This window comes from Citrobacter braakii, assembly GCF_009648935.1.
GTDB lineage: Bacteria > Pseudomonadota > Gammaproteobacteria > Enterobacterales > Enterobacteriaceae > Citrobacter > Citrobacter braakii.
The window spans coordinates 3,340,817-3,456,159 of record NZ_CP045771.1; the positions used below are offsets into that span (position 1 = coordinate 3,340,817).

General features: G+C 52.4%; 105 protein-coding genes and 2 pseudogenes (2 of these 107 running past the window's edge). 48 read left to right on the forward strand and 59 right to left on the reverse strand.

Annotated elements, in window-relative coordinates; all coding sequences use genetic code 11:
• Together GFC06_RS15585 and GFC06_RS15590 are read left to right on the forward strand one after the other, a co-directional pair.
• Positions 1 to 179 carry the end of a glucan biosynthesis protein D gene (locus GFC06_RS15585; protein WP_153690343.1) on the forward strand. It extends 1,477 nt beyond the left edge of the window, so 179 of the gene's 1,656 nt are visible here — the last part of the coding sequence; its start codon lies off the left edge, out of view; the stop codon is at positions 177 to 179.
• A 167-nt stretch (positions 180 to 346) separates the two neighbouring features.
• Positions 347 to 571: a YdcH family protein gene (locus GFC06_RS15590; RefSeq protein WP_003833168.1), complete on the forward strand. Its 225-nt coding sequence runs from the start codon at positions 347 to 349 to the stop codon at positions 569 to 571.
• 208 nt (positions 572 to 779) lie between these two features.
• Here GFC06_RS15590 and GFC06_RS15595 read toward each other — a convergent pair whose 3' ends face one another.
• From GFC06_RS15595 to GFC06_RS15610, 4 genes are all read right to left on the reverse strand, one after another.
• On the reverse strand, positions 780 to 1,811 hold the full coding sequence (locus GFC06_RS15595; protein WP_153690344.1) for a fimbrial protein: 1,032 nt from the start codon (positions 1,809 to 1,811) through the stop codon (positions 780 to 782).
• A gap of 4 nt (positions 1,812 to 1,815) precedes the next feature.
• Entirely contained in the window at positions 1,816 to 4,338 is a 2,523-nt protein-coding gene (locus tag GFC06_RS15600; protein ID WP_228522527.1) for a fimbria/pilus outer membrane usher protein, read from the reverse strand.
• A gap of 48 nt (positions 4,339 to 4,386) precedes the next feature.
• Positions 4,387 to 5,091, reverse strand: coding sequence for a fimbrial biogenesis chaperone (locus GFC06_RS15605; protein ID WP_194831200.1), 705 nt, complete (start codon positions 5,089 to 5,091; stop codon positions 4,387 to 4,389).
• Between the two features lie 61 nt (positions 5,092 to 5,152).
• The gene (locus GFC06_RS15610; RefSeq protein ID WP_153690346.1) at positions 5,153 to 5,743 is read right to left on the reverse strand and encodes a fimbrial protein; all 591 of its coding nucleotides are present in this window, start codon (positions 5,741 to 5,743) and stop codon (positions 5,153 to 5,155) included.
• Between the two features lie 525 nt (positions 5,744 to 6,268).
• On the opposite strand from GFC06_RS15610, the gene rimL reads away from it, so the two are divergent.
• On the forward strand, positions 6,269 to 6,814 hold the full coding sequence (rimL, locus tag GFC06_RS15615; protein ID WP_153690347.1) for a 50S ribosomal protein L7/L12-serine acetyltransferase: 546 nt from the start codon (positions 6,269 to 6,271) through the stop codon (positions 6,812 to 6,814).
• Here the strand turns inward: rimL and ydcK are convergent.
• Positions 6,806 to 7,786, reverse strand: coding sequence for a YdcK family protein (gene ydcK, locus GFC06_RS15620; RefSeq protein ID WP_153690348.1), 981 nt, complete (start codon positions 7,784 to 7,786; stop codon positions 6,806 to 6,808). The genes rimL and ydcK overlap by 9 nt on opposite strands.
• Before the next feature lie 113 nt (positions 7,787 to 7,899).
• Between ydcK and tehA the strand changes: the two genes are divergently transcribed.
• The 3 genes from tehA to GFC06_RS15635 all read left to right on the forward strand — a co-directional run bounded on the left by tehA (position 7,900) and on the right by GFC06_RS15635 (position 10,327).
• The gene (gene tehA / locus GFC06_RS15625; protein ID WP_109017821.1) at positions 7,900 to 8,901 is read left to right on the forward strand and encodes a dicarboxylate transporter/tellurite-resistance protein TehA; all 1,002 of its coding nucleotides are present in this window, start codon (positions 7,900 to 7,902) and stop codon (positions 8,899 to 8,901) included.
• Complete coding sequence (gene tehB / locus GFC06_RS15630; RefSeq protein ID WP_016156592.1) at positions 8,901 to 9,497, forward strand: tellurite resistance methyltransferase TehB; 597 nt, start codon at positions 8,901 to 8,903, stop codon at positions 9,495 to 9,497. Before tehA ends, tehB begins: the two co-directional genes overlap by 1 nt.
• A gap of 155 nt (positions 9,498 to 9,652) precedes the next feature.
• Positions 9,653 to 10,327 carry a DUF3313 domain-containing protein gene (locus tag GFC06_RS15635; protein WP_047417362.1) on the forward strand — a complete coding sequence of 225 codons (675 nt, stop codon included), beginning with the start codon at positions 9,653 to 9,655 and terminating at the stop codon, positions 10,325 to 10,327.
• Positions 10,328 to 10,361: 34 nt separating this feature from the next.
• Here the strand turns inward: GFC06_RS15635 and GFC06_RS15640 are convergent, their stop codons facing one another.
• Positions 10,362 to 11,270, reverse strand: coding sequence for a DMT family transporter (locus tag GFC06_RS15640; RefSeq protein ID WP_153690349.1), 909 nt, complete (start codon positions 11,268 to 11,270; stop codon positions 10,362 to 10,364).
• 184 nt (positions 11,271 to 11,454) lie between these two features.
• Here GFC06_RS15640 and GFC06_RS15645 point away from each other — a divergent pair, with 184 nt between their 5' ends.
• Complete coding sequence (locus tag GFC06_RS15645; RefSeq protein WP_153690350.1) at positions 11,455 to 12,324, forward strand: AraC family transcriptional regulator; 870 nt, start codon at positions 11,455 to 11,457, stop codon at positions 12,322 to 12,324.
• Here GFC06_RS15645 and GFC06_RS15650 read toward each other — a convergent pair.
• Positions 12,307 to 13,473: a benzoate/H(+) symporter BenE family transporter gene (locus tag GFC06_RS15650; RefSeq protein ID WP_153690351.1), complete on the reverse strand. Its 1,167-nt coding sequence runs from the start codon at positions 13,471 to 13,473 to the stop codon at positions 12,307 to 12,309. The genes GFC06_RS15645 and GFC06_RS15650 overlap by 18 nt on opposite strands.
• A 105-nt stretch (positions 13,474 to 13,578) precedes the next feature.
• Between GFC06_RS15650 and GFC06_RS15655 the strand changes: the two genes are divergently transcribed.
• Both GFC06_RS15655 and GFC06_RS15660 read left to right on the forward strand, forming a co-directional pair.
• The gene (locus GFC06_RS15655; RefSeq protein WP_153690352.1) at positions 13,579 to 14,115 is read left to right on the forward strand and encodes a helix-turn-helix domain-containing protein; all 537 of its coding nucleotides are present in this window, start codon (positions 13,579 to 13,581) and stop codon (positions 14,113 to 14,115) included.
• Positions 14,116 to 14,194: 79 nt separating this feature from the next.
• Positions 14,195 to 16,156, forward strand: coding sequence for a peptidase U32 family protein (locus GFC06_RS15660; RefSeq protein ID WP_019076832.1), 1,962 nt, complete (start codon positions 14,195 to 14,197; stop codon positions 16,154 to 16,156).
• A gap of 3 nt (positions 16,157 to 16,159) precedes the next feature.
• On the opposite strand, the gene GFC06_RS15665 is transcribed toward GFC06_RS15660, so the two are convergent.
• From GFC06_RS15665 to GFC06_RS15680, 4 genes are all read right to left on the reverse strand, one after another.
• On the reverse strand, positions 16,160 to 16,390 hold the full coding sequence (locus GFC06_RS15665) for a DUF2554 family protein (RefSeq protein WP_016153158.1): 231 nt from the start codon (positions 16,388 to 16,390) through the stop codon (positions 16,160 to 16,162).
• A 189-nt stretch (positions 16,391 to 16,579) separates the two neighbouring features.
• Positions 16,580 to 16,705, reverse strand: a complete 126-nt coding sequence (locus tag GFC06_RS15670; RefSeq protein WP_003020230.1) for a DUF2474 domain-containing protein — start codon at positions 16,703 to 16,705, stop codon at positions 16,580 to 16,582.
• Positions 16,705 to 17,715, reverse strand: coding sequence for a cytochrome d ubiquinol oxidase subunit II (cydB, locus tag GFC06_RS15675; protein ID WP_049282401.1), 1,011 nt, complete (start codon positions 17,713 to 17,715; stop codon positions 16,705 to 16,707). The genes GFC06_RS15670 and cydB overlap by 1 nt, the downstream gene beginning before the upstream one ends.
• Positions 17,715 to 19,118: a cytochrome ubiquinol oxidase subunit I gene (locus GFC06_RS15680; protein WP_047417372.1), complete on the reverse strand. Its 1,404-nt coding sequence runs from the start codon at positions 19,116 to 19,118 to the stop codon at positions 17,715 to 17,717. The genes cydB and GFC06_RS15680 overlap by 1 nt, the downstream gene beginning before the upstream one ends.
• Positions 19,119 to 19,381: 263 nt before the next feature.
• On the opposite strand from GFC06_RS15680, the gene GFC06_RS15685 reads away from it, so the two are divergent.
• The 8 genes from GFC06_RS15685 to patD all read left to right on the forward strand — a co-directional run bounded on the left by GFC06_RS15685 (position 19,382) and on the right by patD (position 27,218).
• Positions 19,382 to 19,570, forward strand: coding sequence for a type II toxin-antitoxin system HicA family toxin (locus GFC06_RS15685; RefSeq protein ID WP_049259794.1), 189 nt, complete (start codon positions 19,382 to 19,384; stop codon positions 19,568 to 19,570).
• Positions 19,571 to 19,601: 31 nt separating this feature from the next.
• Positions 19,602 to 20,018, forward strand: coding sequence for a type II toxin-antitoxin system HicB family antitoxin (locus GFC06_RS15690; protein WP_131341011.1), 417 nt, complete (start codon positions 19,602 to 19,604; stop codon positions 20,016 to 20,018).
• A 92-nt stretch (positions 20,019 to 20,110) separates the two neighbouring features.
• Positions 20,111 to 21,520 carry an aminotransferase-like domain-containing protein gene (locus GFC06_RS15695; protein WP_153690353.1) on the forward strand — a complete coding sequence of 470 codons (1,410 nt, stop codon included), beginning with the start codon at positions 20,111 to 20,113 and terminating at the stop codon, positions 21,518 to 21,520.
• 329 nt (positions 21,521 to 21,849) lie between these two features.
• The gene (gene ydcS / locus GFC06_RS15700; RefSeq protein WP_016153154.1) at positions 21,850 to 22,995 is read left to right on the forward strand and encodes a putative ABC transporter substrate-binding protein YdcS; all 1,146 of its coding nucleotides are present in this window, start codon (positions 21,850 to 21,852) and stop codon (positions 22,993 to 22,995) included.
• A gap of 16 nt (positions 22,996 to 23,011) precedes the next feature.
• Positions 23,012 to 24,028 carry an ABC transporter ATP-binding protein gene (locus GFC06_RS15705; RefSeq protein WP_153690354.1) on the forward strand — a complete coding sequence of 339 codons (1,017 nt, stop codon included), beginning with the start codon at positions 23,012 to 23,014 and terminating at the stop codon, positions 24,026 to 24,028.
• Positions 24,029 to 24,973, forward strand: a complete 945-nt coding sequence (locus GFC06_RS15710) for an ABC transporter permease (RefSeq protein ID WP_016153152.1) — start codon at positions 24,029 to 24,031, stop codon at positions 24,971 to 24,973.
• Complete coding sequence (locus GFC06_RS15715; protein ID WP_003020204.1) at positions 24,963 to 25,769, forward strand: ABC transporter permease; 807 nt, start codon at positions 24,963 to 24,965, stop codon at positions 25,767 to 25,769. Before GFC06_RS15710 ends, GFC06_RS15715 begins: the two co-directional genes overlap by 11 nt.
• Positions 25,770 to 25,790: 21 nt before the next feature.
• On the forward strand, positions 25,791 to 27,218 hold the full coding sequence (gene patD / locus GFC06_RS15720) for an aminobutyraldehyde dehydrogenase (RefSeq protein ID WP_016156580.1): 1,428 nt from the start codon (positions 25,791 to 25,793) through the stop codon (positions 27,216 to 27,218).
• 177 nt (positions 27,219 to 27,395) lie between these two features.
• Here the strand turns inward: patD and GFC06_RS15725 are convergent, their stop codons facing one another.
• Positions 27,396 to 28,523 carry a multidrug effflux MFS transporter gene (locus GFC06_RS15725; RefSeq protein ID WP_153690355.1) on the reverse strand — a complete coding sequence of 376 codons (1,128 nt, stop codon included), beginning with the start codon at positions 28,521 to 28,523 and terminating at the stop codon, positions 27,396 to 27,398.
• Positions 28,524 to 28,624: 101 nt separating this feature from the next.
• Here GFC06_RS15725 and GFC06_RS15730 point away from each other — a divergent pair, with 101 nt between their 5' ends.
• Complete coding sequence (locus tag GFC06_RS15730; protein ID WP_049282399.1) at positions 28,625 to 29,404, forward strand: AraC family transcriptional regulator; 780 nt, start codon at positions 28,625 to 28,627, stop codon at positions 29,402 to 29,404.
• A 119-nt stretch (positions 29,405 to 29,523) separates the two neighbouring features.
• Here GFC06_RS15730 and yncL read toward each other — a convergent pair whose 3' ends face one another.
• Complete coding sequence (yncL, locus tag GFC06_RS15735; protein WP_071524268.1) at positions 29,524 to 29,619, reverse strand: stress response membrane protein YncL; 96 nt, start codon at positions 29,617 to 29,619, stop codon at positions 29,524 to 29,526.
• Between the two features lie 192 nt (positions 29,620 to 29,811).
• On the opposite strand from yncL, the gene GFC06_RS15740 reads away from it, so the two are divergent.
• Positions 29,812 to 29,985: a GhoT/OrtT family toxin gene (locus GFC06_RS15740; RefSeq protein ID WP_016153148.1), complete on the forward strand. Its 174-nt coding sequence runs from the start codon at positions 29,812 to 29,814 to the stop codon at positions 29,983 to 29,985.
• Positions 29,986 to 30,004: 19 nt separating this feature from the next.
• Here the strand turns inward: GFC06_RS15740 and GFC06_RS15745 are convergent, their stop codons facing one another.
• Genes GFC06_RS15745 through GFC06_RS15755 form a run of 3 tightly spaced genes read right to left on the reverse strand, consistent with a single transcriptional unit; the run spans position 30,005 to position 36,454 of the window.
• Positions 30,005 to 32,164: a virulence factor SrfC family protein gene (locus tag GFC06_RS15745; RefSeq protein WP_153690356.1), complete on the reverse strand. Its 2,160-nt coding sequence runs from the start codon at positions 32,162 to 32,164 to the stop codon at positions 30,005 to 30,007.
• Positions 32,161 to 35,142 (reverse strand): virulence factor SrfB, encoded by a 2,982-nt coding sequence (locus GFC06_RS15750; RefSeq protein WP_046275606.1) that lies wholly within the window; start codon positions 35,140 to 35,142, stop codon positions 32,161 to 32,163. The genes GFC06_RS15745 and GFC06_RS15750 overlap by 4 nt, the downstream gene beginning before the upstream one ends.
• A gap of 4 nt (positions 35,143 to 35,146) precedes the next feature.
• The gene (locus tag GFC06_RS15755) at positions 35,147 to 36,454 is read right to left on the reverse strand and encodes an SrfA family protein (RefSeq protein WP_153690357.1); all 1,308 of its coding nucleotides are present in this window, start codon (positions 36,452 to 36,454) and stop codon (positions 35,147 to 35,149) included.
• Positions 36,455 to 36,736: 282 nt separating this feature from the next.
• Here GFC06_RS15755 and GFC06_RS15760 point away from each other — a divergent pair, with 282 nt between their 5' ends.
• Together GFC06_RS15760 and GFC06_RS15765 are read left to right on the forward strand one after the other, a co-directional pair.
• Complete coding sequence (locus GFC06_RS15760; RefSeq protein WP_016156573.1) at positions 36,737 to 38,335, forward strand: ABC transporter substrate-binding protein; 1,599 nt, start codon at positions 36,737 to 36,739, stop codon at positions 38,333 to 38,335.
• 17 nt (positions 38,336 to 38,352) lie between these two features.
• A complete protein-coding gene (locus GFC06_RS15765) occupies positions 38,353 to 38,586 on the forward strand; it encodes a YdcY family protein (RefSeq protein ID WP_016153143.1) in 234 nt (77 codons plus the stop codon).
• 66 nt (positions 38,587 to 38,652) lie between these two features.
• Here the strand turns inward: GFC06_RS15765 and GFC06_RS15770 are convergent, their stop codons facing one another.
• Entirely contained in the window at positions 38,653 to 39,102 is a 450-nt protein-coding gene (locus tag GFC06_RS15770; protein WP_016156572.1) for a DMT family transporter, read from the reverse strand.
• A complete protein-coding gene (locus GFC06_RS15775) occupies positions 39,099 to 39,617 on the reverse strand; it encodes a GNAT family N-acetyltransferase (RefSeq protein WP_153690358.1) in 519 nt (172 codons plus the stop codon). Before GFC06_RS15775 ends, GFC06_RS15770 begins: the two co-directional genes overlap by 4 nt.
• A gap of 37 nt (positions 39,618 to 39,654) precedes the next feature.
• Here GFC06_RS15775 and GFC06_RS15780 point away from each other — a divergent pair, with 37 nt between their 5' ends.
• On the forward strand, positions 39,655 to 40,230 hold the full coding sequence (locus GFC06_RS15780) for a helix-turn-helix domain-containing protein (RefSeq protein ID WP_046275593.1): 576 nt from the start codon (positions 39,655 to 39,657) through the stop codon (positions 40,228 to 40,230).
• A gap of 58 nt (positions 40,231 to 40,288) precedes the next feature.
• Positions 40,289 to 41,326 carry an NADP-dependent oxidoreductase gene (locus GFC06_RS15785; protein ID WP_153690359.1) on the forward strand — a complete coding sequence of 346 codons (1,038 nt, stop codon included), beginning with the start codon at positions 40,289 to 40,291 and terminating at the stop codon, positions 41,324 to 41,326.
• Between the two features lie 30 nt (positions 41,327 to 41,356).
• On the opposite strand, the gene pqqU is transcribed toward GFC06_RS15785, so the two are convergent.
• Positions 41,357 to 43,477, reverse strand: a complete 2,121-nt coding sequence (pqqU, locus tag GFC06_RS15790) for a TonB-dependent receptor PqqU (protein WP_153690360.1) — start codon at positions 43,475 to 43,477, stop codon at positions 41,357 to 41,359.
• 260 nt (positions 43,478 to 43,737) lie between these two features.
• Between pqqU and yncE the strand changes: the two genes are divergently transcribed.
• A complete protein-coding gene (gene yncE, locus GFC06_RS15795) occupies positions 43,738 to 44,799 on the forward strand; it encodes a 7-bladed beta-propeller protein YncE (protein ID WP_153690361.1) in 1,062 nt (353 codons plus the stop codon).
• 136 nt (positions 44,800 to 44,935) lie between these two features.
• Positions 44,936 to 45,157 carry a YgdI/YgdR family lipoprotein gene (locus tag GFC06_RS15800; protein WP_003020157.1) on the forward strand — a complete coding sequence of 74 codons (222 nt, stop codon included), beginning with the start codon at positions 44,936 to 44,938 and terminating at the stop codon, positions 45,155 to 45,157.
• A gap of 41 nt (positions 45,158 to 45,198) precedes the next feature.
• Here the strand turns inward: GFC06_RS15800 and ansP are convergent, their stop codons facing one another.
• Positions 45,199 to 46,641: an L-asparagine permease gene (ansP, locus tag GFC06_RS15805; protein ID WP_047358134.1), complete on the reverse strand. Its 1,443-nt coding sequence runs from the start codon at positions 46,639 to 46,641 to the stop codon at positions 45,199 to 45,201.
• Between the two features lie 279 nt (positions 46,642 to 46,920).
• Positions 46,921 to 48,462, reverse strand: a complete 1,542-nt coding sequence (locus GFC06_RS15810) for a methyl-accepting chemotaxis protein (protein ID WP_047498614.1) — start codon at positions 48,460 to 48,462, stop codon at positions 46,921 to 46,923.
• 516 nt (positions 48,463 to 48,978) lie between these two features.
• Here GFC06_RS15810 and GFC06_RS15815 point away from each other — a divergent pair.
• From GFC06_RS15815 to GFC06_RS15850, 7 genes and pseudogenes are all read left to right on the forward strand, one after another.
• Positions 48,979 to 49,977: an MsnO8 family LLM class oxidoreductase gene (locus GFC06_RS15815; protein ID WP_153690362.1), complete on the forward strand. Its 999-nt coding sequence runs from the start codon at positions 48,979 to 48,981 to the stop codon at positions 49,975 to 49,977.
• Positions 49,977 to 51,098, forward strand: a complete 1,122-nt coding sequence (locus GFC06_RS15820; RefSeq protein ID WP_047417406.1) for an amidohydrolase — start codon at positions 49,977 to 49,979, stop codon at positions 51,096 to 51,098. The genes GFC06_RS15815 and GFC06_RS15820 overlap by 1 nt, the downstream gene beginning before the upstream one ends.
• A gap of 25 nt (positions 51,099 to 51,123) precedes the next feature.
• Positions 51,124 to 53,382 (forward strand): annotated as a pseudogene (locus GFC06_RS23410) (NtaA/DmoA family FMN-dependent monooxygenase).
• Positions 53,383 to 53,392: 10 nt separating this feature from the next.
• The gene (locus GFC06_RS15835; RefSeq protein ID WP_016153131.1) at positions 53,393 to 53,902 is read left to right on the forward strand and encodes a GNAT family N-acetyltransferase; all 510 of its coding nucleotides are present in this window, start codon (positions 53,393 to 53,395) and stop codon (positions 53,900 to 53,902) included.
• A gap of 9 nt (positions 53,903 to 53,911) precedes the next feature.
• Positions 53,912 to 54,838 (forward strand): amino acid ABC transporter permease, encoded by a 927-nt coding sequence (locus GFC06_RS15840; protein ID WP_016153130.1) that lies wholly within the window; start codon positions 53,912 to 53,914, stop codon positions 54,836 to 54,838.
• Positions 54,822 to 55,595: an amino acid ABC transporter ATP-binding protein gene (locus tag GFC06_RS15845; protein ID WP_016153129.1), complete on the forward strand. Its 774-nt coding sequence runs from the start codon at positions 54,822 to 54,824 to the stop codon at positions 55,593 to 55,595. Before GFC06_RS15840 ends, GFC06_RS15845 begins: the two co-directional genes overlap by 17 nt.
• 82 nt (positions 55,596 to 55,677) lie before the next feature.
• Entirely contained in the window at positions 55,678 to 56,295 is a 618-nt protein-coding gene (locus GFC06_RS15850) for a glutathione S-transferase family protein (RefSeq protein ID WP_153690363.1), read from the forward strand.
• A gap of 69 nt (positions 56,296 to 56,364) precedes the next feature.
• Here GFC06_RS15850 and GFC06_RS15855 read toward each other — a convergent pair whose 3' ends face one another.
• Both GFC06_RS15855 and GFC06_RS15860 read right to left on the reverse strand, forming a co-directional pair.
• On the reverse strand, positions 56,365 to 57,675 hold the full coding sequence (locus GFC06_RS15855) for an MFS transporter (RefSeq protein WP_016153127.1): 1,311 nt from the start codon (positions 57,673 to 57,675) through the stop codon (positions 56,365 to 56,367).
• Positions 57,676 to 57,748: 73 nt separating this feature from the next.
• Positions 57,749 to 58,945: an L-talarate/galactarate dehydratase gene (locus tag GFC06_RS15860; protein WP_016153126.1), complete on the reverse strand. Its 1,197-nt coding sequence runs from the start codon at positions 58,943 to 58,945 to the stop codon at positions 57,749 to 57,751.
• 271 nt (positions 58,946 to 59,216) lie between these two features.
• On the opposite strand from GFC06_RS15860, the gene GFC06_RS15865 reads away from it, so the two are divergent.
• Together GFC06_RS15865 and pptA are read left to right on the forward strand one after the other, a co-directional pair.
• Complete coding sequence (locus GFC06_RS15865; RefSeq protein WP_233628821.1) at positions 59,217 to 60,269, forward strand: LacI family DNA-binding transcriptional regulator; 1,053 nt, start codon at positions 59,217 to 59,219, stop codon at positions 60,267 to 60,269.
• A gap of 34 nt (positions 60,270 to 60,303) precedes the next feature.
• Entirely contained in the window at positions 60,304 to 60,531 is a 228-nt protein-coding gene (pptA, locus tag GFC06_RS15870) for a tautomerase PptA (RefSeq protein ID WP_047358141.1), read from the forward strand.
• Between the two features lie 39 nt (positions 60,532 to 60,570).
• Here pptA and GFC06_RS15875 read toward each other — a convergent pair whose 3' ends face one another.
• On the reverse strand, positions 60,571 to 61,143 hold the full coding sequence (locus GFC06_RS15875) for a flavin reductase family protein (RefSeq protein WP_016156553.1): 573 nt from the start codon (positions 61,141 to 61,143) through the stop codon (positions 60,571 to 60,573).
• 157 nt (positions 61,144 to 61,300) lie between these two features.
• Between GFC06_RS15875 and nhoA the strand changes: the two genes are divergently transcribed.
• Positions 61,301 to 62,146 (forward strand): N-hydroxyarylamine O-acetyltransferase, encoded by an 846-nt coding sequence (nhoA, locus tag GFC06_RS15880; RefSeq protein ID WP_075848204.1) that lies wholly within the window; start codon positions 61,301 to 61,303, stop codon positions 62,144 to 62,146.
• A 57-nt stretch (positions 62,147 to 62,203) separates the two neighbouring features.
• Here the strand turns inward: nhoA and GFC06_RS15885 are convergent, their stop codons facing one another.
• From GFC06_RS15885 to GFC06_RS15915, 7 genes are all read right to left on the reverse strand, one after another.
• Complete coding sequence (locus GFC06_RS15885; protein WP_153690364.1) at positions 62,204 to 63,097, reverse strand: PhzF family isomerase; 894 nt, start codon at positions 63,095 to 63,097, stop codon at positions 62,204 to 62,206.
• Positions 63,098 to 63,232: 135 nt separating this feature from the next.
• Entirely contained in the window at positions 63,233 to 63,913 is a 681-nt protein-coding gene (gene narI, locus GFC06_RS15890; RefSeq protein WP_003833047.1) for a respiratory nitrate reductase subunit gamma, read from the reverse strand.
• On the reverse strand, positions 63,910 to 64,605 hold the full coding sequence (narW, locus tag GFC06_RS15895) for a nitrate reductase molybdenum cofactor assembly chaperone (RefSeq protein WP_016153117.1): 696 nt from the start codon (positions 64,603 to 64,605) through the stop codon (positions 63,910 to 63,912). The genes narI and narW overlap by 4 nt, the downstream gene beginning before the upstream one ends.
• Complete coding sequence (narH, locus tag GFC06_RS15900; RefSeq protein WP_019076801.1) at positions 64,605 to 66,149, reverse strand: nitrate reductase subunit beta; 1,545 nt, start codon at positions 66,147 to 66,149, stop codon at positions 64,605 to 64,607. Before narH ends, narW begins: the two co-directional genes overlap by 1 nt.
• Entirely contained in the window at positions 66,146 to 69,886 is a 3,741-nt protein-coding gene (locus tag GFC06_RS15905; protein ID WP_103283814.1) for a nitrate reductase subunit alpha, read from the reverse strand. The genes narH and GFC06_RS15905 overlap by 4 nt, the downstream gene beginning before the upstream one ends.
• 113 nt (positions 69,887 to 69,999) lie before the next feature.
• Positions 70,000 to 71,385 (reverse strand): NarK family nitrate/nitrite MFS transporter, encoded by a 1,386-nt coding sequence (locus tag GFC06_RS15910; RefSeq protein WP_047358146.1) that lies wholly within the window; start codon positions 71,383 to 71,385, stop codon positions 70,000 to 70,002.
• Positions 71,386 to 71,597: 212 nt separating this feature from the next.
• Entirely contained in the window at positions 71,598 to 72,176 is a 579-nt protein-coding gene (locus GFC06_RS15915; protein ID WP_016153113.1) for a TetR family transcriptional regulator, read from the reverse strand.
• A 117-nt stretch (positions 72,177 to 72,293) separates the two neighbouring features.
• Between GFC06_RS15915 and GFC06_RS15920 the strand changes: the two genes are divergently transcribed.
• The gene (locus tag GFC06_RS15920; RefSeq protein WP_046276366.1) at positions 72,294 to 73,781 is read left to right on the forward strand and encodes an MFS transporter; all 1,488 of its coding nucleotides are present in this window, start codon (positions 72,294 to 72,296) and stop codon (positions 73,779 to 73,781) included.
• Here GFC06_RS15920 and GFC06_RS15925 read toward each other — a convergent pair whose 3' ends face one another.
• The 3 genes from GFC06_RS15925 to yddG all read right to left on the reverse strand — a co-directional run bounded on the left by GFC06_RS15925 (position 73,782) and on the right by yddG (position 76,741).
• Positions 73,782 to 74,222 (reverse strand): GFA family protein, encoded by a 441-nt coding sequence (locus GFC06_RS15925; protein ID WP_016153111.1) that lies wholly within the window; start codon positions 74,220 to 74,222, stop codon positions 73,782 to 73,784.
• A gap of 83 nt (positions 74,223 to 74,305) precedes the next feature.
• Positions 74,306 to 75,400, reverse strand: coding sequence for a porin OmpD (gene ompD, locus GFC06_RS15930; protein ID WP_131345781.1), 1,095 nt, complete (start codon positions 75,398 to 75,400; stop codon positions 74,306 to 74,308).
• A gap of 459 nt (positions 75,401 to 75,859) precedes the next feature.
• On the reverse strand, positions 75,860 to 76,741 hold the full coding sequence (gene yddG / locus GFC06_RS15935; RefSeq protein ID WP_016156546.1) for an aromatic amino acid efflux DMT transporter YddG: 882 nt from the start codon (positions 76,739 to 76,741) through the stop codon (positions 75,860 to 75,862).
• 287 nt (positions 76,742 to 77,028) lie between these two features.
• On the opposite strand from yddG, the gene fdnG reads away from it, so the two are divergent.
• Genes fdnG through fdnI form a run of 3 tightly spaced genes read left to right on the forward strand, consistent with a single transcriptional unit; the run spans position 77,029 to position 81,623 of the window.
• A complete protein-coding gene (gene fdnG, locus GFC06_RS15940) occupies positions 77,029 to 80,076 on the forward strand; it encodes a formate dehydrogenase-N subunit alpha (RefSeq protein WP_094169740.1) in 3,048 nt (1,015 codons plus the stop codon).
• Positions 80,077 to 80,089: 13 nt separating this feature from the next.
• Positions 80,090 to 80,974 carry a formate dehydrogenase N subunit beta gene (gene fdnH / locus GFC06_RS15945; protein ID WP_016153107.1) on the forward strand — a complete coding sequence of 295 codons (885 nt, stop codon included), beginning with the start codon at positions 80,090 to 80,092 and terminating at the stop codon, positions 80,972 to 80,974.
• Positions 80,967 to 81,623, forward strand: coding sequence for a formate dehydrogenase-N subunit gamma (gene fdnI, locus GFC06_RS15950; RefSeq protein WP_016153106.1), 657 nt, complete (start codon positions 80,967 to 80,969; stop codon positions 81,621 to 81,623). The genes fdnH and fdnI overlap by 8 nt, the downstream gene beginning before the upstream one ends.
• A 138-nt stretch (positions 81,624 to 81,761) precedes the next feature.
• Here the strand turns inward: fdnI and GFC06_RS15955 are convergent, their stop codons facing one another.
• The 3 genes from GFC06_RS15955 to sra form a co-directional block, all read right to left on the reverse strand.
• Positions 81,762 to 83,477 carry an ABC-F family ATP-binding cassette domain-containing protein gene (locus GFC06_RS15955; protein WP_153690365.1) on the reverse strand — a complete coding sequence of 572 codons (1,716 nt, stop codon included), beginning with the start codon at positions 83,475 to 83,477 and terminating at the stop codon, positions 81,762 to 81,764.
• 309 nt (positions 83,478 to 83,786) lie between these two features.
• Positions 83,787 to 85,484, reverse strand: coding sequence for a malate dehydrogenase (maeA, locus tag GFC06_RS15960; RefSeq protein WP_153690366.1), 1,698 nt, complete (start codon positions 85,482 to 85,484; stop codon positions 83,787 to 83,789).
• 179 nt (positions 85,485 to 85,663) lie between these two features.
• Positions 85,664 to 85,804, reverse strand: a complete 141-nt coding sequence (sra, locus tag GFC06_RS15965) for a stationary-phase-induced ribosome-associated protein (RefSeq protein ID WP_006684530.1) — start codon at positions 85,802 to 85,804, stop codon at positions 85,664 to 85,666.
• 227 nt (positions 85,805 to 86,031) lie between these two features.
• On the opposite strand from sra, the gene GFC06_RS15970 reads away from it, so the two are divergent.
• Positions 86,032 to 86,463, forward strand: a complete 432-nt coding sequence (locus GFC06_RS15970; RefSeq protein ID WP_019076792.1) for an OsmC family protein — start codon at positions 86,032 to 86,034, stop codon at positions 86,461 to 86,463.
• A gap of 47 nt (positions 86,464 to 86,510) precedes the next feature.
• Here GFC06_RS15970 and GFC06_RS15975 read toward each other — a convergent pair whose 3' ends face one another.
• The 6 genes from GFC06_RS15975 to GFC06_RS16000 are packed head-to-tail and all read right to left on the reverse strand — an operon-like array spanning position 86,511 to position 92,226.
• Entirely contained in the window at positions 86,511 to 87,281 is a 771-nt protein-coding gene (locus tag GFC06_RS15975; RefSeq protein ID WP_047359111.1) for a 3-hydroxybutyrate dehydrogenase, read from the reverse strand.
• An 11-nt stretch (positions 87,282 to 87,292) separates the two neighbouring features.
• Positions 87,293 to 88,687, reverse strand: a complete 1,395-nt coding sequence (locus tag GFC06_RS15980) for a GntP family permease (protein ID WP_200079951.1) — start codon at positions 88,685 to 88,687, stop codon at positions 87,293 to 87,295.
• Positions 88,688 to 88,730: 43 nt separating this feature from the next.
• Positions 88,731 to 89,654 carry a 3-hydroxyacyl-CoA dehydrogenase family protein gene (locus tag GFC06_RS15985; protein ID WP_153690367.1) on the reverse strand — a complete coding sequence of 308 codons (924 nt, stop codon included), beginning with the start codon at positions 89,652 to 89,654 and terminating at the stop codon, positions 88,731 to 88,733.
• Positions 89,644 to 90,849 carry an acetyl-CoA C-acetyltransferase gene (locus GFC06_RS15990; protein WP_103766301.1) on the reverse strand — a complete coding sequence of 402 codons (1,206 nt, stop codon included), beginning with the start codon at positions 90,847 to 90,849 and terminating at the stop codon, positions 89,644 to 89,646. The genes GFC06_RS15985 and GFC06_RS15990 overlap by 11 nt, the downstream gene beginning before the upstream one ends.
• Positions 90,850 to 90,859: 10 nt before the next feature.
• Complete coding sequence (locus tag GFC06_RS15995; RefSeq protein ID WP_103847926.1) at positions 90,860 to 91,516, reverse strand: CoA transferase subunit B; 657 nt, start codon at positions 91,514 to 91,516, stop codon at positions 90,860 to 90,862.
• 2 nt (positions 91,517 to 91,518) lie between these two features.
• The gene (locus tag GFC06_RS16000; protein ID WP_046276373.1) at positions 91,519 to 92,226 is read right to left on the reverse strand and encodes a CoA transferase subunit A; all 708 of its coding nucleotides are present in this window, start codon (positions 92,224 to 92,226) and stop codon (positions 91,519 to 91,521) included.
• Positions 92,227 to 92,368: 142 nt separating this feature from the next.
• Between GFC06_RS16000 and GFC06_RS16005 the strand changes: the two genes are divergently transcribed.
• Complete coding sequence (locus tag GFC06_RS16005) at positions 92,369 to 93,259, forward strand: LysR family transcriptional regulator (RefSeq protein ID WP_016153095.1); 891 nt, start codon at positions 92,369 to 92,371, stop codon at positions 93,257 to 93,259.
• A gap of 28 nt (positions 93,260 to 93,287) precedes the next feature.
• Here GFC06_RS16005 and GFC06_RS16010 read toward each other — a convergent pair whose 3' ends face one another.
• The 7 genes from GFC06_RS16010 to GFC06_RS16040 are packed head-to-tail and all read right to left on the reverse strand — an operon-like array spanning position 93,288 to position 100,205.
• Entirely contained in the window at positions 93,288 to 94,223 is a 936-nt protein-coding gene (locus GFC06_RS16010; RefSeq protein WP_103847925.1) for an ABC transporter ATP-binding protein, read from the reverse strand.
• Complete coding sequence (locus GFC06_RS16015; RefSeq protein ID WP_016156537.1) at positions 94,216 to 95,202, reverse strand: ABC transporter ATP-binding protein; 987 nt, start codon at positions 95,200 to 95,202, stop codon at positions 94,216 to 94,218. Before GFC06_RS16015 ends, GFC06_RS16010 begins: the two co-directional genes overlap by 8 nt.
• Positions 95,199 to 96,095, reverse strand: coding sequence for a D,D-dipeptide ABC transporter permease (ddpC, locus tag GFC06_RS16020; protein WP_075848214.1), 897 nt, complete (start codon positions 96,093 to 96,095; stop codon positions 95,199 to 95,201). The genes GFC06_RS16015 and ddpC overlap by 4 nt, the downstream gene beginning before the upstream one ends.
• Positions 96,092 to 97,114, reverse strand: coding sequence for an ABC transporter permease (locus tag GFC06_RS16025; RefSeq protein WP_016153091.1), 1,023 nt, complete (start codon positions 97,112 to 97,114; stop codon positions 96,092 to 96,094). Before GFC06_RS16025 ends, ddpC begins: the two co-directional genes overlap by 4 nt.
• Positions 97,115 to 97,158: 44 nt before the next feature.
• Positions 97,159 to 98,721 carry an ABC transporter substrate-binding protein gene (locus GFC06_RS16030; RefSeq protein ID WP_047359103.1) on the reverse strand — a complete coding sequence of 521 codons (1,563 nt, stop codon included), beginning with the start codon at positions 98,719 to 98,721 and terminating at the stop codon, positions 97,159 to 97,161.
• A 15-nt stretch (positions 98,722 to 98,736) separates the two neighbouring features.
• Positions 98,737 to 99,324, reverse strand: a complete 588-nt coding sequence (ddpX, locus tag GFC06_RS16035; protein ID WP_049281777.1) for a D-alanyl-D-alanine dipeptidase — start codon at positions 99,322 to 99,324, stop codon at positions 98,737 to 98,739.
• A 14-nt stretch (positions 99,325 to 99,338) separates the two neighbouring features.
• On the reverse strand, positions 99,339 to 100,205 hold the full coding sequence (locus GFC06_RS16040) for a MurR/RpiR family transcriptional regulator (RefSeq protein WP_016156533.1): 867 nt from the start codon (positions 100,203 to 100,205) through the stop codon (positions 99,339 to 99,341).
• 400 nt (positions 100,206 to 100,605) lie between these two features.
• Between GFC06_RS16040 and hdeB the strand changes: the two genes are divergently transcribed.
• Together hdeB and GFC06_RS16050 are read left to right on the forward strand one after the other, a co-directional pair.
• A complete protein-coding gene (hdeB, locus tag GFC06_RS16045) occupies positions 100,606 to 100,935 on the forward strand; it encodes an acid-activated periplasmic chaperone HdeB (protein WP_003019999.1) in 330 nt (109 codons plus the stop codon).
• Between the two features lie 155 nt (positions 100,936 to 101,090).
• Entirely contained in the window at positions 101,091 to 103,034 is a 1,944-nt protein-coding gene (locus GFC06_RS16050) for a methyl-accepting chemotaxis protein (RefSeq protein ID WP_016153087.1), read from the forward strand.
• Positions 103,035 to 103,099: 65 nt separating this feature from the next.
• Here GFC06_RS16050 and GFC06_RS16055 read toward each other — a convergent pair whose 3' ends face one another.
• Both GFC06_RS16055 and GFC06_RS16060 read right to left on the reverse strand, forming a co-directional pair.
• Positions 103,100 to 104,467, reverse strand: a complete 1,368-nt coding sequence (locus GFC06_RS16055) for a glycoside hydrolase family 10 protein (protein WP_131405916.1) — start codon at positions 104,465 to 104,467, stop codon at positions 103,100 to 103,102.
• A gap of 12 nt (positions 104,468 to 104,479) precedes the next feature.
• A complete protein-coding gene (locus tag GFC06_RS16060) occupies positions 104,480 to 104,767 on the reverse strand; it encodes a VF530 family protein (protein WP_016153085.1) in 288 nt (95 codons plus the stop codon).
• 456 nt (positions 104,768 to 105,223) lie between these two features.
• Between GFC06_RS16060 and GFC06_RS16065 the strand changes: the two genes are divergently transcribed.
• A complete protein-coding gene (locus tag GFC06_RS16065) occupies positions 105,224 to 105,940 on the forward strand; it encodes a YebC/PmpR family DNA-binding transcriptional regulator (protein ID WP_016153084.1) in 717 nt (238 codons plus the stop codon).
• A 176-nt stretch (positions 105,941 to 106,116) separates the two neighbouring features.
• Here the strand turns inward: GFC06_RS16065 and GFC06_RS23555 are convergent.
• Positions 106,117 to 106,251: pseudogene (locus GFC06_RS23555) on the reverse strand (alpha/beta hydrolase); the annotation flags it as partial.
• A gap of 457 nt (positions 106,252 to 106,708) precedes the next feature.
• Between GFC06_RS23555 and tam the strand changes: the two are divergent.
• Together tam and GFC06_RS16075 are read left to right on the forward strand one after the other, a co-directional pair.
• A complete protein-coding gene (gene tam / locus GFC06_RS16070; RefSeq protein WP_153690368.1) occupies positions 106,709 to 107,467 on the forward strand; it encodes a trans-aconitate 2-methyltransferase in 759 nt (252 codons plus the stop codon).
• A gap of 131 nt (positions 107,468 to 107,598) precedes the next feature.
• Positions 107,599 to 107,976 carry a GFA family protein gene (locus GFC06_RS16075; protein ID WP_016153082.1) on the forward strand — a complete coding sequence of 126 codons (378 nt, stop codon included), beginning with the start codon at positions 107,599 to 107,601 and terminating at the stop codon, positions 107,974 to 107,976.
• On the opposite strand, the gene GFC06_RS16080 is transcribed toward GFC06_RS16075, so the two are convergent.
• The 6 genes from GFC06_RS16080 to sad all read right to left on the reverse strand — a co-directional run bounded on the left by GFC06_RS16080 (position 107,973) and on the right by sad (position 114,112).
• Positions 107,973 to 108,887, reverse strand: a complete 915-nt coding sequence (locus GFC06_RS16080; protein WP_088582962.1) for a bestrophin family protein — start codon at positions 108,885 to 108,887, stop codon at positions 107,973 to 107,975. The genes GFC06_RS16075 and GFC06_RS16080 overlap by 4 nt on opposite strands.
• A gap of 208 nt (positions 108,888 to 109,095) precedes the next feature.
• Positions 109,096 to 110,547, reverse strand: a complete 1,452-nt coding sequence (locus tag GFC06_RS16085; protein WP_016156489.1) for a tagaturonate reductase — start codon at positions 110,545 to 110,547, stop codon at positions 109,096 to 109,098.
• A 106-nt stretch (positions 110,548 to 110,653) separates the two neighbouring features.
• Positions 110,654 to 111,181: a GNAT family N-acetyltransferase gene (locus tag GFC06_RS16090; protein WP_153690369.1), complete on the reverse strand. Its 528-nt coding sequence runs from the start codon at positions 111,179 to 111,181 to the stop codon at positions 110,654 to 110,656.
• Positions 111,182 to 111,262: 81 nt separating this feature from the next.
• Positions 111,263 to 111,622 carry a DUF4186 domain-containing protein gene (locus GFC06_RS16095; RefSeq protein ID WP_016153078.1) on the reverse strand — a complete coding sequence of 120 codons (360 nt, stop codon included), beginning with the start codon at positions 111,620 to 111,622 and terminating at the stop codon, positions 111,263 to 111,265.
• Positions 111,622 to 112,548 carry a glutaminase B gene (gene glsB / locus GFC06_RS16100; protein WP_016153077.1) on the reverse strand — a complete coding sequence of 309 codons (927 nt, stop codon included), beginning with the start codon at positions 112,546 to 112,548 and terminating at the stop codon, positions 111,622 to 111,624. Before glsB ends, GFC06_RS16095 begins: the two co-directional genes overlap by 1 nt.
• A gap of 175 nt (positions 112,549 to 112,723) precedes the next feature.
• The gene (gene sad / locus GFC06_RS16105) at positions 112,724 to 114,112 is read right to left on the reverse strand and encodes a succinate-semialdehyde dehydrogenase (protein ID WP_153690370.1); all 1,389 of its coding nucleotides are present in this window, start codon (positions 114,110 to 114,112) and stop codon (positions 112,724 to 112,726) included.
• A gap of 102 nt (positions 114,113 to 114,214) precedes the next feature.
• Here sad and ptrR point away from each other — a divergent pair, with 102 nt between their 5' ends.
• Positions 114,215 to 115,090 (forward strand): putrescine utilization regulator PtrR, encoded by an 876-nt coding sequence (gene ptrR, locus GFC06_RS16110; protein WP_153690371.1) that lies wholly within the window; start codon positions 114,215 to 114,217, stop codon positions 115,088 to 115,090.
• Between the two features lie 221 nt (positions 115,091 to 115,311).
• Positions 115,312 to 115,343, forward strand: the start of a protein-coding gene (locus tag GFC06_RS16115; RefSeq protein WP_153690372.1) for a sugar transporter. The gene runs 1,165 nt beyond the window's last position; only the first 32 of its 1,197 coding nucleotides appear in the window; its start codon is at positions 115,312 to 115,314; the stop codon falls past the right edge of the window.

Below are 115,343 nucleotides of genomic sequence, written 5' to 3' on the forward strand. Positions count from 1 at the left end.
CTATCGACGGTTATCGCATTCAGTTTGACTGGTATCCGACCACTGACTCAACCGATCCGGTAGATATGCGTATGTTCCTGCGTTGTCAGGGCGACGCCATCAGTGAAACCTGGCTGTATCAGTACTTCCCGCCAGCGCCGGATAAACGTCAGTACGTTGACGACCGCGAGATGCGTTAATCACTCCCTTTACGGCTCTCCGAATGGGGAGCCGTATCTGTAATCCTCTTCACAACCATTCTGTACACTATTTACTCGATCCCGTTCGCATTTTTCTGTAAGTCAAGTGGGTACTCTGGAGGTGTGTATTTCTTATACACGTCCTTTTCCACTAACAGGGAGAAAGTATGTTTCCAGAATACAGAGACCTTATTTCCCGACTGAAATCCGAGAACCCTCGCTTTCTGTCCTTATTCGAAAAACACAACAGCCTTGATCATGAGATCTCCAGACTGGAAGGTTCGGATGGTCGGGGGTATAGTTTGGACATTGTTCGCCTTAAGAAACAGAAACTCCACCTGAAGGAAGATCTGCTCAAAATATTGCAAAAAGAGAGTGTCAGTGAGAGCTAAGTAAAACGGCGCTTGCTGTGTAAAAGGGCTTCCAAAAGGGAGCCCTTCCTGTTTGAGGGGAACTCATCCAGAACGCACCTGCTTGTTGTCTTCAGATAATTGACATTTCGAACACCAGCGTCTCGCCTTCGTCACGTTAGTCTGTGTGTTTCATTGTTTACCGAGCAATACCATCCCATAACCTGAGGCAGATTTGCCACCTCTACAATTATGGAAATGACAGATAAAAAGTGGCTTCTGCGTCGGCTTTACCACCAGTTACTTCATTTTCAGTCTGAATATACTGTGCGCTAAACGGAAGGGATACCTGGGATTGTTGCACATCACTCACCTGTAGCGTGTAATCAGGTTGGTTAAATGTTATGGCATTCTTATTTTTATCAAGTATCTGGACCCCTAATCCTGTTGCTGAATTATCTTGATCTGTCAATTTTAATACTTTACTACTCCCATTTTGCGTATTACCTTCGAAACGTAATGCTACGCTAGTCCCTTCATCACAGGTGAGGTCAATATTAAAATCTACGGGGGTAGAGGTGGAGTTAATTCCTTTAAAGGTGGTTTCTGCATTGATACCAGAAGCTGGAGATAAGGAGACAGGAATATCAGGTGTATTAATATTACACGTAAGTGCCTTTATATCCAGAAACGTATTACTAAAAACCATAGAAAATCCAAGGAGATCATCCCACGAGATCCCCACATCACTAAAGCGTGAAAAGTCAATAGTACCACTATGTAGTTCACCGATAACTTGCACAATAATTCTGAAGTTTCCCTGTGTAGTGAAACTATTCCCTGCATGTGCAATGCTTCGTCTTTTCGGGTATTCTAAACAGTAGGTGCTTGGTTTATTATAAGACGATTTTAGATCGTAGTAGATTTTAATTCCTAAGCCAGAGTCTGAGCCATCAGTGAGTAGTAATTTATACAAACAAACATCGCCACCCACCTGAGGGGCAGGGAGTGTCGCAAATCCTTCGCTATAGTTCTGAGTGTCAGAATCACAAACTATATTGCCTGAGATTGTAGAGTGTTGATAATTATCATACAGAATGGTATTAACAGGAGTATTTTTATCAAGTGATGTTCCCAGAGTTAAATTCTCGAATGCAACTGTTGCGGGTCCACCGTTACTGAAGTTACATTCAGCATGGCAAAGTGACCAAGGGAAAATACTGGCTAAAAATAAAAGAAGTAATATTTTTCGGCGCATGTTGGTTTGTCTTGGTATTTTCATAATGTTAATCGCAATTGAGAGATGTAATTAATAGTTGAGTCGCGTTTTTCACATCGTGAAAAAGCGTCGGCAATAAAACAATTCGACAGGATTGATTAGCGGATTTACCCCATTTAACCAGCCAGGTTTGATTAGCCTGTGTACCGGAGAGATAAGCCTGTCCATGTTGTCCAACTAGCGTAGAAAATTGACCATCATCGGAGGTGACAACCGCCCCAAAGGGTATGTCTTTGCCCGCATGTGTTAGCGTCAGTAGCATTCTTTGACCGAGGCGCGGGGAAAAATTAGCGACGACCATCGCGCCTTCAGTGGGGATCACTTCCTGTACGGGATCCTGGATTTCAGCATCTGCCGGTAACGTTTGTGGATTGATCGCTACCCGGTTGCGTTGAAACGCTGAAGCATAAGGTACGATGGAATAACCCCGCCAGTCGGTGTAAATAGCGTTGCCACGGTTTACACCAAGTCCTTCAGTCTCGGGCGCGCGAATCAGAATTGAAGCATCACCAAGCGATTGTGCAAGCGTCACCCCATAAGGGTGAAGAACCATTGCTCCTTGAATACCATAGTTCAATCGTTGATAGTCATGACCGTAGCTCCAACCCCCATTGATCGTTCCTTTGCTGGTGCGGTAGCTCATAGAGGCATTTCCACCATAGCCTTGCCCCTGATTACCGTGACTTTGTTGCAGGTTATAGCTGAGATTATTATCTTTCAGAGCCGTACCGTTAAGCGCCACACTATTCAAAGAACGACCGTCATTACTGTTGTTATTGCTATAACTGACATGTGCTCCAGGTAACCATTTGTCCAGCGGTATGCTCATGGACAATGAGAATTGTTGATCGCTGCCCGTGTTATCGGGCATTTTTGTCAGCAGATAGCTGGCATTAAAGCTAATGTTCTTCCATGTATAGCTATACCCTACGTTCAGGCTGCGTTCTTTCCCTCCAAGCCCCCAGTAATCCTGCTGGTATCCTGATAAGTTGAGTTGACCAAACGAGGCCATGGTCTGGCTGATGGTAATTTGCAAACGACGATGGCGAGCATAGTTGTAGCGATATGAAAAAAGATCATCATCATCATCATCATCATCGTCCTGCTGTTGATTCAATGCTTCGTTGAATGTGTAGTAGTTGCGTGTTGAATAGCGGTATCCCGCAAGCGTCAGATTAGTGTCTGTAGGAGTAAAATTTTTAGAATATTGTACTCGATATGACTGGCCTGACTGATTTTCCTCATCGACCATATTGGTTTGTGACCAAGTGACGTCGGTGGAGAGTGATCCTAGCTGCTTGAGATCCAACCCAGTACCTAAAGCACCCGAACGGTAACTCCTGGCTCCTGTCGCCCCACCATATAGCGTAATTCCCCACGGTAAGCCGTAGATAAGGGTGCCTTGAGCAAATTCTGGTTCATCTGCGTTTCTATCTGAGGCGTGATATTTTCCGCCGACCAGACTGTAGGATATTGAGCCCTGGCGACGCATTACAGGTACAGAGGCCGACGCTTGAATATAAGTTTGCTCGCTACCGTCAGATTCTTTGACGGTGACCTCCATATCACCTCCGGAGGTGATTGGACTAACATCGTGTAGTTCAAAAGGACCTGGTGAAACATAACTCTGATAGATGACATAATTATTCTGACGAATTGTGACTTGCGCGTTAGTTCGGGCGACGCCACGAATGACTGGGGCAAATCCACGCATACTGTAAGGCAACATATTGTCGTTACTTTCCAGTTTTATGCCGCGAAACTGAAAGCTGTCAAATACATCAGAACCTGTCCAGCTATCACCCAAAGTGAGTTTGCTGGTTAATGCGGTAATATTACGCCACAGATAAGTGTCAACATTTTTCCAGTGTCCATCGCTATAATTGAGGTCATTACGTAACCGCCATGGCCCCAGATTTGCACCATTACTCAGACTGATATACTTATCATTTTCATTGCTATTGTCTTGCCAATTTTGCGCACCATTAAAATAATAATTGCTGAAAATCATCGGCAAGCCGTTATCCCACAATTGTGGATCAATAAACCCTGCAGCAGAGGCATTCATTGCAATTTGTGGCACAGACAGCGAAAGACGCAGTGATTCTTGTTGAAACTGCACTGAAGAAGATGGAATGTAATCTTCAATGTTTTCAACGGCAGCATCATCAGCGAGAGCGAGGAAAGCGGCGGAAGCTTTACTGTTGACCCCCATTGCAACGTAGTCTCTTTTAGTCAACATCGGGAGCAGTTTTTGACTTTTAGTATCGAAGGTAAAAGTAATGTCTTTACGAGAAATATGTTGATTATTCATATAAATATCAACGCGATATTTACCCGGTACCAAACCATTATTTTCATTAAAATGTTTAAGTGCTTCAAGCTCACTATCTGAAGCGCCTGATTCCAGTAACCGATAATTAAAAACCTCACGTGAGTAACTACTGTGCATCCAAGTTAACAGGATTACACTTGCGATTATATTAAGTGTAAATGTGCGCGTAGTTCTCATACTATTATCACTTTTCATGGTGCAGCATACTCACAATCTCAGTGAGTATATTTGGGTTTCTGTAGGCTATTTTTTCATCGGAAGTGTGGTGCCACCGTAATCATTAATGGCTGACCACTCAATTCTACTGTTATGAGGTAATGAACTAGTCAATAAATAACTCTGCTCACCAAATGGTGAGATCATCATTTTAATCGCGCCATTACCTTTAAAAGACACCGGCTTACCGTCTACAGATAGTGTACGAAAGGTGACAAAGTAAGGGGTTGGGTTGCTGGCGATGAGTTGATTATTCTTTATTTTAAATGTTAATCTCGTATATGCCGAATTAGCCGTACCAGGCAGATTGTCTGGGCGATAAAAAACCTTCAATTGATTCTGTACGGCAAACTGAAGTTGATTAGGGGTTTGAGCTGATTCTTCATCCATACCTGGAATTGATTTAACATTTAGCCAAAAAATAGACTCTCGATCGTCCGGTAGTTTCTGTGTAGCTGTAAAAATTAAACGAAAAAGACTGTTTTGCTGCGCATCAAGTTTGACCAATGGCGGCGTGACAACAAATGGGGTTTGTTTTTTGGTGTCATTTCCGAAGTCGCTGACCCAGGACTGGACAAGATACGAACGCGTTTTGTCCTGATTGCTAACTTCAATGGGAACCTCACGTGCAGATGAAGGATAAATGATTCGCGTTCCGCGAACGATGACCCCCGCATAAGCAGTGTTAATAATCAGTAAGCAAGATAATAGGAAAAGGGACTGTCTGTTCATGAGCATCACTTGAAATAGAGTAAAAAGAGGTGAATAAACATCCACCTCTGAGGGAGATGAATTAATAATAAGCGACGCGGTAATCAGCAGTTGCCTTACCGTAACCTTCGGTAATATTGGAAGCTGTTCTCACATATACAGCTTTGTAGTTAAAGCTGTGATTGCCATCACCGGTAGATGGACTTATGGAGGACAGCGAGACCGCACTGCTGCTTGCATCAGTCCGATCGGTGGTGAAGTTGATAGGTGTACTTTCGCTTTCGCGATAAATACGGATACCTACGCCACCAGCGGCGTCGCTGCCGCTATCAATCGCCAGGGCAGTTTTATCTGTTGCGTCAGTATTGTTGCCGCTAAATTCAAGGTTAACGCTACCTAGTTGAGAGGTACAACCGGTGAGATCAATATGGAAATTAGTCGCAGAATTTGCAGCCTCATTACCGATGGTAGCTCCGAAATCTGCAACGTCGACAGTTTGCAGGGTTACAGTTTGATCGTTTTGCCCCTCACTTGAACCCTGGACCAGATCACAGGTAGAAGCCGTAATTAAACCAGTAAAATGTACTTTACCTGCAGGTGTATCCGCATAACTTACAGAAGAAACACCTGCCAGCAACACAGAAAGTGCTGGGATAATAAATTTAGCTTTCATTTAATAAAATTCCTTTTTCTATTTAAAAAAATGAATAGTTTAGGGGGGTAATTAACCAATCCTATTGGTGTTTTGTATATTATATCTTATTGCGCGGTTTGTATTTGTACATATAATGAATTGTGATTTTAGAAAAATTAATTTGAATTAAATATTCATGGTGTTTTGTTAGGTGAATTATTCATTATGTAAATGATATTGGGGTTGATCATTGTTAAATATAATTCCCTTGGTATACAAAGTTTTAATTTACTAACCAATTGTTTTAATTGCGCGATCAATTGCTGCGGCTCGCGGAAAAACCTTGCGTTTGTTAATTTTTTGGTGTCTGTTTTTTTATAAAGCATGAATATCCAGACTGCCTAAATTAAATGAGAAAATGGATTTATTGAGTCGAACTATCTTCTGGCCTTCTGATAAACATTCAGCATACTATACTTTTTGTGCCCCACGACACACTCTCTAGCTGAGCTGGAGGGCCTCGTCGTTAATCGGGATGAGTAAACGACCGCAAAGGATAACAACATGTCAGAAGTGATTACCATCAATGACACGCTGGAACTGCGTGCCGTAGAAGAGCAACACGTCACGCCTCTGCATCAGTTGGTGCTTAAAAATAAAAGCTGGCTCCAGCAGTCGCTGAACTGGCCGCAGTTTGTTGCGTCTGAGGAGGACACCCGCAAGAATGTGCAGGGCAATATGATGTTGCACCAGCGCGGTTACGCCAAAATGTTCCTGATTTTTGCTCAAGAAAATGTGGTCGGGGTTATCTCGTTTAACCAGATAGAACCGCTGAACAAAGCGGCTTATATCGGCTACTGGCTGGATGAGGAGCATCAGGGTCAAGGCATCATGTCCCAGGCGCTACAGGCCTTAATCCATCATTATTCGCAGCGTCAGGAGATTCGCCGCTTCGTGATTAAATGTCGCGTAGAAAACGTTGAGAGCAACCAGGTGGCTCTACGTAATGGCTTCCAACTGGAAGGATGTATGCAACAGGCGGAATTCCTTAATGGTGATTACTATGATGTGAATCTCTACGCCCGCATCATTGATGGCTCTTCAGAATAAACCTGCGATAGGCGTGCGCGTAATGCGCTGTTCACCGTTAATCACTTTCGGTCCGCGTAGGTGAATGGTATCGCCATCAAACGCCTGGATATGCGCCTGACCGGTTATCTCAATGTGATGCTCGATCAGCACTTCGCCCAGCACGCAGACGTGGCCTTCAATCAGGATGTGGTCGTCTAACTGGAGCGGTCCACCGCGTAATTGCGCATGGCCGCCGACCAGCACGTGGTGTTTCAGCACGCAGTTACCTTCAACTATCGCGTGCTCCGCCACCTGCGAGCTGTAGCGTAGGGTAGGTATGGCATCTTCTTCACTCCCGGCGACGACGCGCGCATATCCATAGACTTTGGCGCAATCGCAAATCCAGACATTGTTCTCTTCATTACCTTCCACCTGTGCGAAATCAAAAACTTCCGCCCGATGTTCAATAAAGGCATAGTTGATTTTCGCATCGCCATAGATCTGCGCCTGATGCACCACTCGTGAGTGGCTGACAAAAGCCCGATCATAAATTTGCAGGAACTGGTCGCTTTCACGGGTTAGCCCCCTGGCGGCGATGATTTCAGAGTCACACACCACGCGCGCATCACCAAAGACAAGGCACTCGCCGCGAACCACAGAACCCTGAATGGTGACGTTGTCACGTATTTGCGCATTATGACTGATTTCAGCCTGGTCAATCCACACGTCATCGCTAATTTGCGCGCCATCTCTGACCACGCTTGCCTGTGTAATGCGGGCGTTTCCTGTAATCGTCGCGCCGGAAAATGCGAGCGCGTTTTCATCGTAAATCCAGCAATCACCGCTTTGTGACAGCACGCTTTCATTGTCGATCCAGCCACCGGGCGTACCGGCCTGGACATCATTAAAATCAGTGAGCGCAATGATTTGGCGTAGTAATACGCTTTTTTTATTGCCATTATCCTGGTAACTAAAGGATCGAGACTCATCGCTGAGACGATATTTGGTCATAGCTCATTTCCATGTTGCGCACCTTAGTTAAACGTAGCAAAGTTTTCCGCACTGGCTAAATCAGCGGAAATTCCATAAAATGCATTTCAAATATACTTTAAAAAATAAACAAAATGAGTAAGAACAAGCAGAGTGAGCGGGTCCTCAATCTTCCGGCCGGTTATTTTGGCATGGTACTGGGCATCATTGGGATGGGGTTTGCGTGGCGTTATGCCAGTCAGGTGTGGCCAGTGAGTCACTTGATTGGCGACGGTTTAGTGATCCTCGCAATGGTCATTTGGGGGCTGCTGACGCTGGCCTTTCTTAGCCGTTTACTGCGATTTCCGCAGAGCGTATTGGCGGAAATTCGTCACCCGGTGATGAGCAGCTTTGTCAGTCTGTTTCCGGCCACAACGATGCTGGTCGCGATTGGTTTTGTCCCGTGGTATCGACCGCTGGCGATTGGGTTGTTCAGCATTGGCGTGGTGATACAGCTGGCCTACGCCGCCTGGCAAACGGCAGGGTTGTGGCGTGGATCGCATCCAGAGGAAGCCACCACGCCGGGTCTGTATCTGCCGACCGTCGCCAATAACTTTATCAGTGCAATGGCCTGTGGCGCACTGGGTTTCAACGACGCAGGATTGGTGTTTTTGGGCGCCGGGGTTTTTTCCTGGCTCAGTCTGGAGCCGGTGATTCTGCAACGTTTACGTAGCTGCGGTGAGTTGCCTGCGGTGTTACGTACTTCACTTGGCATTCAACTGGCGCCTGCGCTGGTCGCCTGCAGCGCCTGGCTTAGCGTCAACGGCGGCGAGGGCGATACGTTAGCCAAAATGTTGTTCGGCTATGGTCTGCTGCAACTTTTGTTCATGCTACGGCTCATGCCGTGGTATTTGTCACAGCCATTTAATGCGTCTTTCTGGAGCTTCTCGTTTGGCGTGTCGGCTCTGGCAACAACAGGGCTGCATCTGGGCCACGGTAGCGAGTCAGGATTTTTTCATACGCTGGCGATCCCACTGTTTATTTTTACCAATTTTATCATTGCATTATTACTGGTACGTACGTTTGCATTGCTGATGCAGGGGAAACTGCTCATCCGCACGGAGCGTGCTGCATTACTGAAATCTGAGGATAAATAATGACCCTTTGCGACGAAAACTACTTTACTGAGAAATACGATTTAACTCGTACGCATTCCGATGTTGTTGAAGCGGCAAAAATTGTTAAGCCAGGTAAAACGTTAGACCTGGGCTGCGGTAACGGTCGTAACAGCCTGTACCTTGCGGCAAACGGTTATGACGTGACAGCATGGGATAAAAATCCCATGAGCATCGCTAACCTTGAGCGTATCAAAGCGGCGGAAGGGCTGACCAATCTGCACGCGAACGTCGCGGATCTCAACGCATTACGCTTTGATGGCGAATATGATTTTATTCTTTCTACCGTTGTGCTGATGTTCCTTGAAGCCAAAACTATCCCTGGCCTTATTGAAAATATGCAGCGTTGCACTAAACCGGGCGGATATAACTTAATTGTCGCGGCGATGGATACCGATGATTTTCCGTGTACCGTGGGGTTCCCGTTCGCGTTTAAAACCGGAGAATTGCGCAACTATTACAGCGGATGGGATCTGCTGAAATATAACGAAGACGTGGGTGAACTTCATCGTACGGATGAAAACGGTAATCGAATTAAACTGCGCTTTGCCACAATGCTGGCACGCAAAACTGCCTGAACCTCCCGCCTGGGTTAACTCTTTCTGCGCTCAGCATTTTTTGTGCCGGGCGTAGAGAGAAAATTGTGCGGTGTTTACCATTTTTAGTACATCCAAAATGAAACGGTTTTGCTATCCTTTTTAAGCATCATTGCGAAAACTAAAGGGATCGTTTCATGCGTACTCAAACTTTATTTAAAGTTGCAGTGCTTACTGGCTTGTTGGCATTATCCGGCTGTGCGTCAAAAGTGACCGCGCCGGATAAATATTCTGGGTTTTTAAAAAATTACTCTGATTTGAAGGAAACACAATCAGCATCGGGACAAACCGTACTCCGTTGGGTTGATCCGAGCTACAACGAATCCAAATATGACAACATTGTATATAACCCGGTAACGTATTATCCGGTTCCTAAACCTACCACGCAGGTAGGGCAGCAGGTTCTTGATCAACTGCTGACCTACACCAATACCCAGTTGAAATCCGCCATCAGCAAGCGTAAGCCCCTGGTTACTACCCCTGGGCCACGTAGCCTGATTTTCCGCGGAGCGATTACCGGTGTTGCAACAAGCAAAGAAGGTCTGCAGTTCTATGAAGTGATCCCGGTTGCGCTACTCGTTGCGGGAACACAAATGGCAACGGGTCACCGTACCATGGATACCAACCTCTATTTCGAGGGTGAGTTGATTGATGCTGCGACCAATAAACCGGTAATTAAAGTTGTACGTAAGGGTGAAGGTAAAGATCTGAGCAACGAAAATACGCCGATGACATTCGAAACGTTGAAGAAAGTTGTTGATGACATGGCGACGGATGCCACCATGTTTGACGTGAACAAAAAACCACAATAATAATCAACGCACCATCTCAGGATGGTGCGTTTTTTTATGCCACCCGGCGTCGATAGAATAGTTTACCCATCAGCACTTCTGGTCGGGCAAACATCACCATATTCCCCAGTAAAATCAATACTAATCCGGCAATAGAGTTAACTTGCCAGACGTATCCTTCATACAATGTTGACAGCGTTAGCGCAACCAGCGGGAAAAGCAGGGTGCTGTATGCCGCCCTACTGGGACCAATGCGACCTACCAGTGTGAAATAAGCGCCGAAAGCAATCACTGAGCCAAAAATAGCCAGATATAACAGCGCGCTGAGATAGCTGAATGTCCACTGTGGCGTAAAATTGTCCCCGCGCATCAGCGCAATGGCAGCGATCAACAGCGTGCCGTACAGCATGGCCCAACTGTTGGTCGTTAACACTTCCAGCCCTTTTTTCTGGTGACGCATGCTGATCATATTACCCAATGAGAAACCGAAGGTTCCAAGGGCGCTTAAGCCGATACCCAGCAGCAAGGAATGATTGAATCCGCTGTTGAGCAAATCCTGCCAGAACAGAGTCACAATGCCCGTCAGTCCAAGACCGGCTGCTATATAGAAACGCAGCGGTGGTTTTTGCCCAAAAAAGATGAAGCTATTGACCGCATTGAACAGGACGGCCATTGAGAAAATCACCGACTCCAGGCCGGTATTAATCCAGGCCGCAGCCGTATAAAAACACCAGAAGTTGAAGCAAAAAACGCATCCACCCTGTAACAGACAAAACAGATGATCGCGACCAGACAGTTTGCGTAATTTACCGCTAACCAGCAGGATCACTATCATCAGCGAACTGGCAACGGCGAAGCGCCAAAAGATAGAAACCGGCGCAGAAACCGGGCCCTGCTGCAAATAAATCGCAATCCATGTCGTTCCCCAAATTACCACCACCAGGCAGTACAACAGTGCGTTCATACAACTCTCTCTTTTTTGGATTCAGGTTCACACTGTGTCATGTCTGGCGGCAGGAGGCTTTCATCGGTTTGCGGCGGACTTGCAAAATCTTGCGCTTTTTTAGCGTAAAAGCGAAAAGGAAGCTGTTAACAATATGTGGCTGTTATAGACTGAAAGCCTGCTAACTTATTTTGAATGTGATGGTATGCCTCAGCCCTACGATGCCTTTGAAAACTTACGCAAACATAATGCCGTGCTGCATGAATCGGTTGCGTTACATTCAGGGATCCAACTGGCGGCCTGGTCAAACAAGCGCGATACTATCACCCAGTATTGCGATCACCATACGCTCAGTTTATATATCGCGGATGGCTACGAGAGTTACCACAAAACGGCGGGGGGCTGGAAGAATGGCGGCGGACCGGACCGTTTTTGCCTGATGCCGAAAGAGAGCGAGTCAAGTTGGGATATCCGCGACGATCTTTCCTTTGTTCATCTCTATTGTACCGACGAACATCTGCGCGAAGTGGGGGAAAAAGTCTGGGATAAAAGCCCCTATAGCTTCACGCTGGACGAGCACACGTTTGGCAGTGACCCGGGGATCACGGCGGTTTACCGTCAGTTTCTGCTTGATAACGACTGGCAGCAACCGGCCAATCACCTCACACTCAGCGCGGCATCTTCGCTACTGTTAACGCATCTGATCCAGCATTACAGCAACGTTCAATGGCGACTGCCCACCGTCACCGGGGGACTCGCGCCCGTCACCTTGCGTAACGTGCTGGCCTATATTGACGCGCATCTGGCGTACCCAATCACCCTGAACGATCTGGCTAGCGAGGCGGCGCTTAGCGAATTCCATTTTGCCAGAATGTTTCGCCAGTCGATGAATATGGCACCGCATCAGTACGTGATGCAACGTCGTATGGCGCTGGCGCAGCATCTGGTCTGTTACACTTCACGCAGTTTGTCAGATATTGCGATGACCTGCGGATTCAGTTCGGCAAGCCATTTTAGTAACCGGTTTAAACAGGTAACCGGTAAAACGGCAACGCAGCTACGTGCGGCGAAATAACGTCAACACGGCGTAGCAGATACCGCCGACGACCAGCCCCCAGAATGCAGATCCAACCCCCAATAACGTCAGGCCGCTGGCCGTGACCAAAAACGTAACGATGGCTGCGTCGCGTTCCGCTTCATTATGCAACGCCTGATACAAACTACCGCTAATTGTCCCGAGCAAGGCCAGACCGGCCAGCATCTGGATCCAGCTTACGGGTAGTGCCGCCATTAGTCCTGTGACTGAACCGCCAAACACCCCTGCCAGAAGATAGAAGACGCCAGCCGCGGCGGCGGCGAGCCAGCGTCGTTTGGCATCAGGATGCGCTTCGGGACTTTGGCAAATTGCGGCGGTTATGGCGGCAATGCAGATGGAGTAGACACCAAACGGCGAAAACAGCAGCGCCAGCAGGCCGGTAAAGATAATGAGCGGTGAAACGGGTAATGAATAGCCCGACGCATTCATAGTGGCAATACCTGGGGCATTTTGCGAAGCCATGGTAACCAGAAACAGCGGCAGCGCAATGCTGATACTGTGGGCAAATGAAAAGTGTGGGGCAATAAACGCAGGCATGACCGGCGATAAATTCACTCCGCTTGTGACAATGTCACCTTTTATTAGCGCGATAGCGATACCCGCCAGCATCGCGGCGATCGTCGCGTACCGTGGGGCTGTGACTTTAAATACCAGCCATGCCACCAGCATACTACCGCACAAAATAAGCTCACTGTTGAGGCTATTAAAGGCCTGCAGACCAAAGCGCAGCAGGATCCCGGCCAGCATGGCTGATGCCAGTGAGTGGGGGATTATTTTCATCAGACGGGCAAACAATCCGGTTATGCCGCACAGCACGATCAACGCATTAGCCACGATAAAAACGCCGATAGCATCCTGAATCGATACCCCGTGCAGACCCGTAACCAGCAGCGCGGCGCCAGGTGTTGACCAGGCCGTGAGCACAGGAGCGCGATACCATAACGTCAGCGCCAGCGTACTGACGCCCATTGCAATCCCCAGTGCGGTCATCCAGCCCGCGATTTGATCGGTGGTCGCACCTGCGGCCAGGGCCGCTTGCCAGATAATGGCAGCCGAGCTGGCGTAACCGACCAGGACAGCCACAAACCCCGATAATACGGTGGGCAGTGGGATGGAAAATGCGCGCATAGTCACTCCGTGTGCGTTATAACGGTCAATCAATGTAGCACTGTGCGTTATAGCGTACAAGTGCTAAGCTGTAGCCTTGAGAAAGGAGAGTCAGGAAGGCGAAAAATGGAAAACTTAACCCACTATCTGGCCACAACGCTCCGCACGCTACGTCACCAGCGGGAATGGAGCCTGTCACGTTTGGCGGAGGAAACCGGCGTGTCAAAAGCCATGTTGGGGCAGATTGAGCGCAACGAATCCAGCCCAACGGTGGCGACATTGTGGAAAATTGCCACCGGACTGAACGTGCCATTCTCGACGTTTATTTCACCGCCAGAGTCAGACGGCGCACCAACATTCGATCCCCAGCAGCAGTCGATGGTCGTCACGCCATTGTTTCCGTGGGACCCACAGCTGTGCTTCGATCATTTTTCGATACAGCTGGCACCTGGCACACTCAGTGAATCGACTCCGCATGAAACCGGCGTTATAGAGCACGTGGTGGTGATAAATGGGCTGCTGGATATGTGTATTGAGGGGCAGTGGCGCACCATGAAATCCGGCGAGGGGGTGCGTTTTGCGGGAGACAGGGCGCATAGCTACCGTAACAGTAGCGAACAAACGGTTCACTTTCATTCCCTGATCCATTACCCGCGCGGTTAATCGGGAAAACTATTCCGAAAAGCCGCGCTTGTGACTACAATAGCCGCCATTTTTACCACTTGTGGATGGTAACAACTGTATGCGCCAGCAGCCTCATCACCTTGAATTGTTAAGCCCGGCCCGGGATACCGCCATTGCACGTGAAGCCATTTTGCACGGCGCTGACGCCGTTTACATTGGCGGACCGGGTTTTGGCGCGCGTCATAACGCCAGTAACAGCCTGAAAGATATCGCCGAACTGGTGCCGTTTGCGCATCGTTACGGGGCGAAAATCTTTGTGACGCTAAATACAATCTTGCATGATGATGAGCTGGAGCCCGCACAGCGATTAATTACCGATCTGTATCAGACCGGCGTTGATGCCCTGATTGTGCAGGATATGGGGATTCTGGAGCTGGATATTCCTCCCATTGAGCTGCACGCCAGCACCCAATGTGATATTCGCAGCGTCGAGAAGGCGAAGTTTCTTTCTGACGTCGGATTCACCCAAATTGTCCTCGCGCGCGAACTGAGCCTTGAGCAAATAAACGCCATCCATCAGGCTACGGATGCGACTATTGAATTTTTCATTCACGGTGCGCTGTGCGTCGCCTATTCAGGCCAGTGTTATATTTCACATGCGCAAACCGGACGTAGCGCTAACCGCGGTGACTGTTCTCAGGCTTGTCGCCTGCCGTATACCCTGAAAGACGATCAGGGGCGCGTGGTGTCCTATGAAAAACATCTGCTGTCGATGAAAGATAACGATCAGACCGCCAACCTCGGCGCGTTGATTGACGCAGGCGTGCGCTCCTTCAAAATTGAAGGGCGCTATAAAGACATGAGCTATGTGAAGAATATTACCGCGCATTATCGTCAGATGCTGGACGCCATAATTGAAGAGCGCGGCGATCTTGCCCGTTCTTCAGCCGGGCGTACCGAACATTTCTTTACTCCATCCACGGAAAAGACCTTCCATCGCGGCAGCACCGATTATTTTGTGAATGCCCGTAAAGGGGATATCGGCGCATTCGACTCACCAAAGTTCATCGGTCTGCCGGTTGGCGAAGTCCTGAAGGTGGCAAAAGATCATCTCGATGTTGAGGTAACAGAACCGCTGGCCAACGGGGATGGTCTGAACGTGTTAATCAAGCGTGAGGTCGTCGGATTTCGCGCCAACACCGTTGAAAAAACGGGGCACAATCGTTATCGGGTGTGGCCGAATGAAATGCCCGCCGACCTGCACAAAGTGCGCGCCAACCATCCGCTGAACCGCAATCTCGATCATAACTGGCAGCAGGCGTTGACCAAAACCTCCAGCGAACGCCGCGTCGCGGTCGATATTGAGCTGGGCGGCTGGCAGGAACAGTTGATCCTGACGCTCACCAGTGAGGAGGGGGTGAGTATCACCCATACGCTGGACGGCCAGTTTGAGGAAGCGAACAATGCAGAAAAAGCGTTGAGCAACCTACAGGATGGCCTGGCAAAACTGGGACAAACGCTGTATTACGCCCGTAATATTCAGGTGAATCTGCCGGGAGCATTGTTCGTGCCTAACGGTCAACTGAATCAGCTGCGACGTGAAGCGGTCGACATGCTGGATGCCGCTCGTTTGCAAAACTATCAGCGCGGTCGCCGTAAACCGGTTGCCCAGCCGGCGCCGGTTTACCCGCAAACGCATCTGAGCTTTCTGGCTAACGTCTACAACCATAAAGCGCGAGAGTTTTATCACCGTTATGGCGTGCAGTTGATTGATGCCGCCTATGAGGCGCATGAAGAAAAGGGCGATGTGCCGGTGATGATCACCAAACATTGCCTGCGTTTTGCATTTAACCTGTGTCCGAAACAGGCGAAAGGAAATATCAAAAGCTGGAAAGCCACGCCGATGCAGTTGGTTAACGGCGATGAGGTCCTGACGCTGAAATTTGATTGCCGACCGTGCGAAATGCACGTGATCGGCAAGATGAAACATCACATTCTGAAGATGCCGTTGCCGGGCAGCGTGGTGGCTTCCGTCAGCCCTGAAGAACTGCTGAAAACGTTGCCAAAGCGTAAAAGCTAACGGTTAGCTCTGATGTGTATCGGGTTTGCGTGATTTTTGCCAGTAATGGTGTTCGCGAAGATCGGCGGCGGATTCTTCCGCCGTCATTCGTAGTTCATCGCTGTCGGCTGTGTGTCGTAATAAGTGATCGGCATCCTGCACCTGAAGATATTCATGTCCCTGATTAGTAGCGAGAAGCTGACCGGAAAAAAGCGCGCTGGCCAGCAATAACACCGTTAACCCTTTCTTAAACATCATGCACCCTCTGGTACGTTAGCTGCGGAATTGACGATAATTTCGCCAGGTGACTATTCAATATTTTAATCGGGTTAATGACAATCTCTGTTTTGTCATTTCGATGTTTTTTACATTTTTGTTTAGATAACGTTGGGATTTGTCACAACCGGGCAGTGCAGCGCTGCCCGGTTGTTATCAGGGAGAGAATCAGGATTTAAATCCGGCGGCCGTCATCAGGAGACGAAAGAACATACCAACGGCGGCCAGGGCCAGCACGCTGCCGCCCCAGAGGATCACCAGCCACATCAGGCGTTTCCAGATTGTCTGTTGCATCAATGATACCCCTCACCATGTTGAACTTTGCCGCGGAAAACGTAGTAGCTCCAGAAGGTGTACACCAGGATTATCGGGATAATCAGCAGCGCGCCAACCAACATAAAGCCCTGACTCTGCGCCGGAGCTGCCGCCTGCCACAGCGTAATGGACGGTGGAATGATGTGGGGCCAGATACTGATCCCCAGCCCGCTGAACCCGAGAAAAATCAGCCCCAGCGTCAATACAAAAGGCAGCGTATGGCTGTTTTGCTGACCCAGCGAACGCCACAGCCAGAGGCTAATCAGCGCAACCAGGAGCGGAACCGGCATCAGGAACCACAGATTGGGCAGGCTAAACCAACGATCGGCAATGGCGCTGTGCGCCAGCGGCGTCCACAGGCTGATAATGGCAATAACAACCAGCATCGCCAGCAGCAGTTTTCTTGCCACGCAGCGCATTTTATCCTGCAACGGATTTTCGCTTTTCATCACCAGCCATGTTGCCCCCAACAGGGCGTAGGCTACAACCAGGCCCACGCCGCAGAACAGGGTAAAGGGGGTCAGCCAGTCGAAAGGACCGCCGCTGTAGCTGCGTCCGGTGACGGAAAATCCATTGAGTACGGCACCGACCACAATACCCTGAGTGAATGTCGCGAGGATTGAACCGCCGAGAAAAGCTTTATCCCAGAATGGTCGATGCACCGGCGTGGCTTTGAAGCGAAACTCAAACGCGACGCCGCGAAATATCAGGCCGATGAGCATCAGGGTCAACGGGATCGTCAGCGCATCGACAATCACCGCATAGGCCAGGGGAAAAGCGCCGAATAATCCGGCGCCACCCAACACCAGCCAGGTTTCATTACCGTCCCATACCGGGGCGACGCTGTTGACCATCACATCGCGGTCATCCGCATCCGAAATCGCAGGGAATAAAATACCGATCCCGAGATCAAAACCGTCCATCACGATATACATCAGCGTGGCGAACACGATAATTACAAACCAGATAACTGATAAATCGATACCCATTAGCGGTGTGCCTCCGGTTGAGAATCGAGAACGACAGCAGAAAGCGGCCGCGCCGGCGTGCCTGTTGGTGGAATGGTCGGCTCATCTTCCTGTGGTCCTTTGCGGATCAGGCGGATCATGTAGCTGTAACCCACGCCAAACACCGAGCTATACACCACAAAGAAAGACAGTAGGCTGATGCTCATATGTAAATCACCATGTGCGGAAACCGCATCCGCCGTACGTTGCAAACCGTAAACCACCCACGGCTGACGGCCAACTTCGGTGGTCACCCAGCCAGCAAGGATGGCAATCAGACCGGAGGGGCCCATCCACAATGCAAAACGCAGGAAAGGACGTGAGGTGTATAGCCGCTGCTTATAACGCAGCCACAGGGCAAACGCGCCCAGCAGGATCATCAGCATGCCTAACCCTGCCATAATGCGAAACGACCAGAACACGATGGTGGAATTGGGCCTGTCTTCCTTCGGAAATTCTTTTAACGCCGGGACCTGTTTATCCAGACTATGAGTCAGGATCAGGCTGCCCAGCGCCGGGATTTCCAGCCCATAGCGGGTGCGCTCCTGCTCCATATCCGGCCAGCCGAACAACAGCAGCGGGGTCGGTTCACCGGGCGGATTTTCCCAGTGTCCTTCAATCGCCGCAATTTTTGCAGGCTGATGCTTCAGCGTATTCAACCCGTGCATATCGCCAATTAAGGCCTGCAGCGGAGCGACGATTAACGTCATCCACAGCGCCATTGAAAACATAGCGCGAATTGCTGGCGTGCTATTACCGCGCAATAAATGCCATGCGGCTGATGCCGCGACAAACAGCGCGCTGCTCAGGAAGGCGGCAACGGACATATGCAGCAAACGATAAGGGAATGACGGATTGAAAATCACGGCGAACCAGTCGACGGGAACGACTTGCCCGTTAACAATTTCATAGCCCTGTGGCGTTTGCATCCAGCTGTTGGAGGCGAGGATCCAGAAGGTAGAAATAATAGTACCCAGCGCAACCATACAGGTCGCGAAGAAGTGAAGCCCTGGGCCAACCCGATTCCAGCCAAACAGCATTACCCCGAGGAAGCCTGCTTCGAGGAAGAAGGCGGTTAATACTTCATAGGTCAGCAGCGGCCCGGTGATGCTACCGGCGAACTCAGAAAAACCACTCCAGTTCGTGCCGAACTGATAAGCCATCACCAGCCCGGAAACCACGCCCATACCAAAGTTTACGGCGAATATTTTCGACCAGAAATGGTATAGCGAGCGCCAGGTCGGATTTTTCGTTTTTAACCATAACCCTTCGAGCACCGCCAGATAACTGGCGAGGCCAATGGTAATCGCCGGAAAGATGATGTGAAAGGATACCGTAAACGCGAACTGGATCCTCGCCAGGTGAAACGCGTCAAGACCGAACATGCTTAGCTCCGCAGGCAAAATTGATTTAGCGCAATTCTAAGGCTGCGAAGCAATGGAAGGCAGAAACAGAACAGTTCTTTTTAACCATAACAGTTGTCGTGCTGTTATAGGTTAGCCTGGCTGATATGAAATCTGGAACCTGGATTCCTGTTATTGAATCGCGTCCTCCCCACGCGAGTGATTTTACGCTATCACTAGCGAGGTAATGAAAAGGTAATCATAAATGTTTACTTTGTGCGTATAATAGACGACAGGGAGGCGCAGTGAAGCAAAGTGAGTTCAGACGCTGGCTTGAATCTCAGGGAGTGGCTGTTACAAACGGCTCAAATCATCTGAAGTTGAGGTATCAGGGAAGGCGTAGCGTTATGCCCAGGCATCCTGGTGATGAAATAAAAGAAGCCTTGCGAAAATCGATCCTGAAGCAGCTTGGCTTACAGTCATCATCAATATGAGGTTAATTATATGAGAGATTTTGAAAAAATCATGCGTTATCCCGTTAATCTAATCCCCGCCGTGGAAGGTGGATTCGTGGTTTCTTTCCCGGATATTCCTGAAGCATTAACTCAGGGCGAAACCCGTCATGGGGCTTTGCAGGCTGCGCAGTCTGCATTGGTGACCGCTTTTGAATTCTATTTCGACGATAACGAACCGATTCCTTTACCTTCGGCGGTTGGCGCTGAAGGTGACTATGTGGAAATCCCCCTGAGCATTGCGTCGAAGGTTCTTTTGTTAAATGCCTTTCTTGAATCAAAAATCACCCAGCAGGAGCTGGCAAACAGGATTGGCAGGCCTAAGCAGGAAATTACCCGTTTGTTCGATTTAAAGCACGCGACAAAAATTGATGCTGTGCAAATAGCTGCACGCGCCTTAGGCAAGGAGCTGTCAGTAACAATGTTGTAAAACTGTTAACTATAACAGTTATAAAAAATGCCCTGATTATGTAAACTGATATATACAGTGCGTGTCACCGACACCGATTATCAGGACGAAAAATGAAAAAATACCAGCGACTGGCTGAGCAAATTCGCGATCAAATCGCGTCTGGCGTATGGCAGCCCGGCGATCGCTTGCCATCCTTGCGCGAGCAGGTGGTCAGCAGCGGCATGAGTTTTATGACCGTCGGACATGCATATCAGTTGCTGGAAAGTCAGGGCCGGATTATCGCCCGGCCGCAGTCGGGTTACTATGTTGCCGCGCGCCCTGAACGTGAGCTGGCAGCGCCGCAGGCGCAGGTGATGCGCGATGAAGCGGTGGATATCAACACCTATATTTTTGATATGCTGCAGGCCAGCCGGGATGCGTCAGTGATGCCATTTGCCTCTGCATTCCCCGATCCGCGTCTGTTTCCCCTCCAGCAGTTGAACCGCTCGCTGGCGCAGGTCAGTAAAACCGCGACCGCCATGAGCGTGATAGAAAACCTGCCGCCGGGAAATGATGAGCTGCGCCATGCCATTGCCCGCCGCTATGCTCAACAGGGGATGACCATTTCACCTGATGAAATTGTCATCACTACCGGTGCGCTGGATGCCCTCAACCTGAGCCTGCAGGCGGTTACCGAACCGGGAGACTGGGTAATTGTCGAAAACCCCTGTTTCTACGGGGCGTTGCAGGCCCTGGAGCGATTACGGCTGAAGGCGCTTTCGATTGCCACCGACGTGAAAGAGGGGATCGATCTTACCGCGCTGGAGCAAGCGTTGCAGGAGTATCCGGTAAAAGCCTGCTGGCTGATGACCAACAGCCAAAATCCGTTGGGCTTTACGCTCAGCCCAGAGAAAAAGGCGCACCTGGTCTCATTGCTGGAAAAATATCATGTAATGCTGATAGAAGATGATGTCTACAGCGAGCTGTACTTTGGTCGCGAAAAACCACTGCCTGCCAAAGCCTGGGATCGCGCCGACAGCGTTTTGCATTGTTCGTCTTTCTCGAAGTGCCTGGTGCCCGGATTTCGCGTGGGCTGGGTGGCGGCCGGGAAGCATGCTCGACGTATTCAGCGACTCCAGCTCATGAGCACGTTATCCACCAGTTCCCCCATGCAGCTTGCGCTCGTGGATTATCTGTCAACCCGGCGCTATGACGCGCATCTGCGCCGCTTACGCCGTCAACTGGCGGAACGCAAACAGCAGGCCTGGCAAACGTTGCTGCGCCATCTTCCGGCGGAAGTCAAAATTCACCATAACGACAGCGGCTATTTTCTGTGGCTGGAACTGCCAGAACCGCTTGATGCAGGCGTGCTCAGCACCCAGGCACTGGCGCACCATATCAGCATTGCACCGGGAAAAATGTTTTCGACCTCGGGGAGCTGGACTCGTTTCTTTCGCTTTAATACCGCATGGCACTGGGGAGAGCGTGAGGAACAGGCTGTGAAACAGCTGGGAAAATTAATTCGCGAGATGATGAAATAAAACGTAACGCGCTATTCAATATAAAAGAATAGCGCGTTCTTATTTTCGAAATAGAGAATACCTAACCCCGATGTTATTTATATCGGGTGCTACCATACAAAAAATCAATAGTTCTTACTATTGCCGCCGTTGCACCTAACTCCTTGTCTATACTCCAGAAGATTAAAGCTCCCGATCAGCATCAGTAGCGTAATGAGCGTTAGCTCACAACCTGATTAAATTTCCTTGCGCCAGCAGGAACGCTTACAACACCCCGACTATTTTTAGGAAAGGACATATATTTACGGCAAGGCTGCCGCTCAATATTTTTTAGACAGGAGTAAGACGTTATGAGCAAGCAGTTTGCCCTCAGTAGCCTGTGCGCACTCAGTATGACGCTGATGACTGCACAGGCAGCCGAACCCCCGACATCCTTAGATAAACCGGAAGGCCGTCTGGATATTATTGCCTGGCCGGGCTACATCGAACGTGGACAGACCGATAAACAATATGATTGGGTCTCGCAGTTTGAAAAAGAGACCGGCTGCGCGGTCAATGTTAAAACAGCGGCCACTTCTGATGAAATGGTCAGCCTGATGGCAAAAGGCGGCTACGACCTGGTCACCGCTTCCGGTGATGCCTCTTTGCGTCTGATTATGGGAAAACGCGTTCAGCCGATTAATACCGCGCTGATCCCTAACTGGAAAAGCATCGATCCGCGCGTGGTAAAAGGCGAGTGGTTTAACGTTGGCGGAAAAGTTTACGGCACACCGTACCAGTGGGGACCAAACCTGCTGATGTACAACACCAAAATCTTCCCAACGCCGCCGGATAGCTGGAACGTGGTATTTGTTGAGCAAAAACTTGGGGACGGAAAAAGCAATAAAGGGCGCGTTCAAGCCTACGATGGCCCGATCTATATTGCCGATGCTGCATTATTCGTTAAGGCGACTCAGCCGCAACTGGGCATTACCGATCCCTATCAGCTCACCGAACAACAGTATCAGGCGGTGATCAAAGTCCTGAGCGATCAACACGCGCTGATCCATCGCTATTGGCACGATACCACCGTGCAAATGAGCGACTTCAAAAACGAAGGTGTGGTGGCGTCCAGCGCCTGGCCTTATCAGGCGAACGCCCTGAAAGGAGAAGGCCAGCCTATTGCCACGGTCTTCCCAAAAGAAGGGGTTACCGGATGGGCTGATACCACCATGCTGCACAGCGAAGCCAAACACCCGGTGTGCGCTTACAAATGGATGAACTGGTCATTAACCCCGAAAGTTCAGGGCGACGTCGCAGCCTGGTTTGGTTCTCTGCCAGTCGTGCCTGAAGGTTGTAAAGCCAGCCCGCTGCTGGGTGAAAAGGGCTGTGAAACCAACGGCTATAGCTACTTTGACAAAATTGCCTTCTGGAAAACGCCGATCGCAGAAGGTGGCAAATTCGTTCCTTACAGTCGCTGGACGCAGGATTACATCGCCATTATGGGCGGTCGTTAATTCCGCTGGGGGTTTTATGACGTACGCAGTGGAGTTTCATAACGTCTCGCGTCTGTACGGGGATGTTCGTGCAGTTGATGGGGTGAGTATTGCGATTAACGACGGTGAGTTTTTCTCTATGCTGGGGCCATCCGGCTCCGGCAAGACCACTTGTCTGCGCCTTATTGCAGGGTTTGAGCAACTGTCAGGCGGCGCAATCACCATTTTTGGTAAGCAGGCCAGCGAATTGCCGCCCTGGGAACGGGACGTCAATACGGTATTTCAGGATTATGCGCTATTCCCGCATATGTCGATTCTCGACAATGTCGCCTACGGGCTGATGGTCAAAGGTATTGATAAAAAACAGCGTAACGCAAAAGCACGTGAAGCGCTGGATAAGGTTGCGCTCGGTTTTGTTTATGAACGCAAACCATCGCAACTTTCCGGTGGTCAGCGGCAACGCGTGGCGATTGCCCGCGCGCTGGTCAATGAACCGCGCGTCCTGCTGTTGGATGAACCGCTCGGGGCATTGGATCTTAAGCTGCGTGAGCAGATGCAGCTGGAACTGAAAAAGTTACAGCAATCCCTGGGTATCACCTTCATTTTTGTCACCCACGATCAGGGTGAAGCCCTGTCGATGTCCGATCGTGTGGCGGTGTTTAATAATGGCCGCATCGAACAGGTGGATTCTCCGCGTGAACTGTACATGCGTCCGCGCACACCGTTTGTGGCAAGTTTCGTCGGGACGTCAAATGTTTTTGATGAAACGATGTCAGCGAACGTTTGCGGGCTACAGGGTATGTTTTCCCTGCGTCCGGAACACATTCGCTTGAATGATACCAGTGGCGAAGTCCAGGCGCGGGGGGTTATCCAGGCGGTGCAGTACCAGGGCGCGGCGACACGTTTTGAGCTGAAACTTGTTGGCGGTGAAAAATTGCTGGTTAGCCAGGCGAACCTGACGGGAGAAATGCTGCCGACAACGCTGTCGCCGGGTCAACAGGTGATGGCATCGTGGTCACGCGACGTGATGGTACCGCTGGTTGAGGAGAGGTGAATGGCTATGAATGTCTTACATTCGCCTCCACAGTCGACAAGTCTGAACCGGATCTCAGGGTTCTTCTGGCGTAATCCGGGACTGGGGCTTTTTTTGCTGCTCCTCGGACCGCTGATGTGGTTTGGGATCGTCTACTTCGGCTCATTACTGACGCTGTTGTGGCAAGGTTTTTATACCTTCGATGATTTCACCATGTCGGTCACGCCCGACCTGACGCTGGCGAATTTGCAGGCGCTGTTTAATCCCGCCAACTACGACATCATTTTGCGTACCCTGACGATGGCGGTGGCGGTCACCATTGCCAGCGCGATTCTGGCGTTTCCGATGGCGTGGTATATGGCGCGATATACCAGTGGCAAAATGAAAGCCTTTTTTTACATTGCAGTGATGTTGCCGATGTGGGCCAGCTACATTGTTAAAGCCTACGCATGGACGTTACTGTTGGCTAAAGACGGGGTGGCGCAGTGGTTTTTAACCCATCTGGGGCTGGAGCCGCTGCTGCTTTCGTTCCTGACGCTGCCTGCGGTAGGCGGGAATACGTTGTCGACTTCAGGGTTAGGGCGTTTTCTGGTGTTCGTCTACATCTGGCTGCCGTTTATGATCCTGCCGGTACAGGCCGCGCTGGAGAGACTTCCGCCTTCGCTCTTACAGGCCTCCGCTGATTTGGGCGCTCGTCCGCATCAGACTTTCCGCTATGTGGTCCTGCCACTGGCGATACCCGGTATCGCGGCAGGGTCGATCTTTACCTTCTCTCTGACGTTGGGCGATTTTATCGTGCCGCAACTGGTGGGACCGCCAGGCTATTTCATCGGCAATATGGTGTATTCGCAACAAGGGGCGATCGGCAACATGCCGATGGCGGCGGCATTTACTCTGGTGCCGATTGTGTTAATCGCACTGTATCTGGCGTTCGTGAAGCGTCTGGGAGCTTTCGATGCACTCTGAACGCGCGCCCTGGTTACTCAAACTGGCGGCATGGGGCGGGGTTATTTTCCTGCACTTTCCCATCCTCATCATCGCCACCTATGCTTTTAATACTGAGGAGGCTGCTTTTAGTTTTCCACCACAGGGGTTAACGCTGAAGTGGTTTAGCGTTGCGGCGCAACGTAGCGATATTCTGGAGTCGGTGACGTTGTCACTTAAAATTGCTGCATTGTCGACGGCCATTGCTCTCGTTCTGGGGACGCTGGCCGCTGCCGCACTGTGGCGCAGGGACTTTTTTGGTAAAAGCGCAATATCGCTGTTGCTGCTGTTGCCGATCGCGCTGCCGGGGATTATTACCGGTCTGGCGCTACTGACGGCGTTTAAAACTATCAACCTGGAACCCGGTTTTCTCACCATCGTGGTCGGCCATGCGACGTTTTGCGTGGTGGTGGTATTTAACAACGTCGTGGCGCGTTTTCGCCGTACCTCATGGAGTCTGGTTGAAGCGTCTATGGATCTTGGCGCCAACGGCTGGCAAACCTTTCGTTATGTCGTGCTGCCAAACCTGGCATCGGCACTGCTGGCGGGAGGGATGCTGGCGTTTGCTTTGTCGTTTGATGAAATCATCGTGACAACGTTCACCGCCGGACATGAAAGAACACTTCCTTTGTGGCTGCTCAATCAACTGGGTCGACCACGAGATGTGCCTGTCACCAACGTTGTGGCATTGCTGGTAATGCTGGTGACAACACTGCCAATTTTAGGGGCCTGGTGGCTAACGCGTGAAGGCGACACTCTCGCCGGAAACGGTAAATAAACGACGATATGGGAAATTGCTATGCAACATCAATTACTGATTAATGGCGAGCTGGTCAACGGTGAAGGTGAAAAGCAGCCAGTCTATAACCCTGCCACTGGAGAACGCATTCTGGAGATTGCCGAGGCGTCAGCCGGGCAGGTTGATGCGGCGGTACGTGCAGCAGACAGTGCATTTGCCACCTGGGGACAAACCACACCGAAAGTCCGTTCCGAACTGCTGCTGAAACTGGCGGATGCTATCGCCGATAACGCGCAAACCTTCGCTGAACTGGAATCGCTTAACTGTGGTAAGCCGCTGCACTGTGTCCTTAACGATGAAATTCCGGCAATCGTCGACGTTTTCCGCTTCTTCGCCGGGGCAGCTCGTACTCTACAAGGGCAGGCGGCCGGAGAGTATCTGGAAGGGCATACGTCGATGATTCGTCGGGATCCGCTGGGCGTGGTGGCCTCTATCGCGCCGTGGAACTACCCGCTGATGATGGCGGCGTGGAAGCTGGCACCGGCGCTGGCGGCGGGTAACTGTGTGGTGATTAAACCGTCAGAAATTACCCCGCTAACGGCACTTAAACTGGCTGAATTTGCCAAAGATATTTATCCGCCTGGTGTTATCAACGTGTTGTTTGGCCGTGGCAAAACGGTGGGTGATCCGCTGACCGGTCATGAAAAAGTCCGGATGGTTTCCCTGACCGGCTCCATTGCGACCGGTGAACACATTATCCAGCACACCGCGCCTTCGATTAAGCGCACACATATGGAGCTGGGCGGCAAAGCCCCGGTCATCATTTTTGATGATGCCGATCTGGATGCTGTGGTGAGCGGCGTGCGAACCTTTGGGTATTACAACGCCGGACAAGACTGTACTGCCGCTTGTCGAATCTATGCCCAGAAAGGCATTTATGACGCGTTGGTTGAGAAACTCGGTGCCGCGGTTGCCAGTCTGAAAATCGGTGCACCGAATGACGAATCGACGGAGCTGGGGCCGGTAAGCTCGCAGGCGCACCTCGATCGCGTGACTAAAGCGGTCGATGAAGCCAAAGCACTGGGGCATATCAAAGTCATCACCGGTGGTAAAAAAGTGGACGGCGCAGGCTACTATTTTGCTCCGACGCTGCTGGCCGGGGCGAAGCAGGAAGATGCTATCGTGCAGCGGGAAGTTTTCGGTCCGGTGGTCAGCGTCACCGTATTTGAGGATGAAGATCAGGTGCTGGCGTGGGCTAACGATTCGAAATACGGCCTGGCATCCTCCGTCTGGACTCGGGATGTGGGGCGCGCGCATCGATTTAGCGCTCGCCTGCAGTATGGTTGCACCTGGGTCAATACCCACTTCACGCTGGTCAGCGAGATGCCGCACGGCGGACAAAAACAGTCTGGTTATGGCAAGGATATGTCGGTTTACGGGCTGGAAGATTACACGATTGTTCGCCATGTCATGATCAAGCATGAGTAATATCTGAAGCGCGAGCAATAAATGCGACACGGATAGCTAAATACTGGCAAACGTGTGTCTATATTATTCGCGCCACTGGCCTCGTCGCCATCGGACGGCGGTAAGTTGGAAATATCCGCGAGGTCAGGCTAATTGATACAACAAAGCCCCGGCTTATTAATGTCAGGGCTTTGTGGGTTATCCGCGGCGCAAGCTGCAAATCCAGGCAAGTAGCGCACAGATGCTCAGAACCAGCCCCAGTTGTTGCACCATGCCTGCCACCCCCAGCATCATTCCCAGCAACAGGTAATAGCTTAATCCGAATAATGCACCGGCGGCCCCGGCCTGTTCACGATAGTGGCGTAGGGCCTGACTCAGCACATTAGGGATCGCGATGCCATAGGCAATCACCGCGCCGAAAACCGGTATCAGAATCCACGCGGAGTGCTGTAACCACCACGCGGCGAGGCCTGACAATGCTGCCAGCGCACAGGCATAACGTACCCTCTGTTCCGACGTCAGGTCCGTCGTCAATAATCTCCGGTTCAGCAGGCTGCCCGACAGCGAAGCAAACGCAAGTAATCCCCCCGTCCAGCCAAAGGCTCTGGAACTCCATCCCAATTGCCCGAAAAGAAACGGAGCCAGGCTGTAATAGCTAAAGAGCATGGTATTCAGCAGCGCAACCAGCATGGTATTTTTCCACAGCTCACGGTCACGCATCATGCGGGAGAGCAGTGCAGAAAGGCTGGGGCTGAGCGTATTTTCGGGCCGGGTTTCTGGCAGCATGGTCGCAGTCAGTACTAGCAGTAGTAGCGCCAGCAGCACAAGGGCAATAAATACACCGGTATGACCATACAGGCTAACCAACCAACCTCCGCTTAGCAGGCCGAAAACGGGACTCAATGCCAGCGCAGCGCCCATCACGGAAAAGACGCGGGATAGCGCAGTTGATTCATAAGTGTCCCGTAACATGGTCTGTACCACCACTGACCCGGCAGCCGCGCCGATGGCTGAGATCATCCGCGCCAGCAGCAAAACGCTGAAGTCAGTGGCAACCACGGCCAGGGCACAACCTGACCCGTAGCAGATAAGTCCTGCCAGCATCGCCCAACGTCGACCGATGCAGTCGCTCAGCCAACCCCACATCGCCACGCCGACGGCGAAGGCAATAAAATAAACGGAGAGTGTTTGCGCCGCGCGCTCACTGCTTACGTGATAAGACGTGGCAATCCCTGGCAATGCCGGGCTATAAATGGTTTCCACCAGTTGCGGAAACATAATCAGCAAAGTAAGAAGCCACAGCGGCGGGCGGCGAAGAGTGTTCATAGCAATATCCAGAGAGACAGAAAACTGGCGGGCATTATTGCTGAAAGGGAGGTGTCGTATTACCATTATCAAGACTTTAAATATCAAATATCGGACAGATAATGGAAATTGCCCCGGATGATGATTTCGATGCGGATAGCTTTGATAAACCGGTAATCGGGATTGCCTCCGAGATGGGCGTACACGATTCCGGCCGGCATAGCCATCTTCGTCATCAGCTACTTTTTTCGGCAGCGGGAAGCATTACGATTGAGCTGGAGCATGCCCTGTGTCTGCTACCGCCACGGCGCGCGGTCTGGATCCCGGCTGGTACGGTACATCGCGCCATAATGCGTGGGGTGATGGCTTATCGTTCGTTGTATTTTTCAACTACATTGCCGTTGTCTAAGTTACCGCTGCAGATAGTCGACGTTAATCCTCTCTTTTTTGAAGTAATAGAACGTATGGCTTTCTGGCCATGGGAAATGCCTGCCGAGCAGCAGGCCAGTCTTATCACCGTTTTCTGTGAGGAAATGCGGGCCGCCCACACTGAAAACTGGACGTTGCAGTTTCCCTCAGATCCACGGCTGAACGTGTGGCTTGAAGGAGTACGTATGGGCGAATTGCCACCACGACTAAATCAATTATCCCAACGGGTTGGGGCATGCGAGAGGACGATCAGTCGAATATTTACCAGGGATACCGGGATGAATTATCAGAGCTGGCGGCAGCAATTTAGACTATTAAAAGCCATGGAGATGCTGGCTGACGGGGGGCAGATCAGCCAGGTGGCGCAATATCTGGAATTTGTCAGTGACAGTGCTTTTATCGCTTTTTTCCATCAGCATACCGGCACAACACCGAGCCGTTATGCGGGCAATATAATGCCGCAGAAGGATTAGGGGTATTACATACTAAGGATAATTTACCGGGTGGCAGGAGAGTGGGAAAATCGTGTACTAATGGCAGAGAGAAGAGCCTCTCTGCCAGCAGACGCTGCAATTAATCAAGAAGAACGACATCAAGCAAACCAGCCAAACCTTGCGGAAATCAGACTGAAAAGTCCTACAGCAGCAAATATATTTATCAGCACCACAGTTTTACTGGAAACATTCATTTGTGCCACCTTTCGTTTTAACCCTTATGGGTATAGTACGGGTTATAACTATCCGCAATAGTACGGATTCTGAACATAATGAAAACGGCTTGTTTTACCGGCGTTTCTCTTAAAAAAATTAATAAAACTTGATGTGGGTCATGAAAAAGAGCATATTGCGCGCGATTTTACCTTTCGGCCCGGATGCCTGACATGTCTCTGTACCAAAAAATGTTGGTTTTTTATGCGGTGATGGCCGCTATCACGGCAATCATCACCTGGTTTCTTTCCCGCGATAAAAAGCGGATTCGTTTTCTCAGCGCAGTATTAGTCGGGGCGACCTGGCCGATGAGTTTTCCCGTCGCGTTAATGTTTTCTCTCTTCTGATGACGGCGTAAACGCCGTTTCAGGAGGAAAGCAGGGCATCTAATCGTTTTTTGTCGGCTGCGCAAACATCCTGCGGATGCTGATATCCCACGTTTTCATTGGCGCGGGTATACAAAGCGACCAGCCAGTCGTAAACGTAACGGCTTGCGCCATGCGAAGGTTGTTCATCCAGTTTCGTCAACCGTAACATCGGCTGTTGCGCCGGGGCACTAAAAATAGCCGATCCTTTTTGGATCCTGCTGGCCGGACGCTGTTCCTCTGCCACGCTGGCAAATCCAAGCCAGGTAATAAAATCCCCAATATCGGCGTGAAGCTGCGCGGCGCAGACGTTTTCTCGCTGCATAATGCGCTGTAAGCGTTGCGGCATCTCCAGCCGATAGCTGGTGGTAACGAGGATATCGGCAACCTGCCTTAGCGTACGCGGCTCGAGACGTAATCGGCGCGCATTATTTTCATCGCGACACCACTGGCGCACGTGGTTAACCCACATTTTGTGCGCCTGATACCCGGCCTCTTTGCTTTCCGGCGAGTGCGGTGTGTCACGCACCTCGGCAAACAGGTCAATCTCTTCATTAAATAATCCGCTCACCTGTTCTTCGCGCGGCTGCTGAACACGCAGCAGCGACTCAAAGAGGCGCATCGGCGGAAGCAAACCGTCCAGGAGTTCGCCATGCTTTGCCGCCTGGGCCTGGAGCTGGCGGATCACCGACTCATTGCTACCCGACTCGATTTCAACGGGATTAATCCAGCCGATCAGGGTTTCGCGTACACGCTGCTGGTGCTGCTCACGCAGGGAGGTCAATCTCGCCTGGCGTTGCTGGGGCGAGGTTGCCTGAGTCAGCCATTCGACGAGGCGTTGTAAGCTGTGTTTATCCAGCGCCTGCAGCGTGCCCCAGTGCAGTCCGGGTTTGCCCATTAATTGCTGCACAGATTCATCAAGATTTTGCTGAGTGCTAAACCGCGCATCCTGCGGAGTAATGGCCCAGACCACTCCCGGCAATGCGGCGTCATGTACGGGCTGAGTGTCGTTAACCCAGCCCAGCAGCTTGCGGGTGATGGCGGGCGTCTGGGAGCGGGTAGATACCGCATTACAGATTAAAAGTACATCCGGTTGCAGATGCTGGCGATAATGTTCCAGCATCCAGCCTAATTTGGCCTGCCACAATGGATGGGGATGAACGTCCGGGGCGAGGGGAATATCCAGAAGATCGACATTCTCCAGTACCGCATCTTCAACCGTCAGGACCAGCTCGCGCGTGAGCAGCGCCAGCGAAGCCTGAGAAAGGCTGACCGCATTGAGCAACTGATCATTTTCTATTGGATGAACCACCACATCGCTTTGCGCCTCATTCCCGTTCAATGCTACCTGAGTCAGGAAACTCTCGGCAGGTAAACCAAAATGGTCAACCAGCAGGCTCAGCGGAGCCGCGAGTTCTTGCGCGCTCCCGGTTTGTTGCAGCGTATGCGCCAGCGCCAACCACTGTTGCGTCAACTCTGGTTGTTCTCCCCACAGTAACGCCCAGGCGTTTGCCCGGGTAGTCAGATCCAGAGCGGGTAGCAGCGTGGCAAACTGATGCCATAGCGCGTCGTCAAATTGCTGTTGTCTGGCCGGTACGCAGGCGCGCCAGAAACGACCAATTGCCGCGACATCATGCGCGGTAATGCCCAGCACCGGATGACGCTGGCGCAACGTTTGCCATTTTTCCAGGCGCGCCTCAATAATCGATTTCTCGACCTGGCGGTTGTCCGCAAGCGCACAGAACTGGGTAATAAATAGCTGTACCAGTTCGGCTTCACTGAGTAGCCGCAGGCGCAACGGCCATTCACCATCGAGCGGATTTTCATCACGCGTAAAGCGGATCGCCATATTGGTTGGCGCATGACCAGGATTAATATGTGAAAAGTAATGAAAGCTGCGATCCGGGGTAACGATATTCACTTTGCCATTGGCGTTGCTGCACAATGCTGTGAGCAGGTGCGCTTTTGCCGATTGCGAATGTCCGTAAAGCCCAACGCATCCTCGCGATGAAAAGGTCGTCTTCAACGCAGATTCATTAACGGCGGCCAGGGTGAGCTGCGCCAACAGGGCATCCGCTTCATCATCAAGACGCGCCGCACGCTGACGGGTATCAGTTACCCACTCGATGGCGGCCTGCGCGGTGTTTAACATCTTACTCATTTCAGGTACACGCTCCCGCTATCAATCCAGTAATGGCTCCCGCTATGGCGTCGGTCTGCCAGCGTATTCAGTTTTAACGTTAAGGCATTGGCGGCAACGGGAGTGCCATCCTGTAACCACGCATCGCTCAGTACGAAAAATTCCGGGCCGCTTTCTTTGCTACCACCGCGTAGCTGCAGCCGTACATTCAACACGCCATCTCCGGCGATGGTTTTTGCCAGTTCGGCAGAATTTATGCTGAGCGTATACAGCGGTGTGGCAGGCCAACGGCTGTTGGCCAGTTGGCGGAAACCTAACGTAACGTTGCCGCGCAATGGGAAGTGCAGGCGGGCATCCAGCTTCGCGCCGGGCTTATCCAGATCGATATCGTGATACCAGATGTTCTCATCGCGCAGCGTATTGACCGTATTATCCAACACGCCGAGATAACGTACGGTCGAGTAAGCGCCGATATCGGCAGCTTTAAAGTTGAAACGCGGCAAGCGTAGATCCAGCGCCAGGCTACACAACATGGCACCAACTGCTGCGGTGGATTTGGGGTTACCAATCCGCCCTTGTTGGCTGAACGGATACCACTCATGTACGCGGTAGTTATCCATCCAGATCATACGATTAACCGGAACGGGCTGCAGATGGCGGATCAACGCTTGTACGCCCGGTAAACAGGCGGGTCTGCCGGTCACTAATAAAATATCGCAGCGATAGTGTGAAATGGCCTCACAGACCGCGTGCAGTGGGGAGGTCAGGGTAAACTGGCCCGCCAGTAACGCTTCTTGTAACTGCCTGAACTGCACCTGTAACGGCACGCTCAACACATCAAACGCTGGCGATCCCGCAGGTAACGCATGATCGATAGCCTGCTGGATGTAATTCAGCACGTTGCGCGTTGGTTGCTGGCTCAGGAGTTCGCCAAAGGTGGCATGCAGACCCGCTACCGGATCGTTAATATCACTTTGTTCCCAGGCAGAAAGTACCGCATGACCGAGCGGCATAAAGAGTTGTAACGCCGTTTGTTGACGCAAAATCGCCTGGGTGTCGATGCGCCCTGAATCGCCAAATAGCGTAGCCAGCAATGCGGCGGCGTCGGTCACGCCAGCCTGTTGCAGGCGGGTTTGCAGCGCAGGCAACACGCAACGCTGAATCACGTCCAGCAGCATGTCATCGCCCGCAACCTTAAAGCCTTCACGGAACAGCAGGTGCGGGGTAATTTTGACGTTTGTACCCACGCCGTCATCAAGCTGGTAATGGACGACGGCCATATCCGTTGTCCCGCCGCCAATGTCGATCGATGCCACGCGCAGCGCACGACCTTTAGTCTCACCAGGCTCCGGCAGACGGTCCGGGCGGGCAAGGGCGTTAAAGAACGATTCGGTGTGACCATCGTAGTGAGAGATAGCTTCGTTATACAGCCACACCAGTTGCCCGCAGCTGGCCTCATCCCATTCCATCTGGATCTCAGGTACGGGAACCACGCTCTTTTCCTGCTGTTTACGGGTGGTGAAGTCTTCATCCTGCGGGTGCCAGCCCATTGCTTTCCAGACCAACGCAATAGCTTCAAACATGCGCAGGCGGAAAATCTCACGCTCCTGTTTGGGCATCGCCGACGGCAGGGTCAGGATCAGCGTACGCAACTGACGAGGAGATGCCGGGAATCCGAGGCGCAAACGCGTCGCCACGCTGTTAATTTGCCCCAGCGCCTGGGCCAGTATTTCGCACAACATATGCGTCATCAGCGTACTGCGGCTGTATTGCGGTGAGAATACCGGCAGACGATCATCCTGCGGCAGGCTGAACAGCGGTTGCCCGTCATCGTTCATCAGGTTCATTAGCGGGAAGGCGGTAGCCAGTGGTTCGCGCTGGGTTTTGCCATTCATCTGGCTAAAGCGCCAGTCATGCAACACCGGCGTTTCGTCCCACAGATAACGGCGCGGGCTGGAGATCCCACTGCTGCCTTCAGTGCCCATGCGCTGCATCGCCAGCTTTCGGGCTTCATCGCCAACGCGGACAATCGACGGCCAGATAAAGGCATCATCACGACCGCTCTCCACGGAAAAGTGCTGCTTACCAAAACGCGCTTCGGAAAACTCCAGTCGGCTGGTGAACAACGGATCGTTGAGAAACTGTGGCTCGCTTAACGAACGCACCTGCAATTCGGCTGTCTGGCGCAGTCCGTCATTGGCATCCCCGTGATCTTCAATCAGGACGCCACAGGTATGGGTGTTACCGATATCCAGGATAAGATCAACGGGAATGGCGGGCGTGCTGAGGGTATGCGTGACCAGTTTCACTTCCGGGACGGAAAGCTGCTCGCCTAACAGGGTCAGCACATTCAGCCAGTGCGCCTGATATTCAAAGTTACGCAGCGCCTGCTGGATCTCTTGTTCTGAGCGGTTCTCATGCTGTGTGACATGATGCATAAAGGATTCGCGCAACCAGCCGTCAATCCAGGTCTGGTCGAGGAAATCGGCAATTTCGTTGTCATGCCAGGCCAGCGCAAATCGCGTACCGTTCAGCAGGTCATTTTCGTTGGGGGTTAACGCCGCAGGGGCATTTTCAGTGAGCTGGCTGTCCAGCGCTACGGTGACGCGGTGGGTGTTGCCCGCGCTGTCAGGTTGCGCCAGCTTTCGTACCTGTACGCGCGCCCAGTTATCCGGGCCTTCAACGAACGTACGCGGCGGGTTGAAGCGCAGAAACGGCAGCGGCAGCCAGACACCGTCGAGCACGTCCAGCGAATAATGCAGCTTCTGGGTGCTTTCCGGCTTCACCACTTCGGGCTGACCGCCGGTGCTGCCAGGTAAGGTATAACGTCCGGTTGTCAGATCGAAATCCAGCCGCAGCAGGGGACCATTTGCCGTTTTGCGCACAAAGCGGCCATGATGCGCAGATTCCTGCGGCGTCAGGCCAAAATCCAGAAATTGCACACCGCTATTGGCGATGAGCGTCACGCTCTGTTTGTAGTCACACAGATTCACCAACATAAAATCAGGCACCTATCTTTTTGATCGTCAGAGGGATTTCCGCGTGATCGTCATAACGTGCGGTACAGGCTGCGACGTCATTGGTTGCCGCTTTGCAGGTAATTTCCGGCATCGGATAACGTGACCCGTCCGTACAACGGGCATTCCCGCGACTCTTAATCATTAATTCACCTGACTGATGCAAACCGGAGAAAATCTCGGCACGACAAACAATATTGTCGCCATGAACCACGCGCGCCGTGCCTTTATTGGCCTGGATCTGATAGCGCAGCGACGGCGCTTTACCGCTAACCGGATCTTTAACATCAACCATGACGCGCCAGTTACCGTTGAGAAAACGCGTCGTTCCTGCCTTCATCTGGTTGGCATCCATCACCAGCGCATCTTTCGGAATCGCGGCGATCACGACCGGTCCTTCGACAGGTTTTTCTTTTTTCGCAGCCGGAACCACTTCAGCCCGATGCAACGGCAGTGCAGATGTCAGTTCTGGCAGCGGTGCCATATCTGCCTTAGCGACGTCTCCAGGGGGAACAGCGGGTACGGGCTGGGTGGTCTGTTGCTTCCACAGCAGCGGCCCAACCATGGCTGCAATGATCACCGCGGCAACGGGCAGGCTCCACAACGGCAGGCGGCGTGTGGGTTTCTTCTGTGCGAGCGGCGGCGAGACTTCAGGTTCGTTAACAACGACCGGGGGTTGTGGTTCAGGTTCAGCCGGTTTAGCTAGCTCAACCACTGGAGTCAGCAAAGGTGCGTCGGCCTCGACGAAGGTGATTTGGGCAGTGATTTCTTCTTCCGGCTCAGGCTCCGCTACGGTGACGACCGGAGGAATATCGGCAAGGCGCAGGCAATCGAGCACATCGTCGCGAGGATTTTCATTCAGATTGACGAAACCCCAGAACGTAATAACGGGTTTACCTTCAACCAGAAACACGTGATTCTCACCAGGAAACTGGATGGCTTTTTCCAGCAGTGAGCCAAACAGCTGCAGGGAGGTTTTACCCGATTGCAGACTTTTACGGCTCAGCGCCGCCGCATTTTCCAGCGTGCTCCCCAGATAGCGCAGCGCACGAAAACGGGCCTCTTCATCAGCGGCTTTCCATGCAACGGCTTTCCCTTCAATCGGCGAATACCAGTCAACGCGATCGCCGTTGTCATTAATCTGTGGGATCGCCAGACAATCCACCATCGCCTGCTGTTTACGCAGGCGAAGCGTTTCACGAATTTGCAATGCTGAATCAAACACGGCCTGACCACCGCCGCCCACGGCCTGATAGTCATCCAAATTGCCGCTGCGCAAGAGAGTTTTTGCCACGTTGTTACCCCTTAGACTTCTTCACGTATCTACTTTACGTTTTATAAAAACGAGCAAACGGTGGAAGAGAGGCAAAAAGGGGCGAATTTTCATGGCATAGAGTGCCGGGAAAAATCTTGACGTTTTGAAAAAGACTTAAGGGAAATTAATTCGCTTAGGGTGATGAATTATTCAGCAAAATACACCGGATTAGAATAACCTGATAGTGATTTGTTATTGGTCAGTTTTTGTCAGCTATGCTCTGATATCCCGGTTAATAATAAAATAAGAAGGCTTATAACCATGATTGCAAGGAAAACGTTACTCGCGCTGGCGCTCAGCGCCGTCTTACCATCAGGCGCGGCGTTCGCGGCCAATACTGACACTCTCATTTACTGCTCAGAAGCGTCGCCAGAGTCATTTAACCCGCAAATCGCCAGTTCCGGTCCATCGTTTGTAGCCAGCTCGCAGGTGCTCTACAACCGACTCATCAACTTTGATCCGGTAAAAAATACGCCAGTTCCGTCTCTGGCAACGGACTGGACGATTTCGCCGGACGGTAAGACCTACACTTTTACCCTGCGTCAGGGCGTGAAATTCAACAGTAATAAATTCTTCAAACCAACCCGTGACTTCAACGCTGATGACGTGGTTTTCTCGGTATTACGACAGAAAGATGCCGATCATCCGTACCACAAAATTTCTCAGGGAAGCTACGAATACTTCAACGATGTCGGTCTGGATAAACTGATTAAAGAAGTGAAGAAGGTCGATGATTATCACGTTCAGTTTATCCTTAATGAACCTAACGCCGCGTTTCTTGCCGACTGGGGAATGGATTTTGCCTCCATCCTCTCTGCGGAATATGCCGACGTGATGCTGAAAAAAGGCACTCCGGAAAACGTCGATAACTGGCCAATTGGCACCGGGCCATACGTGTTGCAGCAGTACAAACAGGATTCGCAAATCCGCTATCTCGCCAACCCGAACTACTGGGACGGCGCCGTCCCCACGAAGCACCTGATCTTCTCAATCACGCCAAACGTTCAGACCCGATTGGCGAAACTGCAAACCAATGAATGCCAGATAATTCCGGCGCCTGCGCCCGTACAGTTTGACGAGATTAAGAAGAATAAAGATTTGACACTGCATTCGGTTGAAGCGCTGAACGTCGGGTATCTGGCGTTTAATACCGAGAAAAAACCGTTTGATAACGTGCTGGTGCGTCAGGCGCTTAACTACGCGACAGACAAAAAGGCCATTATTAACGCCGTCTTTTTAGGTTCCGGTACGGTTGCAAAATCGCCAATTCCGCCGAATATGTTGGGGTTCAATAAAGATCTGCAGGATTACGCTTACGACCCGCAAAAAGCGAAAGATCTGCTGAAACAGGCGGGACTGGAAAACGGCTTTGAAGCGACGCTGTGGTCAATGCCGGTTCAGCGCCCATACAACCCGAACTCCCGACGGATTGCCGAGATGATCCAAAGCGACTGGGCGAAGGTTGGCGTGAAGGCGAAAATTGTGTCGTACGAGTGGGGCGAATATCTCTCCGGAATGCGTAAAGGTGAGCATGACACCGCGTTGTTCGGTTGGATGTCAGACAACGGCGATCCGGATAACTTCGCCGATGTACTGCTGGGCTGTGACAGCATTAAAACCGGATCTAACGCCGCGCGCTGGTGCGATAAAGAGTATAATTCGCTGGTTCAAAAGGCGAAACTGGTGAGTAAACCGGAAGAACGCGCCGCGCTTTACCAGCAGTCGCAAGAGATTTTCTACCAGCAGGCTCCGTGGATTGCGTTGGCAAACGGGAAAACGTTTTACGCGACGCGCAGCAACGTCAGCGGATACAGCGTTAGCCTGATGGGCAGCGATTTTTCAAAAGCAAAATTAAATTAATGAGTTAAGGAGAGGTTATGTCGCATCTGGATGAGGTCAGCGCACGTGTTGATGCCGCCATTGAAGAGAGCGTCATTACGCATATGAATGAATTGCTGATTGAACTCAGCGATGATGTCGTGCTGAGCCGGGAAGAACGTTACACCCAGCAACAGCGTTTGCGTACGGCTATCGCACATCATGGCCGTCAGCATAAAGAGGATATGGAAACCCGTCGCGAACAGTTGACCAAAGGCGGCACAATCCTTTAATTCGTTGTTGCCAGATGGCGAAGTAACACCTTATCCGGCTTGCATGTTCAGGCCGGATAAGCGCAATTAAAACGAACGTCTCGCCACCAGCCAGGCCCCAACGACCAGCAGCACCGCGCCGCAGACCGGTCCCACCAACGCCCGCAGCGGTACGCCATGACTGCGCAGAATATCCAGCACCAGTCCGCCGATTAACTGGCTGGCCACCAGCACTGCGATAGTGGTTGCAGCGCCCACATTTTGGTATCCACTGATGCTGGCAAAAACAAAGAACGATCCCAGCAAGCCAGGGATTAGCGTCCACCAGCGCACGCTGGAAACCAGTTCCCCAAACCCCGCCATACCTTGCTTAAACCACAGTATGCTGACAAACAGCACGATCCCGACCAGAGAGTTAAGTAACATGGCGATGAGGATCGTCGAGGACGTCTGCGTGATGCGTACCATCAAGGTATTTTGCACCACCAGACCAATACCTGCGGCAATCAGAAAGGAGAGGGTTAGCGTCTGGTTCATCTGCTGGCATCCGGTTTGCGGCGATCGTCTAACTGCAACTGCATAAAAGTCAGATCCAGCCAGCGCCCAAATTTAGTGCCAACCTGTGGCATTTGCGCGGTGGTTTTAAAACCCAGCGTGCTGTGCAGATGCAGCGACGCCTGATTCTGAGACTCAATGCCCGCAACCATCACATGCTTGCCGCACGCGCGGGCTTCTTCTATTAACCTGCTGAGCAGCGATCGTCCCAGGCCTTTACCCTGATGAGCAGGATGGACATATACCGAATGTTCAACGGTATGACGGAATCCATCAAAGTTACGCCAGTCGCCAAAGGAGGCGTACCCTGTAATCACGCCATTCTCTTCACTCACCAGCACCGGATAGCCCATCAACTGGCGGGCTTGATACCATGAGATACGGTTTTCGGCATCGACCGTTTGATCGTTCCAGATAGCCGCCGTATGCAGTACCGCGTGGTTGTAGATTTCTGCAATGGCGGCACAGTCTTCTTTGCTGGCAAATCGAATGGACATGTTGAACCTCAGGGATTGTTCACTATAGTATTACAATATGAATACTATTGAAGACAGCATAAATCAACGGATCGGTGCAAGAATTCGCATTGAGCGGGAGTCTCGCGGCTGGTCTCTGACGGAACTCGCTGAACGCGCAGGCGTGTCGCGGGCGATGATCCATAAAATAGAGCGCGGTGAGAGCAGCCCAACGGCCACGCTGCTGGGCAGGCTCTCCGGTGCCTTTGGTATCAGCATGTCTATGCTGATGGCGCGGGCCGAAATGCAGGAGGGCAAGCTGCTGCGCTTCGCTGATCAGCCTGTCTGGCACGACCCGCAAAGCCACTATCTGCGCCGCCACGTTTCACCGCGCAGCGATCTGCCTATTGATCTGGTGCAGATAGAATTGCCTGCCGGAAGCGATATCCCGATGCCAGCCTCTTCCTACGTGCAGGCAAGACAACTTATCTGGCTACAGCAGGGGGAATTAGTCTTTGTGGAAGGGGACGTGCGTCATGAAATGCGGGCTGGCGATTGCCTGGAGCTTGGCCCGCCGAATGATTGTCGGTTTATCAATGAAACCGCACACCCCTGCGTTTACCTGGTTGTGCGGTTAAATCATGTCGTCAGCTAACTGGCGGACACAGGCTGCTACTATTGATGGAATCATGCCAAAAGCAGAGGAGCACATCATGGGTCAACAGACTAATCGCAATCGCCGCTGGGTACTGGCTTCCCGCCCGCATGGCGCGCCGGTCCCGGAAAACTTCCGACTTGAAGACGATGAGGTGGCAACGCCGGGTGAAGGCCAGGTTTTACTGCGCACCATTTTTCTTTCCCTCGATCCCTACATGCGTGGACGCATGAGCGATGAGCCGTCTTACTCCCCGCCGGTAGAGATTGGCGGCGTGATGGTTGGCGGGACCGTGAGTCGCGTGGTGTCCTCCAACCATCCTGATTACCAGCCAGGCGAGTGGGTGCTGAGCTACAGCGGCTGGCAGGACTATGACATCTCCGACGGTAACGGGCTGGTGAAGCTTGGCGATAATCCCGAACATCCCTCCTGGGCGCTGGGAGTGATGGGGATGCCAGGATTTACTGCTTATATGGGGCTGCTGGATATCGGTCAGCCAAAAGCGGGGGAAACGCTGGTTGTGGCCGCCGCCACCGGCCCGGTTGGCGCAACGGTAGGGCAGATTGGTAAGCTCAAAGGCTGCCGGGTGATCGGGGTTGCAGGCGGGGCAGAGAAATGCCGACATGCCACCGAGGTCTTGGGCTTTGATGTCTGCCTCGATCACCATGCACAAGATTTTGCGCAACAGCTGGCAAAAGCCTGTCCGCAGGGGATCGATATTTACTACGAAAACGTCGGCGGTAAGGTATTTGACGCCGTTCTGCCATTGCTCAATACCTCTGCGCGCATTCCGCTGTGCGGACTGGTCAGCGGTTACAACGCCACAGCGCTTCCAGGCGGACCCGATAGATTACCTTTGCTGATGGCAACGCTGCTGAAAAAGCGAATTCGGATGCAGGGCTTTATCATTGGTCAGGATTATGGTCACCGCATTCAGGAGTTTCAGCGGGAGATGGGGCGCTGGGTTAAAGAGGGCAAAATCCATTACCGCGAACAAATCACCGACGGTCTGGAAAATGCGCCGCAGACCTTTATCGGCCTGCTGACGGGCAAAAACTTCGGTAAAGTGGTGATTCGTCTTGCAGACGATGCGTAAAACGGATGGCGGGAGTCATTCCCGCCAGTGTTACTCAAAACGCCAGGCCAGATTAATCCCTACGCCATAGTTTCGTCCTGGCGCCGGTTCGTAATATCGACCATTTGCCTCATTCACTATCACCGAACCGACGTAGGACTTATCAAACAGATTATCCACCCGACCGAACAGGTCGATCATCAGACTGCGGTAATAAAATTTATAGCCGGTATTTAAACCCACTACGGTATAGGACGGGGCTTGCGCCGTATTTTCATCATTGGCCATAATGTTGCTCATATAACGAACATCAGTTCCCGCATACCAGCCTTCATCAGGCACGTAGCCCAGCGAAGCAAATCCCATGTTTTGCTCAATGCCAGGCAGGCGGTTGCCGTTGCAGTTTTTATCGCCACAGACGTTGCTGCGGTAGGTCGCATCCAGCCAGGTCCATGCAGCTTTTACGCGCCAGCTTGCGGCAAAGCGTTGGTCCCAGGATAACTCACCTCCCTGACGGCGGGTTTTTCCAGCGTTTTTGTAGGTTGTCCGCCCGCCGCTACTGCTGTCAACCACGATCTCGTCATCGGTATCGGTCTGGAATAGCGCTGCGGTGAACAGCCCATCGCCGATACGCGTTTTACTGCCGATTTCCACGGTATCGTTTGTGGAAGGCTGTAGGTCAAAATTCATCCCACTTTGGCCGTCGGAGCGGTAAGACAACTCGTTGATGGTGGGCGTTTCGAACCCGCGTCCTGCGGCCAGGTAGACGTTCCAGGCATCGGTGATGGCGTATTTTAACGATCCAGCAGGTAACCACTGGTGATAGCTGGCGTCACCGCTGTCATCTGCGTTACCAGGCGTAATATAGCGATCGTTAGAATCAAACCACACCGAACTGTAGCGAACCCCGGCATCCAGCGAGAGTTTCTGCGTTAATTGCCACTGGGTTTGCAGATAGGGATCGACATTCCACATCAGGTTACGTTCGTTACGTCGTAAGTCGCCTTTCTGACCATATTCTGGCACGCTATCATCAAGGCGAAAGTTGTTGTAGCCTTTACGGTTTTCGCTCATGTTTTCGTAATTCAGACCGGTGGTGAAGGTCACGGGTACGCCCAGCTCGCCACGGTGAGTCCAGCGGTTATCTATCCCCTGATAATGACGTTGCAGGGTAATAACGCCTCCGGCATGAGAGGGTTTTAACTGCGGGGCCATCGGGATCGACTGATACTGAGTGGTTTCACGCTCGCCTGCATAAGTCATGATGCTGATCTCATCCTTCGCGCTAAGCTGGCGTTCATAGCGAAACCCCGCCTGGGTCTGCTTGATGGTTTTTCGCGTGTTGTATTGCTCAGCGCGGGGAGATTGCTGCGGATTGGCCTGCCACTCCGACTCGGTAAGACCACCAGGATCGTCAGCTTTACTCTCTACGCTATTGAAAATCAGGGTTAGTTTGCTCGTATCGTCCATGCGCACGCCCAGTTTGACATTGGCCAGATTTTTTTGTGCGCTGCTGCGATCGCGATAACCATGGGTGGTAAACCGGGTTGTTGAAACGGTGTAATCCACATCCCCTCGCTGTGTGCCATCGCCCAGTGCGCCCGTTGCTTTTAACCCGTAGCGCCAACTGCCAAAACTGCCGTAATAACTGCTGGCTTCAATGGTTGGCGGCTCATGTCCCGTTTCAGTGCTGACATTTATCACTCCACCTGACGCATTGCCATACAGAGCAGAGAAGGGGCCGCGTAAAACCTCAATATTTTGTACGCTGCTGATATCAATGTTGGATGTTTGACCCTGCCCATCCGGCATGGTTGCCGGGATCCCGTCGACATACAAACGAATGCCGCGGATGCCATAAGTGGTTCGCGAACCAAATCCGCGAATCGACAACTGGAGATCCTGGGCGTAGTTTTGCCGATTTTGCACCTGTAGCCCAGGGACGCTGGTCAGGGATTCAGACAGGTTAATTCGCGGCGTTGCCAGACGCATATCTTCTCCGTCAACGACGCTGACGGCGGCAGGGGTGTCCAGTTCAGAAACGGACTGTGGTGTCGCGCTAACGATCAGCGTTTGATCGTTTATCTCACTTTCTGCCACGGCATAAGGCGAGAGGAAGACAGGCAGTAAAGAAACAGGAAGTGCAGTGTAGCGGGCTGAAAAAATCGTCATGAACAAGGCCAGTTAATGATGCTTACGCCGTAACACCAGCGATAAGCGCGTGAATTTTTTTATAAAAGATGAATTTTAGCGCTGCTGAATTGCGCTAGTTTTTCGGGCAATGACAACGATTGTAGTCAATATGTGAAGAAGTGCTCCACTTTGAGATGAATAATGATTACTATTCTCATTCTTAAAAAAGGCAAAACCATGATTTTGCTCATTGAAGCTATGTGAAGCAGTAACAAACGAATTTATCAAAGGGAGTCGTCATGTCTTTACGTCATCTGTTTTCGCCGCGTCTGCGTGGTTCTTTACTGTTAGGTTCACTGCTCGTTGCATCATCTTTTACTACGCAGGCTGCAGAAGAACTGCTGCGCAAAGCCGTGGGCAAAGGCGCCTATGAAATGGCATACAGTCAGCAAGAGAACGCGCTGTGGCTGGCGACTTCGCAGAGCCGCAAACTGGATACCGGCGGGGTGGTTTACCGTCTTGACCCGGTCACCCTCGAAGTGACTCAGGTTATTCATAACGATCTCAAACCGTTTGGCGCCGCCATCAACAACGCCACGCAAACGCTGTGGTTCGGCAACACGGTAAACAGCGCGGTGACGGCAATGGATGCCAAAACGGGCGCGGTGAAAGGACGTCTGGTGCTGGATGCGCGTAAGCGTTCTGAAGACGTTCGCCCACTGCAGCCGCGTGAGCTGGTCGCCGATGACGCCACCAACACGGTATACATTAGCGGTATTGGTAAAGAGAGCGTGATTTGGGTGGTGGACGGTGATGCCATTAAATTGAAGGACACCATTCAAAATACCGGCAAAATGAGCACCGCTCTGGCTGTCGACAGCAAGGCTAAACGCCTGTACACCGCCAATGCGGACGGTGAATTCATCACCATTGATACCACCACCAACAAAATTCTCAGCCGTAAAAAGCTGCTGGATGATGGAAAAGAGCATTTCTTCATCAACCTGAGCCTGGACACGGCGGGCAACCGCGCCTTTGTCACCGACTCTAAAGCGGCGGAAGTGCTGGTAATCGACACCCGTAATGGCAACGTCCTGGCAAAAGTCGCCGCGCCGGAATCCTTGGCCGTGCTGTTTAACCCGGCGCGTAACGAGGCCTACGTGACCCATCGTCAGGCCGGCAAAGTGAGCGTGATCGACGCGAAAAGCTATAAAGTCGTTAAAACGTTCGAGACCCCAACATTCCCGAATAGCCTGGCGCTCTCCGCCGACGGTAAAACCCTGTACGTGAGCGTGAAACAGAAGTCCACCCGCGAGCAGGAAGCCACCCAGCCGGACGATGTTATTCGTATTGCGCTGTAATTAACCGGAGGGGGAAACCCCTCCTGTCACTTCTCTAAATCCCCCGATACGCCTCGTTACACCCCGCCAGTAGCCTGACCCACTTCAGGGACTTACACTACGCCCTCAACGGCTAACTGAATAACACGGGAATACCATGAAAAAGCCATTTATCTGTCTTTGTGCAGGCGTAATGCTGTTTACATTGGCAGGATGCACCACCGATTACGTCATGACGACCAAAAGCGGACAAACCATCACCACCCAGGGTAAGCCAAAACTGGATAAAGACACGGGAATGACCAGCTATACCGATCAGGATGGGAATGCGCGGGAAATTAACAGCAACGACGTAGCGCAGTTGATTGAAGCGAACTAAAAAAGAAGGCCTGAAGGATTAACCTGTCAGGCCTTCTGCCGTTATGGCGCGGTGCGGTGGATCTCTGCAACGCGTTTACGCACGCCGAACCAGCCCGCGACCAGCAGGATGGCAATCAGCGGTAATGACGCGATGGTATAGGTGCCGTTTGGATAGTCAAACGCCATCAATACCAGTACGCTCACCAGGAACAGCAGCGTTAACCACGAGGTAAACGGTGCGCCCGGCAGTTTAAAGCTGACGTCTGCCGTTTTACCTTCTTTTATGGCCCGGCGCAGACGCATCTGACAGACCATGATAAATCCCCATGACGCAATAATGCCCAGTGACGCGAAGTTCAACACGATCTCAAACACCTGTGACGGCACCAGATAGTTCAGGAATACCCCGACGACATACACGACCAGCGTGGCGAGGATCCCGGCCCAGGGCACCTGTTGACGGCTCATTTTAGCCATGAATTTCGGTGCCGAACCGCCCATCGACATGGAGCGTAAAATACGCCCGGTGCAGTACAGCCCTGAGTTAAGGCTGGAAAGCGCCGCGGTGAGCACCACAATATTCATGATACTGCCAATGTACGGCACGCCCAGTTTGGAAAAGAAGGTCACAAACGGGCTTTGCCCCGCCTGATAGGCGTTCCAGGGCAGTAGCAGAACCAGCAGCACGACAGAACCCACATAGAACAGACCAATACGCCAGATAACGCTATTGATTGCTTTCGGCACCATCGTTTGCGGATCTTTGCACTCACCGGCGGCGGTACCCACCAGTTCAATAGAGGCAAAGGCGAAAACAACACCCTGTACCAGTACCAGCGCAGGCAACAAGCCATGCGGGAAGAAGCCGCCGTTGTCGGTAATCAGGTGAAAACCCGTGGCGTTACCATCCAGCGGCTTTCCGGTACCTAAAAAAACGGTACCCACCACCAGGAAAATCACAATTGCCAGTACCTTAACCAGCGCAAACCAAAACTCCATCTCCGCGAACCACTTCACGCCGATCATGTTCATGGTGCCGACAATAGCCAGCGCGCCGAGGGCGAACACCCACTGCGGCACGTCGCCAAATGCGCCCCAGTAGTGCATATACAACGCCACCGCGGTGATATCGACAATGCCGGTCATCGCCCAGTTGATGAAGTACATCCAGCCAGCCACATAGGCGGCTTTCTCACCTAAAAATTCACGGGCGTAGGAAACGAAGCTACCGCTGGAAGGGCGATGTAAAACCAGTTCGCCGAGCGCGCGCAGTATAAAGAACGAAAAAATACCGCATACCAGATAGACCAGCGCCAAAGCCGGGCCGGCCATCTGCAGGCGTGCGCCTGCCCCTAAAAACAACCCGGTACCAATTGCGCCGCCAATGGCGATCATTTGTACCTGTCGATTGCCCATCGCTTTGTGATACCCCTCTTCGTGAGCATTCAACCAGCGTCGTTTCGCCGCATGTTGTTCCGCGGCTTGCGTGTTGTTTGTGTTCATTACGATTCCTGTTGACCTGACAAAAATACAACATCCTTTTTGCCGCACCTGCTGCGGCGAAAACAGCCTTACCCTTCATTGTGTTACGGGGGAAAACTGCCGGCCGAGCATCCTACATTCAATTGATTGGTTCCGCAAAGCCCGGTAACAAGAATTCAGCATTTTTATGCAGCCGGTACTGGCGCGGTGTGGCCTCGATTCAGCCAATAAAAGAGAAGGGCGTTTATACCTGTAGAGGAGTGCGCTTATCGAGACATTCACCCAATAAGCGCCGTAACGTTATGCCGATACGCCAAAGACCTGAACGGCCTGCTGTAAGCGTGATGAACGCTGGGTCAGATCGGCGGTGGCGTCGGTAACGCGCTCCACCATCTCGGCATTATTGTGTGTCATGGTGCCAACGCGTGAAATTGAATCGTTAATCAGATCCAAAGCCTGGGTTTGCTCACGCGTGGCCAGACTAATGTCTTTGATCATCATCGACATCTGCAGTACATCCCCAATCATCCCGGTGAGATGCGTTTCCGTTTGTTCCACCATTTTGACGCCGCTATTAACATTGGCGACGTTCTTCTCAATAAGCTGTTTGATCTCTTTTGCCGCAGACGCAGAGTGTTGGGCCAGATTGCGGACTTCTGCCGCGACAACGGCGAAGCCACGCCCGGATTCCCCGGCTCGCGCGGCCTCAACCGCGGCATTAAGCGCCAGAATATTGGTCTGAAAGGCGATGCTGTCGATCACGCCAATGATGTCAACGATCTGCCCGTTGTCACGCGATATCGCCTGCATCATGGCGATAGTTTGTTTCATGATATCGCCGCCTTCTGCAGCGTTGGCGCTGGTTTTATCGGCCATGGTCATGGTATGTGCCGCCGTTTCAGCGGTTTGTTGTACCGCGCTACCAATTTCTTCAATGGCCGCAGCGGTTTGTTGCAGGTCGGCAGAGGTTTCTTCTGAACGCTGATGCAGCGCCGTACCTTCTTTTGACACCCGCTGACTGATAGCGCGAATACCGGAAATTTGCGTACTGACGTCATCGACCAGAGAACTCAGATTAAGTCCGGACTGATTAACCAGTCGCATTAGCATTCCGATCTCATCCACCCGATTTAAATGACAGTTATCAGGTTTACGTCCGGACACCACTTTCTTCATTTGCGTCAGGAGCGTATTAACTGGCTGACAAATTTGATACTTAAGGTAAATAGCCAGCGCCAGAAATAACACCAGCAAGCCCCCCGACTGAATAAATGGATTAAACGGGGCGAAGATAAATAACAAAGCGAGCAGGGCCGTCACCCCTAAAGAATAATTGACGCGCTGGCTGATATTCAGCCATTTAAACATGGAAGTCCATGCCAATAAGCCGCGACGAATGATAATCCCTTTAAAAAGTCGAAAGCCTTTAAACTGCTGACTATTCATTTTTTGGTATAAACTTTCGCTGTGAGTTATTTCATCACGCGAAGGAACGGTACGCACCGAGATGTAACCGGTGAGTTTTTCATTGTGCCAGACCGGCGTAACGTTGGCGCGAACCCAGTAATGGTCACCATTTTGGCGGCGGTTTTTCACCATACCCGTCCAGCTGTCTCCCTGCTGTAGCGTGTACCACATATCGGCGAATGCAGCGGGAGGCATGTCAGGATGGCGAATAATATTATGCGCTTCGCCCATTAATTGATCTTCGTTAAATCCGCTGGCATCGATAAAAGCAGAGTTAGCGTAGGTAATATGACTTTCTTTATCCGTCGTTGAAAGCAGCGTCGCTTTGTCGTTAAGTGCGTGCTCAATTTGTGTAACGGGCATGTTACTTTTCATAGAGGCCCCATAATGATATGTATAATCCATACAAAAATTCCCGCAATAAAATCGGGAGGAATATTAAAAAGCCGTTTTAAACCGTTTTAATAAGAAACGCTGCATTCTCTACTAATCATCATTTCTGTGGAAGTATTTAAATTAAAAAATCTCTGTGGAATATTCATTCAGGGTCATAAAACTGAAACATTTTATACAACCGCATAACGTTTTAAGTCATTTAACCTGACTTAACGTAAATCGCGTTAAAAAACGTTTTCGCGAAAAGAAAACTGGCATGAAATGATTTGGATGTTATTCCCGTGAGACCAACGACCCTATTATATTTTGTAGGCCATACATTCCGCGTGTTTCCAGTTTCGTGTTCCGACCAGTACAAGGCGATCCGAATTTTAACCCTGACAGCGTCAGGGTTGGTTATCTACTTTTTAGCTGAGCAAATGTGAATTAAATGTTTCTGCATGGTTATCTGATAATTTAATAATAATGACATGTTAACAAGCATAGGCCCGTAAGATGTCATATCGCCTGAGTATTCTGGATAAAAGCCCCCTCGGGGAAGGTGAAACCGCCGCGATGGCGCTTGCCCGGACGTTACGTCTGGCGCAGCGGGCAGAAGAGTGGGGATACCATCGTTTCTGGATCGCGGAACACCATAATACGCCACAGCTGGCCAGCCCATCACCGGAGCTGGTGATTGCCTGGATCCTCGGGCAAACCCAGCGTATTCGCGTAGGCTCCGGTGGCGTGATGCTGCAACATTACAGCCCGTACAAAGTGGCGGAAAACTTCAATCTTCTGGCCTCGCTGGCACCCGGGCGTGTCGATCTCGGCGTAGGGAAAGCCCTTGGCGGCTTACCACTGTCGACTCAGGCACTACAGCAAGGAGTGCATCAGGATGAAAAAGGCAGTTTTGCCGACCAACTTTCCCAGCTTAACGACTGGCTGACGCTGAGCGGCACGGAAAGCGGGGAAACGGTATTTCCGACGCCAATCCCACCGTTACCGCCGGAAGGATTTGTCCTGGGAGCCAGTGTGCAAAGCGCACAGTTAGCAGCGCAATTCAATTGGCATTTTATCTTCGCGGCACACCTCAACGGTGACCGCGCGTTATTGCGTGACGTTTTGTCCTTCTGGCAGGCCCACAGCGCACGTCCGACGATAGTTGCCGTCCAGGTGATTGTGGCTGACAGTAACGATACCGCCGCGCAGCTTGCGGAAAACGTGCAAATCTGGGGCGTGGAGCTGGAGAATGGTCAACGTTTCACGGTAGCCAGCGAAGAGCAGGCGCTGGCATTCGCCGCGCAGGCCGGCAGTCCGCCACGCAAAATCGCGCGTCGTGAGCAGGCGTTGTTACACGGCACGGCTCAGGAGGTGATGGCAAAGCTGAATGCCCTGCATACGCAATTTGGCATTGAGGAGTTCATTATCGACACGCCAGTCGCGGAAGGTCACGCGCGTCTGACATCGCTGCGGTTGTTGGCGCAAGCCCATAACGCCGTGGAGGTGCTCTGATGACTCTGGCCTCAACGCTTATCAACTGGCGTCGTGAATTACACCAGCACCCGGAGCTTTCCCTGCAAGAGTCGGCAACGACGGCGCGCATTCACGCCTGGCTGCACGCAGCGGACGTCGAGATTTTGCCGTTCGACCTGAAAACCGGTCTGGTCGCGGAAATCGGGCAGGGAGAAGAGGTCATCGCGCTGCGAGCGGATATCGATGCGCTACCGATAGAAGAAAGCGCCGATGTGCCGTTTCGCTCCCTCACGCCGGGAGTGATGCATGCCTGCGGACATGACGTTCACACCAGCGTCATGCTGGGCGCCGCGCTGCTGCTTAAACAACAGGAAACACACTTACCAGGGCGCGTACGTATTTTGTTTCAGCCCGCTGAAGAGAGTTTCGGTGGCGCAAAAACACTGATCCGCGCCGGTGCGCTGCACAACGTTGCGGCTATTTTTGGCATGCACAATGAGCCAGGTTTACCAGTGGGGGAATTTGCCACACGCGGCGGCGCGTTCTATGCCAACGTCGATCGCTTCGTGCTGCGTATTAATGGCAAGGGCGCACATGCGGCGCGTCCGCATGAAGGCAGAGATGCCATCCTGCTCGCCAGCCAACTGGTCACGGTGTTGCAAAGCGTTGCCAGTCGCGACGTTAACACACTGGATTCAGTGGTGCTTAGCGTGACCCGTATTCAGGGAGGAAATACATGGAATGTGTTGCCAGAATCCGTTGAGCTGGAAGGGACGCTCAGAACGCACCGGACTTCGGTGCAACAGCAGGTTAAAGCACGGGTTAATGACATCGCCGCCGGTTTTGCCCACGCCTTTGGCGCACAAATCGACGTTATCTGGCATGCGGGGCCGACCGCGTTGGTAAACGATGCTCGTTGGGCCGATATCGCCACCGCCGTGGCGAAACAATCAGGCTACACCACCCACCATGCCGACCTGCATATGGGCGGCGAGGATTTTGCTGTCTATCTGCAAAATACGCCTGGCGCATTTGTCAGTATTGGCAGCGCCAGTGAATACGGATTACATCACCCGGGCTTTAATCCGGACGAACGTTTAATTGAGCCTGCCGCGCATTACTTTGCACAGCTAGCAAAAACGGCATTCGCACATCTTTAAGTTTACCTGTTGGGTAGGGGTTATTATGGCTGAAAATCGGCAACTACGGCTCGGCACTATTCTGCATGGCGCAGCGGGAAATATGTCCGCATGGCGTCATCCAGCGGCACAGGCCGATGCCAGTATTAATTTTGATTTTGTCAAAGAGACGGCGCTTATTGCGGAAAAAGGGAAGCTGGATTTTATTTTTGTCGCCGATGGTCTGTATATTAATGAAAAATCAATCCCACACTTTTTAAATCGCTTTGAGCCGCTGACGGTATTATCTGCTTTGGCCAGCATTACCCAAAATCTGGGATTGGTTGGCACGGTATCCACGTCATACAGCGAGCCGTTTACTACCGCACGGCAGTTCGCCAGCCTTGATCATCTCAGCCAGGGGCGAGCCGGATGGAACGTGGTCACATCACCTCTGGAGGGTTCGGCAAAGAACTATTCACGTGCCCAGCATCCAGAACATGCCCTGCGTTATCGTATCGCCGATGAATATTTACAGGTGGTGAAAGGACTGTGGGATTCCTGGGAAGATGATGCTTTTACCCGTAATAAGGCAAGCGGAGAATTTTTTAATCCGCAAAAACTGCACACGCTTAACCATCATGGAGATTATTTTCAGGTCGCAGGGCCGTTAAATATTGGGCGCACGCCACAAGGCCGTCCGATTATATTCCAGGCGGGCGCTTCACAGGATGGTAAGAAATTAGCGGCGCAGCATGCCGATGCTATTTTTACCCATCAGGAGTCGCTGGCGGAGGCCAAAGAGTTCTATCAGGATGTAAAAAGCCAGTTGGCCTCCGCCGGGCGACATCCCGAACAACTGCATATATTCCAGGGCGTCAGCGTGATTGTTGGCGACAGCGTTGAGGATGTTGAGCAGCAGTATCAGACTACCGCTGCGCTGGTCTCTATTACCGACGCGCTGAACTACCTGGGCCGCTACTTTGAACATCATGATTTCGCCCAATATCCGCTGGACGCACCGTTCCCGGATTTGGGTTCCCTTGGACAAAACAGCTTTCGCAGTACGACTGATGAGATCAAACGCAACGCGCGTGAGCGTGGCTTAACGCTACGCCAGGTTGCTCTGGAAGCGGCCAGTCCACGGCCACGTTTCAGCGGTACGCCGCAACAGGTTGCCGATGGTCTTCAGCAGTGGTTCGACGAAAAAGCCGCAGACGGTTTTATCATCCAGGGTGGAACACCAGATACCTTCCCACGTTTTGTCGAACAGGTTGTCCCCGTGCTTCAGGCGCGCGGCCTGTTCCGCCATGAATATCCCGGTACGACCCTGCGCGCAAGCCTGGGACTCGCGACACCTGCAAACCAATTCACACAATAAGAGAAAAACGCTATGCAGAAAAAATCAGTCTTCCTCGCGCTGTCACTGGCTTTCAGCGCTAACGTCTGGGCAAATGATGTGACTATTAACGGTACGGGCGTAAGCCTGGAAGCCAATAAAACGCCAATCAATACGGCAAAAAATCCGCAGGCGATTGCGCAGTTGCCCGCGAATCTGCACCTGGCCGTACCGGGTAAATTCACCGTGGCGATTGCCGGGTTAAGCCAGCCGCCGCTGACCGTCTTTGCCGATGACAATAAGACACTGATCGGCAGCGAGGCGGACATCGCTCGTCTGGTGGCTGACAGTCTGGGGCTGGAACTCAACGTCGTGCCCACGTCATGGGAAGACTGGCCGCTGGGCGTCACGTCCGGCAAATATGATGCCGCGATCAGCAATATTACCGTCACCAAAGCCCGCAAAGAGAAATTCGATTTCGCGACGTATCGTAAGGACTCCCTTGGCTTCTATGTCAAAACCGGCAGTAAGCTGAAGAAAATCGAGCAGGCAGAAGATATCGCCGGTCTGCGTATCATCGTCGGTTCGGGGACAAATCAGGAAGCCATCCTGCTCGCCTGGAACGATGAGAACGTGAAGAAAGGGTTGCAGCCGTTTACGCCGGTGTATACCAAAGATGATGCCGCGCAAACCCTGGCCCTGCAGTCAGGCCGTGCCGATGCTTACTTCGGTCCTAACGTTATCGGCGCGTGGAAAGCTGCACTCAACGGAAAAACGCAACGGGTGGGCAGCGTTGATGGCGGTTGGCCAAAAGCGGCACACATCGCTGTGACGCTGAAAAAGGACAGCGGTCTGGTTCTGCCGGTACAAACCGCCCTCAACGGCGTAATTGGCAACGGCGACTATGACAAGGTGCTGAACCGCTGGGGAGAAGGGGTGGAACGTATTCCGCAATCTGAAATCAACCCGGCCGGTTTAGGCGACTAAGGAGGTCATCGTGAGCGATCAATTTCGCGTGGTCTCACCTGAAGCCAGCGAGCTGCAGCCAATTTTGAATGGTCTGTTCGGTGAATATGCCGCCCGCTATGGCGATTATTTTTCTCGCGACGCTGAAGTGGAGCTGACCGAATGGTATCTGGCACCGCAGGGACTTTTCGTGGTACTGGAGCGCAGCGGCGAGATTATCGCCACCGGGGCCTACAAACCTTACGACAAAGACACCGCCGAGATTAAGCGCATCTGGACGAAAAGCAGCCTGCGCCAGCAGGGGCTGGCGGCGCGCGTGGTGCAGGAGCTGGAACGCAGGGCGCTGCTGGCGGGCTACAGCCGGATTTATCTGACCACGGGATTTCGCCAGCCGGAGGCCGTGCGACTTTATTTAAGCCAGGGCTACGATCCGCAATTTGATACAGCGCGCGATCCCGAAGAGTACAGCCTGCCACCGTTTGATGGCCGGCTGCGCTTTACCAAACTGTTGACCATCGCCGGTCAGGCCAGAATAGCCTGAGGAGAGAAGATGAAAACGACGGAGAGTATTAAAGTCGTACCGGCGCGCTATCCCATGCGCACCGCAGGAGCAGTCATTGCCTTGTTTGTCCTGGCGGTGATTATCCAGTCCGTGGCGTTTAATCCGCGCTGGGAATGGGGCGTGTTTGCCCGTTGGTTCTTTGATCCGGTTATCTTGTCCGGCCTTGGGCAAACTCTGCTACTGACGCTTATCGGTACGCTGTTGAGTATTATCATCGGTGGTCTGCTGGCGCTGGCACGGCTTTCATCTTCCTGGCTGCTGAACGGTCTGGCATGGGGATACATCTGGCTGTTTCGTTCGTTACCGCTGATTGTGGTGCTCATCGTTTTGTACAACTTCTCCTATTTGTACGACACGCTGGCGATTGGTATTCCGTTTACTCCCATTCAATGGGGCAGTTTTGAGACCATCAATGTGCTCGGCCAGTTTTCCACCGCGGTGGTTGGCCTGACGCTGGTGCAAAGCGCCTATACCGCTGAAATTATTCGTGGTGGATTTTTAGGGGTTGACCACGGCCAGTACGAGGCAGCGGCAGCGCTGGGCTTACCCGCATGGCGACGTACGCTGCGGATTATTCTGCCGCAGGCGCTGCGCACCATTTTGCCTGCTGGCTTCAATGAAATCATCAGTCTGGCGAAAGGGACGGCGATGGTATACGTGCTGGCAATGCCTGAGCTGTTCTACACCATACAGATGATCTACAACCGCACGCAGGAAGTGATCCCGCTGCTGATGGTGGGTGCGGTGTGGTATCTGGTGATCACCAGCGTCCTGTCGTTAATTCAGCACCTGGTGGAACGCGCGCTGGCCCGCAGCGAGCGACGTTCAGCAATCAATACCGCCCGGGTGAGCCGTGCAGAAAAACGCAACCGTCAACGTCCGCAGCAGGAGGCCGTCCATGTCCCACTCGCCTGAAGGCCATATTTCCATTACCGGCGTCAGCAAATACTTCGGTCGCCACAAAGCGCTGGATAATGTATCGCTGGAGATCCCTCCCGGAACGGTAACGGTTATTCTTGGCCCGTCCGGTTCAGGGAAATCCACACTCTTGCGGACGATCAACCATCTGGAGCGCGTCGATGAAGGGTTTATTCAAATCGATGGCGATTACATTGGTTATCGTCGGCAGGGAGACAAGCTGTATGAGCTGAAAGAGGCGGAAATTTTGCGCCAGCGCGTTAACGTCGGCTATGTATTCCAGAATTTTAACCTCTTTCCGCACTTAACGGTGCTGGAGAATTTGATTGAAGCGCCCATTGCGCACGGTCTGGCATCGCGTAAAGCCGCCACCGAGCGGGCATTAACTCTGCTTGATGCCGTTGGCCTGCGTAATAAAGCCGATGCCTGGTCGCGTCATCTCTCCGGCGGTCAGCAGCAGCGTATCGCTATTGCCCGTGCGCTGGCGCTAAATCCACGCGTTATGCTGTTTGATGAACCCACTTCAGCGCTGGATCCTGAACTGGTAGGCGAAGTTCTGGATGTCATCAAAGCACTGGCGCAGTCGGGAACCACGCTGGTTGTGGTGACGCACGAGATTGGGTTCGCCCGGGAAGTGGCGGATCAGGTGGTGTTTATGGTCGATGGCAAAATTGTCGAACAGGGCAGCAGCGAGCAGGTGCTGAATCATCCACGCCACACGCGCACCCAGCAGTTCTTGTCGAAAGTGCTGTGAACTTGCAGGGAAAGATAGGCAGGTCTGCATAGACTGACGAATGCTGCTCTACACTTAGGGTTTTAACTTTGGGGGTTGCAGCATGATTAGGGTCTATGGGGTGCCGGGCTGGGGATCGGCCATCAGTGAAGTGATGCTCACACTGGCGGAGATCCCTTACAGCTTTATTGATGTTGATGGTTTTGACCGCGACGGGCCTTCGCGGGAGTTGCTTAAAAAAATGAATCCGTTGTGCCAGGTGCCCACACTGATACTGGAAAATGGTAACGTGATGACGGAAACGGCGGCGATCGCCCTGATGATCCTCGATCGTTGTCCTGAACTTGCGCCACCCGTTGGGCACGCTGAGCGCCAGCAGTTTCAGCGTCTGTTGATATGGCTGGTGGCAAATGTCTATCCAACGTTTACCTATGCCGATTATCCACAACACTGGGTACCAGACGCCGCGGCGCAGTTAAAAAAGAACTGTATTGAGTACCGCAAATCACTTTATATGTGGCTGAACGACCAGCTAAGCGCTGAGCCGTACGCGTTTGGCGATCAGCTAACACTGCTGGACGTTTATATTGCCGTTATGCGCACCTGGGGGCCGGGGCATGACTGGTTTCAGGACAACACGCCCAATATCAGCGCTATCGCCGACGCGGTTTGCCAGCACCCGCGACTGCGTACTGTACTGAAAAATAATAAGATTATTTAAACAAAAAAACGCTGTTCCGCAGGAGTGCAAATCCCGGAACAGCGGGCGAACTATCGCCATAAGCTTACATTACGCGACGGACGGGCTCAGCGTAATACGATCCAGTGGCCCCACGATAAACAGATAAGAAATCAGGCCAATCAGCCCCATCGAACCGACGTACAGAATGGCGTAATCGAATGACTGGGTATTCGCCAGAATGACGCCGATCACCAGCGGCGTGATAATACTCGCCATATTGCCGCACATATTGAATACGCCGCCAGCAATGCCGAGCACTTCTTTTGGTGAAGTATCGCTAAGTACGCACCACCCCAGATTGCCAAAGCCTTTGGCGAAAAATGCCAGACTCATCGCCGCGATAACCACAAATTCTGACGAGGTGTAGTTAGCGATAACGATGACACAGGAAAGTAACATTCCGCAGATAACGGGTAGCTTACGAGCAACCGTCAGGCTGTAGCCGCGCTTTAATAGCCAGTCTGAAAAAACGCCCCCTAACAATCCACCGATAAAACCGGCAATAGCAGGAATACTGGCGACAAACCCCACTTTAAGGATCGACATTCCTTTAGCCTGATACAGATAGGTAGGAAACCAGGTCAGGAAGAACCAGGTGATTGACGTCACGCAGAACTGCCCGATGTAAACGCCAATCATCATGCGGTTGACGCAGACGCTTTTTATTTGCGCAAAGGTAATCTTCTGTGGCTCTTTTTTATTTCCCAGCGACGGTTCGCCACCGCCTTCCCGGATATAGTCAATTTCCTGCTGGTTTACCTTCGGATGATGCATAGGATCTCTGATTTTTACCAGCCAGAAGATGCCAAGAATAACGCCAATCGCCCCGATGTAATAAAAAACAAAGTGCCAGCTGAGATTATGCAAAATAATCGTCATTAACGGTGTAATTACCCCTAACGAGATATATTGCGCGGCCTGGTAAACTGAGGTGACAAAGCCTCGTTCATTATTAGGAAACCACTGTACGCTTAATCGGCTGTTGGCAGGAAAGGCCGGAGCCTCAATGGCACCCATCAGTAAACGTAAGATTATCAATACCACAAGTGGACTGGCATACAGATAAATGGTGCCCTGAAACATGGTCACCAGCGACCAGCCAATCAGGGCGCAGCCGTATACCAGACGAGAACCGTAGCGATCAAGTAGCCAGCCGCCAGGCAATTGCATAATGACATAAGAAATACCGAAGGCAGAAAAGGCCAGCCCCATTGCTTCGGGATCAAAACCTAATTCTTTGCTCATAATCGGAGCCACGACGGATAACGTCGCGCGATCGGCGTAATTAAATACGGTGGCAAGAAACAGAAATATCAAAATACCGTAACGCACTTTTGTGCGCTTTATTATTGTGTTCATCACCCACTCCTTTCATAAGGTTGAGAGCGTTTCTGTAGGGAAGAGGGCGGGTATTACTTACCCGCCAAATAAATTAAGGACGTTTACCAAACTCGCAGGTTAATTGCGTCCAGCGGCGCGTCTGCTCGCTGATGCTGAACCCCAGACCGTGACGGTCGGAAACCCACATCCGCCCATCGCGCAGCTCAAGCTGTTCATTAAATAACGGGTTCAGCCATTCGAAATGTTCCAACCATGGCTCAAGCGGGTAAGCGGCGGACAGATGCAGGTGAACTTCCATGGCAAAGTGCGGAGCCAGTTTGCGACCGTGTTTCGCCGCCAGGTCCATAATTTTCAGAAACGGTGAAATTCCCCCCACACGCGGTGCATCGGGCTGCACAAAATCACTGGCATTACCGAGGATCAACTGTTCATGTTCGCGGAAGCTGGTCAGCATTTCACCGGTAGCAATCGGGGTATCAAGCGCGGCGGCCAGTTGGGCGTGACCTTCCACATCGTAGGCATCCAGAGGCTCTTCAATCCAGATCAGATTGAACTGCTCCATTTTTCGTCCCATACGAATGGCGGTTTCTCGATCCCACTGCTGATTGGCATCGACCATCAGCGGGAAGTCATCGCCCAGCGCTTCACGCACCGCGGTTAAGCGGCGAATATCCTCGGCGCAGTTTGGCTGACCAACCTTGAGTTTGATGCCGCCGATGCCGTTTTCACGGGAAATAACGACGTTTTTGAGCACCTGATCCAGCGGCGTATGCAGGAATCCGCCGGAGGTGTTGTAACACTGCACGGAGTCCCGGTGTGCACCCAATAGTTTTGCCAGCGGCAACCCTGCACGCTTGGCCTTCATATCCCACAAGGCGATATCGATAGGGGAGATAGCCTGAACCGCCATGCCGCTGCGCCCTACGGAAGCGCCAGCCCACAGCAGCTTGGTGTAGATCTTGTCGATATCGTTTGGATCTTCGCCTAACAGGTTATCGGCAATTTCTTTGGCATGAGCATAGATTCCCTGGCCGCCAGCCCGTTTGGAGTAACTAAATCCAACGCCTTCAAACCCGTCGCGACTGCGGATCTCCGCGATAATAATGGCAACTTCGGTTAGGGGTTTCTGGCGACCGGTCAGCACTTTGGCATCGCTCACGGGTGTTGCCAGAGGAAGGAAAGCCAGGGACAGCTTAACCCACTCGATACGGTCGCCGGTTTCAGCCGCGGTTTTTGCATTGGCTGATTTGGCATACGTTACGGCATCGGAATTCGCACTTAAAGACATTCTAATCTCTCCTGGTGATAACAAATGATTGCGCTAACATTTTTAGTGTTAGCGCAATCATTGCGCCAGCGAATTGAATGCGTTTTGAACAATCGCTCACAAATACTGAGACAAAAGGGCAGTAACTTGTAAACAGCATCACATTCCAATACTTTATGGGTAAATGCACAAGTCATTATGATGGCGCTATCATTTCAGATGGCGCTAATTAACTAAGCTGCTGTTTTCTCAGCGTTATCGTAGAGGGGCGCTGGCAATAGCCGAAATCATGATGAATAATGCCAGGATAAATCAGCGATTTTTGACAAGGGCATCGACAGTGAAAAATCCCAGACCTCCGCGCGCACCCACGCTGGAAGATGTTGCCCGTACCGCGGGATTGTCGCCCATGACGGTGAGCAGGGCGTTGAATACCCCGCAACTGGTGCGCCCGAGAACAGTAGAAAAAGTGATGCAGGCGGTACGCGCCACTGGCTATATTCCCAACGCGCTGGCCGGGGGGCTGGCGTCGCGTCGCAGTAAGCTTATCGCTGTGGTTGTCCCACAAATTAACAACAATATGTTTGTCGATACCATCCAGTCATTAAGCGATGAACTGGCTGAACGCGGATACCACATCTTGCTCTGCGTGTCGGGTTATACGCCGCAAACAGAGGCTGAGCTGGTGGCGACGCTGCTTTCTCGTCGCCCGGATGGTGTAGTGCTCACCGGTATCCATCATACCGCTGAGCTGAAAAAGGTGATTCTTAATGCGGCCATCCCGGTCGTGGAAATATGGGATTTAACGCCAACGCCCATCGATATGCTGGTGGGGTTTTCGCATGAAAAAGTCGGGCAGGCGGTAGCAGACTATTTGCTGGAAAAAGGGTATCGCCGTCCTGGTTTGCTATGGACCGCCGATCGCCGGGCTGGCCAGCGTAAACAAGGACTGTGCGATGCGCTGAGCCGTCATGGTATTGCGGCTGGTGCACAGGTGGATGTCCCGCTTCCTGCCTCTCTGGCATTGGGGCGTAGCGGGTTGGCACAGCTATTGGCTGAACGCGCGTTTGATGTCATCGTCTGTAGCTCAGATACGTTAGCCCAGGGGGCGATCATGGAAGCCGAAAGCCGTGGTCTACGCGTGCCGCAGGAATTAGCGGTAATCGGTTTTGGCGATCTCGACTTTGCCGCCAGTAACCGACCTGCCATCACCACCGTCAGCGTCGACAGACGGGCTATTGGACAACGCGCCGCCTCTCTGCTTGCCGATCGTATCGAACAAATTCCGCGTGAAGACGATATTATTGATGTTGGATTTCACCTGGTGGAACGAGAATCCGCATAAGTTACCTGCATCCCAAAACAATAAGGAATCTGCTATGCCGCACGTCGATATCAAATGTTTTCCTCGCGACCTGAACGACGAACAAAAATCCGCGCTGGCGGCGGATATTACCGACGTCATTATTCGTCATTTGCAAAGCAAAGACAGTTCAGTGAGCGTGGCGCTTAATGAAATTGAGCCCGAGGCGTGGCAGGGCGTGTGGGATGTGGAGATTGCGCCGCAGATGGCCAGGTTGATTAAAAAACCCGGCTACAGCATGTAAGACAAAACGGGCGGATTTTCCGCCCGTTTTGTCGTGCCATTATTCAGCTGCTGTTATGAGTTTTCCACTGGAGACAAACGTTCCGGCCCCAAGGTGATGCAGGGTATTGAGCTTGCCATCATCAAACTGCCAGCGTCCTTCCACGAAGGCTCGCTCATCAGCGGCAGCCGAGACCACTTCACCAAATAGCGTGTCATATTTTTCCTGTGCCGCAGTGGCAGGCAACAGGCGACACTCCATCCAGGCCAGACATTTGGCTTCAATCAGCGGTAAACCCAGTACCGGTCCCTGTACCACGGGAATGCCGTAGCAGTTGAATTTATCTTCCACCCGACCGGAAACGCTGCCTACGGCCCAGGTCCAGTTGGCGGCGGCAACGCCCGGAATAACGATGCCGAATTTGCCGCTACGTTCAATGAGCTCACGTGACCAGGCGGTCTTGTCGACAACAATCGCGATCCGCGGAGGCTCAAACTCCACGGGCATTGACCACGCGGCAGCCATCACATTTCGCCGCTCAGTATGCTCATCCCGGCTGGTGATTAATATCGTTGGGCCGTGATTTAGCAACCGACTGGCATGTTTTAATTCGATCGGACGAAAATGGCTCATGGATGCTCCTTGGCTGAGAGATAACACACCACAATAAACATAGATATTAACGGTATTAGCGATTTTGTCGCCTCGTCTGGAGGAACAACGCACAAAATCGACGGCGCAAAATTAAAAATGCGTTATAAGTACTGCATTAATTGAACAGGAACTCCGTATGACGCCTTTTTTAACCGCTTATTTTGCCCGTATTGGCTGGTCAGATTTGGCCAGGGTCAACATTGAAACCTTACGGGCGCTGCATTTACTGCACAACGCCGCCATACCTTTTGAAAACCTGGATGTATTGCTTCCAAGAGAGATGCAGCTTGACGATTTGTCATTGGAGGAGAAGCTGGTGACGGCGCGTCGCGGCGGCTATTGTTTTGAACAGAACGGAGTATTTGAGCGAGCGCTACGCGAAATCGGTTTTACCGTACGCAGTCTGCTCGGACGTGTGGTACTGGCGAACCCGTCAAGTCTGCCACCACGCACGCATCGTCTGTTGCTGGTTGAGTTGCAGGGAGAGCAGTGGATCGCCGACGTTGGTTTCGGCGGGCAGACGCTGACGGCGCCGATTCGTCTGCAGGCGAACATTGAGCAGAAGACACCACACGGCGAGTATCGGCTGATTCAGGAAGGTGAAGACTGGATCCTACAGTTCTGTCATCACGAACACTGGCAATCAATGTACCGTTTCGACCTGGTCGTCCAGCATCAGAGCGATTATCTGATAGGCAACTTCTGGTCCGCTCACTGGCCGCAATCACATTTTCGCCATCATTTGCTGATGTGTCGTCATCTGCCCGACGGCGGGAAATTAACGTTAACCAATTTTCATTTCACCCATTATCAGGATGGACACGCGGTAGAACAGATTAATCTACCTGACGTCGCCAGTCTGTATGCTTTGTTGCAGGAGCGGTTTGGCCTGGGCGTGGATGACGTGAAGCATGGGTTTACCCAGGATGAGCTGGCGACGGTAATGGCGGCGTTTGATACGCATCCGGAGGCGGGGAAATAGGGGCATTGGAATTAGTGCCGGATCGGCGTAATCGCCTTATCCGGCCTACGGGAACAATTAAAAATCTATCGTCCATTCTGCGTGAAACAGGATCACCGCCGAACCGGTAATAGTGACTTTTTCTGGCTGGTTATCACGGATAGTCACCGTCACATCAACAATACCGTCGCGCCCGAGCGCACGGCCCTGATGTCCCTGAACACGTAACGTTTTCCCATCATGCGCCATCAGCCCATGGTGAACCAACCACGCGCCCATTGGACCGTTGGCATTGCCGGTAACCGGGTCTTCCACAATCCCAATTGCAGGCGAAAACATGCGGCCATCGGTGGCGTTTTCGCCCGGGCGGATTTGAAAAGGAAAGAAGCCGTTACAGCCAATTTGTTGGCTGATGGCTGTCAAAGCCTGCAAATCAGGGGAAAGGGCGTCGAGGTCCACCTCGGGCTTAAGCGGAATCATCACTTTCGAATGCCCGGTGGTAGCAACCTGAATCGGCAAGCCTGCCAGCATATCGTCTTCGCTCAGGTGTAGGGCCTCGATAATCGCACTACGAATAGCCCCTTCCAGCGGAGGTTCAAATCCGGGTACGCCTTGCTCAAGGCTGATACGATAGTCTTTCCCGGTAGCTTCGATATCCACCCGATGACGACCAGCCAGCGAGGTTTGCCAGACTGTACTGTTGCCCAAGCCAAGCACGTTTGCCCGCACATAATGTGCAGCGACGGTAGCATGCCCACAGATAGGAACTTCGACCGTCGGCGTGAAATAGCGGATGCGAACATCGCTGTCGTCGCTGGTCAGCAGGAAAGCGGTTTCCGAATGACGCAGCTCGCGAGCAATGAGTTGCATCTGCGCTTCGCTCAGTCCGTCAGCATGCAAAACTACGCCAGCTGAATTGCCGCGAAAGGGTACCGAGGTAAAGGCATCGACGTGGTAAACCTGTGGTTTCATTAACGTTCTCCCTAGAATGGAGAAGCATCATAACGTGCAAAACGCCGGATGGCGATGATCGCTATCTTATCCGGCCTACGGTGCCTGGTTGTAGGCCGGATAAGGCGTGTCGTCACCCGACATTTCAATGCGGATTTATCGGCGTGAACGCACTATTTGATAGCGGCGGGTAAAGTACTCAAACGGCGCACTCCACACGTGAACCAGGCGTGTGAACGGGAACAGCAGGAAGATAGTCATCCCCAGAACCAGATGCACACGGAAAATCAACGCCACGCCATCCAGATGCGCAGACGCGCCGCCCTGGAAGGTCACCACCGACTGCGCCCAACCTACCAGTTTCAGCATTTCACTGCCGTCGGGATGCTGCGCAGAGAATGGGATGGTGGTTAAGCCGAGGATACACTGAATCAGCAGAACACAGAGGATCAGGATATCGGCAGTGGAGGAGGTTGCACGAATGCGCGGATTGGTCAAACGACGTACTAGCAAGCCAGCGCCACCGACCAGCGTCAGCACGCCACAGAGCCCACCGGCGATCATCGCCATCTGCTGCTTCACCGCAATCGGCAGGAACCAGGCATACATCCAGTGCGGGGTTAACATGCCAAACAGGTGCCCGAAAAAGATCCCCAGAATGCCGATGTGGAACAGGTTTGACCATAACACCATGCCGCGTTTGTCCAGCATCTGGCTGGAAGAGGCCCGCCAGGTGTATTGCCCGTAGTCATAGCGTAGCCAACTGCCGAGGATAAACACCGTGCCGCACAGGTACGGGTAGATATCGTAAAAAAAGACGTTCAGGTACTGTATCATTTCGGGCCTCCCGCGCTGACGTCGACATACTGAGGTGCCACGTCCTGGCTAAAGCGTCGTTGATAGTTTTGTAACGGTGAACTGTCACAGGCGGTGGCGTTATCCTCGATAAACTTCACCTGTTCCTCTTCCCAGACGGCATCCAGCGCCTGTCGGGTATCGTCGCGGGTTTCCGTGCCAACCTGTTTAGTGACACTGTCACTTGAAAGAGGGCTTCCGGCAAGCAGTAGCAGGGCGTCAAACAGTTGATACCACGGCGTATCACGCTGTTTCAAACGCCCCCCCAGCAGCGCCAGAATCGGTGCGACGTTCTGCAATCCTTCTTTGGCCTCCGCTTCCGGCAACACGCTTAAGTACTCCAGATACAGCGGCAGATGATCCGGCAGTTCGCGGCAGTCGAGCTGCAGTCCGACCTTTTCGTACTGCGCCAACAGATCAACCATCGCCTGGCCCCGATCGCGAGACTCGGCGTGCACGTGCTCAAACAGCAGCAGAGAGGTGGCCCGGCCCCGGTCAAATATCTCACACCATTCGGCTTGTTTATCCAGTAATGGCGCATTGAGCAGCCCCTGGCTAAATTCGGTAAGCATTGGGGCATCGCTGGCCACAAGCGCCAGCGCCTCGTCTTTACACTCCCACAGCAACTCGTCGGGATATTCCATCAGCAGGCCGATAACCTTCAGGATTTGCATTATTCACCCTCCGCTTTATCGCGCACTTCGGTGATGTCGATGGCGTCAATACGACTGCTGTTAAACAGGTTAAATTTGGTATCTGAACCATGGCAGCCGTCGCCAAAGGTAAATCCGCAACCGTTTTTCTCCGGGAACGCATCACGCGCCATTTCACGGTGGCTGGTCGGGATCACGAAGCGGTCTTCATAGTTGGCGATGGCCAGATAGCGATACATCTCTTCAACCTGCTCAACGGTCAGACCCACTTCCTCAATCGCGCGGGTGTCCGTAACGCCTTCTACGGTTTGCGAACGCATATAATGGCGCATGGCCATCATTCGTTTTAGCGCCCGCAGTACCGGACCGGTATCGCCCGCGCTAAGCATGTTGGCAAGGTACTGAACCGGAATTCGCAGTGATTCAACCGCTGGCAGAATGTTGCCATTGTGCGGCAGTCCCCCCGCGTCAGCGACCGACTGAATCGGCGACAACGGCGGTACATACCAGACCATCGGCAGGGTGCGGTATTCCGGGTGCAGCGGCAGCGCCAGCTTCCAGTCCATCGCCATCTTGTAAACGGGCGAACGTTGGGCCGCTTCGATGACGTTGTGCGGAATACCTTGTTTTAACGCCTCTTCAATGACCGCCGGGTCGTGTGGATTGAGGAACACATCGCACTGACGCTCGTAGAGATCGGTCTCATGCTCGGTGCTGGCTGCTTCTTCGATGCGGTCGGCGTCGTACAGCAATACGCCAAGATAGCGGATGCGTCCCACGCAGGTTTCCGAACATACCGTCGGCTGGCCGGACTCAATACGCGGGTAGCAGAAAATGCACTTCTCTGATTTACCGCTCTTCCAGTTAAAGTAGATTTTTTTGTACGGACAACCGCTGATGCACAAGCGCCAGCCGCGACATTTATCCTGGTCGATCAACACGATGCCGTCTTCTTCACGCTTATAGATGGCACCGCTCGGGCAGGTGGCGACACAGCTTGGGTTCAGGCAGTGTTCGCACAAGCGCGGTAAATACATCATGAAGGTGTTTTCGAATTGCCCGTACATCTCCTTTTGCATTTTCTCAAAGTTACGGTCGCGGGCACGTTTTGAGAACTCACCGCCGAGCAACTCTTCCCAGTTAGGACCCCAGATAATCTTGTCCATCCGTTTGCCATCTATCAGCGAACGCGGACGTGCGGTGGGCTGATTCTTGCTTTCCGGTGCGCTATGCAGATGCTGATAATCGTAGGTAAAGGGTTCGTAATAATCATCGATTTGCGGGATCACCGGGTTAGCAAAAATTTTGGTGATAACGCCCATCTTGCCGCCCAGGCGCGGCCTTATCTTCCCGTTAACATCGCGAATCCAGCCGCCTTGCCACTCTTCCTGATCTTCCCAGTTTTTCGGATAGCCAATGCCTGGCTTGGTCTCAACGTTGTTAAACCACGCATATTCCATCCCTTCACGTCCGGTCCAGACGTTTTTACAGGTGACGGAGCAGGTGTGGCAGCCGATGCACTTATCCAGATTAAGAACCATGCCTACCTGTGAGCGTATTTTCATTTTTTCGCCTCCTGTACCTGATCGCGACCTTCATCATCCAGCCAGTTAATATTTTTCATTTTTCTAATCATGATGAACTCATCGCGGTTAGAGCCGACCGTGCCGTAATAGTTGAAGCTGTATGCCAGTTGCGCATAGCCGCCGATCATGTGCGTGGGTTTCGGGCAGACGCGGGTGACTGAGTTATGGATCCCGCCGCGCATACCGGTGACTTCCGAGCCAGGGATATTCATGATTCGCTCCTGAGCGTGATACATCATGGTCATACCCGGCGGCACGCGCTGACTTACCACAGCACGCGCGGTGAGTGCACCGTTGGCGTTAAAGGCTTCAATCCAGTCGTTATCCTCAATGCCCAGCTCTTTAGCATCGGTTTCACTGATCCAGACAATGGGGCCGCCGCGCGACAGCGTCAGCATCAGCAGGTTTTCGCTGTAGGTAGAGTGGATCCCCCATTTCTGATGCGGAGTCAGGAAGTTGAGCGCTTTTTCCGGGAAGCCGTTAGGCGGAACTTCGCGCATATTGCTGACGCTTCGGGTATCGATAGGCGGACGATATGCCACCAGACTTTCACCAAAGGCTCGCATCCACGCGTGATCCTGGTACAACTGTTGGCGACCGGACAGGGTACGCCACGGGATCAGCTCGTGGACGTTGGTATAGCCTGCGTTATAGGAGACATGTTCACTTTCCAGCCCGGACCAGGTGGGGCTGGAGATGATTTTGCGCGGCTGCGCCTGAATATCGCGAAAACGGATTTTCTCGTCTTCTTTGTTCAACGCCAGATGCGTATGGTCGCGTCCGGTCATCGCTCCCAGCGCTTCCCAGGCTTTCACCGCCACCTGACCGTTCGTTTCCGGTGCCAGGGCGAGGATCACCTCAGACGCATCCAGCGCGGTGTCTATCAGTGGTCGGCCTTTCGCCGGACCTTCGCGTTTGGTGTAGTTCAGCTTGCCAAGGAAATCGACCTCCGTCTGGGTATTCCACGTAATACCTTTCCCGCCGTTACCGAGCTTGTCCATTAGCGGACCGAGCGAAGTGAAGCGTTCGTAGGTGGCGGGATAGTCACGTTCCACGACGGCAATATTGGGCGCCGTTTTCCCCGGGAGGAGATCGCATTCGCCTTTACGCCAGTCCTGAATGTCAAACGGCTGCGCCAGCTCTGCCGGGGAGTCGTGTTGCAGCGGTTGTAATACCACATCCGTTTCTTGCCCAAGGTGCCCGACGCAAACCTCAGAGAAGACTTTGGCGATGCCTTTATAAATTTCCCAGTCGCTCTTCGATTCCCACGCAGGATCGACCGCCGCCGACAGCGGGTGAATAAACGGATGCATATCCGAGGTGTTCATATCGTCTTTTTCATACCAGGTGGCGGTCGGCAAAACGACATCGGAGAACAGGCAGGTACTTGACATACGGAAATCGAGCGTTACCAGCAGATCAAGCTTGCCCTCTATCGCCGCGGACTGCCATTCCACCTCTTCAGGTTTGATACCTTCGCTTGAACCGAGCGCTTCCCCCTGGATCCCGCTTTCGGTACCCAGCAGATACTTGAGCATGTATTCATGCCCTTTACCGGAGGAGCCGAGCAGGTTAGAGCGCCAGACGAAGAGATTACGCGGATGGTTGTTACCACTATCCGGCTGCTCGCAGGCAAAACGAATTTCACCCGATTTCAGCGCCTGTGCAGTGTATTGTGCAGGCGACACTCCCGCTTGTTCTGCCTTTGCTTTGACGGTCAGAGGGTTGAGGTTGAGCTGCGGCGCGGACGGCAGCCAGCCCATTCTTTCTGCCCGCACGTTAAAGTCGATCAAATGTCCGCTAAACTTGGACGCGTCAGCCAGCGGAGAGAGGAGTTCCTGAGCGGTGAGTTTTTCATAACGCCACTGGCTGGAGTGATTGTAGAAAAACGAGGTGCTGTTCATCTGACGCGGCGGGCGGTTCCAGTCCAGCGCAAAGGCCAGCGGCAACCAACCAGTTTGCGGACGCAGTTTCTCCTGACCCACATAGTGCGCCCAGCCGCCGCCGCTTTGTCCCACACAACCGCAGAACACGAGGATGTTAATCATTCCACGGTAGTTCATATCCATGTGATACCAGTGGTTGACGCCAGCCCCGAGGATAATCATCGAACGGCCATGGGTTTTGTGCGCCGTATCGGCAAACTCACGGGCGATTTGTTCGATATGACGACGAGGTACACCGGTAATTTGCTCTCCCCAGGCCGGGGTGTAGGCTTTCACTTCGCTGTAATCTTGCGCGCTATGAGCGTCATCCAGACCGCGGTCGAGGCCGTAATTCGCCAGCACCAGATCATAGACGCTTACCACCGGGCAACGGCTGCCGTCGGCGAGGGTAAGATGTTTTACCGGCAGTTGACGAATCAGCACGGGTTCCTGTTTCACGCTGCGAAAATGTGGGTTTTCGTTGCCGCCGAAGTAGGGGAATGCCACGCCGGTCACTTCATCATGCTGACCAAGCAACGAGAGGGAAAGTTCTGTTTCAGCGCCAGCCGCCAGTGGCTCCAGGTTCCATTTACCTTTCTCGCCCCAGCGAAAACCGATAGACCCGTTCGGGACCACCAGTTCGCCAGCAGTGTTAAAGGCCACGGTTTTCCACTCCGGATTGTTACTTTCGCCCAGACCATCGACAAGGTCTGAGGCGCGCATCATGCGCCCTGGCACGTAGCTGCCATCTTCCCGGGCATCCAGCAAAACCAGCATCGGCATATCGGTATAGCGACGACAGTAATTGATGAAGTAATCGCTGGGATTGTCGAGGTGGAATTCTTTCAGGATGACGTGGCCCATCGCCATCGCCAACGCGCTGTCTGTCCCTTGCTTGGGTGCCAGCCACTGGTCGCACAGTTTGGCAACTTCCGAGTAATCCGGCGTAATGGCAATCGTCTTGGTGCCTTTGTAGCGTACTTCAGTAAAAAAGTGCGCATCCGGGGTACGGGTCTGCGGCACGTTTGACCCCCAGGCGATGATATAGCTGGAGTTATACCAGTCGGCGGATTCTGGAACATCGGTCTGTTCGCCCCAGGTCATCGGTGATGCAGGCGGTAAATCGCAGTACCAGTCATAGAAGCTCAGGCAGGTTCCGCCCAGTAGCGAAAGATAACGTGTACCTGCGGCATAGGAGACCATCGACATAGCAGGGATCGGGGAGAACCCGGCCACGCGATCCGGGCCATAGGTTTTCACCGTCCAGACGTTGGCGGCGGCAATGAGCTGATTAAGCTCTTTCCAGTTGGAACGGATAAAACCACCGCGCCCGCGTACCTGCTTGTAGCTCTGGCATTTTTGCGGGTCGTTCATAATGGATTCCCAGGCCAGCACCGGATCGGGCTGGCGGGACAGGGCGTCGCGCCACAGTTCGATCAGACGTTTACGCACCAGGGGATATTTCAGACGGTTGGCGCTGTAAAGATACCAGGAGTAGCTGGCACCGCGCGGGCAGCCACGGGGTTCATGATTTGGCAGGTCAGGGCGGGTACGCGGGTAGTCGGTTTGCTGCGTTTCCCAGGTCACCAGTCCGTTTTTGACGTAGATTTTCCAACTGCATGAGCCGGTACAGTTAACGCCGTGGGTAGAACGCACAATTTTGTCGAACTGCCAGCGCTGACGATAGCTGTCTTCCCAGTCCCGGTTGGTGTGCATCACTTGCCCGTGCCCATCGGCAAACGTATCGCCCTTTTGTTTAAAGTAGCGAAAGCGATCGAACAGTTTACTCATGACATAACTCCTGCTTTGAGAATATTGCCGACGGTGAATCGAACGGTAGGCCGGATGGCGGTTAACGCCTTATCCGGCCTAGCGAACTGTCCGATCCTACGGTATCCATTTTGTTATTTTTTTTGTGATTTACGGCCATAGACCAGCCAGGTCACCAGCACGCAGACGATGTAAAACACGAGGAATATTTTCATTGCACCCACCGGAGAGCCGGTCAGCGCCAGCGATGAACCAAACGCTTTGGGGATGAAGAAGCCCCCCACAGCGCCAATAGCGGAGATGAATCCCAGCGCGGCAGCGGTATCGGTTACCGCCTCACGTTGGGCCTGTTCTTCAGTACCACCGTGCAGCTTCACCCGGTATATGGTGATTTTGCGAAAGATCACCGCGATCATCTGGAAGGTTGAGCCGCTTCCCAGACCTGCAGTCAGGAACAAGCCCATAAACACCAGGTAGAAGGCGACAAAGTTTCCTTCGCCTGACCCTGGCAGGGTGAGGAACAGCAGGGCGCTAAACAGCGCCATAAAGATGAAGTTAATTAACGTGACGCGCACACCGCCGAATTTGTCAGAGATCACGCCACCTGCCGATCGCGCAAGAGCGCCGATGAAGGGGCCGAAGAACGCCAGTTGCAGGATATTCACGTCCGGGAACTGAGTTTTCGCCAGCATGGCAAAGCCTGCCGAAAAGCCGATAAATGAACCGAAAGTGGCGAGATACAGCAGGCTTAATAACCACAGATGAAAACGTTTGAGGACCGGCAACTGGGAAGCAATTGAGGCCTTCGAACTGGCAATATCGTTCATTCCCATGCCTGCTGCTAAGGTGGCTATCAGCAGTAACGGAACCCAAATCCATGCGGCATTGGCCAGCGACAATAACGAGCCGTCGGCTTGCGGTACGCCCTGTACGCCCAAAAAGGTAAAGATAGGCAGAAAGATCACCAGCGGCGCGATCAACTGCATCACGCTGACGCCAAGGTTGCCGAGACCACCGTTAACGCCTAATGCGCTGCCTTGTTTCGCTTTGGGGAAGAAAAAGCTGATATTACCCATGCTGGAGGCAAAGTTTGCGCCAGCAAAACCGCACATCAGCGCAATGATAATAAATACGCCAAACGGAGTAGCGTTATTTTGCACGGCAAAACCGAGCCAGACGCAGGGAATAACCAGAATAATCGTGCTAAAAATGGTCCACCGGCGCCCACCAAATATAGGTACCATAAAGGAGTAGGGAACGCGCAATATTGCGCCAGAAAGAGAAGGCAATGCCGTTAATAAAAACAGTTGGTCAGTAGTGAAATTAAAACCAATTTTATTCAGATTGACGGCCACGGCGCTGAACAACATCCAGACGCAGAACGCCAGCAACAGACAACTTACTGATATCCAGAGGTTTCTGCGTGCAATATGCTTACCTTTGTTTTCCCAAAAGGCAGGGTTCTCCGGTTTCCAGTCAGTTAAAAGATAACGATTATTTTTCTCATTTGATGCTGACATATTATTCTCCATGCCCATGCCGTTCATGAAAAAGAAATAAACGCACACAGCGCCGCGCGAGTTCTTTTTAGAAACTATTGAAAAGTTTTGGGAATATTGACTGAAAGAATAGATAAAAAAGTGCAATAACGCGGCGTGATGAGGGAATTACATGTTGCTTAAGTGTTACCAATTGTAAAAATAAAAGATGTATTATTAATTCATCTATAACATCAATTAACTAACTCCAACGTAATCATACGATCCAAATGGCGTTCGAATGCAGGGTCGGCCATTTCCTCAATGCCTAAGACATAGATGCCATCCAGGCCGCAAACCAATGCGATTAAGCGCCAGGCCACCTCGGCCGCATCCGGTATTGCTGAAAATTCACCTGCACTCTGTCCTTGAGTGATGATAGCGGCGGTTTCTTCATGCCACATCCGCATGGTTAGCAGGTAGGCGCTTTTGATTTCCGGATCTTTATCCGCCAGGACCTGCGCTTCACGCCACAGTTTAATGTAGGGTTCGAACCCGCCATCTTCGCTGCCCAACATAGCATGCAGTCGTTCGCGGAAGCTGGCGTTATCACTGACCTGTTCGGCATCCAGAAGGGTCCGTATCAGTTGCACAAAAGCGAGGGATTTTAACTCACCCGCAGAGGTAAAGTGATGGTGTACCTGCCCGGTGGACACCTGAGCTTCCGTGGCAATACGCCGCACCGTCATAGCAGTAAATCCTTCCTCAAGCGCGACACGCATGGCCGCTTGCAGAATAACTTCCCGACGTTCGTCCCGATTCAGATAGCTCATCTTTCCTCCTGTACCCGTATAGCACGCAGTCTAACAAAAAGTTGGACATACGTTCAAATTTCCGTAGGATCGCTAAAGCTGGACACGTGTCCAGTTTCAGTTTCGTTAGGGAGTTTTATGTTTCGTCAGTGGTTAACGTTAGTCATTATTGTACTGGTCTACATCCCTGTTGCGATTGATGCAACGGTGCTGCACGTTGCCGCGCCCACGCTGAGTATGACGCTGGGTGCCAGTGGTAACGAGCTGCTGTGGATCATTGATATTTATTCTCTGGTAATGGCCGGAATGGTATTGCCAATGGGCGCGCTGGGCGATCGTATTGGCTTTAAACGTCTGCTGCTGTTAGGGGGCGGAGTATTTGGTCTCGCATCGCTGGCCGCTGCCTTTGCCCATAGCGCGGGTTGGCTGATTGCCACCCGGGCTGTATTGGCGATTGGGGCGGCGATGATTGTTCCGGCAACGCTTGCGGGTATTCGCGCCACATTCGCTGAGCAACGGCATCGCAATATGGCGCTTGGTGTCTGGGCTGCCGTGGGTTCCGGCGGTGCGGCATTTGGCCCACTGGTTGGTGGGATGCTGCTGGAGCACTTCTACTGGGGATCCGTATTCTTAATTAATGTACCGATTGTCCTGGTGGTAATGGCCTTAACCGCACGCTTAGTGCCGCGCCAGGCCGGACGTCGCGATCAGTCGTTAAATTTCGGTCATGCGATAATGCTGATTGTCGCCATTCTGCTGCTGGTTTACAGCGCTAAGACCGCGCTGAAAGGGCATACGGCGACCGCTGCCATTGCGTTGACGCTGTTAACCGGCGCGTTACTGTTGTGGCAGTTTGTCCGCATCCAGCTCGCTGCTTCCCGCCCGATGATTGATATGCGGCTGTTCACGCATCGTATCATCTTAAGCGGCGTTGTGATGGCGATGACCGCCATGATAACTCTGGTGGGTTTCGAGTTACTGATGGCTCAGGAGCTACAGTTTGTTCATGGTTTAACACCGTATCAGGCGGGACTGTTTATGCTGCCGGTGATGCTGGCAAGCGGCTTCAGCGGCCCCATTGCCGGTATGCTGGTGTCACGCCTGGGATTACGTTGTGTGGCAACGGCGGGTATGGCGCTTAGCGCCGTCAGTTTTTACGGCCTGGCGATGACGGATTTCAGTACTCAGCAGATTCAAGCCTGGATATTAATGGCTTTGCTCGGTTTCAGCGCCGCCAGTGCGCTGCTGGCCTCAACGGCGGCTATCATGGCGGCAGCCCCGGCAGAAAAAGCCGCAGCCGCGGGCGCCATTGAGACAATGGCTTATGAACTGGGGGCCGGGCTTGGGATCGCTATCTTTGGGTTGTTGTTGAGCCGCAGCTTTTCAGCGTCGATTCTGCCGCCTGTCGGACTTAATCCACAGGAGATAGAACGAGCCTCATCGTCAATGGGGGAGGCGGTGCAACTGGCGCACTCGCTCCCGTCGTCGCTGAGTGAGGCGTTGCTGTCGGCTGCTAAAGAAGCCTTTACCTGGTCGCACAGCGTGGCCTTAAGCAGCGCCGGCAGCATGCTTATCGTATTAGCGGTAGGAATGTGGTTCAGTCTGGCAAAGGTACAGCGTCAATAACTAATGGGCTAAATGACAGGGGTAATCCATCTCTTCGACTTCTTTCCCACTCAGTCGAGCGTATTGCCCCGTCAGCCTCCAGAACGCAGGCTGTGTTTCCGTATAGATCTCTGCCGCTAAAACCAGGCGGCGGCGATCCACCTCATTCAGCTCCAGCAGCGTCCACGGCACAAAATAACGATCGCTGCCCGTTAGGGTAAACCACAGCGGACACCCGCATCCGGAACAGAAGAAACGTTCACCACGATTTGAAGATGGGAAGTGCGAAGGTTCTGCTGAATCTGGCGACATCAGCGGCTGAGCGCTGGCTTCCAGATACATAGCGATGCCACCTGACCACTTCTGGCACAGCGTACAATGACAGGCATAGACATCCAGCATTTCGACGTCGACGGTAAAATGACTCTGCCCGCAAAGACAACGACCAGTGAATGTCTGCACGGCATACTCCTTATGACCGAGTCTACATTAAGAGAAAAAGCCAGCCCTGGAAGGACTGGCTTTGTATTCAGACTACAACAAAATTAGAACTGGTAGTTCAGACCAACAGCAACGATGTTGTCAGTGCTTACACCGGCAGCTCTTGTGAAGTTGTTGGCATCCAGCAGGTTGATTTTGTAATCAACGAAGGTGGACATGTTTTTGTTGAAGTAGTAGGTCGCGCCCAGATCTACGTATTCAACCAGATCCTGGTCGCCGTAACCGTTGATGTCTTTACCTTTAGACTTCAGGTAAGCAACGGACGGACGCAGACCGAAGTCGAACTGGTACTGAGCAACAGCTTCAAAGTTCTGTGCTTTATTTGCAATACCGATGATCTCAGTACCTTTAACAGTACCACCAAAGGTAGTCATGTTACGGGTTTCGGAGTAGGTGGTTGCCAGGTAGATGTTGTTCGCATCATATTTCAGGCCAGCAGCCCAAATTTCAGCGTTCTTACCGTCAGCTTTGAACTGACCGCTGTGGTTGTTCTGGGAGTCAGTACGGTCAGATTTCGCATAGGTTGCACCTACGCCGAAGCCATCGTACTCATAGGTAGTAGACAGACCGAAGCCGTCGCCATTAGCTTCTTTGTCGGCGCTACGATCGTTTTTACCCTGGTACTGCAGGGCAAAGTTCAGACCTTCAACCAGACCGAAGAAGTCGGTGTTACGGTAGGTTGCAACGCCAGTAGTACGACCAGTCATGAAGACGTCAGTCTGGGTCCAGGTATCGCCACCGAACTCTGGCAGAACGTCGGTCCATGCGCCGATGTCGTAAGCTACGCCGTAGTTACGACCGTAGTCGAAAGAACCGTATTCAGCGAATTTCAGGCCAGCGAATGCCAGACGGGTTTTATCTTTGTCGGAACCCTGATCTTCAGAACGGTTGCCTTTGAATTCATATTCCCACTGACCGAAACCAACCAGTTGGTCGTTGATCTGAGTTTCGCCTTTGAAGCCCAGACGCGCGTAAGTTTTGTCGCCATCGCTGCTGGTATCGTTAGAGAAGTAGTGTTGAGCGTGAACTTTACCGTACAGGTCCAGTTTGTTTGCGTCTTTGTTATATACCTCAGCTGCGTTTACCGCACCTGCCGCCAACAGGCTAGTCACTGCCACTGCAACTAATTTAAGTTTCATTCTAAATAATCCTTATAATTATTTCTTGGTGTGTTTCCTAAACCATTGCTAAACGAAGGGGTTCGTCAATGGCAAACCATTTTTAAATGACGCAGTGGTATAAGTTCAATAATAAGTTTCATAATATTGCGAAATATTTGAAGTTGTGTGATCCAGATCTACATAATATAGCTGATTGTATTAATCTTAATATGTGACAGATCGGAATGGGTATATTTACATGGGGAACTATTGTGCAGGCTATGATTTAAATGGCGTTAGTTTCGCAGGTGTAATATATACATGTGAAGAGATACAGATAACCGAGTAATACTTTCGGGCGTTAATTAATTTTCATATATTTAACATTTAATTAAAAAAATATAAACATAAACCGCAGTGGAATGAACAATTATTATTCATTAAATTGTCTAAAGTATAGCCGGATTTTATTTGTTTGTGATAAAACCCGACTTTTTTTCAGGCACGGCGCGTTGCCAGCCAGCAAAGCAGAGACCCCGCGCAGACCATCAGCGCTCCTTGCCAGAAGGATAGTGACAGCGGGGCGCTGAGCAACACCGCGGCCAGCGCAGAGGAGAGCACTGGAGTAAAATAAGACCCGACGGCCATAACGGTCACGTTGCCATGCAAAATACCAATATTCCACGCGGCATAGGCAAATCCTAACGTTAATGCTGCAGTGAACATTTTAATCGTCACCGAAGTGCTGAAAACCATTTCCGGTTGAGGCGTAATAAAATAGTAAACCCACAAACTTGCCGCCGTTAGTAAAACGAACACGGTGATGCCGTTAAAACCTTTTGCATATTTATTAGTCACCGTGCAATACGTTGCCCAGATAAAAGCGCCGAGAAAGGCGAGGAAATAGCTAAGCGGGCTGCTGGCAACATTACTGATAATTTCTCCAGGATTCAGGCCGTTTTCGCCCCCCAACACCCAACAAACCCCGGTCAATGCGATGATTAATCCGGGAATCACCAACCAGGTTGTTTTTTGGCCATTAAATAAGATGGCGAATAATATTGTCAGACTTGGCCAGAGATAATTGACCATACCCACTTCAATAGCCTGGTGACGAGTAGCGGCATAGCCCAGGGCCAGCGCTAAGCATATTTCATAGCTAACAAAAAGCACGCTACCGGCGATTAAATATCGCACAGGAATTTTTCTGATATTTGGGAATCCGACGGTAAATATCAGCAACAGGCCGCTTAATGTAAAAATCATCGCCGCGCCGCCTGCCGGCCCCAGTCCTTCGCTTACCCCACGAATAAGCCCGACCATCGTGCTCCAGAGCACGATGGCAATAAGCCCAATTAACGTTGCTTTTTGTTTTGTCATGCTGATTGTCTGTCCATGGTACTGGCAAAAATTAAGCTGAAATGTATAGCACCTTTACACCGTAGCGCGCTAATTAATTCCCTTTTGTCTACTCCCTTATGGGTACAAAGGTTAAGCGAAGTGCACTATTTAGTAGCGGAACCGTTTCGTTATTGATTTGACGCAAAAAAAATATGGATATAGCTGATAGTTTCGTCGCGAAGTTGTACATGTCATCTTTCAATCATGCCGCGCTGGCGCAATTTGAGAGATTTCCTGTACGAATCCCTGCAAAAAAGAGGAAAGCAATGGACGTCAGCCGCAGACAATTTTTTAAAATCTGCGCGGGCGGTATGGCGGGAACAACAGTAGCCGCTCTGGGTTTTGCACCCAAAATGGCACTGGCTCAGGCGCGAAACTATAAGCTGTTGCGCGCCAAAGAGATCCGAAACACCTGCACATACTGTTCCGTAGGTTGCGGGCTATTAATGTATAGCCTGGGAGATGGAGCAAAAAACGCCAAAGAGTCGATTTACCATATTGAAGGGGATCCGGATCATCCGGTGAGTCGTGGGGCATTATGCCCTAAGGGTGCAGGATTACTGGATTACGTGCACAGTGAAAACCGTCTGCGTTACCCGGAATATCGCGCTCCAGGCTCCGACAAATGGCAGCGTATCAGCTGGGATGAGGCTTTCACCCGTATCGCGAAGCTGATGAAAACTGACCGCGACGCCAACTTTATTGAGAAGAATGAGCAGGGCGTAACGGTAAACCGCTGGCTTTCTACCGGGATGCTGTGTGCATCTGCGGCAAGTAATGAAACCGGCATGCTGACGCAAAAATTTGTGCGCTCACTCGGCATGCTGGCAGTAGACAACCAGGCACGCGTCTGACACGGACCAACGGTAGCAAGTCTTGCTCCAACATTTGGTCGCGGTGCGATGACCAACCACTGGGTTGATATTAAAAACGCCAACGTCGTGATGGTGATGGGCGGTAACGCCGCTGAAGCACATCCGGTGGGATTCCGCTGGGCGATGGAAGCTAAAAACAACAATGATGCCACGCTAATTGTTGTTGACCCCCGTTTTACACGTACAGCCTCGGTAGCGGATATTTACGCGCCAATTCGTTCCGGCACGGACATTACGTTCCTGTCCGGCGTCTTGCTGTATCTGATTGAAAACAACAAAATCAACGCTGAATACGTTAAGCATTACACCAACGCCAGCCTGCTGGTGCGGGATGATTTTGCTTTTGAAGACGGTCTGTTCAGCGGTTACGACGCGAAAAAACGCCAATACGATAAATCGTCCTGGAACTACCAGTTCGATGAAAACGGCTACGCGAAACGCGATGAAACGTTAAGCCATCCCCGCTGTGTCTGGAATCTGCTAAAACAGCACGTTTCCCGCTACACGCCGGATGTGGTGGAAAACATCTGCGGTACGCCAAAAGAAGACTTCCTGAAAGTTTGCGAAGTGCTGGCTTCCACCAGCGCAGCGGACCGCACCACCACGTTCCTGTATGCGCTGGGCTGGACACAGCATACCGTCGGGGCGCAGAACATCCGTACCATGGCCATGATCCAGTTGCTGCTCGGCAACATGGGGATGGCAGGTGGCGGGGTCAACGCTTTACGCGGTCACTCCAACATTCAGGGTTTAACCGACTTAGGGCTGCTCTCTACCAGTCTGCCAGGCTACCTGACGCTGCCGTCAGAGAAACAGGCCGATCTGCAAACCTATCTGGCTGCTAACACGCCAAAAGCGACGTTGGCCGATCAGGTGAACTACTGGGGCAACTACCCGAAATTCTTCGTCAGCCTGATGAAATCTTTCTACGGCAATGCGGCGCAGAAAGAAAACGACTGGGGCTTTGAGTGGTTGCCGAAGTGGGATCAGTCCTACGACGTCATCAAATACTTCAACATGATGGATAGCGGGAAAGTGACCGGCTACATCTGTCAGGGCTTTAACCCGGTCGCGTCCTTCCCGGACAAAAACAAAGTGGTGCAGTGCCTGAGCAAACTGAAGTATCTGGTGATTATCGATCCGCTGGTGACCGAAACCTCTACGTTCTGGCAGAACCACGGCGAATCAAACGACGTTGATCCGGCTTCTATTCAGACCGAAGTCTTCCGTTTGCCATCCACCTGCTTTGCGGAAGAGGACGGCTCCATCGCCAACTCCGGTCGCTGGCTGCAGTGGCACTGGAAAGGTCAGGATGCCCCGGGTGAAGCCCGCAACGACGGCGAAATTCTGGCCGGTATTTATCACCGTCTGCGCGACATGTATCGCACTGAAGGCGGTAAAGCCGTAGAACCCGTGCTGAAAATGAGCTGGAACTATAAGCAGCCGGACGAACCGCACTCCGAGGAAGTGGCAAAAGAGAACAACGGCTATGCGCTGGAAGATCTCTATGATGCCAACGGTGTGCTGGTTGCGAAGAAAGGCCAGTTACTCAGCAGCTTTGCGCTTCTGCGCGATGATGGGTCTACGTCATCGTCCTGCTGGATTTATACCGGTAGCTGGACCGAGCAGGGCAACCAGATGGCCAATCGCGATAACGCCGACCCGTCAGGTCTCGGTAATACGCTGGGCTGGGCCTGGGCATGGCCGTTAAACCGTCGCGTGTTGTATAACCGCGCTTCGGCGGACCCGCAAGGTAAGCCATGGGATCCAAAACGCATGCTGATCCAGTGGAACGGCACGAAGTGGACGGGGAACGATATCCCGGACTTCAACACCGCAGCACCGGGCAGTGGCACCAATCCGTTTATTATGCAGCCGGAAGGGCTGGGTCGTCTGTTCGCTATCGATAAGATGGCGGAAGGTCCTTTCCCGGAACACTACGAGCCAATGGAAACGCCGCTGGGTACGAACCCGCTGCATCCGAACGTGATCTCCAACCCGGCAGCGCGTCTGTACGAAGCGGATAAGTTACGCATGGGCACGAAACAGGACTTCCCGTACGTCGGGACGACCTATCGTCTGACCGAACATTTCCATACCTGGACCAAGCACGCATTGCTGAATGCGATTGCCCAGCCAGAGCAGTTTGTGGAAATCAGCGAAACGCTGGCGGCAGCGAAGGGGATCTCCAACGGCGATCACGTCAAAGTTAGCAGCAAGCGTGGATTTATTCGCGCAGTTGCCGTGGTTACCCGTCGTCTGCGTACTCTGCACGTCAACGGTCAGCAGGTTGAAACGGTTGGGATCCCGATCCACTGGGGCTTTGAAGGAGTCGCGCGTAAAGGCTATATCGCCAACACCCTGACGCCGAATGTCGGTGATGCAAACTCGCAAACGCCGGAATACAAAGCGTTTTTAGTTAACATCGAGAAGGCGTAAGGGAGGCGAACATATGTCTATGGAAACGCAGGACATCATCAAACGGTCCGCAACAAACGCCATCACGCCGCCGCCTCAGGCCCGTGATTACAAAGCTGAGGTCGCGAAGCTGATCGACGTTTCCACCTGCATAGGCTGTAAGGCCTGTCAGGTGGCATGTTCAGAGTGGAATGATATCCGCGATGAAGTCGGCCACTGCGTCGGGGTGTATGACAACCCTGCCGATCTTAGCGCCAAGTCCTGGACGGTGATGCGGTTTACCGAAACCGAACAGAACGGCAAGCTCGAGTGGTTGATTCGTAAAGACGGCTGTATGCACTGTGAAGATCCGGGCTGCCTGAAGGCATGCCCGTCTGCCGGGGCTATCATCCAGTACGCCAACGGGATTGTTGATTTTCAGTCAGAGCACTGCATTGGCTGCGGCTACTGTATTGCCGGGTGTCCATTTAATATTCCGCGCCTCAATAAAGAGGATAACCGCGTGTATAAATGTACGCTGTGTGTGGACCGCGTCAGCGTCGGGCAGGAACCTGCCTGCGTGAAGACCTGTCCGACCGGGGCAATCCATTTCGGCACCAAGCAGGAAATGCTGGAAATGGGCGAACAGCGTGTGGCAAAACTGAAAGCACGTGGTTATGAACATGCCGGTCTCTACAACCCGGAAGGTGTGGGTGGCACGCACGTGATGTACGTTCTGCATCATGCCAACCAGCCGGAGCTGTATCACGGCCTGCCGAAAGAACCGCAGATCGATACCTCTATCAATCTGTGGAAAGGGGCGCTGAAACCGCTGGCCGCTGCCGGATTTATCGCCACCTTCGCCGGACTGATTTACCACTACATTGGTATCGGTCCGAATAAGGAAGTGGACGACGACGAGGAGGATCATCATGAGTAAGTCGAAAATGATTGTGCGCACGAAGTTTATCGACCGCGCCTGTCACTGGACAGTGGTGATCTGCTTCTTCCTGGTGGCGTTGTCGGGGATTTCGTTTTTCTTCCCGACTCTGCAATGGCTGACGCAGACCTTCGGTACGCCGCAGATGGGGCGCATTTTGCACCCGTTCTTCGGACTGCTGATCTTTGTGGCGCTGATGTTCATGTTTGTACGCTTTGTTCACCACAACATCCCGGATAAAAAAGATATCCCGTGGCTGAAAAATATTGTGGAAGTGCTGAAAGGCAATGAACACAAAGTGGCGGACGTGGGTAAGTACAATGCCGGACAGAAAATGATGTTCTGGTCGATCATGAGCATGATTTTCGTGCTGCTGATCACCGGCATCATTATCTGGCGTCCGTACTTTGCGCAGTTCTTCCCGATGCAGGTCGTGCGCTATAGCCTGCTTATCCATGCGGCTGCGGGGATTATCCTGATGCACGCCATCCTCATCCACATGTATATGGCATTCTGGGTGAAAGGATCGATTAAAGGCATGGTCGAAGGGAAAGTGAGCCGTCGCTGGGCGAAGAAACATCACCCACGCTGGTATCGCGAAGTTGAACGACAAGAAGCGAAAAAAGAGAGCGAGGAAGGGGTTAACTAACACCTGACGTGCCCTGATCGTAATGGCGCTACACCTGTAGCGCCATTTTTTTGCCAAAAAAACGTCATATTTCGATAAGCCGGATGACGGGCCTACACGCGCATTTTGCTGATGTAGGCTGCCATCCGGCAATACGGTTTACTCCAGTTGTGAGTTCAGGCGCTCAATCTCCTCACGCCATTGCGCCTGTAACAGCGGCTTTTGATGTTTCGGCTTGCGGGCAAGATCGTCAGCCAGACGCTGCTCCAGCTCAAGAAGTTGTTCCAGCAATCCATCGCTGTCACCGCTTATTTCGGCTCTCGCATCGACCACCGTTTTTGGAACGGTTATCTCCGAGGATGTTTCCCGAATACGCGCATTGACCGCGTCCAGATCGTGCCATTCACTGAGTTCGCCCTTGTCGATCAACCAAAACCGGTTACAGCTTTGGCTAATAAGCTGACGGTCGTGACTGACCAACAACACGCCGCCGTTATAGCTTTGCAGCGTTTCTGCTAACGCCTCTTTACCTTCCAGATCCAGATGGTTGGTCGGTTCATCGAGCATCAGCAGGCTGTAGCGCGCAAGCGTTAGCCCAACAAACAGCAGCCGGGAGCGCTCGCCGCCGCTTAGGGAACTGATCCGCTGCGCGTGACGAACCCACGGAAAACCCGCGCTAATCAGCGCCATTTTGCGGATATCAGGCTGCGGAGCAAACGGCTCCAGCGCGTCAAATAACGAATCGTTATCTGCGAGTTGGTGCAGCGTCTGGTCGTAATACCCCAACGTAACGCGCGGGTGCAACACCAGTGAAGGTGATGCCAGTTGTGAGTGAAACTGTTGCCAGATAAGCCTTAACAACGATGATTTCCCGCAACCGTTGCGCCCGACAATCGCCACGCGATCGCCGCTTTTTAACCGGAGACCGGCAATGGAAAACAGCGTATCGGCGTCGGGAGCAGGGGCCACGGACAGATTAGTCATCTCCAGCAAACGATCCGCACGCAGGGCATCTCCCTGCAATGTTAGTGTCCACTGACTTCCTGACGTCACTTCAGTCTGTACCTCTTTCAGGCGCTGTACCTGCTTTTCCATCTGCTTGGCCTTGCGGGAAAGATCTTCGTTGTCGTAGACCCGCCCCCAGGTAGCCAGCCGTTTGGCGCTGGCGGTCACCCGGTCTATCTCCTTTTGCTCAGTCTTATGGCGCAGAGCATCGCTGATATCTCTTTCTGCCAGAGCCTGACGCGCTGCGCTACAGGGCAGATCGAAGGCATGGAGAGTTCGATCGCGCAGGATCCAGGTTCCGTGAGTCACCGCGTCTAACAGCTGCGGGTCGTGGGAAACCACCACAAAACTGCCAGACCAGTTTTGTAAGAACTGTTCCAGCCACAGTAATGTTGGCAGATCCAGGTGGTTACCCGGCTCATCCAGCAGCAGCAGGTCAGGGTTTCGCATCAGCGCCCGCGCCAATAACAGACGCGTGTGTTGGCCGCCGCTCAGCGTGTGTGCTGTCAGAGATAAATTCTCCGGCGTGAACCCCATTTCGGCGAGCAGTGCTTCAACTCGCCACTGCTGACCTGCGCGTTCATGCTCGGGCAGTTGAGCCAGAACGGCTTCCTGCAGCGTGAGTGGCAATATTTCGTCAGGCAGATGTTGTTCTACACGGGCGAGATGGCAGTGATTTGCCTGCGCGATAACCCCACTGGTCGGCGAAATTGTGCCATCGAGCAGTTTTAACAGCGTGCTTTTGCCGCAGCCGTTGTAACCGATAAGCCCGACGCGGTCGCCTTTTTTCAGGGTAAAGGAAAGATCGTCGAATAGCGTGCCGAATGCCGTATCAACGTGTAAGGATTGTGCGGTTAGTAATGTGCTCATTGTTGCTTACTCAAGAGTTACAGGCGTAAAAACGCCTCGTCAAACATCGCTGACGATAACCCGGTAAGCCCGAGAGAAGGGGATTTAGAAGTTAGCTTCGCTCAAGCAGAAGTTATCGCAGCACGATACCGATAACGCTTGAGCACTGGCGATCGCCAAAAGCATGTGAAACGATAAAACGTTCACAGTACAGCATAAGTATCCTCCTTATTATTTTCCAAATGTTAATCGATGGTGAAAGTGTAATCGTAAGTCACGCAGTCGCGCAAGTTCTGAGCGCCCGGCAGCAACGTGCCGCCGGGCAAACCGTCAGATAGAGGTACGACGGTAGTCGCGGTATTCTGCCTGCCAGAAATTATCGTCAATAGCCTGTTGCAGCGCTTCGGCGGAGGTTTTCACCGCCACGCCTTGCTGCTGGGCCATTTTACCGACGGCAAACGCGATGGCGCGGGAAACGGTCTGAATATCTTTCAGCTCAGGTAACACCAGTCCTTCGCCGTTGAGCACCAGCGGTGAATACTGCGCCAGCGTTTCACTGGCTGACATCAGCATTTCATCGGTGATACGCGATGCGCCAGAAGCAATTACCCCCAGACCAATACCCGGGAAGATATAGGCGTTGTTACATTGGGCAATGGGATAGATTTTCTCTTTCCACAGTACCGGCGCGAACGGGCTACCGGTCGCAACCAGCGCGTTACCCTCGGTCCAGGCGATAATATCCAGTGGCGTGGCTTCTACGCGGGAAGTCGGGTTAGACAGCGGCATGACGATCGGACGCGGGCAATGCTTATGCATTTCGCGAATGATCTCTTCGGTAAACAGGCCGGTCTGTCCGGAAACACCAATCAGGATGTCCGGCTTAACGTTGCGTACCACATCGAGTAACGACAGCACATCTTCTTGCGTATCCCAGTGCTGCAGATTTTCGCGTTTTTGCACCAGTTTGGTCTGGAAAGAGAGCAGGTTCGGCATCTTATCGGTTAACAGGCCGAAGCGATCGACCATAAACACGCGTTGACGCGCCGCTTCTTCGCTTAAACCTTCACGCTGGATTTGCGCGATGATCTGCTCGGCAATTCCGCAACCGGCGGAACCTGCCCCGAGGAAGACAATGTTCTGTTCGCTTAACTGGCTACCGGCCGCACGGCTGGCCGCAATCAGCGTGCCAACGGTTACCGCAGCGGTACCCTGAATATCGTCGTTAAACGAGCAAATTTCATCGCGATAGCGGGTCAACAGCGGCATGGCGTTTTTCTGTGCGAAGTCTTCAAATTGCAACAGCACGTCCGGCCAGCGATGCTTCACGGCCTGGATGAATTCATCGACAAATTCGTAGTATTCATCATCGGTGATACGCGGATTACGCCAGCCCATATACAGCGGATCGTTGAGCAGTTGCTGGTTGTTGGTTCCGACGTCCAGTACCACCGGCAGGGTGTAGGCCGGGCTGATCCCACCACACGCGGTATACAGCGACAGTTTACCGATTGGAATACCCATCCCGCCGATCCCCTGATCGCCAAGACCCAAAATACGTTCCCCATCGGTGACAACGATGACCTTGATATTGTGGTTAGGAACGTTTTGCAGGATATCGTCCATATTGTGGCGGTTCTGATAAGAGATAAAGACGCCGCGCGCGCGACGATAAATCTCGGAGAAACGCTCACAGGCCGCGCCAACCGTTGGGGTATAGATAACCGGCATCATCTCATCAAGGTGATTATGCACCAGCCGGTAAAACAGGGTTTCGTTGGTGTCCTGGATGTTGCGCAGGTAAATATGTTTATCGATTTCGGTTTTGAATCCCTGATATTGGATCCAGGCGCGTTCAGCCTGTTCTTCAATCGTCTCGACCACTTCCGGCAGTAACCCCAGCAGGTTGAAGTTACGGCGTTCTTCGGCACTGAAAGCACTCCCTTTATTCAGTAAAGGGAATTCCAGCAGAACCGGGCCAGCGTAGGGGATGTAAAGGGAACGCAGTTTTTTAGTTTCGTTTTCCATGTCACTCACTCTTTTTTGAATAACCGTCCCTGGCACTCTTTATGATCGTATGTGGCCTGTCAGCCAGGGAAACGGCCGAAGTATAAAGCATTGTGAATGGGTTAAGGGGTTTTATAAGCAAAAACACCACTGCGGTTGCAATGGTGTTTATCTCGTTATTCAGTCAGACGTGCGAAAGGCTATTTGCCGTCAGCGCGGCGCTTTCTTCCGGTAGGATTATTGACCACGTTGGTTTTGTCACCTTCGGTCACGACTTTGCGTTGATTTGAGATTTTGTGGTCCAGTCCGAGAATATGACGGGCCTGACGGTTCGATTTCATTCTAACTCCTTAATCCTGTTACTGGTTTCAAGGGCGAGTCCGTATGAGAACGGACGAAATACAACCTGATAGAAAGCCGATGTTAAAAATAGCGGCTTTCTGGATGGTCGGTCATTTCAGCTGAAAGGTCAATGCTTAAGCGGCAAATGAGAACTATCCCGTATGTGCCATGCTTTTTCTCAGCCGTCCTATACTTGTAACTCCAACGACAACACAGGAGAGCGGTAATGACTATCCATAAGAAAGGTCAGGCACACTGGGAAGGCGACATTAAGCGCGGTAAAGGTACCGTGTCGACCGAAAGTGGGGTGTTGAATCAGCAACCGTATGGGTTTAATACCCGATTTGAAGGGGCGAAAGGCACCAATCCTGAAGAGTTGATTGGCGCGGCGCATGCAGCCTGCTTCTCAATGGCGCTTTCGCTCATGCTGGGCGAAGCGGGTTTTACCCCAGATGCCATTGATACCACTGCCGATGTTTCTCTGGATAAAGTGGATGCCGGATTTGCTATCACCAAAGTCGCGCTACACAGTCAGGTGAGCGTCCCGGGGATAGATGCCGCCACGTTTGATGGCATCATCCAGAAAGCAAAAGCCGGCTGCCCGGTATCACAGGTACTGAACGCGGAAATCACGCTGGATTATCAGTTAAAATCATAAAGAAGGTGTGCCGGATGCGACGGGGTCTTATCCGGCACCAGATGTCTTTATTGCGCCACCCAGCCGCCATCCATATTCCACGCCACGCCACGCACCTGCGACGCCCCGTCTGAGCACAAAAATAGCGCAAGCTCACCCAACTGTTGCGGCGTGACGAATTCGCGCGACGGCTGTTTTTCCGCCAGCAGGGCGTCACGCGCGGCGTCAGGCTCAGCGCCTTCGGCAATACGTTTATCGATTTGCTGCTGGACCAACGGCGTAAGCACCCAACCGGGGCACAGCGCATTGCAGGTAATACCCGTCTGCGCGGTCTCCAGCGCAATGGTTTTGGTTAATCCCACCACGCCGTGCTTCGCCGCCACATAGGCGGATTTCTCTTTTGAGGCCACCAGACCATGAACAGAAGCGATATTGATGATGCGTCCCCAGTTACGCGTTCGCATGCCTGGAAGCGCCAGGCGCGTGGTGTGAAAGACAGAAGAGAGGTTAATGGCGATAATCGCGTTCCATTTATCAACCGGGAAGGTCTCCACCGGAGAAACATGCTGGATCCCGGCATTGTTCACCAGAATATCCACACCGCCAAATTCGCTATCGGCATAGCGCATCATGTCGGCAATTTGCGCTTCATCGCTCAGGTCCGCGCCATGATAGCCCGGCGTTTTGCCATACTGCGCAATGGCATCTTTGGCGGCTTCCACATCACCAAATCCGTTAAGGATCAGGGTTGCGCCCGCTTGCGCCAGCACCTGTGCGATGCCTAATCCAATACCGCTGGTAGAGCCGGTAACCAGAGCGGTTTTTCCCGTTAAGTTCATGATGATTCTCCTTAAACAATTCCGGTGGTGTAGAAGACGCCGATAACAAACAGCACGGCCAGACTTTTAATTACGGTAATGGCGAATATCCCGCCGTACGCCTGACGATGGCTAAGACCGGTTATGGCCAGCAGGGTAATGACCGCACCGTTATGTGGCAGGGTATCCATACCACCACTGGCCATTGACGCCACGCGGTGGAAGACCTCGAGGGGAATATTGGCGGCATGGGCGGCGGCAATAAAAGTGTCAGACATGGCGGCGAGGGCAATACTCATCCCGCCAGACGCCGAACCGGTGATCCCGGCAAGCGTGGTGATGCTGATAGCCTCATTGAGCAGCGGGTCGGGAATGGCTGCCAGCGCTTTTGACAGCACGAGGAAACCTGGCAGGGCGGCGATCACTGCGCCAAAACCGTATTCTGATGCGGTGTTCATGGCCGCGAGGATCGCGCCGCCAACCGCCGTTCGGCTCCCTTCCGCCAGGCGACCTTTAATGTTGCGATAGCCGAAGAGCACCACCAGCAGGATCCCAGAAATCAGCGCCGCTTCTACCGCCCAGATAGCGGTGATTTTACCGACTTCGGTGGTAATCGGTTTGGCAAGGCCCGGAAGTTCCAGTTGATGCGTAGCGCCATACCATTGCGGGATCCAGCGGGTAAACAGTAGGTTAAAAACGCCAACCAGGATCAGCGGAGAGATAGCAATTATCGGGTTCGGCAGGTTAATGTTATCCGGCGTTTCCGGCTCGTTTAACAGTTCAGTGCCATACCCTTCATTCTTTGCCTGCGCTTTACGACGCTGGCGCTCGAGATAAACCAGACCGACAACGATGATAAACAGAGAGCCGATCAAACCCAGCCAGGGCGCGGCCCAGGCGTTAGTTCCAAAGAAGCTGGTCGGAATAATGTTCTGGATCTGCGGCGTGCCTGGCAGAGCGTCCATGGTGAAGGAAAACGCGCCCAGCGCAACGGTGGCCGGGATCAGGCGCTTCGGAATATTACTCTGACGGAACAGCTCCGCCGCAAACGGATACACCGCAAATGCCACCACGAACAGCGATACGCCGCCGTAGGTCAACAGCGCACACACCAGCACAATCACAGGGATGGCGTGACGACGCCCGAGAATGTTGATGGCGGCGGCAACGATGGAGCGAGAAAAACCCGATAACTCGATTAACTTGCCAAACACAGCGCCCAGTAAGAACACCGGGAAGTAAAGCTTCACAAAACCGACCATTTTTTCCATAAACAGGCCGGTGAAGGCAGGGCCGACGGCGCTGGGTTCGGTGAGCAATACAGCACCTAATGCCGCGATGGGGGCAAACAGGATGACGCTATATCCGCGATAGGCTGCCAGCATCAGCAGGCCCAACGCTGCCAGGGCGATTAATACACTCATCATGACTCCTCAATATCATTGTTATAGTGGGGTACAGAAAGAGAAGTTACGGTTTCAGGGCAAAGCGCAGTTGATGCTCTCTGCGTTGCTGGATATATTCCTTGCGCGAATCATCCCAGCGATAAAATCCCTGACCGCTGCGCAAACCGGTATCACCGTTAGCCACCTTGTCAGCGACCAGAGACATCATGTCGATCCCGGTTGCCAGCTCCGGTAGCAGATGCTGACAAATGTCCTGTACCGTAGAAAGTCCGGTCATATCCGCCGCCTCCAGCGGACCGACCATCGCATAGCGACGACCGAGCGAGGCGCGCATTACCTGATCCACCACCTCTGCGCTGGCGATCCCGCTTTTTACGATATGCAACGCTTCACGCAGCAGAGCGAACTGCAGGCGATTACCGACAAACCCCGGCGCGGCGCGGTCGAGCACGACGGCTTCCAGTTGCATCGAAAGCAGCAGTTGTTGCAGCTCCTGCAGATATTCCGGCTTCGTGGCCGTGCCGGGTACAATCTCAACCAGTGGAATAAAATGCGGCGGGTGCCAGAAATGGGCGATTAACAACCGCTCAGGATGGACGAGCTTTTCTGCCAGCGCATCCGGCGGCAGGCCGCTGGTGTTACTGGCAATGACGGCCTCAGGTGCGATCAGTGCTTCCAGTTGTGCATACAACGCGTGCTTGAGTTCGAGTCGCTCCGGTATGGCTTCGATCAGTAACCCGCACGCGGCGATATCTTGCAGTGAGGTAGTGCCATGCAGACGACTCACAGCCTGTGCTTTGTCGTTTTTAGGAAACTGTTCGGTGGCAATCAGTTCATCCAGAATTCCGCTGGCAACTGCGCCAATGTCTGCAATACGGTTACTATCGGTGTCGTACAGCCAGACATCGTGACCATAACGGACGAAGTGGGTGGCAATACCGACACCCATTAAACCCGCGCCCAGTACGCAGATATGCTTACTTTTCATGAGATACCTCCTGCGGGCGCTCAACCGCCAGCGCCACCCCCTGACCGCCGCCTACGCACAGCGTAGCCAGCCCTTTGGCGGCGTTACGGCGGGCCATTTCGTGCAGCAAAGTCACCAGAATTCGGCAACCTGACGCCCCAATGGGATGGCCCAGCGCAATCGCGCCGCCGTTTACGTTCACCCGATTGCTGTCCCAGTTCAGGGATTCGCCAACCGCCAGCGCTTGCGCGGCAAAGGCTTCGTTGGCTTCAATGAGATCGACATCATTTAACGTCCAGCCAGCTCGCTTCAGGCACTGAAGTGATGCCTCTACCGGCCCAATACCCATAATCGCAGGGTCGACGCCGGAGACAGCGTAGCCCGCCACTCTGGCAAGAACCGGCAGATTGAGTTCTGCTGCTTTGGCGGCGCTCATCAACATCACCGCGGCGGCGCCATCGTTGATTGAAGAGGCATTCCCGGCGGTCACCGTGCCGTTACCTGGGCGAAACGCTGGTTTGAGCTGCGCCAGCTTTTCAGCCTGCGTATCCGGACGAGGCTGTTCGTCACGATCCACGACACGCGGCGGTTTTTTGCCCTGCGGGACGCTGACTGGCGTGATTTCCGCGCTAAAACGACCGGCTTCAATGGCGGCGGCTGCTTTTTGCTGTGAGCGCAGGGCAAAGGCGTCCTGCTGCTCGCGACCGATCACGAACTTATCCGCCAGATTTTCCGCGGTAATCCCCATGTGATAGTCGTTAAACGCATCCCACAGACCGTCATGCACCACGCTGTCTTTCATGCTGGCATGACCGAGCCGCAGTCCCGCCCGGGCGCCGTCGAGGAAATAGGGCGCATTGCTCATGCTCTCCTGCCCACCGGCAATCACAATTTGCGCATCGCCGCAGCGAATCGACTGGACCGCCTGATGTACCGCCTTCATGCCCGAGCCGCACACCAGATTCAGGGTTAACGCGGGCGTGGTGACCGGCAGTCCTGCGCGTAACGCCGTTTGCCTGGCAGGGTTCTGGCCGCAGCCTGCCGTCAGAACCTGGCCGAAGATCACTTCGTCAATTTGCTCAGGTGCCACGGCGGTTTTTTCCAGCAGCGAACGGATCACTACTGAACCTAGTTCAACCGCGGAAAGCGGAGCCAGCGCGCCATGAAAACTGCCAATTGGGGTGCGCGTTGCCGCGACAATAACAACATCCTGCATGGTCAGCTCCTCAGCTAAAGTGCATTTCGGGGACATTTTCGGGAACGATCAGCTTGCCGGCGGTTCTGGAGACAATCTCATCCACGCTGATGCCCGGCGCTCGCTCGCGCAGAATGAACGCCCCATCGGCAATCTCCAGCAGCGCCAGATCGGTAAGCACACGTTTAATACAGGCCACGCCGGTCAGCGGCAGGGTGCAGGCGGGAAGCAGTTTCGACTCGCCGCTTTTAGAGGCATGCGTCATCACCACGATGATGTTGTCGGCTCCGGCAACCAAATCCATCGCGCCGCCCATGCCTTTCACCATTTTTCCGGGGATCATCCATGAGGCGATATTGCCGTTAACATCCACTTCAAACGCGCCGAGCACCGTCAGGTCGACGTGACCGCCGCGGATCATGGCGAAGGATTGCGCCGAGTCGAAGATTGCCGCGCCTTTGCGCGCCGTCACGGTCTGTTTCCCGGCGTTGATCATGTCAGCATCAATTTCGTCTTCCGTGGGAAACGGGCCCATACCCAGCAAGCCGTTTTCCGATTGCAGCATTACGTCCATGCCTTCAGGAATGTAGTTCGCCACCAGAGTAGGAATACCAATCCCGAGGTTGACGTAATAACCGTCTCGCAGCTCGCGGGCGACACGCATCGCCATTTGTTCACGCGTTAACATGGTCAGGCTCCTTTCTGGCGCAGGGTGCGTTGTTCAATACGTTTTTCAAACTGCCCCTGGATAATGCGGTTAACGTAAATTCCGGGGGTGTGAATTGCGGCGGGGTCCAGCTCTCCGGGAGGGACAATTTCTTCAACTTCCACGACGGTAATACGCCCAGCGGCAGCCATCAGCGGATTAAAATTCTGTGCGGTGTGGCGATAAATAACGTTGCCGTACCAGTCGGCTTTCCAGCCTTTAACCAACGCAAAATCACCGGTTATCGCCTGCTCTAAGATGTAAGGGCGTCCGGCAAACTCGCGAACCTCTTTCCCTTGCGCGACCGGGGTTCCGTATCCGGTCGCGGTAAAGAATGCCGGGATCCCCGCGCCGCCCGCGCGCAACTGCTCAGCCAGCGTGCCTTGCGGCGTCAGGATAGCTTCCAGTTCACCGCTGAGAACCTGCTGCTCAAACAGGGCGTTTTCACCTACATAAGATGCGACCACTTTGCGTACCTGGCGCGTTTCCAGCAGAACGCCAAGGCCAAAACCATCCACGCCGCAGTTGTTTGACACAACCGTAAGCCCCTGAACCTCCCGACGGCGTACTTCGGCAATCAGGTTCTCAGGGATCCCACATAAGCCAAAACCGCCCGCCAGCAGCGTCATGTTATCGGTCAGTCCTGCCAGCGCCTCTTGATAGGTGGCAACCCGTTTATCCAGTCCAGCCATACACTTGCCCCTCCTGTTGTCCTTGCCGACATCATTGGGGGTGAAAAATGATTTGTTAATTTTAAATTTGTGACTCACTCATTGGGTTTTTTTATCAATTTAATGTTAATTAAAGGTATTCAACAAGTTAAAGGAATGCGAAATGGGAATGAGCATCAAACAGTTACGCGCGTTTTTAGCGGTAGCTCACACTCTGAATTTTGCTCATGCCAGTGAAAGACTGAATATGTCGCAACCCGCTTTAAGCCTGGCGATTAAAGGACTGGAGGATTCACTGGGCGGGGCGTTACTGTTGAGAACCACCCGCAAAGTGACTCTGACGCAGGAGGGGGAAACGCTGCTCAACATGGGGCGACAGCTGCTGGCGGACTGGGAGAATACGGAAGAGGCAATGCGCCAGCGCTTTACGTTGCAGCGCGGGAAAATCTCTATTGCCGCCATGCCCTCATTCGCCGCTAACGTCCTGCCATCGGTACTGAAAACGTTTCGTGATTCCTACTCCGGGATCAACGTAACGGTACATGACGTCATTAACGAACAAGTGATTGAGATGGTCAGTGAAGGGCGGGTGGAGATGGGCATTGCCTTTGAGCCGGACTCTTCAGGACATCTGCATTTCACCCCGCTCGGCGTGGATCGTTTTATCGCGATTGTTCCGCCGACATGCAAACTGGCGGGCCGGGATCGTATTGCGTGGCGCGAGTTACTGACGCTGGATTTTATCACCCTGCAACGTCCTTCTGCCGTGCGCCTGATGCTGGAAGAACAGCTGGTGCAAAGTGGGCATACGCTGGAAGTGGCGCTGGAGAGCCATCAACTGGTGACGGTTGGTCGCCTGGTGGCGAGCGGACTGGGCGGCAGCGCCGTGCCCGCATTGTGCCGTACGCAAATGACAGAGCTGGGCGCAACCTGTATCGATCTGGATACGCCGGTGATCCAGCGTCGGATCGGCGTTTTGCGTTCGGCGCATCATAAGTTATCTACCGCTTCTGAAGTGCTGGTGGATTCACTGAAAAAGGCGTATTGCACCTGACTCTCACGCAATACGCCAACTGCTCAGCTCATGCAACCGCCCGCCAGCAGCGAACTTCACCACCGCTATCACTTTTCAGCAATGCCTGTTTCTTCTCACAGCCGCTGGTTGCCAGTGGGCACCTGTCACGGAAAAAACAACCCTGGGGCAGCGTTCGGTTCCCCGGTAGTTCGGTTTTCCGTAACACCAAATCCTCCGCCAGCGGTGCTCCCGTTTTAGGGACCGAATCCAGCAATAATCGCGTGTAGGGATGGGCGGGCTGCCTGAGTACCTGCTGCGCATCGCCCAGCTCAACAATTTGCCCGAGGTACATCACCGCCACGCGGTCGCTCATATGGCGGACCACCGACACGTTGTGCGAGATCAGCACGTAGGTCAGGTTTCTGCGCGCCTGCAATGACACCAGCAGATTGAGAATTTGCGCCTGCACGGAGATATCCAGCGCCGAAGTAGGTTCATCGAGCACAATCACGTCCGGCTCTGATGACAACGCCCGGGCGATGGCAATACGCTGGCGCTGTCCACCGGAAAACGCATGCGGCAGGCGGTCGAGATATTCAGGACGAATTCCCACTTGTCGCGCCAAATCTTCAGCAAGCATACGGCGCTCACGTTCTGCAGGACGTTTTTGGATCCACACCGGTTCGGTGATAATCCGCCATACTGGTAAGCGCGGATCCAGCGATGAAAGGGGATCCTGAAAGACCATTTGCATACCGGTATGCTGCTTGTCACCACGGCGCGCATAGTTGCCCTGACTGGGTTTCAGCATCCCCATCAGCAGTTGCGCCAGCGTACTTTTTCCACAACCGGACTCGCCAACAATCCCCAGCGTTTCCCCCTGACGGATCTGTAAATCCAGACCATTGAGCGCATGCACCCGTTCCGTTACCTTGCCGAGCCAGTTTTTACGCGCAGGGAAGTTGACATGAACATTCTGCAGCGCCAGTAAAAAATCAGACATGTGTTGTCTCCAGTTGCGGATACCAGCAGGCAGATTGTTGATCCCCGCCTCCCTGACTGCGTAACGCAGGTGTTTCTTCACAACGGGGGCCAGCGGCAAAGCAGCGCTCGCGAAACGCGCATCCCGTCGGTAAGCAGGTTAAGTTCGGCACGGTGCCGGGAATGGCGGGCAGCAATGCGCGCGGCTCGCCGTGTTCCGGCGCGCATTTCAGCAGACCAATGGAATAGGGATGCGTCGGGCGTTGAATAACGGTTTGCGTTGGGCCACTCTCAATCACGCTTCCGGCATACATGACGTACAACCGGTCGCATAACTGTGAAACCACCGCCATATCATGGCTGATAAATAACACGGCTGTCCCGCTGGCTCGCGCTTTTAACTTCAGCAAACGCAGCACCTGCAGTTGCACCGTGACGTCCAGAGCGGTGGTCGGTTCATCGGCAATAATAAGCTCCGGTTCACACGAAAAGGCCAGCGCTATCATTACGCGCTGGCGCATCCCGCCGGAAAGCTCAAACGGGAAACGCTTCATGACTTCCGCCGCGTCCGGGATTTGCATCTCCTGGAGTAAAGCGATAGCTTTCTGACGGGCATCCGTGCGGCTTAATGCCTGATGATGGCGGATAACCTCCACCATTTGCTGACCGATGCGTCGGGTCGGATTCAGCGCCGTCATGGGTTCCTGAAAGATCATCGCTACGCGTGCGCCGCGCCATTGGCGCATTTGCTTCTCGCTGGCATTGAGCACATCTTCCCCCAGCAGCGAAACGCGTCCCTGGTGGATATGATAACTGCCTTCCGGCAGCAGACGCATGGTGAGCATGGCCGTCACGGACTTACCGGAACCGGACTCACCAACCACGCCAACGATTTCTCCGCGGTTGATATGCAGCGATACATGGTTAAGCGCATGCACGTCAGCTTTATAGCCGGGAAAACTCAAATGCAAATCTTCGATTTCCAGCACGGGTTGTGTCATGACTGTTTTCCTCCGGCTTTCGGGTCAAGCAGATCGCGAATACCATCGCCAAAGAGATTAAAGCCCACGGCGGTAATCAGAATGGCGGCGCCGGGGAAAGCGCAATACCACCACTGATCAAGCACATAATTACGGCCTATTGCGACCATCGCTCCCCATTCAGCGCTGGGTTGCTGTGCGCCCAGACCGATAAATCCGAGCGTGGCGGCCATCAGGATCGCACTGCCGATATCCAGCGACGCTTGCACAATTAGCGGGGGCAGAGAGTTACGTAAAATGTGCCAGCTAATCAGATGCCAGCGTGATGCGCCGTAGGTCCGCGCCGCCTGCACATAGGTAAACTGGCGCACTACTAACGTTTGACCGCGTGCGAGGCGCACATAAAACGGAATACGTACGATAGCAATCGCCAGCATGGCGTTAAACAGGCTTGGACCCAACGCGGCGGCCAGCGCCATCGTCAGCACCAGCGAGGGAATGGACAGCATAATGTCCATTATTCGCATAATAATTGCATCGGCGCGTCCGCCCATGACGCCAGACAAACAGCCCAGCAGCGAACCCAATCCCCCGGCGATACCCACCACGACCAGCCCCGCAACGACCGATTGTTGGCTACCCACCAGAACGCGGCTGAACAGATCGCGGCCGACTTCATCGGTACCAAACCAGTGAGCGGCTGACGGGGGCAGCAGGCGTGCACTCAAATTGATGGCATTAGGGTCGTGAGGGGTTATCCACGGCGACAGCACCATCAGCAGCAGTATCACTACAATGATGACCCCGCCAACCAGCGTCAGCGGGCTGCTTTTCATCATCCAGAACAGTTTAGCCCAGTCCGTGCGACGGCGTGCTGTCTGAGGCGCGGCTGGCGTTTCTTGTGTGAGCATCATTGTGCGTCTCCGCGTCCAATTCGTGGATCGATCCACAAGTAGAGTAAATCCACCACCAGGTTAACCAGCACATAGGCGAAAGAGACCACCACGGCAAATCCCATTACCGCCGGGAAGTCGAGCGCCTGAATCGACGTCACCACCCAGGCGCCCATTCCCGGCCAGGCGAAGACCGTTTCAGTCAGCACCGCACCGTAGAGCAGATCGCCCAATGCCAGGCCGAGAACGGTTATCGAGGGGATAAGCGCATTTGGCAACGCGTAACACAATACGATGTACCAGCCTGGCAACCCGCTGGCGCGAGCGGTGCGAATGTAATCTTCACTCAGTTGCTCCAGCATGGCGGAGCGAATCTGACGGGCAACGATCCCCAGGTGCACAAAGGCCAGCGTCAGTGATGGCAGGATCAGATGCTGAAGCGCATTGAAAAAGACTTCGCCATTGCCTTCCAGCAGTGCATCAATCAGATAGAACCCGGTGACGTGAGTTGGCGGATCCAGCCAGTCGTCTAAACGTCCACCGCCGGGTAAAATTTGCAGATGACCATAAAACAGCACAATAACCCCCAGCCCCAGCCAGAATGCTGGCGTGGAGATACCGGTGATTGCCATCAGACGAACGAGGTGATCAAGCCAGCGGTTGCGCCAGACCGCAGATAAAATGCCCAAAGGAATACCGATAACCAGCGCCAGCAACAAGGAGCAGAAAGCCAGCTCAAGGGTGGCGGGGAAGAAGATGCGCAGCTCATCCAACACCGGACGTCCGGTGCGAATAGAGGTGCCTAAATCGCCGTGAAAAATGTCGCTGACATAGCGAAAAAACTGGACATACAGCGGCTGGTTCAGCCCCAACTGTTGGCGAATATTTTCGACAATTTCATCGCTGGCGCGATCGCCCGCCAATAGCCGTGCAGGGTCGCCAGGTATCAGGTGCGAAATAATAAAAGTGATTACGCAAACACCGATAACCACCAGAATAAGTCCCCAGCATCGCTGGCGTAAAATGCTCCAGAACGTCATTAGCTTCCCCTTGCGGAGCCAGAGCGGCTCCGCATTAACGTGGCTTATTTACTCATGGTGGAGATATTGAAGACCTGTTCCAGCATGGGGTTGAATACAAATCCTTTGACGTCTTTGTTCATCGCCAACTGATAGTTTTTCTGGAATAAATAGACGTAGGCGGCTTCATCAATCACGATAGTTTGCGCCTGTTGGTAGTCATTGGTTCTGGCAACCTGATCGGTCGTGGCCAGCGCGCTACGCAGCAGCTTATCGACCTCACCGTTTTCATAGAACGAACGGTTACCCGGCAAGCCTTTCTTATCTGACTCAAACCAGTAGTTCATAAACATGTACGGATCGGCGAAATCTGGGCTCCAGTTGCCAATGGCAATGTCGTAATCTCCTTTGCCCACGCGGTCACGCATGGTGGCGTTCGCCAGTTTTTCCAGCTTGACCTTAATGCCCAGTTTGCCAAGGCTTGCCTGGGTCGCGAGCGCGATAGGTTCCCAGTTGGGGTCATTATCCGAGTACAGGAAGCTCAGGCTGTCAGGTTTGGAGGCAACTTTGTCCCACGCCGCTTTCGCTTTGGCTTCATCGAAACTGTACTGCATGGCCTTGTCGTCAAAACCCCACATGCCTTCAGGGATCGGACCTCGCATTTGCTTACCGTTGCCGCTCAGGATCCCGTTTACCATGCCTTTATAATCGGTGGCCCACGAGATGGCGCGGCGTAAATCCACCTGATTGAGCGGCGCTTTACTGTTATTCAGATACAGATAGGTCACGCGCAACGAGGGATAATCCGCCACGTTAACTTTGCCTTCCTGTTTTAAGGCGGCAAGCTGATCGACCGGAAGCGCATCGGCAATGTCGATATCACCCCGCGACAATTGCAGACGGCGAGAGGCGCTTTCACCGATAATTTTTACCGAAACCCGCTTAAACGCAGGTTTTGCACCGGCATAATATGGGTTAGGAACCAGCACCAACTGCTGTCCCTTTTGCCAGCTTTTGAGCATGAAGGGACCGGAGCCTGCCGTGTTCTGCGCCAGGAATCCGCGGGCATCGTCTGCGGCATGCTCTTTTAAGACGGCCGGGTTAATAATTGAAGCCCCGTCATTGGCCAGCGTATACAGGAACGGCGCAAATGGCTGGCTGAGGGTAAACTTCACCGTATTGTTATCGATAGCCTCAACCTTCAGATCTTTCGGGAACGCTTCTGCAGGCCCCTGGCCGATTTTGAGCAAGCGTTCAAAAGATTGCTTAACCGCATCAGCCGTCACCGGCGTTCCGTCGGCGAATTTGGCATCGTTTTTCAGGATAAACGTCCACTCTTTTTGGTCGTCAGAGGCCTTCCAGCCGCTGGCCAAATCGCCTTCAACTTCCGTGGAGCCTTTACCGCCATCCGTTTTGTACTGAACCAGCCGCTGATAAGAGGGATAGGTGACCGTCCAGTCGTTGTTATCGATGGTCACGGCGGGATCGAGCGTCTGCGGATCGGCAGCTTTGCCGATCACCAGCATATCTTTGGGAACGGCGGCCTGCGCAGCGGGCAGGGCAAACGCCAGCGCAACGGCTATCAGAGCGGGGCGAAAAAACGCGTTTAACGCAAGTGTAGTCTTCATAACCAGGCTCCAGAATTAAAGGGAATGTTGTGTTGTTATGGGTGTGACAGTGTAACAATCTATCTGATCGTCAAGCAGCGGATAGCGGGCGGCATCAGGTAATTCAAAATGCCACCACTCGCTGCTGATACCGACAAAACCGCCACCGAACATAATGGCATTGAGCAGCAGGCGGTTGCGCTGCGCAGCCGGAGGAACAGAAGGGTGCCAGGCATGGGAACGGTCGTGCATCTCATCAAAGCCCGCGCCCATATCGAGAAGATTGCCACGATCGTCCATTAGCGTAACGTCAATGGCCGTCCCGCGGCTGTGATTGGATCCTATCGCCACATCGACAACATACTGAGGATCCGGACACGCATTCCACAGCACCGCCTGCGCCTGCTGCGGGCGATACGCGTCGTATACCACAAGTTTCAGGCCCGCCAGTTGCGCAATACTGATGCTTTTCGCCAGCGCAGTGACCGCCTCGGTGTGCAACAGGCAACGAGCTTCCCGGTAGATAGGGGCGCCGGTAATGTTGTCTGCCGTAGCGTATTTAAGATCGATATGCAGCGACGGGAATATCACCGACAGATCGACCAGTTCTGGGGTTTCTGACATAGCACGTTTCCTGTTTATTGTTCGAATTGACCAAATTGTTGTTGTAACTGGCGATTGGTTTGCAGGCGTTCTGCGAGGGAGTCACCCAGTTGTGCCACCACCGCAGAGAGTAATAAGTTGAACAGACAGCTCACCGGAGCCAGTGAGTCCCAGAAATGTCCGGTGTCAGTTTTCACCTGAAGTAAGTCAATGGAATAGTCTCTGGCCCACGGGCACCACACATCGGTGATTAACGCCAGCGGAATGCAGCGTTCTGTGGCAACGCGGCAATATTGTCGCGAGATAGCGGAATAGGCGCGCATATCGGTGATCACCACGTAAGGCTGGGTGAATCCTGAATTCAGCGACTCGACCCAACTGCCGGAAAGCCCTTCGGAGTAGCTGACTTTAGGCCGCAGGTATTCCAGGTGACTGAAAAAGGCGTTAGCGATCCCGCGGGTGGACTGGATCCCAAGGATATACACGGCTTCCGCATGCGCCAGCCGCTGCGCTATGCGTAAAAACGTTTCGCCTTGCGCGAGTTGATAGACATAGGTAATGGCGTCGATTTCCAGTAACAGCGACTGCTGCGCGCGATCTGGCAGGCTTTGTTGTTGGTGCCAGGAGTCCAGCCGCTCGTTCATCCCCCAGGGTTGATAGGCGACGACGGGTAGCTCCCGCAGGCTGGCTTTTGCATCTTCCAGATTGCGAAAACCCAGTTTACGCAGATAGCGTCCAACGGTAATGCCGCTGGTTCCGGTTGCTTTAGCAATACCATCCGCGGTTTCAAAAGGGATCTGCACAGCATGGGCTAACAGCCACCCGGCCACGCGCTTTTCGCTGGGCGTCAGTTGGCTAAAGGTCTGCTCTATGCGGGTAAATAACTCCGGTTTCGCTGTCATTACCTTCTCGCTGTTAATTGTTTGTCAGAGTACGGTTCACTGTTAGCAAATTAACAATGCAGGACGCGTGCCATGTAGGTAACAGCGGCACGCCGACCATTTTTGTTAAAAATCAGCACATATCCGTTAACTAATGATCAACATTTGTGCAGCGTAGTTCAGTTTTGGTGCAGCGACAGGGGAAGAGGGGTATGAATCTGCTGATTTCGTCGGAACGATCACATTGTGGCCACGTTTTACACCCAGACATCAGAATCAGTAATGTGAAATATAAATTTCAGCCATATCAATGGTGGCAATCTTTATTCTTATGACGTTAGGGGTATTATTTTTTGCGAACTACATTAACGGTTTGAAGCGCAAGTGTAGATATTATTTATATTATAAATGGAGTACTACAATGAATAAATTCTCCCTTTCTACAGCAGGTATTCTGGTCGCAGCGCTGTTAACCAGTGTCAGCGTCAATGCAGCAACTGATAACGCTAAAACTGAAGTGACTCCAAAAGGCATGAATTGCCAGGAGTTTATTGATTTGAACCCGCAAACTATGGCCCCGGTGGCTTTCTGGGTGCTCAATGAAGATGAAGATTTCAAGGGTGGCGATTACGTAGACTATAACGAAACCGTGACTACTGCAGTTCCTCTGACCGTTGAACTTTGTAAAAAACATCCGCAGAGCGAATTAAGCAAAATAAAAGACGAAATCAAAAAAGAATTATCCAAATAAGATTAAGTTATTATTAAAACCCAGCCAAAGTGCTGGGTTTTGCTATTTGTGACAATGTCACCTATTTATTTTGTGATACTTAAGAAAACTTTATAAAGATATAAACGCCTGTGCCGATACTGGATAAAAGTTAGCCTTTTGCAGAAGGAGTTTGTATGGCCTGGTATCCTACTCGTATTTCAACGCGTTTAACCATCGGCGGCATTCTGCTGCTTGCAGTCACGACCCTTGTTATTGTGGTGATTATGCTCTGGCGTGGCCAACCGCGCGTCGTTGAAATCAACACCGCCCTGATAGAAGAAACAGGGCAAGGTTTAACCCGCCAGTTGAGTACCGTATTGTCCCGAATTGAAGGTGAGACCGTTAGCTTGTCACGACTGGCTGAGGTGCTGCCAAATGATGAATCTCTTTATCAAAGCGTCGTTCCGCATCTGATTGGTGAAGATAAAGATTCGATTATTACCGGTGGCGGCATCTGGCCAGAACCAGACGCTTTCACCGCAGGTGTGGAGAAGAGAAGCTTTTTCTGGGCGCGTAATGCTGAAGGTAAACTGGTGTATTCCAACGACTATAACGTCGAAGGGTCAAGCGGATACCACAATGAAAACTGGTATCAGCATGCTAAAGGGCATTCACAAAACAGTTGCTTATGGTCTGATGTCTACCAGGACGCCAGTTCAGGCGTCAACATGGTGACGTGCAGCGTACCTTATCAACTGGCGGGCAAGTTTGCCGGTGTCGCCACCACCGATATTCGCCTGGATAACGTCGCCACTTTCATGCAACAGCAGGGAAACAGCACCGGTGGTTACGCGTTTGTGGTGGACAAGCAGGGACAAATCCTCTATTTCCCGCAGGCCGATCTGGCGAAATATAAAACCATTAACGATCTGGCGCAAAGCGCGCAATGGCTTATCCCGGTGGAAAACGGTCTGAAATCTCTGCGCCCAGCGGACGGGGTGAAAACGATTACGCTTGCAAATGATAACGTCCTGAATTCGGCTTCACGGGTGATGCTGTTCCCGATGGCGGATACCGGTTGGGTTGTTGGTCTTGCGACGCCTGAATCGCGTATCGTCGGCCTTGCCAAAGTGATGATGCAGGACGTGCTGGAAGTGTTGATCCCGATCATGACCCTGTTGCTGGTGGGATCCTGGCTGGTGGTTCGCCGACTGATTTCACGTCTTGATGATACCCGTCAGGCTCTCGATGACATTGCGCAGGGAGAAGGCGATCTTACCCGTCGCCTGGATGTGCGTGGCAAAGATGAGATTTCCGCTATCGCCGAAGCGTTTAACCTGTTCGTCGATAAAATCTCAGCCATCCTGATCACCGTCAGAAGCAGTAGCGTAGTGGTGGCGAATAACGCTGTCAGCCTGGCAGACAGTAATATGGAACTTTCATCTCGCGTGACGCAACAGGCCGCTGCGCTGGAAGAGAGTTCGGCGGCGATGGAACAGTTAAATGCGACCGTTCATCAAAATGCCAGTAATACACAACTGGCGGATGAACTCTCTGATAGCACCGCGCAAACGGCCAACCGCTGCGGCGATGTTATGCAGGGTGTTATCTCTACAATGGATAACGTCAGTGCCTCATCCGGCAGAATGGTGGAAATTGTCGCGGTTATCGACAGCATTGCGTTCCAGACCAATATTCTCGCCCTGAATGCCGCGGTTGAAGCCGCCAGAGCAGGTGATGCCGGGAGAGGGTTTGCCGTTGTGGCCTCCGAAGTGCGCACGCTGGCCCAGCGCAGCGCCACCGCCGCGCAGGAAATAAAAGCATTGATCGATGAATCCGTTTCTCATGTAGGTAGCGGAAGCCAGCAAATTCACAATGCGGGCGAACGTCTGGGAGAACTGGTCAGTAATGTACGTCAGGTACGTCAGTTAATGGGGGAAATACGCGTTGCGGGTGAAGAACAACGCAAGGGCGTTTCCGAAGTTACGCTGGCCGTTACCGAAATGGACAGCACCGTACAGCAAAACGCCTCGTTAATAGATGATGCCGCCGCGCGAACGCAGGCGCTGAAAGAGGAGGCGGAACAGCTGGCGATGCTGGTCTCATCATTCAGATTGCCTGAGCCTTCAGTTGCCTGATGGATCGGTTAAGAGCGTCCGTATTACCGGACGCTCTTGCGTTATAAATCCAATACGGACGACCATTAACGCCCCCAACGACTGCGAATATAGGTCACGGCTTCCTGCGTTTGCGGCTGATTAAGGTAATCTTCGCGAAACAAAATTGTGCCGTTAATGTGCGGTTCAGACTCGTTCAGATCGAGCTGTTTTTTCAGCTCCGGCACGCCGCCTTTGACCGTCCAGTCAGGTTCTTTTCGCGACGGCTCACCGACTTTGTACAACGCCACCCCAATATACAGGCGGGTGTTGGTTGATTTGACGACATCTGCCCACCATTTCGCCAACACATCGTAACGCGCCGCGTCGCGGGCAAAAGGCCAGTACAGCTGCGGGGCGATGTAGTCCAGCAAGCCTTGTTGCACCCAGCGGCGGGTGTCCGCATACGATTCATCATAGGCTGCCGCGCCGCGCGTGTCGGAGCCCGCCGGATCGTGCGAACGGTTGCGCCACACGCCCGCAGGGCTGACGCCAAATTCAACTTCAGGTTTGAGTTTCTTGATGGTTCGTGAAACCTGAGCGATCAGGCGTTGCGTGTTATCGCGCCGCCAGTCAGCTTTGGAGACAAATCCCTGGCCGTATCTTCTGAAGGTCTGGCTGTCGTTGAGCGCAGAGCCGGGAGACTCGGTATAGAAGTAATCATCGAATTGCACGCCGTCAACCGGGTAATTCTCAACCACTTCCGCCACGATACTGGTTATCCAGTCACGCACTTCGGGAATACCGGGATCTAACACAAAACGCTCGCCCGAGGTACGGATCCAGTCCCGATGCAGGACATAAACGCTGGAAGGCGTCTGTGACAGCGTGTTATTTAATTCGGTAACCGTCGCAGGTTTAGTGTTAACGGACACGCGGTAGGGGTTAAACCAGGCATGGACTTTCATTCCGCGTTTATGCGCTTCATCGAGCATAAACCGTAACGGATCGTAACCCGGATCCTGACCAATCTTACCGGTCAGGGTATCTGACCACGGCAAGATTGTAGAATGCCACAACGCAGTGGCATCGGGCTTCACCTGGAAAAAAACGGTGTTAATACCAAGACGTTTCAGGTTATCCAGCTTGTCCGTCAGCGCCTTTTGCTGCTGGCTGATACGAACGGCAGGCGAGCTGATGTTGACGGATGAAATCGGCGGCCAGTCAAGACGCGAAACCGTTGCCAACCAGATACCGCGCACCGGCTCCTTGCTCTGCTGCGGTTTGCCTACCGGGGGTAGTGGGGTGATTTTTGAACCTGGCGGCTGTGAAGAACAGCTGCCAAGTAGCAACATACTGCCTACGAGCAGCGCGAACCATTTCATGTTGGTTCGCGGCAGCCTGGCTCGGGAACGGGCGAGAATATTCGCCAGTTTTTTTTGATAATTTGCTGAAATAAAACCGGATGCTGACATCAGATTTTGCTCTTAATTCTTCTTGTTGCGGCTGTTAGCCCAGGGATCGAACGCCGGTTCGGTGGTGTTATTTGAGGCCAGGTCATGCAGAGAATCCAGGTACAGCGCTTCAACTTCTGCCCGCGCCCACGGCGTGCGGCGCAGAAACTTCAAACTGGATTTAACGCTCGGCTCATTTTTAAAACAGTTGATATTAATGCGTTGCGCCAGCTCAGCCCAACCATAACGATCAACCAGTGCATTAACCTGCATTTCAAGCGTTACGCCATGTAAAGGGTCTTTAGAAATATGAGCATTCATATGAAGTCCAGTTCAGTGGTTCCAGATTTTGTCAGTAGTGCAACGGGAAGAAGGTTACAAGAAAGCGGGGCGACCAGCAATGGCATCTGTTCCTCAGGCTTTCATGATTAAGAAGTAAACATCAGCCAGACATTGCTGAAGAAAAGATCTGGATTAGATGCGTTCATTAATCTTAAGTGGGTATTTATACCTGGATTGTTACTTCAGTTTCTCTTTATTTATGTATTATTGCTGTCATTCGACTATTAAAATTAAAAAAACAAAAGATCCAAAAAAAACCGAAAATAACATATCCATAATGTTAACCATTGATAAAATTAAAGTAACATTTAGTAAAACATGGATATTTTGTTTTTCATGGACGAGAGTTTACATATCATGATATAATATTGCGGAAAAATTTGCAGGTTATTAATCTGCGTGTAATGTAAATGAATTTCTGAGGAGACTATTCCAGTGGGACGTAAATGGGCAAATATTGTTGCTAAAAAAACTGCTAAAGACGGTGCAACGTCTAATATATATGCAAAATTCGGTGTAGAAATCTATGCTGCTGCCAAACAAGGTGAACCAGACCCAGAATCAAACTCAGCTTTAAAATTCGTTATTGAACGTGCGAAACAAGCACAGGTTCCTAAACACGTTATTGATAAAGCAATTGATAAAGCCAAAGGCGGCAGCGATGAAACGTTCGTGCAAGGGCGTTATGAAGGCTTTGGTCCAAGTGGTTCACTGATTATCGCTGAAACGTTGACGTCAAATGTTAACCGTACGATTGCTAATGTCCGCTCAATTTTCAATAAAAAAGGCGGGAATATCGGAGCGGCAGGTGCTGTCAGCTATATGTTTGACAATACCGGGGTGATTGTATTTGCAGGAACAGATCCTGACCATATTTTTGAAATTTTGCTTAATGCTGATGTAGATGTTCGCGATGTAACCGAAGAAGAGGGAAACATCGTTATTTATACTGAATCTACAGACCTTCATAAAGGAATTGCAGCCCTGAAAGCCGCAGGGATTACTGAATTCTCAACAACAGAATTAGAAATGATTGCTCAATCAGAAGTTGAACTTTCACCAGAAGATTTAGAAATCTTTGCAGGACTCGTAGATGCCCTTGAAGATGACGATGATGTTCAAAAAGTCTATCACAACGTTGCAAACCTCTAATTATAAATAAAGGAATCTGTTATTGCGGCAGATCTTTAACTTATAAAGTTGTTACAAAAATATCTAGCCCGATACATTGATTATAAAAAAAGAAAAAATTTACGGTAGAAAATCAAAGTGACTGTCTGCTTTTGCTCAAGGCAGACAGTCATGTCCAGCAGTTTTCAGTCAGGATTAGCAGGGGGAGCTTTTCCAGGAATGAAAAAAACCGCTTCCTGGCTTCCTGACTCGAAGGCGACAACAGCTCTGACCTTATCGTTTTTCATCACTGTGTACCAACCGGAACCGCCAAACTGAGAATGGCTAAAGAGGGATCTGCATTCGGGGTCATCTGACGAAAACTTGTTACCGTAGCAGATAAGGGAAGGGTAGGGATTTGATGGAACGGCGTCAGCTAAGGGCTATGAACTAAGCATCCATCAAATACCAAATTGCATTTAACATAATATACATTATGCGCACTAGTGTTGAGTAAGGTAGAATCTGATGCTTTATGGTAATCCTTGTGCTGCTCGATAATGATGGCCAAACCTCTTTTCAAATGCCGTTACCAGCGCTAACCATTTTCGACCTGCGCCACATCACTCACTGAACATCAAAATTGATAACTGTAGTTCACGCAGGCAAACCACAGACATGCCAATCTGTCTTCCTGGCATATTTCTGCCCTTATCCTTCATTATCATATAATCTTCTAAATGAAATGGCTCACCGGCAAGGACTTATGCGGTCCTTTCTGCCTTTTTCTCTCATACTGGAGATTCATTCATGGCTGACTGGAACCCTTCGCTTTATCTGCAATATGAAACTGAACGTTCAAGACCCGCAGCGGAATTACTCAACAGAGTGGCGTTAGAGAGTATTCGTTCAGTTGTTGATCTTGGCTGTGGTCCGGGAAACAGCACGGCATTACTGCATCAGCGCTGGCCTTCGGCTGTAATAACCGGGGTTGATTCCTCACCCGCCATGCTGAATGAAGCGCGCAACGCATTACCGCAATGCCATTTTATTGAAGCGGATATCAGTCAGTTCCAGCCCGAGCATCCTGTGGATCTGCTTTACGCAAATGCGTCTTTACAATGGGTACCCGATCACTATGAACTATTGCCGAACCTGGTATCGCTGCTGGGTCGCAACGGCGTTCTGTCCGTGCAAATGCCGGATAACTGGCTGGAACCCACGCATGTTCTGATGCGCGAAGTGGCTTATGAACAGGGTTTCCCGGACCGGGGTCGTGCGCCACTTTCTGGCGTACATGCCTACTATGATATTTTGACCGAAACTGGCTGTGAGGTGGATATCTGGCGCACCACGTATTATCACATTATGGATTCTCATCAAGCAATTATCGACTGGGTAAGTTCTACAGGCCTGCGCCCCTGGTTGCAGGATTTGAGAGAAAGTGAGCAACGTCAGTATCTGGCGCGCTACCACGAACTACTTCAGGAGCAATATCCACTGCAGGAAAATGGCAAAATTTTACTGGCGTTTCCCCGATTGTTTATTGTTGCGCGCCGCAATAATTAAGCATTTATCATCAGATAGATCACAGGAATAGAGGATCGCCTATGAGCGCCCTCGCCTTTTTAACATAAGGATCTAGTGACAATGCGAGGCATCTGCTAGTGTCTTGCCACGTGTTTCCGATGGGAGTTGTTATGTCTAAAGTCTACATTGGTGGGTGTCTTTGTGGTTCGATCCGCTTCACGGCCAGCAGTCCTAATAATTCCCATACCTGCTCCTGCGATATATGCCGGAAACATACGGGCGCACCGACCGTCGTCTGGATTGAGTTTGATGCAGAAAATGTAGAATGGACGGGAAAAGCCGGCAAACCGACAACCTGGCGCTCATCAGAAACGAGTTGTCGAGCCTTTTGCCCTCAGTGCGGCAGTTCCGTGGGCGCTATTGATGACGCCCCGGTAATTGCACTTTTAGCCGGGGCTTTTGATGATCCTAACGATGAAGACCTGGCACCAGAGTTTCATTCGTTTTCCGATATGCAGCCAGCCTGGTGGCAAAACGAACGTAACTAAGTTAGTTGGTAATGCTTATCAGGCATGTGTTTTGCTGGCACATTTGTTTCATCGTTCATCTGCAGCAAATCGATTTCGATCGCATTGCAAATCGCATCCAGCGGCAGATCATTGTTCTCTGTGCCAAACGGATCTTCAAGCTCTTCTGCAAGCGTGTCGAGCGAGATAAATGTATAGGAAATAAGCACCGAGATAAACGGTGTCATGTAGTGCAGATCCACCACTAACGCGAATGGCAGCATGATACAAAACAGGTATACCGTGCGATGAAGGATCAAAGTATAAGCAAACGGGACCGGTGTATTCGCAATCCGCTCACAACCAGCCAGTACCGCAGACATATCGTTTAACCTATTGTTTAAACTATGAAATAATATGTCTGACAGTTGCTCATCACGCCTGCGCACGGCCAACCACTCTCCCATTAACAACAAAATGCGGTTTGCTGGAGATTGTGAGGCAAATACCGTCTGCAGATCTTTCTCGCTGAGGTACTTCGCCAACGGCTCTGCCTGTGGCTTTCGACGTAAAGTCATGCGTAAACAGTGGGCAAACGCGATTTGCAGACGAACAAACTGCCCTAATTCGGCGTCGTCCGGTAAGGTGGTTTTTACCTCACGCAGTAGCGATCGGGAAGCAATCATCAACTGCCCCCACAGGTGTCGGGCCTCAACGTAACGTGAGTAACAGGCGTTATTGCGAAAACCTAAAAAGATTGCAATCGCCACGCCGAGAATGCTGAATGGCGCCAGGGTGAATTTGATTCCCAGCATCGTATACCACGGAAGCATGATAATAACGGCGATGGAGAGCAGGAAGTTCAGCAGCAGTCGTGAAAAGATTTTGGATAATACCGACCCATGCCAAACGAATATCAGGCGTAGCCAGTGTTGTTGGGGGCGAACGATCATGGTTTTCTTCGGGAAAGTGTGAAATCCATCACATTAGACGCGATCATGATCAATGTTGCAAGTTAATCGCAACATTAACAAAACAACTGTTGCTCTGCCAGAACCACCGCGCAGCGGAGTTACAGAACGGTGTAGTCATTAATAAACAATAGTATGTTGTAACTAAGGAATGTTCTATAAAAAACCCGGCCTGAGCCGGGTTGTCTTCTTAGCACAATGGCTTAACGGCTTCACGCATGCCTTTGGCCAGAATGGTATCCAGATCGGCTGAAACCTGCTCCACGAGTCCGGAAACCTGAGTCAGATCCTGTTCCCAGTGTTCTTTAACGCCCAGTACCGATTTGACTAACTCTTCGGTGCTTATCTGGCGGTCATGATGCTGGGACCACAGCTGTTGAAAACGTGCCACCCAGTGCGCATCATCCTGGACCGGATAAGCCTCACCGTTACGCTCTCCACGATAGAAAGCAATCAGCGCGGCAAGCGCAAACGTCAGGCGCGCCGGCAGTTTACCGCTGGCCTGTTGCCCTGCCAGCAGCTGCGGCAAAATACGGGTACGGAATTTAGTCATGCCGTTCAGGGCAATCGACAGCAACTGATGCTTGATGTACGGATTGCAGAATCGACCGGTCACCGCGCTGGCGAAAGACGCCAGCTCATCGCGGGGTAAATCCAGTACCGGAATGATCTCTTCATAAATTGCTTTTTCAACGAAGGCGCAAATCTCTGCGTCATTCATCGCCTCACCCACGGTGTCCAGCCCTGCCTGCCAGGCAACGGGAACCAGTGCGGTGTGTGCGCCGTTGAGAATCGCCACTTTCCGTTCTTTGTACGGTTTGATGTCATCAACAATCAGGACATTGAGCGGATATTTATCCAGACGCAGTTCTGCAGCTAATGACTTCGGTCCTTGAATGACAAACAGATAGAAGTGTTCTGCAGTGTCGAGGAAGGCATCGTGATAGCCCAACTCAGCTTCCAGTTTCTCCACTTCGTCACGCGGATAACCGGTAACTATGCGGTCCACCAGCGTGGAGCAAAATGCGTTGGCCTGATCCAGCCACTGAATAAATGCCTCCGGCAGCGCCCACTCCTGAGCGTAGCGCAGGACCAGTTCACGCAGCGCATCACCATTGTAATCAATCAGTTCGCAAGGAATGATAATCCAGCCTTTATCCGACGCACCATTAAAATGGCTGAAGCGTTCGAACAACAGTCGGGTCAGTTTAGCCGGATAACTCACCGCCGGTGCATCCTCAAACTTATCGCCCGCGTGGTAGCTGATGCCCGCTTCAGTCGTGTTGGAGAACACAAAACGCATATCTGGATTATGCGCCAGCTTCAGAAACTCATCGTATTCGCTATAGACGCTGATTTCACGGTTAACCGAACGGATCAAACGGGCATCGCTTACGGCCTCGCCCTTCTCATTCAAACCACGAATGATGGTGGTATAAAGACCATCCTGCGTACTCAGCGATGGCGGGAAGGTACTTTCGATGGGACGAACAATGACTACACCAGCGTTCAGATCGGTATGTTCGTTCAGCAAATCGACTTGCCAGTCAACAAAGGCGCGCAGGAAGTTTCCTTCACCAAACTGAATAATGCGTTCAGGATACTGAGCACCGGGGAAATCGCGACGATTTAGTGTTTGCACAATGGGTTCCCTTTTTAATTAGTCATACAACCTGATTGAATTGGTCCAATAGGTTAGCAAACTTTAATACATTGAAACCCTGTTTTGATCAATCCCCGGCGACAAATTAGAGAGTTTTGTAGAAAAGTGTGGTCCCGGTCAGCTTCCCGTCAGGCATTTTTGCATAGTCCGGTATCACCCCTACTTTTTGCCATCCACAATTGTGGTAGAACAACTCAGCGCTGCTGCCCGTCGCTGTATCAAGCACCAGCAGCGTTTTCCCTTGCTGACGCGCGCAGTTTTCGAGTTCGTTCATCAACGTCCGGGCAACACCACCGCGCCGCGCTGAGGGGTGAACCAGCAGCTTGGCGACATCAGCACGATGAGGTTGGTTTTCGGGTTGATCGATAATGAGCTGGACGGTACCGACAAGCACCCCCTGTGCGTTCTGCGTACCCAGAACAATCCTTTCTCCACGGTCAACGCTTTGCGCGACACTTATCCAGAAAGGCCGTGATTTATCACCACTAAAAGGGAGCATAAAGCTGACAGAGGCGCCATCATTGACGCATGTTTCAAGGATATCGCTGAACTCACCGATTCTCGACAGAATCTGGGCCGCGCTCAGCACAAAGCAGGGTTTACAGGAAGCCATTTTTTTCTCCTTAGAATGACCCCTTCATACTGCTTTTAACAATTACACAACACAAGGAGTCATATCATAGGATTATGTTATCTATGGCTTGTTCATCTGGATCACTAGCCAGTGATAGATAACCGTGACAACGTAACGCTGCTGTTCATCGTTTAACGCCACCCCCTGAGGGATATCATGCCATTTCGCCAGACATCCCCGACAACAGGTCGCCGTAGCATGTTGAGCGATAAATACCGGATGCCCGCGCATGGGTGTCTGCTTACCGTCATTGGCAGGAAACGCGGGCGCCAGCCGTTTGGCAATAAAATCCGTGGCGTGTTGTTCGATAACCGGCGCGCCTTTATCCAGACAATACTGCCTTTCTTTCTGGCCAAGGCGAAACCGCGAGCGAAACGTTGATTTCGCCAGCCGGGCAAAAAGAGGATCGAGCGTGTTCATCAGTAAACCGAGCGCCCCAGTTGTTGCGTTAGTTGCTCCAGCACGGCGATACCCGCCAGCGAATTTCCCGCCGCATCCAGTTCCGGACTCCAGACGGCAATCGCCATCTCGTGAGGCACGATAGCCACGATACCGCCCCCCACACCAGATTTCGCCGGTAAGCCCACTCGCCAGGCAAATTCCCCTGCGTTCTGATACATGCCACTGGTCGCCATCAGCGCGTTGATCTGCCGGGCTTGCATAGGCGTCACCACGGGCTCTGCAAGATGAAAAGCATGTCCCTGATTCGCCAGAAAGACGAACGTGCGGGCCAGCTCTACACAGCTCATTTTCAGTGCGCAGTAGTGAAAGTAATTTTGCAAAACGGTGGTCACGTCATGGTGAAAATTGCCAAAGGACTTCATTAGCCAGGCAATAGCCGCGTTACGCGCCGAGTGCTCAAACTCAGAACGCGCCACCGTCGCATCATAGGCGATATCCGAAACGCCGCTTAGCGCCCGTACCACTTCCAGCATCCGTTGACGCGGTGCGCTCAGACGTCCTTGCAGCATATCGCAAACCACCAGCGCCCCGGCGTTGATAAAGGGATTGCGTGGGATGCCTTGCTCCATTTCCAACTGCACCAGGGAATTAAAAGGATGCCCGGAAGGATCCTTGCCGACGCGTTGCCAGATCTCATCTTCCTGATAGTGACGCATCGCCACGACCAGACTGAGCACCTTTGAAATTGACTGAATAGAAAAGCGCTCTTGCGCATCCCCCGCCTGATAGTGCTGTCCATCGACGGTGCAAATAGCAATACCCAGTTTTGAACCGTCGACAGAAGCTAAGGCAGGAATGTAATCAGCGACTTTACCCTGACCAATCAGCGGACGAACCTGCTGCACAATGGTCTCTAAAATTGAATTGTCCATGGCCCTGGCCACAACATGCTCCTTGCTCGCAGGTATGAAAGGCCTGCGAGTATAACAGAGCTGAATACGCAGCGTCAGGCCGGAAGGCGGAATCTGGCCACGGTCTGCATGAGCGGGTGAGATTCATGCCGTAGACAGAAACATTGCAGAATTAAGGCCGGTGCCCCCATCGGAGGCACCCACTCCATCAGAGGCGGTTTTTCCAGATGGTCTGTACATTACAAAACTCATGCAGACCAAAGTGTGAAAGCTCGCGGCCAAAACCACTTTTCTTCACGCCGCCAAAAGCAACGCGGGCATCGCTGGCGCTGTAACCATTGATAAATACGCCCCCACACTCCAGGCGTGACGCCATCTTCTGCGCCAGAGCTTCATCCGCGGTGAACACCGTGGCTGATAAGCCGAAATCACTGTCATTAGCCAGCGCTAAAGCATGTTCCGCATTCTTTGCAACGGTAATCGCTGCAACCGGGCCAAACAGCTCCTGACGAAAAGCCGTCATCTCCGGGGTGACATCACCCAGAACCGTCACGGCATAGTAATTGCCCTGACCCGCGATTTTTTCCCCGCCGAGAAGTAACCGCGCGCCTTCGGCAAGGGAGGCTTCGACCTGCTGATGCAGCTCATCGCGCAGATCAAATCTTGCCATCGGACCCAGATCGTTTTCTTCGTTCAGCGGGTCGCCCATTTTGAGCGCGCTCGCGGCCGCCACAAAACGAGCCGTAAATTCTGCCGCAATTCCTTCTTCGATAATAAAGCGCTTTGCTGCCGCACAAACCTGTCCGGTGTTCTGATAACGACCGGCGACCGCCGCCTTAACGGCCAGATCGAGGTCAGCATCATTAAGGACAATAAACGGATCGGAACCCCCCAGTTCAAGCACGCATTTTTTCAGCGCCGCACCCGCCTGAGCACCAATCGCCGCACCGGCTCGCACGCTGCCCGTCACCGTTACCGCCGCAATACGCGGGTCATTGATCATCTGACTTACCCCGGCGTTATCGGCATTCACCCAACCATAAACACCCGCGGGAACGCCCGCATCAGCAAAAACCTGCGCGATAATCGCAGCACAGCCGGTTACGTTTGGCGCATGCTTTAACAGATAGCCATTTCCGGCCAGCAGAATTGGAATGGCGCCGCGAAGTACCTGCCAGAGCGGGAAGTTCCACGGCATGATCGCCAGAATAGTTCCAACGGGGCGATACTCAATCACCGCCTGGTTGTTCTCCACCAGCGTAGGTTCCGGGTTGAGCATCGCCGGTCCATGTTCGGCGTACCAGTCACACAATGCGGCTGATTTGGCAACTTCACCACGCGCCTGCTTGATGGGTTTCCCCATTTCACGTGAGATACACTGCGCCATCTCTTCGGCGCGATGACGCAGAGCCTGCCCGATATGACGCAGCGTTTGCGCACGGTGCTCAACGGCAGTGTGTTTCCATTCACTGTAGCCATTTGCGGCAAGGCTCAGCGCATGTGCAATCTCTTCAGTACTGGCCCACGGCATTGCCGCCAACCTTTCACCGTTGGTAGGGTTAACGGAAATCGCATGTGTTGCTGCTGTGATAGTCATAAGTGCCTCTCTTTATCGCAGGGTATGGTCATATCATGCGCATATTTACTCTTTCTGAAAAATGAATAATATTAACCACACCATTCACGAACAGAGAATATTATGGATCTGACGCAACTGGAAATGTTCAACGCCGTCGCGGAGACAGGCAGTATTACGCAGGCCGCCGCGAAGGTGCATCGCGTGCCATCCAATCTCACCACTCGTATTCGCCAGCTTGAAGCCGACCTTGGCGTCGATCTGTTTATTCGTGAAAATCAGCGTTTGCGGCTTTCCCCGTCCGGGCACAATTTTTTACGCTACAGCCAGCGGATCCTCGCCCTGGTTGACGAGGCGAGAATGGTCGTCGCCGGCGATGAACCGCAGGGGTTGTTCTCTCTTGGCTCGCTCGAGAGTACTGCCGCTGTGCGGATCCCCGCCACGCTGGCTGAATACAATCAGCGTTACCCCAAAATTCAGTTTGCACTGGCGACAGGTCCTTCAGGCACGATGCTGGACGGCGTGCTCGACGGGACGCTGAACGCCGCCTTTGTCGACGGCCCAATTACTCATCCAGGTCTTGACGGAATGCCGGTCTACCGTGAAGAGATGATGATAGTCACTCCGCACGGTCATCCCCCTATCCAGCGGGCCAGCGACGTTAACGGTTGCAGCATTTACGCCTTTCGCGCCAACTGTTCCTATCGTCGCCATTTTGAAAGCTGGTTTCATGCCGATCGCGCAATGCCTGGCACCATTCATGAAATGGAGTCGTATCACGGCATGCTGGCTTGCGTCATTGCCGGTGCGGGTATCGCGCTGATCCCGCGTTCGATGCTGGAGAGCATGCCAGGACACCATCAGGTCCACGCCTGGCCGCTAAGCGAAAACTGGCGCTGGCTGAATACGTGGCTGGTCTGGCGCAGAGGCGCAATGACAAGGCAACTGGAAGCGTTTATTGAGGTATTGAACCCTCAGTTGTCGAAAAGCGCGGAATAATTCGCGATTCTCAAACAACGCCATAAATAGCGTTGCGGGTGAATTCACACGCCCGGAATTTCATTAATAATGAAACAGTTAAAATTACGCGGAATGTTCGGCAGTCAATTTTGCTACCCAGTCAATGAAATGAGATCTGCATCACGAAATGATTGTATTTTAGCCAGCAAAAGTTTTAAGATCGTGGCCTTACCTTTTCGCAGCTAATCCACCTAATTGATATGACAACAGACACTGTTTCCCGCAAGGTCGC

Excerpts from the sequence above, each read along its gene's own strand:
- GFC06_RS15590 (WP_003833168.1), top strand. The coding sequence starts at position 347 with ATGTTTCCAGAATACAGAGACCTTATTTCCCGACTGAAATCCGAGAAC.
- GFC06_RS15595 (WP_153690344.1), bottom strand. The coding sequence starts at position 1,811 with ATGAAAATACCAAGACAAACCAACATGCGCCGAAAAATATTACTTCTT.
- GFC06_RS15600 (WP_228522527.1), bottom strand. The coding sequence starts at position 4,338 with ATGAAAAGTGATAATAGTATGAGAACTACGCGCACATTTACACTTAAT.
- GFC06_RS15605 (WP_194831200.1), bottom strand. The coding sequence starts at position 5,091 with ATGAACAGACAGTCCCTTTTCCTATTATCTTGCTTACTGATTATTAAC.
- GFC06_RS15610 (WP_153690346.1), bottom strand. The coding sequence starts at position 5,743 with ATGAAAGCTAAATTTATTATCCCAGCACTTTCTGTGTTGCTGGCAGGT.
- rimL (WP_153690347.1), top strand. The coding sequence starts at position 6,269 with ATGTCAGAAGTGATTACCATCAATGACACGCTGGAACTGCGTGCCGTA.
- ydcK (WP_153690348.1), bottom strand. The coding sequence starts at position 7,786 with ATGACCAAATATCGTCTCAGCGATGAGTCTCGATCCTTTAGTTACCAG.
- tehA (WP_109017821.1), top strand. The coding sequence starts at position 7,900 with ATGAGTAAGAACAAGCAGAGTGAGCGGGTCCTCAATCTTCCGGCCGGT.
- tehB (WP_016156592.1), top strand. The coding sequence starts at position 8,901 with ATGACCCTTTGCGACGAAAACTACTTTACTGAGAAATACGATTTAACT.
- GFC06_RS15635 (WP_047417362.1), top strand. The coding sequence starts at position 9,653 with ATGCGTACTCAAACTTTATTTAAAGTTGCAGTGCTTACTGGCTTGTTG.
- GFC06_RS15640 (WP_153690349.1), bottom strand. The coding sequence starts at position 11,270 with ATGAACGCACTGTTGTACTGCCTGGTGGTGGTAATTTGGGGAACGACA.
- GFC06_RS15645 (WP_153690350.1), top strand. The coding sequence starts at position 11,455 with ATGCCTCAGCCCTACGATGCCTTTGAAAACTTACGCAAACATAATGCC.
- GFC06_RS15650 (WP_153690351.1), bottom strand. The coding sequence starts at position 13,473 with ATGCGCGCATTTTCCATCCCACTGCCCACCGTATTATCGGGGTTTGTG.
- GFC06_RS15655 (WP_153690352.1), top strand. The coding sequence starts at position 13,579 with ATGGAAAACTTAACCCACTATCTGGCCACAACGCTCCGCACGCTACGT.
- GFC06_RS15660 (WP_019076832.1), top strand. The coding sequence starts at position 14,195 with ATGCGCCAGCAGCCTCATCACCTTGAATTGTTAAGCCCGGCCCGGGAT.
- GFC06_RS15665 (WP_016153158.1), bottom strand. The coding sequence starts at position 16,390 with ATGTTTAAGAAAGGGTTAACGGTGTTATTGCTGGCCAGCGCGCTTTTT.
- GFC06_RS15670 (WP_003020230.1), bottom strand. The coding sequence starts at position 16,705 with ATGCAACAGACAATCTGGAAACGCCTGATGTGGCTGGTGATCCTCTGG.
- cydB (WP_049282401.1), bottom strand. The coding sequence starts at position 17,715 with ATGGGTATCGATTTATCAGTTATCTGGTTTGTAATTATCGTGTTCGCC.
- GFC06_RS15680 (WP_047417372.1), bottom strand. The coding sequence starts at position 19,118 with ATGTTCGGTCTTGACGCGTTTCACCTGGCGAGGATCCAGTTCGCGTTT.
- GFC06_RS15690 (WP_131341011.1), top strand. The coding sequence starts at position 19,602 with ATGCGTTATCCCGTTAATCTAATCCCCGCCGTGGAAGGTGGATTCGTG.
- GFC06_RS15695 (WP_153690353.1), top strand. The coding sequence starts at position 20,111 with ATGAAAAAATACCAGCGACTGGCTGAGCAAATTCGCGATCAAATCGCG.
- ydcS (WP_016153154.1), top strand. The coding sequence starts at position 21,850 with ATGAGCAAGCAGTTTGCCCTCAGTAGCCTGTGCGCACTCAGTATGACG.
- GFC06_RS15705 (WP_153690354.1), top strand. The coding sequence starts at position 23,012 with ATGACGTACGCAGTGGAGTTTCATAACGTCTCGCGTCTGTACGGGGAT.
- GFC06_RS15710 (WP_016153152.1), top strand. The coding sequence starts at position 24,029 with ATGGCTATGAATGTCTTACATTCGCCTCCACAGTCGACAAGTCTGAAC.
- GFC06_RS15715 (WP_003020204.1), top strand. The coding sequence starts at position 24,963 with ATGCACTCTGAACGCGCGCCCTGGTTACTCAAACTGGCGGCATGGGGC.
- patD (WP_016156580.1), top strand. The coding sequence starts at position 25,791 with ATGCAACATCAATTACTGATTAATGGCGAGCTGGTCAACGGTGAAGGT.
- GFC06_RS15725 (WP_153690355.1), bottom strand. The coding sequence starts at position 28,523 with ATGAACACTCTTCGCCGCCCGCCGCTGTGGCTTCTTACTTTGCTGATT.
- GFC06_RS15730 (WP_049282399.1), top strand. The coding sequence starts at position 28,625 with ATGGAAATTGCCCCGGATGATGATTTCGATGCGGATAGCTTTGATAAA.
- yncL (WP_071524268.1), bottom strand. The coding sequence starts at position 29,619 with ATGAATGTTTCCAGTAAAACTGTGGTGCTGATAAATATATTTGCTGCT.
- GFC06_RS15740 (WP_016153148.1), top strand. The coding sequence starts at position 29,812 with ATGTCTCTGTACCAAAAAATGTTGGTTTTTTATGCGGTGATGGCCGCT.
- GFC06_RS15745 (WP_153690356.1), bottom strand. The coding sequence starts at position 32,164 with ATGAGTAAGATGTTAAACACCGCGCAGGCCGCCATCGAGTGGGTAACT.
- GFC06_RS15750 (WP_046275606.1), bottom strand. The coding sequence starts at position 35,142 with ATGTTGGTGAATCTGTGTGACTACAAACAGAGCGTGACGCTCATCGCC.
- GFC06_RS15760 (WP_016156573.1), top strand. The coding sequence starts at position 36,737 with ATGATTGCAAGGAAAACGTTACTCGCGCTGGCGCTCAGCGCCGTCTTA.
- GFC06_RS15765 (WP_016153143.1), top strand. The coding sequence starts at position 38,353 with ATGTCGCATCTGGATGAGGTCAGCGCACGTGTTGATGCCGCCATTGAA.
- GFC06_RS15770 (WP_016156572.1), bottom strand. The coding sequence starts at position 39,102 with ATGAACCAGACGCTAACCCTCTCCTTTCTGATTGCCGCAGGTATTGGT.
- GFC06_RS15775 (WP_153690358.1), bottom strand. The coding sequence starts at position 39,617 with ATGTCCATTCGATTTGCCAGCAAAGAAGACTGTGCCGCCATTGCAGAA.
- GFC06_RS15780 (WP_046275593.1), top strand. The coding sequence starts at position 39,655 with ATGAATACTATTGAAGACAGCATAAATCAACGGATCGGTGCAAGAATT.
- GFC06_RS15785 (WP_153690359.1), top strand. The coding sequence starts at position 40,289 with ATGGGTCAACAGACTAATCGCAATCGCCGCTGGGTACTGGCTTCCCGC.
- pqqU (WP_153690360.1), bottom strand. The coding sequence starts at position 43,477 with ATGACGATTTTTTCAGCCCGCTACACTGCACTTCCTGTTTCTTTACTG.
- yncE (WP_153690361.1), top strand. The coding sequence starts at position 43,738 with ATGTCTTTACGTCATCTGTTTTCGCCGCGTCTGCGTGGTTCTTTACTG.
- GFC06_RS15800 (WP_003020157.1), top strand. The coding sequence starts at position 44,936 with ATGAAAAAGCCATTTATCTGTCTTTGTGCAGGCGTAATGCTGTTTACA.
- ansP (WP_047358134.1), bottom strand. The coding sequence starts at position 46,641 with ATGAACACAAACAACACGCAAGCCGCGGAACAACATGCGGCGAAACGA.
- GFC06_RS15810 (WP_047498614.1), bottom strand. The coding sequence starts at position 48,462 with ATGAAAAGTAACATGCCCGTTACACAAATTGAGCACGCACTTAACGAC.
- GFC06_RS15815 (WP_153690362.1), top strand. The coding sequence starts at position 48,979 with ATGTCATATCGCCTGAGTATTCTGGATAAAAGCCCCCTCGGGGAAGGT.
- GFC06_RS15820 (WP_047417406.1), top strand. The coding sequence starts at position 49,977 with ATGACTCTGGCCTCAACGCTTATCAACTGGCGTCGTGAATTACACCAG.
- GFC06_RS15840 (WP_016153130.1), top strand. The coding sequence starts at position 53,912 with ATGAAAACGACGGAGAGTATTAAAGTCGTACCGGCGCGCTATCCCATG.
- GFC06_RS15845 (WP_016153129.1), top strand. The coding sequence starts at position 54,822 with ATGTCCCACTCGCCTGAAGGCCATATTTCCATTACCGGCGTCAGCAAA.
- GFC06_RS15850 (WP_153690363.1), top strand. The coding sequence starts at position 55,678 with ATGATTAGGGTCTATGGGGTGCCGGGCTGGGGATCGGCCATCAGTGAA.
- GFC06_RS15855 (WP_016153127.1), bottom strand. The coding sequence starts at position 57,675 with ATGAACACAATAATAAAGCGCACAAAAGTGCGTTACGGTATTTTGATA.
- GFC06_RS15860 (WP_016153126.1), bottom strand. The coding sequence starts at position 58,945 with ATGTCTTTAAGTGCGAATTCCGATGCCGTAACGTATGCCAAATCAGCC.
- GFC06_RS15865 (WP_233628821.1), top strand. The coding sequence starts at position 59,217 with ATGAATAATGCCAGGATAAATCAGCGATTTTTGACAAGGGCATCGACA.
- pptA (WP_047358141.1), top strand. The coding sequence starts at position 60,304 with ATGCCGCACGTCGATATCAAATGTTTTCCTCGCGACCTGAACGACGAA.
- GFC06_RS15875 (WP_016156553.1), bottom strand. The coding sequence starts at position 61,143 with ATGAGCCATTTTCGTCCGATCGAATTAAAACATGCCAGTCGGTTGCTA.
- nhoA (WP_075848204.1), top strand. The coding sequence starts at position 61,301 with ATGACGCCTTTTTTAACCGCTTATTTTGCCCGTATTGGCTGGTCAGAT.
- GFC06_RS15885 (WP_153690364.1), bottom strand. The coding sequence starts at position 63,097 with ATGAAACCACAGGTTTACCACGTCGATGCCTTTACCTCGGTACCCTTT.
- narI (WP_003833047.1), bottom strand. The coding sequence starts at position 63,913 with ATGATACAGTACCTGAACGTCTTTTTTTACGATATCTACCCGTACCTG.
- narW (WP_016153117.1), bottom strand. The coding sequence starts at position 64,605 with ATGCAAATCCTGAAGGTTATCGGCCTGCTGATGGAATATCCCGACGAG.
- narH (WP_019076801.1), bottom strand. The coding sequence starts at position 66,149 with ATGAAAATACGCTCACAGGTAGGCATGGTTCTTAATCTGGATAAGTGC.
- GFC06_RS15905 (WP_103283814.1), bottom strand. The coding sequence starts at position 69,886 with ATGAGTAAACTGTTCGATCGCTTTCGCTACTTTAAACAAAAGGGCGAT.
- GFC06_RS15910 (WP_047358146.1), bottom strand. The coding sequence starts at position 71,385 with ATGTCAGCATCAAATGAGAAAAATAATCGTTATCTTTTAACTGACTGG.
- GFC06_RS15915 (WP_016153113.1), bottom strand. The coding sequence starts at position 72,176 with ATGAGCTATCTGAATCGGGACGAACGTCGGGAAGTTATTCTGCAAGCG.
- GFC06_RS15920 (WP_046276366.1), top strand. The coding sequence starts at position 72,294 with ATGTTTCGTCAGTGGTTAACGTTAGTCATTATTGTACTGGTCTACATC.
- ompD (WP_131345781.1), bottom strand. The coding sequence starts at position 75,400 with ATGAAACTTAAATTAGTTGCAGTGGCAGTGACTAGCCTGTTGGCGGCA.
- yddG (WP_016156546.1), bottom strand. The coding sequence starts at position 76,741 with ATGACAAAACAAAAAGCAACGTTAATTGGGCTTATTGCCATCGTGCTC.
- fdnH (WP_016153107.1), top strand. The coding sequence starts at position 80,090 with ATGTCTATGGAAACGCAGGACATCATCAAACGGTCCGCAACAAACGCC.
- fdnI (WP_016153106.1), top strand. The coding sequence starts at position 80,967 with ATGAGTAAGTCGAAAATGATTGTGCGCACGAAGTTTATCGACCGCGCC.
- GFC06_RS15955 (WP_153690365.1), bottom strand. The coding sequence starts at position 83,477 with ATGAGCACATTACTAACCGCACAATCCTTACACGTTGATACGGCATTC.
- maeA (WP_153690366.1), bottom strand. The coding sequence starts at position 85,484 with ATGGAAAACGAAACTAAAAAACTGCGTTCCCTTTACATCCCCTACGCT.
- sra (WP_006684530.1), bottom strand. The coding sequence starts at position 85,804 with ATGAAATCGAACCGTCAGGCCCGTCATATTCTCGGACTGGACCACAAA.
- GFC06_RS15970 (WP_019076792.1), top strand. The coding sequence starts at position 86,032 with ATGACTATCCATAAGAAAGGTCAGGCACACTGGGAAGGCGACATTAAG.
- GFC06_RS15975 (WP_047359111.1), bottom strand. The coding sequence starts at position 87,281 with ATGAACTTAACGGGAAAAACCGCTCTGGTTACCGGCTCTACCAGCGGT.
- GFC06_RS15980 (WP_200079951.1), bottom strand. The coding sequence starts at position 88,687 with ATGATGAGTGTATTAATCGCCCTGGCAGCGTTGGGCCTGCTGATGCTG.
- GFC06_RS15985 (WP_153690367.1), bottom strand. The coding sequence starts at position 89,654 with ATGAAAAGTAAGCATATCTGCGTACTGGGCGCGGGTTTAATGGGTGTC.
- GFC06_RS15990 (WP_103766301.1), bottom strand. The coding sequence starts at position 90,849 with ATGCAGGATGTTGTTATTGTCGCGGCAACGCGCACCCCAATTGGCAGT.
- GFC06_RS15995 (WP_103847926.1), bottom strand. The coding sequence starts at position 91,516 with ATGTTAACGCGTGAACAAATGGCGATGCGTGTCGCCCGCGAGCTGCGA.
- GFC06_RS16000 (WP_046276373.1), bottom strand. The coding sequence starts at position 92,226 with ATGGCTGGACTGGATAAACGGGTTGCCACCTATCAAGAGGCGCTGGCA.
- GFC06_RS16005 (WP_016153095.1), top strand. The coding sequence starts at position 92,369 with ATGGGAATGAGCATCAAACAGTTACGCGCGTTTTTAGCGGTAGCTCAC.
- GFC06_RS16010 (WP_103847925.1), bottom strand. The coding sequence starts at position 94,223 with ATGTCTGATTTTTTACTGGCGCTGCAGAATGTTCATGTCAACTTCCCT.
- GFC06_RS16015 (WP_016156537.1), bottom strand. The coding sequence starts at position 95,202 with ATGACACAACCCGTGCTGGAAATCGAAGATTTGCATTTGAGTTTTCCC.
- ddpC (WP_075848214.1), bottom strand. The coding sequence starts at position 96,095 with ATGATGCTCACACAAGAAACGCCAGCCGCGCCTCAGACAGCACGCCGT.
- GFC06_RS16025 (WP_016153091.1), bottom strand. The coding sequence starts at position 97,114 with ATGACGTTCTGGAGCATTTTACGCCAGCGATGCTGGGGACTTATTCTG.
- GFC06_RS16030 (WP_047359103.1), bottom strand. The coding sequence starts at position 98,721 with ATGAAGACTACACTTGCGTTAAACGCGTTTTTTCGCCCCGCTCTGATA.
- ddpX (WP_049281777.1), bottom strand. The coding sequence starts at position 99,324 with ATGTCAGAAACCCCAGAACTGGTCGATCTGTCGGTGATATTCCCGTCG.
- GFC06_RS16040 (WP_016156533.1), bottom strand. The coding sequence starts at position 100,205 with ATGACAGCGAAACCGGAGTTATTTACCCGCATAGAGCAGACCTTTAGC.
- hdeB (WP_003019999.1), top strand. The coding sequence starts at position 100,606 with ATGAATAAATTCTCCCTTTCTACAGCAGGTATTCTGGTCGCAGCGCTG.
- GFC06_RS16050 (WP_016153087.1), top strand. The coding sequence starts at position 101,091 with ATGGCCTGGTATCCTACTCGTATTTCAACGCGTTTAACCATCGGCGGC.
- GFC06_RS16055 (WP_131405916.1), bottom strand. The coding sequence starts at position 104,467 with ATGTCAGCATCCGGTTTTATTTCAGCAAATTATCAAAAAAAACTGGCG.
- GFC06_RS16060 (WP_016153085.1), bottom strand. The coding sequence starts at position 104,767 with ATGAATGCTCATATTTCTAAAGACCCTTTACATGGCGTAACGCTTGAA.
- tam (WP_153690368.1), top strand. The coding sequence starts at position 106,709 with ATGGCTGACTGGAACCCTTCGCTTTATCTGCAATATGAAACTGAACGT.
- GFC06_RS16075 (WP_016153082.1), top strand. The coding sequence starts at position 107,599 with ATGTCTAAAGTCTACATTGGTGGGTGTCTTTGTGGTTCGATCCGCTTC.
- GFC06_RS16080 (WP_088582962.1), bottom strand. The coding sequence starts at position 108,887 with ATGATCGTTCGCCCCCAACAACACTGGCTACGCCTGATATTCGTTTGG.
- GFC06_RS16090 (WP_153690369.1), bottom strand. The coding sequence starts at position 111,181 with ATGGCTTCCTGTAAACCCTGCTTTGTGCTGAGCGCGGCCCAGATTCTG.
- GFC06_RS16095 (WP_016153078.1), bottom strand. The coding sequence starts at position 111,622 with ATGAACACGCTCGATCCTCTTTTTGCCCGGCTGGCGAAATCAACGTTT.
- sad (WP_153690370.1), bottom strand. The coding sequence starts at position 114,112 with ATGACTATCACAGCAGCAACACATGCGATTTCCGTTAACCCTACCAAC.
- ptrR (WP_153690371.1), top strand. The coding sequence starts at position 114,215 with ATGGATCTGACGCAACTGGAAATGTTCAACGCCGTCGCGGAGACAGGC.